The following is a 100,482-nucleotide window of genomic DNA, read 5'->3' as shown; positions in this document are numbered from 1 at the left end:
ACCCCACGAACCGAGTTCCACCGATCATCTGCTTCTTGAAGAACGAAATATAAACCGCGTACACGATCGGGATGATGAACACGAACACGAACACCACCGCGAACGGCCACATGAACTTCCAACCACGCCAATCCGCCTTATGCTTATTCACGCGCGCCTGGGCAGTATGCAGCCCCGCCTGCTCGGGCAAAATGCCCACAGCTTGCGGCGCTGTGGCCATTGTGTGTTCTTCTGACATGATGAATCTACTTTCTTATCAATATGTCACTATGAAATGCATCCATGCTTTCCAGAGAATGGGCACAAGGGGAGCCCGCTTCCCGCATCGTCGCATAGGAGTGTTGCACGGGCATGGCATGGATCGAGACATGACAAGGCGGGGATACTTTGGGGAGCATCCCCGCCCTTGAGTCAGCGGCCTGGCTTGAAGAGTGAAAGCGCTGGCCTTGGCGGTTCGGATTCCTGTCTGACAGTTGAGCGGAAGGAGAGCAGGCTGTGGAATCCGAACCGTTGGATGTATCGGACCGCCTACTTGACGGTCACGGTGTAGCCCTGCTGTTCACCCTGCTCGGCCAGTTTCTTGCCGTAGTTCTCGAGCGCCTGCTCAAGGGTGATCTCCTTGGAGTAGGCCTTGGAGACCTCATCACCGTAGGAAGACTGGGCGAACGGGTTGTACGGCAGGTACTGGAACTTTTCGGTCGGGCGCTGAGCTGCTGCAGAAAGGACCTCGTTCACATTCTGTCCGCCGAAGTAGTCGTTGGTCTTCTTGTTGCCCTCGGTGGTCGGATCGATGAAAGCGTCAGACTGGAGAATCTTCTTCAAGGACGGGAAGGTGCCGGTGTCCGCCATCTCCTGGGCACCGTCGCCATGGGTCATGTACTCGACGAACTTGTAGGCTGCGGCCTGGTTCTTGGAGAGCTTGACGACGGCGAGTGCGGAGCCGCCATCCTCGGCGGAAACCTCCTGGCCCTCCTCCCACTGCGCAGCTGGGCGACGCGCCAATTGCCGGCCTGGTCGGGTGCACCGGACATGAGATTGATCGGCATCCATGCGCCGATGGTCAGCGAGGCGATGGTGCCGTCGTTGAGCTCGCGGTTCCAATCGTCGGACCAATTCGGGGTCTTGGTATCGACCAGGTCCTCGTCGATGAGCGTCTGGACGAACTCGATGTAGCGTTGCATGCCTTCGTCCTTGGTCATGTTGATGGTGATGTTCTCGCCATCGACGGTCCATGGCTTGGCGCCGGCCTGCCAGATCTGGGCGGTGAACGGCTGGTAGTCGTTCGAGGTGCCGGCGAGGTTGGTGATGTAGGAGCCGGTGGCGCGAATCTTCTTGGCGGCCTCGTAGTAGTCGTCCCACGTCTTGATGGATTCGCCGTCGACGCCGGCCTTGTCAAATACGGCCTTGTTGTAGAAGAACATCTCCGGGCCGGAATCGATGGGCAACGCGTAGGGCTTGCTGTTGTACTGGAGTTTGTTCCACGGGCCGGCCGCGAAATCATCGGCGAGCTTGTCGGCACCGAATTCGCTCAGGTCCACGAGACCATCGGTGACGGCGAACTGGGTGACGGTCGGGTCTTCGAGCATCACCACATCCGGAGCGCCGTTACCTGCGGCGATGGCGTTGGAGAGCGCGGTGGAGGTCTTCTCGGCGGTGCCGGTGTTGTTGAACTTGACGGTGATGCCGGGGTTGGCCTTCTCGAAGTTGGCGATGATGTCCTTCATCGAGTTGCCGGAATCCCAGCCCCAGAACACCAGTTCGGCCTTGTCGGCGTCGCCCTTGTTGGCATTGGCGTCCCCGCTGTCGCCGCAGGCCGCGAGACCGACGAGGGTGGCAACCGCTGCGGTTGCCGCAATGACCTTCTTGACGTTGCGCATGTTATTTCTCCTCCTACCCCATTGTTTCGGGTTATGTCTTTGGTACATCCGTGTACCAACACCTATGATGATACACCTGTGTATCAATATGTCAAACCGCGCGACACGCCTCATTTTCCTTCCCAAACCACGGGAGCCTCCGCATGCCGCAATGCCGAACACAACGCCGAATCACGATACTTGGCGGGGAACAGACCACTAGCGCCAGGATCTGAATCCTGCGAACCCTGGACCCCGGAACAGAGATCCCAATCCTGCCGCGTGCAGGTAAAACAGGCATCGTAAATAGGGACTGCAGGTAGAACAGTGCCAGTTAGAGGCCAATAATCCTCATAACTAGTACTGTTTTACCTGCAGCCCCTTTATTTGTACCTGTTCCACCTGCACAGAGTCGTCTTATTTGTACCTGTTCCACCTGCAGTGCCGCGCCGCACCATCAGAACCGACCATGTTGGCCTCGTAATTGTGTCTGTTTCACCTGCAGAAGAGTAATCAGAACGGCTTTGCGCCGGCAGTTGCAGGTAAAACAGGCTCCGTATCCGAAAGCAGTGTTGTGAATTATGCCGGCAGAAATCAATTCATGTCAATAGCCTGCGCCACCCAATCAACACCACACAGTCGACGCCACACAACCGGAACCACTCAATCGATACCACACAGTCGGCACCACCCAACCGGTACCATCAGGAAGCGCATGAGGGACACACACGCCGGAAGGCGCTTGCTAACGATACAGCGGCAGTACGCCCCGGCGTACAATCTCGGCGACCGTGGCCTCATCGGTAAGGTTCTCGCCCAAGAGGTTCGGCTTGCCTTTGCCATGCCAATCGGAACCGCCGGTGACCAGCAAATGGCATCGCCTGCATATGTCCAGCAGCCTGACGCGCTGATCGGGCAGGTTGCCGCGATGCCACACCTCAAGACCGTCCAAACCTTCATCCACCAGGTACTCTATCTGCGCATCGCTCAACAATCCGGGATTGCGGCTTCTGTCGCCGGGATGGGCGATGATGATCACCCCTCCGGCTTCCTTGATGGCCTTCACCACCTCATGCGTCGTGGGAGAAGGCGTCGGAATATAGTATTTCGATGCCGAATTGACAGCGTCGGCGAACGCCTCCGAACGATTCCTGTACACACCCGCACTGACCAAGGCGTCAGCGATGTGCGGGCGGCCGATGGTGGTGTTGTCCCCCTCCTTGACTTGCGCCAGCACCGACTCCCAGGAAATAGGCAGATCGCGGGACATCAATGCGACCATGCGCTGGGTGCGGCGCAGACGGGCCTCGCGCGTGGAGGCAAACAGCCGTACGATATGCGGATTGTTCGGATCGTATTGGTAGCCGAGCATATGCACCGACACATCGTCGTCGGTGGCCGTAATCTCCGTGCCCCGCAGCAATGGCAGCTGCACGCGACGAGCCGCGGCCTCGGCTTCGGTCCAGCCTGCCGTCGTGTCATGATCGGAAATGGCAACCCCGCTCAACCCACGTGCCCTGCACTGCGCAGCCAGGGTCGCGGGAGTCTCCGTACCATCCGAAAACACAGTGTGACAATGAATATCCCACCCGGTGCTCGGCGGCGAATCAGGCATCACATATCCAGTCATACGTTCCATCGTAACCGCATGCACGCCATACCACAGCCAGATCGACGCTTCGCTCTGGGCGAGTTAACCGCGCAACGGCACGGATTCCGGCGACACCCACAGCTATCGTGGTGGACGATACCGAAAAACAGGGGGAATACCATGGCTCGCACGAACAACGACGAATACACCGACTCGCCCATCGACCTCGCTTCCAGCAACGTCGACGAAAACCCGGATTCCTCTATTGTCAATCCACTGACCGGATGGCGTCATAGCGCCACCTGGACGTATCTGATCATGCTGATCGCTTCGGCGATCGCACTGGGCACATCGTTCATCCTGTCGGCGGAAACACTGCAATTGGCCCGCCATCCCGACGCGCAACTCGGCTGTGACGTGAATTCGGTCATCTCCTGCACTACAGTGGCGCAATCCTGGCAGGCGGAGATCGTGAAGTTCGGAGGCCTGAGCTACCCGAACGCGTTCTTCGGCATCGCCGCCGAATCGGTGTTCATCACCATTGCGGTCATCGGCTTGGCGCGCGTACGGGTGCCGCGCTGGTTCGCGGCATGCACCTGGCTAGGCGGACTTGCTGCACTGGCTTATTCGTATTGGCTGAGCACGCAGTCGCTGTTCGTGATCCATGCGCTGTGCCCGTGGTGCCTGACCCTCATGTTCTCCACTACAATCCAGTTCATGGCCTTGAGCCATGCGACGGTGGCCGTGCAGAAGATGCCCGCATCGAAGACGACGGGAACGATTCCCAACGGGCTGAACAAGTATTACCGTCTCAATTTCGACCTCATGATCGATGTGCTCTGGATCGTGGCCGTCGTCGCGCTGATCTTCGTGACCGAAGGTGCGGCACTGTTCGCCTGACCCCTCCCTTGGCGGTTCTTTGACGCTGTCGGCCGCCATTGCATGACATGACAATCGAACCCCCGCAGGATGTCCTTGTCGGAATCCTGCGGGGGTCTTGTCTCCCTGAGGGTGCCGTATCAGCCGGCGTACGGCTATCGCAGCACATCGATATCCGCCACCAGGGTGGCGGCACCGGTGAGCTTGACATCATGGTCGGAGACGTCCACGCGCAACGTGCCGCCCCGCACGGTGATATCCCAGTGGTCGATGCCGGTCTTGGCCCTGAGGACGATGCCCGTGGCGCATAATCCGGTACCGCAGGACAGGGTCTCGCCGCATCCCCGCTCGTTGACGCGCATGGTGGCCTCTCCCGAGCCGGCGGTGTCGTCAATGTCATCGACGCGCACGAATTCCACGTTCTGGTCGGATTCGATCTTCGGGTTCACTTCCGGCTTGGTCGCCAAGTCGAGCTCCTCGACCACCGGCAACGACGCGAATGCGTCCTCGATCACCGCCACGACGTGCGGATTGCCCATGTCCACGAACGTGCCGCGCGCCGAACCCGGAGTACCGGGGATGGTCACTTCGTAAGCATCCAAAGCACCAATCGCCCACTCCCCCATGTCGACTTGGAACACGTCAGCCCCATAGGGCTTCATATTGCCCTTCGGTGTGAGAATCTTGACGCCGGCACGAGTGCCCAGGCGGAACGGCTCGGTGGAGTCGGCGACGCCTTCGCGTTGGGCGAACAGTGTGATGGCGCGCGTGCCATTGCCGCACATCTCCGCCAGGGAACCATCCGCATTGCGATAATCCATGAACCAGCGGGCGCCTCCTGCGAGGGTTCGGGAGAGTTGCTCATCGGTGAGGTCGGATACGTGATCGGGCCGCGTCAGACGAATCAGGCCGTCGCCGCCAATGCCGAAGTGGCGGTCGCACAGGAATCGCACTTCGTCGGCAGTGGGCTCATATTCGCCGGACCGGTCAAGATACACCACGAAATCATTGCCGGTGGCGTGTGCTTTGGTTACTCGGTTCGGAAAACTCATGTCTGTTAAGAGTACTCTGGTAATGGCAAGGCGACAGTGCCGATTCCATTCCGGTGCACTCCGGTGCACTCCGGTGCACTCCGGTGCACTCCGGTTCGCTCCGAGGTCTGCGGAATCCGCGACACCATGCCTTGGCCCATCGAGTCCATTCATCGGGAAGGATTGTGTCATGAGCTCCTCGGCGCCGATCGGCGTATTCGATTCCGGGCTTGGCGGCATTTCGGTCGTCCGTCAGATTGTGAAGGACATGCCGGACGAACAGGTACTGTACTTCGGTGATTCCGCCAATGCGCCATATGGCACGAAAACACCCGAACAGGTGAGGGCGCTGAGCTTCGCTATCATGGAGCGGTTTGTCGTCCAGGGTGTCAAGGCGGTGGTCATCGCCTGCAATACCGCGACTTCCGCCGCAGTGAATGACCTGCGCGAACAATACGATATCCCGATCATCGGCATGGAGCCGGCACTGAAGGTGGCCTGCGACAGAGGCGACGTGCCTTCGGATCCGCATCATATCCCCCAGCGCGTGATCGTCGCCGCGACTCCACTGACCTTGCGCGAACGGAAATTCGCCAAGCTGATGGAGCGTTTCGACTCGGACAACGAGATATTCAAGGAGCCCTGCCCCGATTTGGTGGAGATCGTGGAATCCGGGCAACTGGACAATCATCAGCTGGTGATGGATACGCTGCACCATTACTTCGACCGGTATGATCTGAACCGTATCGATTCGGTGGTGCTGGGTTGCACGCATTTCGTGTTCTACCGCGACTATTTCCGTGAATTGCTGCCGGATCGCGCTGCGATCATCGACGGCAACGAAGGCACGGTGCGGCATCTGCGCGTCGTGCTGGAATCACTGGGCGCACTGGCCCCCGAAGGCGCGGCCGGCGGCGTGAAGCTCGCCAATTCCGATCCCTCCGAACGAATCGCCGCACTCTCGCACTCCTTGCTGACCCGCTGACTCGCAATGCAGTCGGTTTCCCACCGTGTAGGGAAATTCCCACCGTGTAGGGAAATTCCCACCGTGTAGGGATGCAAAATACAGAAATGGCGGAATTCCGCCATTTCCTATCCCTACATCATGGGGTTTTCCCTACATCGTGGAGAGTTCGCTGCACGATGTAGGCTGGCGAAACGACTGGAGGCCTAGCGATAACCATGCAATGTGCCTTTCAATGCCTATCCAATTGTCCGACAAAACCGCGTAAGCTCTGAAATTGGTTATGAATATCGATAGGGGCTTTTCAGGGGAGGAATAAAGCTATGAAAACCGCGATGATCGACGTGGGCGGCGGATTCCGCGCGATTTTCGGTTGCGGCGTGATGGACCGCATGCTTGAGGACGGCATCGACGTGGACATGTGCTACGGCGTATCGGCTGGAGCCGCGAACATGACCTCGTTCATCGCCCGCCAGCATGGACGCAATCACACGTTCTATACCAAATACGCATTCCGCAAGGAATACGCGAGCGCCGAGAGCTTCTTCAAGAACCATAATTTCGCCAATCTCGACTACATTTACGGCACATTGAGCAATCACGACGGCGAGTATCCGGTGGATTTCGAGGCTTTTGAGGCGAACCCCACCGGATTCACCGTGGTGGCATGCAATGCCGAGGACGGTTCTGCGAAGTACTTCGATAAATCACGCATTCACTTCGACGACTTCGACGTCGTCAAGGCATCGTCCGCGGTGCCGGTGGCGTGCGAACCGTATGTGGTGGATGGTGTGCCATACTTCGATGGCGGCATCGCCGACCCGGTACCGGTACAGAAGGCACTGGACGATGGCTATGATCGCGTGGTTCTTATCCTTTCCCGTCTGCGCGATGAGGTGCGCCAGCAGCGCAAGGATCTGGCGCCGGCACGCATTCTGGAGCGCACGTATCCGGCGGCGGCCGAGCGGCTTCGCGAGCGCTACCGGACCTACAACGATGAGATCGAACTGGCCAAACGATACGAGGCCGAGGGACGCGTACTCATCCTCGCCCCCGAAGAGTTGTACGGCCTCAATACGCTGAAGAAGAACTTCGAAGGTCTGGAAATGATGTACCGCAAGGGCTATGCCGCAGCCGAGACGATTCCGGAGTTCCTCGGCAAATAGGAGAACACCTCGAATTCCATCCACATATCCGTCCGGAACCCCAATCACCGACCTGGCTGACAGTCAGGCAAACAGGCATATCAGCGAATACACAGACTCTGCCACTCCAACTTTGGTATGTAGTCGCGGACTACCCCTCAGTCGACTGCGCCGACAGCTCCCCTGACAAGGGGAGCCAAACAGGCGATGCCAAAGTTCACAGAACCAATAACAAGCACGGGACTACCCCTCAGTCGACTGCGCCGACAGCTCCCCTGACAAGGGGAGCCAAACAGGCGATGCCAAAGTTCACAGAACCAATAACAAGCACGGGACTACCCCTCAGTCGACTGCGCCGACAGCTCCCCTGACAAGGGGAGCCTAACAGGCGATGCCCGATGCCCTGATCGCACAGCTGATGCGAATCAGCTGTACATACCGGGTTATCTGGTTTCGGAGGCGGTGAGCATGGCCTTGGTGACCTGCTCGTAGAGATCCTGGTAGCCGCCGGGCGTGGAGGCGGGCAGCACCACGGTCTTGGCGTTGTTGGATTCGGACAGCGAACGCATCACATCGAGGTATTGGTTGAACAGCACGACGTTGTTCACGTCGTTGATGTTCATGCCCACTGCCTGCAGACTCTTGATTTGGTCGACGATACCGTTGGCGATCTCACGACGGTAGTTGGCCTGACCTTCACCCTGCAGGCGGGTCTTCTCGGCCTCGGCGGCGGCTTGGGTCTCGATCTGGATGCGCTGGGCCTCGGCGCGCTGGCGGGTGGCTTCCTTTTCACGCTGCGCGGCGTTGATGGAGTCCATCGCGTTCTTGACCTGAGCACTCGGGTCGATCGCCGTGATCAGGGTCTTGACCACGGTGAAACCGAAGCGGCTCATCTCGTTGCCCACGGTCTTCTGCACGTCGAATGCCACATCATCCTTGCGGGCGAACGCATCATCCAGGCTCAGCGCCGGGATGGCTGAGCGCAGCGCGTCCTCCATGTAGCTGCGCAGCTGTCCGGCAGGATCACGCAACTCGTAGTACGCGGTGGCCACATCATTCGGGTTGACGCGGAACTGCGTGGAGGCCACCACAGTGACGAACACGTTGTCGAGCGTCTTGGTCTCCAATTGCACATTGAGCTGGTTGACGCGCATGTTCGTCTTCATGGCGATGCGGTCAACGAATGGAATGCGCATGTGGATGCCGGCGAACTGCACCTTCTGGAATTTGCCGAATCGTTCGATGATATACGCCTGCTGCTGCGGCACCACGAAAATCGCGGCGAACAGCAATGCGATGATGACTATCAATACAATCAGCAGCAACAGCATGCTTCCTCCCAACATGGCTGCGATGGTCATGCACAGCCCCCTTTCGTACAAGGTTTCTGCGCGGCATACCATTATGCCGTCGACCTGACAGTCACCATCCTATCAGTCGGCCGGCTACCGGAGAAGCACCACGCCCGTCTCATGCGGCAAGGTCCGCCCGGCCAGCGGGCCCGCTCCGACATAGTGGAACACCGGGATGCCGTAGCGCTTGGCGGCATCGGCGACCAAACGCTCCTCCTCGTCCCCCTTGACGCGGACGAATGCCACCGGCTGGTCGTCCGCATCGAAATCAATAGACAACGATTTAACATACGAATCGATGGCCTGGCGCTCGGATACGATGCGGTCTCGCTCGATGAAACCACCGACACGGCGGAGGAACGCCGGGATGGACCCCACGGTATCGGGGACGGCCGGCTCCCCACGCCGTCGTTCGAACTCGTCCACGCGCGCGTCATGACGGACCAGGTCCGCCGGGATGTCATAGGTGAGCTCCAACACCCTGCCCGGCCCGTACAGCATCAGCTCCCGTTCCGGACGACGCACGAAACCATAGTGGAGATACAGGTGAACGGCCTGGGTGAGATTCAGTCCGGAGTTGATACCCACTGTGGAGAAGCCAAGCCCGCCGATCTGCGCGACCGCGAAATCCACAAGCCGATGTCCGAGCCCACGCCGGCGGGCGTCCGGATCGACGGCGAGCAGACGGAACATGCGCTCACCTTGATGGAAATGCCATAGCTGGTCGGCAGGGCCGAATGCCGACAACGGGGTGAGCACCACGCCCAGCAGACGATGTGCACGCGTGTCATCGGCGACCCAGATGTGCCATGCCTTGGCATGGCCGGCGATGTCACGCATGTCCCGCTCATACCGTTCGGACACGTCGATCACACTGGAATACGCGCGATACAGCACTTCGCCCACCGCGTCATATTCATGTGGCTCGGCTTCGCGGATGATGATGCCGTCTTCGGTCTGCAGCTGCGATGCGGCCATGATGCTCGCTCCTCGTTGGCTTGGTTGTCTGGATCTGTCTTGGTCTTGTTGCCGTTGTCGGCTTTCGACGGTCAGCCCGGGCCCGCGACGACCGCCGCAGGCCCGACACCCCTGTCAGTATGCGCTCTTGAGCAGCGCCTTGACGTCCTCACGGCTCAGGTTGGTGTAGTGACCCAGCGGATATCCGATGCCGCCGCCGATCTGGTCGAGCACCTCCTCGAAATCGTCGTTGGGCACGCCCTGTTCGGACAGACGGATCGGCACGTGCAGGTGGTTCACGATGAGATCCTCGAGCTTGTCCGCCAGCAGCAGCGCGTTCTCTTCTTCGGTATTGAGATAAGGGTCGGCACCGAAGACTCGTACCGCGAGTTTGGCGAATTTCTCGGGATTGCGGCTCGCTTCATACCGCACCAGCGCGATCAGCACCGCCGCGTTGCCTTCGCCGTGGATGATATCGTAGACGCCGCTCAGCGCGTGCTCGATGGCGTGGATCACGCCTTCATGGATGGAGTACCGCGGGCCGGTGGCATCGGCCGAGCGCAGCTGCGGGTTGACGTATGCGGACAGCCAGTGCAGATCGGTACGCGCCTGCAGGCTTTCCGGATTCTTGGCGAACCGGATGGCCGCGTCGTATTCGGCTCGGAACACGTTCTCCTCAAGCTGGTCGACGAGCGCGAGCGGCGCATTCGGCGTGAAGTACTTCTCGAGGTTGTGCACGATCATGTCGACGGTGGCCGCCGCAAGGTACCGGTATGGCGCGGTGCGCGAGTATTCGGGGTTGATGATGGTGAAGGTCGGCTTGATGGCGATGGGAGCGGCCCCGCCCTTGATGTGACCGTTGGTGATCACCGAAGCGAAGGAGACTTCGGAGCTGGTGCCGGGGATGGTGGAGATGGTGCCGACTCCGAGCACCTGGTGTTCCGGCTCCGTACGCTTATGGGTGTAGAAATCCCAGACGTCGCCGTCATAGTTCTTGCCGAGGGCCACGGCCTTGCCGGTGTCGAATGCGCTGCCGCCGCCTGCGGCGATGACGAAGTCCACGTCATGTTCGCGTGCCTGTTCGATGAGCGTGTGCACCAGCTCCAGCCGGGGGTTGACCTGCACTTCGCCGTTTTCGATGACGCTGATTCCCAGTTCCTTGGCGGTGTCGAGCACCTTCTGCCGGATGCCGAGCTCGTTGACGTAGTCGCCGCTGTATACGAACAGCAGTGACTTCACATGGTTCTTCTTCAGCAGGTATGGCAGCTTCTCCTCGGCTCCGACACCGAAGACGACTTCAGTGCCGGGAAGGTCGGCGATTCGGGTGGTGTACTGCTGGTCTGCGGGATTGTTGGACATGATGGTTCCTTTGCGAATGAGTATGTATCGATGATGTCGATGATGCGCCCGTCGAGAAATGACGGCGCCTGACTGTGCAGGACTGCGGTTGCAGTGATGGATGCCGCTGGATTACGGCGATGGATGATGATTCGGATTGTCGCGTGGTACTGGCGGTCACACGCCGGCGAACGGGAAGCCGTCGTCATTGGTGACGTATGGCTCGTCGGGCAGACGCGGCGTGGAGAAGTGCACGCCGTCGTCATGGCTGCGCTTGGCCTGATGGAAGTGAATCAGGCTCAAGGCCACGCCTGCAGCACCGACCTGATAGCCGACTTCCGCCTTCAGACGTCCCACATCGCGCAGCGCGTAGGATTCCGTGTACCAGCGGCGTCCGAGCTTGTCGGACCAGGAGCGGATCAGCAGATCGTCGGCCTGTGCGCTTGCGGCTTGGAACCACAGCTCTTCGCCGGTTTCCAACCACAATGCGGTGAACGCCTCCAATACCGCGGCACCGCCGCAGCATTGGGACAGCAGCCAGTAGTTGTCCTGGGCGAGACGACCGGGAACACCGCTGCGGATGAGTCCGCGTCCGAATCGACGTGCCCAGCCGATTGTGTCTGCGGGGTCATCGCTGATGCGGGCCACCGCCGTGTAGATGCGGATGTATCCGGAGGAGCCGGAGCACAGGCCGAAACGCGCCTGACCGGATTCGTTGAGGTTGCGTGAGATGGCACTGTCCCCCACCACGATGGCCTTGGTCTTGACGGTGTCCAATGCACGCAACGCGGCTTCTTTGAAATCATCGCGGCCGGTGGCCAGCGCAAGGTTCGAGAACGCCAGGGCGATGCCGTCGCCGCCTTCGAGGAATCCGTCGATCATGGCCTTATCCGGGAATGAGGCGTATCGCTCGCTCATGTCATGCAGATGCATGTATGGCCAATGCGAACCGTCGTCGTCACGGATCTCCTTGGCGAGCAGGTCCTCGCCCGCCTGAACGGCGACATCGGTGTAACGCTGTTCGCCGAGCGCTTTGCCGATGGCAAGCAGCGCGTTGAGGATTCCGGCATCGCCCCAGAGCGGCGACAGGCCGGTCCATCCTTCACCGGGACGATACCGTTCAGCGAGCGCGTCGGCGATGTTCACCGCCAACAGACGCCAACGTTCGTAACGGGCCGCCGCTTCAGCCACCACTGCGGCGATGCCTGCAAGCCCGCCGCAGTATCCGGTGTCCGGGTCGACCGAGATGAATTCATGGTCGGGCTCGGTCAGGATGCTCCAATGCGTCTCCAGATACGAGAGCGCCTTGTTCAGTCGGTCGAGATCGCCGTCTTCGGCGAGTTCGCTGTTCAGCTTCGCCAGTTGGAACCAGGCGACGCCCGCTGCGCCGGTGTACAGGGAAAGCGGGCCGTAATTGGCTCCCCATTCCTCGTGTTCCGGCCAGGTGACGAAGCTGCCGTCCTCCTTCCATGAGCGGTCCACGTACTGCTGCGCTTCCGCTACCGCCTGTTCGATGGTGGGCAGTTCGCTGCCCGGGAACGGCTTGCCGTCATAGGTGGGCCTGAGATTCGCGATGGTCAGTGCCGGTTCGCTGTGTTGCGGTTCGTTATGTTGTTGTTCGGTCATGAATCTTCCCCCAAGATTGTGATCGTTGTGTAAGTTCAGTTTTGGCAAACGATGCGGATTCCGTTTAGAAATCGTGCTACGCCGGCAGCTTCTCCCCCGCGGTCACCGCCACGTCGAGCCTGTTCGATGCCGGAGCCAGCGGGCAGGTGGCGTATTCGCTGTAGGCGCATGGCAGGTTGGTGGCGCGGTTGAAGTCGATATGGTCAATGCTCTCCGGTTCGCTCACGTCAAACGTCAGCACCCTGGCGCCGCCATAGCTTTCCTTGCCGGAGGTTCCGTCGCGGAACAGTACGAGTCCCTGGCCATCCCCATGACCTTGGAACACGACGAGCCGCTGCGGCTTGCCCTCAAGTTCGAATTCCAACTCGCCGATGGCCTGCTCCACATGGTTGAGGTAGTCGAGCGAGGCGTCCACGGTCACATCGCTGACTTCGGTGTATGGCTTGTAGGTTGCGGGAACCACCCAGCGTTTGCTTGGCTCGAAGGCCGGAGTGCCCTTGAAGTTCACGCGCTTGGCCGCCTGCGGGTTGCGCACGCGCACGGCGTATTGGTTTGGGCCACCGAGTCGCTTGATGAGTTCGGCATGCACGTCGCGGTAGACCACGACAACCACATTCGCGTCCTCGGCAGGTTCCGTGATGAACCCGCGAGGACCGCCCAACGGAAGGTTGTTGACGGTGACGACTTTGCCTGCGGCTGGCGTGTAGGTGACCGTGTCACCGGCCTGTGACCATGACCCCGGGAAGTCCGAGACTTCGATGGTATTGCCGTCCTTCAGCCAATTGAGGCTGGTGATGGACAGAAAACCGTATTCCGAGGCGAACCGTTCGTCCTTGTCCTGGTGCCACTGGCGCCACTCTTGGACGAACTGGTCGTCGCCAAGCTCCTCGATCTGCTGGTATGTGCTCATGGAATGAGTTCCCCTTCTCGTTTGGCAATGCTCTTCATGGAGATGCCGGATGATTGTTGAGAGAATCAGAAGCCCCAACTTCTGATGGTTTGTACTCTACGCCATACTTCACCAGGAAAACACCACGACGCCATATGAAAAACTTATGCTCTGTTACACTGCCGAATGCCGGCAGCCAGCCAGCATATGTCATGCGCAGCAGTCGCCTGGCAGCAAACACAACGAGGGGCTTCACACACGTGAAGCCCCTCGCGAAACCGCCGGGAAACAGCTACGCCAGACCAATCAATGCCGCAACCAAACGGTCCGCACCCTCGCGCAGATCCCGTTCGGGCAGCGCGGAGAATCCGATCCGCACATGGTCCGCATAATCGCGATGCGCAGGGTCCCGGCCCGGTTGTTCCGGAGCGAACGAATCGCCTCGGGTCACCAGCACATTCTGGCGCGCCAGAGCGTCCTGCACATGCGGATCATCAATCCGTATGCCTTGAGGCAATCCCAGCCAGAGGAAGAACCCGCCTCGAGGTTCGTCGAACGCAACGGCATCGCCGAATCCGGTTCGCAATGCCGAAGCCAATGCTTGTGCACGGCCTCGGTAGAGAGCACGTTCGGCCTCAAGCAATCGATCAAACCAATACGGCTCCTGCAAGAGACAAGAGATGGCATACTGTCCGAGTGCCGTGCTGTTGCCGTCCACGCAGGCGCGAATGGCACTCATTCGCCGCACTGCATCGCTTGAGGCGATCGTCCACCCTACACGCCATCCGGGTCCCAGCGTCTTCGAGAACGTGCCGATTTCGTAGAGCGGCGAATACCGTTCCGCGTGGCGGTAGTCATCCGGGAAGCCGTCCGGCTCATGATCGAACCACAACTCTCGGTATGGATTGTCCGCGATAACCGCGAATCCGTATCGATCGGCGAGCGCAAGCAGTCTGCTCTTGTGCTCGGCTGAGGTCAGGGTCCCGGCAGGGTTCTGGAAATCGGGAATCGTGTAGAACAGTTTGTACCGTCTGCCTTCGCGCAACCGCTGCTCCAGCTCGTCCAGATCGATGCCGCCCGCATGCAGTGCGATGCTTTCCAGACGTGCCCCGGCTCTGCGGAAGATGTTGAGCGCGAACGGAAAAGTAGGACTCTCCACCAACACGGTGTCCCCGGGGTCGATCAGTGTCTGCGCTGCGAGGAATATGCCGTTCATCGCGCCATTGGTGACCAGTACATTCTCCACCGGAACCCCTCGCCAATGCGCCACCTGTTCGCGCAGCTCCTGGATGCCGAACGGCGAGACATACGACACCGAGGAGAACGCGGTGGCGGGATTGCCCAGCACCCGCCCGACTGCTTGACTATACGACTCATAGGGCAGTATGTCGGTTGCAGGCACGCCTCCGGTCAGATTGACCAGAGGCGTATCACCCACGTGGTCCCGATTCAGCGGAAGGAAACGGCGGCGCGCCCAGATTGTTGGCGATATGCGAATATGCTGCATAAACGCTCATAGCCACTTCCCCGGGTTGAGAATGCCTTGGGGATCGAGCGCATGCTTGATGGCCCGCTGCAGTTCCAGATTGCGCGCGCCCAGCTGTAGGGGCAGATAGTCTTTCAGCCCCAGGCCTATGCCGTGCTCGCCGGTGATGGTGCCACCAAGTTCGAGCGCACGGATCAACAGCCGATGGCGTATTTCGGACAGCACCGCCGGGGGCTCGCTCTCCTCCTCCCGCCGTCTCGCAAGGAACACGGCGTGGACGTTGCCGTCGCCGATATGCGCCGCCAGCGAGAACCCCACACCTTGCGACTGATGGTTCACGGCCTCCGATTCGATGTCCCGCAGATACCTGGCGGCAACCGAAAGGGGAACCGCGGCATCCACCTCCACCAGCCAGCGTGGATGGTCCGAGGGCGGGATGGCCCGTCCGCTGGTGCGCAATTCCAGGAATGAGGCGACTTCATCCTCGCTTGGGGCGATGACGCTGGCACCCGTGCCGCGCAACGCTTCGCACACCAGATCGCGTTCCTGCGCGCTCGCCAACCCATCGGTTTCGACGACCAGCATCCATTGCGCATCACCCACGGCGGGGATGTAGGCATCCGGATACGTCTGTATGTACGGCACGCCCATCAGGTCGAACGTGGACACCTGCACGGCGACGCCCTGCACCGCGTCGACCGCTTCGCCCACTTCGGACAGATCATCGAGGAACGCAATCGCCGCCGACGTCGAAATCGGTTTGGGCAGAAGCTTGAGGGTGGCCTCGACCACGACGCCCAGCAATCCTTCCGAGCCGGTGAACAACGAGGTCAGATCCAGCCCGGCCACATTCTTCGCCACACCGCGCCCGGTGTCGATGACGGAACCGTCCGCCAGCACCACCTTCAATGACAGCAGCGACTGGCGGGTGGTGCCGTATTTGACGCAGTGGAATCCCCCTGCGTTCGTAGCGATGTTGCCGCCGATGCTGGAGAAACCGGCGCTGGCGGGATCCGGCGCATAGAACAGTCCGCTCCCCTCCAGATACCGGTTGATGTCCGCCGTGACCACTCCAGCCTGAACGGTTATGGTGCGGCTGACCGCATCAAAGTCCACAATGCGCTTGAGATTGGTGGTCAGCAGCAGGATGCCCGGCTGTGATGGCGCGGACAAGCCGCCGATACCGGAGCCCTCGCCCCTGGTATACACCGGCACGCCAAGCGATGATGCCAAGCGGAGCACGGCGCTGACACCTTCGACGCTGTCCGGCAGCGCGACGGCGTAGATTTCTCCCACGCCATCCTGCCGAGAACGCCGCTGGATGGCGTCAATCTGCGCGGGATCGACGACCAATTGCCCCTCCGGCAGTATTTCAGCCAGAAGCTCCACGACTCTTTTCGAATCGAGTGCCAGGAGATCGGCAGTCTCCGCTGCCTGAATCACTTGCTCTTGGATATTCGTCATGATGTTCCCCAATACATCCATAATGAAGGCACGATGCCCGATGGAATCGATCTGGTCCGAGTCGAGGCGACCGCCCTTTCCGGTCCGCCTCGCCGTTTCCCACGCCGTTACCGAGCACACTGGAATCCACACCCGGATTCCACACCTGGAATCCGCGATAATCAGCGCCCGAGCCGCCCGCCCGGTATCGCGGCCAGTAGTTTGCGCGTATAGTCCGCCGTGGGATGATGCAGCACGTGAGACGCCGCGCCCTCCTCGACGAGATGGCCTTTGCCGATGACGGCGATACGGTCGGCGATGTTCGATACCACCGCCAGATCATGGGAGACGAACACATAGGTGAGTTTCAGATCCCGTTGCAGCGTCGCGAGCAGATCGACGATCTGCGCCTGGACGATGACATCCAGCGCGGACACCGGCTCATCGAGGAACAGCACCTTGGGTTCGACGGCGAGGGCGCGGGCAATGGCCACGCGCTGGCATTGACCGCCGGAAAGCTCCGTGGGCTTCGCGGTCAGCACGGATTGCGGCAGTGCGACAAGGTCCAGCAGTTCGCGCACTCGGTTGGCGCGCGAACGGCCGTCTCCCACATGGAAGGCCTTCAACGGCTCACTGATGCAATCGGCGATAGAGTATTTCGGGTCGAGCGAATCGAAGGGATTCTGCTGTACGAGCTGGAAATCCCTTCTCGCGTTGCGCAACCTTGCTCCACGCAGTGTGGAGAGGTCGTTCCCGTTGACTTCCACGGAACCATTGGTGGGCGAGGTGAGCGCCAAAGCCAGTCGCAGCAGCGTGGTCTTTCCGGATCCGGATTCGCCGACGATCGCCAGGGTCTCACCTTTGCGGGCAGTGAGCGTAACGCCATCGACCGCCTTGAACACCCCCGCCGGCGTATACCCGGTGCGGTAAGTCTTGGTGACGTCTTTCCATCGGACCGCAACCTCGGGTTCCGGTGCGGCTCCGCCGGTCAAATGCTCACGGCCGGTTTTTGTCGGGATGTCCTCACTGCGGAATGACGGCGATGCGGCGAGCAACGCCTTGGTGTAGGTTCTCCCCGGATGCCCAAGCACATGTCCGGTTTCGCCGGTTTCCACGAGCTCGCCGTTGTGCATGACCAGCACGTCATCGGCCCGGTCCGACACCACAGCCAAATCATGGGTCACCATCAGGGTGGCGATGTTGCGCGCCTTGCCCAACGTCTCGAGGACGTCGAGGATCTTCTTCTGCACGGTGACGTCAAGCGCACTGGTGGGCTCGTCGGCCACGATCACCTCGGGATCGCTGGCCAATGCCTGCGCGATCAGCACACGCTGCTTCAATCCGCCGGACAGCTCATAGGGGTATTGGCGTGCGCGCAAGGCGGGTTCATCGATGCCCACCTCCTCCAACAGTTCAAGGACACGAGACTGCTGCGCCCGCCTGTCGAGGCCGCTATGGTGCAGACGGACGATCTGTGCGACCTGCTCGCCGATACGCATGGTCGGATCGAGGTTGCTCTGGGGGTCCTGCGGTACGAATCCAACGATGCGGCCACGCACTTGGGCCCATTCCTTCGGCCCGGCATGCTCGAGCGCATGCCCGAGAAGGTTGAGGGATCCGGTCACTTCCGCGCTCGCAGGAAGGATGCCCAGCAATGCCTTGACCACTGTGGATTTCCCTGACCCCGATTCGCCCACGATGGCCAGCGTGCGGCCGGCCTTCAGCTGCAATGAGATGTCATCCACGGCCGTATGGGCTCGCCCATGCGCATGGTAGGTGACGCTCAGGTGCGAGATCTCGCCGACCAGTTCGCCTGTTGTTGCCTCGCTCATAGGTTGCCTTTCTTCTTCAATGATTGTGCGATGACGGTGATGGACAACACCGTGAGCACCACGGTCAGACCGGGCAGCAGCGGCACCCACGGGCTGGTGACGAGATAGCTGCGGCCGTCGTTGATGAGCGAACCCCATTCCGCAGCCGGCGGTCTCGCACCGAATCCAAGGAAGCTCAGCGTGGCGACCGCCATGATCACGCTGCCGAATTCAAGCAACGCCAGCACGGACACGGGTCCGATGGCATTGGGGATCACATGCTTGAACACAATGGAGGCCACCGGCACCCCATTGACTTTCGCCGCTTCGATATACGACCGCTCCCGCACCTTGAGCACCTGGGACCGCGTGGTGCGCGCGAATCCGGGCAGGATGCCGATGCCAATGGCTATGGCGACCGGAGTGGTGCCGAACCCTATGGCGGTGACGATGGTGATGGCCAGCAGCAATCCAGGAATGGACAGCAGTACATCCACCCCGCGCATGAAGAGGGCGTCAAGCACTCCGCCGAAATAACCGGCGATGACGCCCAGCAGAAGGCCGCCGAAGAACGCGATGGACAGCGATACGAGACTCGCCAGGATGGTGGCCCTGCCGCCGTAGAGCACGCGGGTGAACAGGTCACGCCCCACCTGATCGGTGCCGAACCAATGCTCGGCCGAAGGCGCGAGCAGCTTGTCCGCAGGATTGGTCTTATACGGATCTATCCGCGTGAACAACTGGGGAAAAGCCGACGAGACGATGACGAAGGCCAGGAAGACGGCCGACAATACGACGAAGAACCGTTTGGTGATGAAGCCGGTGATGCGATTGGCCACATGGTGTCTGGGCTGCGGTATGGCGACGCCCAATACCGGCGACTCAGTAATACTGATGCTCATTGTGCCCCTCCTTTGCGAATGTGTGAGATGCGCGGATCGAGCACGGGGTATATCAGATCCACGATGAGATTGATGACGACGAACGCTGCGGCCGCGAGCAATACCACGCCTTGCACCACCGGGATATCCTGGTTCTCCACGGACTGCTGCACCAGCATGCCCACGCCTTGGCGGGAGAATACGGTTTCAGCCACGATCGCGCCGGTCACCGTATGCCCGACGACCAGGCCGAGCATGGTGAACGCCGGCAATGCGCCGTTGCGCAGCACATGGGTGGCGATGATGGTGCGGTAGCTCAGACCATGCGCTTTCGCCGTGGTGATGAACTCCTCATGCAGCACTTCCTCGAAGCCGGTGATGAGCAGTCGGGAAAGCAACGCCATCATGGGGATGGACATGGTGATAGTCGGCAATATCAGGGTCTGCCAGCCTTCGGTTCCCACTGCCGGCAGCAATCCAAGTCCGAAGCTGAACACCTGCATGAGCAGCAGGCCGATCCAGAACGATGGTACGGATACGCCGAGCGTGGGCAGCATGTTGATGAGGCTTCGGATCCAGTCGTGCCTGGTGTACGCGGCGAAGAAGGCCAGCAGGAAGGCACCGATGAACGACACCACGATGGACAGTCCGCTGATGACCAGCGTGTTGGACAGACGCTGTGCGATGAGCTGGCTGACCGGAAGTCCCTGCATGTATGAGGTGCCGAAATCGCCGTGCAGGGCGTTGACCAGCATCGTGAAGTATTGCTGCAATGGTGTCTGGTCCAGGCCGTACTGGTGTTTGACCGCTTCCAGCTCGGGTCCGCTGATGGTGCCGTCGGGGATGCCTCTGGCGTGCAGGATCAGATCGATGGGGTTGGCGGGCAGGAGATTCAGGATGATGAAGGTCACCGTATAGGAGGCCCACAGCACCACCACCGCCTGCACCACCCTGCCTGCCACATAGAGAAGTTGATCTTTCATATTGTTCCAATCCGGGTGTTATATGCGGTATGCCGGCTAACATCTTTCGCCAGAGGTTCGTTGACGAATTCACTGCCCTTCAGTCCCGCTTCTCGGGACGGCTCCCGGACAAGGGGAGCCGTCAATATAATCAACGAATTTCTGACGCAGGGTATTAGCTCAGCCAGGTGTCGTACAGGGAGATGAAGGATTCGGCGGTGTAGCGCACGCCGTGCACGTTCTTGGCGAGGGCGAGGTCGCCGGTGCGCTCGTAGAACGGGATCTGGAGGTACTGGTCGGCGAGGTACTGTTGCAGTTCCTGATAGATCTTGGTGCGTTTCGCGGTGTCGCGTTCGGCGATGCCGGCATCGAACAGTTCGTTGAGTTTGGCGCGCTGCTCGTCGTCGGCGATGTTCCATCCGCCTCGGTTGCCCTTCTCGCTGCGGATATCGATCAGATTGCCGATGGCCGAGGGGTCGCTTCGCGTGTAGGTCCAGAGCATCGACAGATCGTAATCGTTGGTCTTCTCCTTGTTCACCGAATCCGCATAGGTGCCGATCTCGATCTGCAGGTCGATGCCGACCTGGCGGAACTGGTCGACCAGAAGATCCTGGCCGGCGTTCTTGTTGTAGTCCAGCCATACCAAGGTCAGTTTCTTGCCGTCCTTGTACCGGTAGCCGTCATCCTTGAGCCTCCAGCCGGCCTTGTCCAGCAGTTTGCCGGCCTGCTCCGGATCGTACTTCACCGCTTCGGGCGTGGCTTGGAAGCTCGGTGTCGTGGCGCCGAGCACGCCCTGCACCAGTGGGTAGTCCTTGCGGAAGATCGTCTGTGCGTACGAGGTGCGGTCGATCGCCAGTGACACCGCCTTGCGCACGTTGATGTCCGTCAGCGGACGTCCCTCGGTGCGCGTGTTCGGATAGATGTCGTATGAGGTGCCTGGGAAGGCTCGGGTTTCGATGCGCCCGCCTGCCGCTTTGATCTGGTTCGCGTCGTTCTCGAGGATTGGCACCGCAGACGAGGCGAGGATCAGGTCGGTCTGTCCGCCCACGAAGTTGCCGGTGCGTACGGAAGTTTCAGGAATATATGAAACTTCGATGCGGTCGAGGTAGGCGTCGCCCTTCTGTCGCTTTTCGAATGGTGAGGGTGTTGTGTATCCCTTGCGCTTGGTGAACGTGGTTTTGCTGGTGATGTCCCACTGCTCCAGCACGAACGGACCGGTGCCGTACAGGTTCTCCCCGTGGCAGCGCTGCTGCGGGGTCTGATCGAGAGAGGCCGGCGCGATGATCGCCAACGTGGTGGTGGCCGTTGCCTGCAGGAACGCGGCGTTGAACTTGGAGAAATGGAATTCCACGGTGTCGTCATCCACTTTGCTCACGGATTCGAGGCCTTGGATGTAGTTGCCGCCGGCGGTGCCCCAGCCTTCCTTGACGCCTTGCAGATCGGTTTCGAAGTTCTTCACCACGGCGTCCGCGTTGAATGCCTCCCCGTTGGAGAAGGTCACGTCATGCTTGAGATTGAACGTGTAGGTCTTGCCGTCCTCGCTGAGCGTCCAGTCGGTGGCAAGCCACGGCTTGATCTCGCCGGTCTTCGGATCCTGATCGGTCAGGGATTCCGCGAACTGGCGCACCAGCGTACGCGATGCGGTCCATGATGTCTGGAATGGATCGATGCAGTTGAGGATCTCGGTCGGTTCGGCGATGCGCAAGGTGCCGCCCGAGACCGGATCGCCAGCCGTCTCCTCGGCGCCATTCGTCGCCGCGTTTGCGGCGCTGCCGCAGCCGGAGAAGACCAGCAGTCCCGCGATCGCCAGCGCCACAGCTTTGGTTCGTACGGCTTTGGATCGGCCAGTGCCGGCCCGCCTCGAGATACGATTGTCCCCCATAAGATAATTCCCCTTGATATTGCGATGGTTCAGGCCTTCCGGCCCCGGCCCTACGCATCCCCATGCGTCCGCCGTTAGCGACAACCGTACAGTATTCCGGCAGTTCGCACACCCTCGTGCCTATATGCGTTATCTATATGCCGCTCAAAACATGCGAAGGGCCCTTCACCTATATATGGTGAAGGGCCCCCGCATGACCGGCCGAGTGACCGCCATCCTTACGGCGGCAACGGTGTTCGATTCCTCAATCGCCGGCCGTCAATTGTCGTCGCCCAGACGTCGCAACGCACGTTCGGCCACAGTGGCCAGCAGATCTGCGCCGGCTGCGATGGCATCGGTCTTCGCATAGAACGTCGGACCGTGCATCGGACGGTCGGCGTTGCCGACGCCCAGGTGGATGAACACGCCTGGCGCCTGGGCCTGATAGTAGGAGAAGTCCTCGCCGCCGAGCGTGGGCTTGGATGGCTTGACGGACAGACCGAGCTCTGTGGCGGTATCGGTGGCCAATGCCGCCCATTCGGCGTCGTTAATCACCGATGGCGCGCCGAATTCCCATGTGAAATCGCCGGTGACGCCATAGGCCGCCGATATGCCCTGCACCAAGGCCTGAAGGCGATCATGGATGACCGTGCGGTCCTCCGGATATGACGTGCGTGCCGTTCCTTGCAGGAACGCGGTGTCCGGCACCACGTTCCACGTGTTTCCCGCTTCGACGTTGGTGACGGTGACGACTCTCGGATGAATCGGGTTGACGTCCTGTCCGGCGATGGATTGGATGCCCTCGATCAGCGTGGCGGCCACGCGGATGGGACTGGCTCCGCCGTTGGGCCGTGCCGCATGCGTGCCTTTGCCGTGGATGGTGATGCGGAACTTGTCGACCGCACCACTGTCGGGACCGGCGGAGATGAGCACCTCGCCAGGCTCTCCGATGTTCGTGTCATGGGTGCCGAAATACGCCTCCACGTCATCCAGAGCACCGGTGTTGAGCACGGTCACCGCACCGGTAGGGGTTTCCTTGGTGGCTCCCACCTCTTCGGCCGGCTGGAAGATGACCTTGACTTCGCCGGCGAATTCCTCCCGACGCGCGTTGAGCAGTAGCGCAGCCCCCAAGGCGACCGTGAGATTGTAGTCATGGCCGCATCCATGCAGATACCCCTTGTTGAGAGAGGCATACGGCAGACCGGTGTTTTCCACGATCGGCAGCGCGTCGATGTCGCCACGCACCGCCACCACATGACCGGCACCCGCTTGCCGCCCCTGTCCTGTGACCTTTGCGACCAGACCGGTCTTCAGACCGGTATCGAGAATCTCGATGCCATGATCGGCGAGAATGGCCGCGATGCGCGTGGTGGTTTCGACTTCCCCGTATGAAGGTTCGGGATGTTGGTGGAACCAGCGGTAATAGGTTTCCAGTTCCTGCTGCAATGTGTTGTCGGCCATGGGTACCCCCTATCCAGTCATGACCCTGTGGGTTGATCGATTGCCCGCAACCGCCCGCCTTGGGCATGATGCCCATCTATGCACTTCGGCTCCCCTGTTTCAGGGGAGCCGAAGTGCAGCGGCCGCGATCCGGCGAGCGCCGTATCACTTGAGTTCGCCAAGCTCCTCGAGCTTGTGCTTGATATCCAGAGCGGAAGGCTCCACCTGGAACGCGCCGTCGGAATAGACGACGACGGGAATGTGCTGCTGGCCGCTGATGGCCACGGCACGATCCTTGGCACCCTCCTCGGTTTCGATGTCGTGCCAGTTGAACGGCGCTCCGAAATCGTTCAAAGCCTGCTTTGCGCGATGGCAGTCGCCGCACCAGCTTGCCCCATAGACGTCAATGGCCATATGAGCTTCTCCTTTGTTTCGTAATCGTCGTGAACGGTATCCGATGATATATCAGAAGTGTTCGTTGAGCTTCTTCTCGCAGTAGTTCTGCAACCATGTCAGCACGGTGCAGAACAGCAGGTAGATGAGACCCACCTCAATGTACAGCGCCAACGGCTCGTAATAGATCGCCACTACGCGCTGGGCGGACATGAACATCTCCACCACGGTGATGTTTGCGGCCAATGAGGTGTCCTTCACTAATGCGATGAACGAATTGAACAATGCCGGGAACGCCGAACGGAATGCCTGCGGCAGGATGATGCGCCGCATGATGGTCACATAAGGCATATTGGCGGACAGGCCCGCCTCAAGCTGTCCCTTGGGCACGGCGAGAATCGCGCCGCGCAATGTCTCGGACGCATACGCCCCCACATTCAGCGAGAATGCGATCACCGCGGACGGCAGTGCGGGGATAGTGATGCCCACGGAAGGCAGGCCGAAGAAGATCACGAACAGCTGTACCAGCAACGGCGTGCCTCGGAACACCCAGACATAGACCCATGCGATCTGCGACGCCACCGGCACTTTGGCCACGCGGACCAGCGCCACGAGAATCGCCAGAAGCAATCCGATGGTGAATGATATCAGCGTGAGCGGAATGGTCACGGTGATGCCGGGAATCAGCAGCTTGGTGAAGGAATCAACGACTATTCCCCATACTCGTGCATCCATTGGTCATCCTTTGCGTATTGGTTGGATACTCCCGCTCGTCGCCGTTCATCGGGCCGGTTCATGCCGGCGGCCCCCTTCAGAGCGAAGGGAGCCGGAACAGCGGTTGGAAGCGATGCATCACTCCTGGGAGAAGTCCTCGCCGAAGTACTTCTCGGAGATCTTGGTCAGGGTGCCGTCCTTCTGGAGCTTGGCGATGGCGTCGTTCACGGCCTTGACCAGATCGTCGCTGCCCTTGCGGAACGGCAGCTGGGCGGCCGGCGTCTTCTCGGTCTTGGCGGCGATCTTGATGTTCGCGTCGGGCTTCTGCTTGAGGTAGTCGAGCACGGCGAGACCGTCGTTCAGGGTCACATCGGCGCGACCGGTGGTCAGCGCATCGACGGCCTGGCCGAAGTCGTTGACCTGCACGATGGTGGCGCCCTTCTCCTGGGCGGTCTTGTTCCAGTTGGAGGTGCCGGTCTCCGCAGCCTGCAGACCCTTGACGTCATCGAACGACTTGACGCCCTTCGGGTTGTCCTTGGTGGTCACCACCACGCCATAGGAATAGGTGTACGGTTCGGTGAAGTCGTACTTGGCCTTGCGCTCGTCGGTGGCGCTGATCTGGTCGGCGACCGTATCGTACTTCTTGGCGTCCACGCCGGCGAGCAGCGAATCGAAGCTGCCTTCGGCGAACTCGGCCTTGACGCCGACTTCCTTGGCGATGGCTTTGGCGACCTCGACGTCGTAGCCGGTCAGCTCGTTGGTCTTGGAATCGTGGTAGCTGAACGGTGCGTAGGTGCCTTCGGTGGCGAAGACGATCTTGCCGGCCTGCTTGACCTGCTCCAGGGCGCTGGCGCTAGTGGAGCCGCTGTCAGCGGAACCGGCGGAAGACGAACCGCAGGCGGCCAGCGAGAACAGCACGGCGACGCCGGACAGCAAGGCCACGGCCTTGCGAATCACATGATTGGTGGACATGACAATTTCCTCTCTTCTTGTCATTGTGGATACATTTATTGCGGATAGATCGAGGCGCAGTAGGCGTCAATCGCGAACTCAGCCTCACTGCGCTGCCGGAATCACCAGCACATTGTTGGTGGACGACAGGAACTCCGCGGTCCGCTGCTGCTGGGGGTGCTCGAAAATCCGTTTAGGATCCCCCTGCTCGATCACATGCCCATGTTCGATGAACACCACCTTGTCCGAAGCCTCATAGGCGAAGCGCATCTCATGGGTCACCATCAGCATGGTCATGCCGTCACGGCCCAGCTGCTTGATGACCTCAAGCACACCGGAGACCATTTCGGGGTCCAACGCGGATGTCGGCTCGTCGAGCACCAGCAGTTCCGGGTTCAGCGCCACCGCGCGGGCGATGCCCACGCGCTGCTGCTGTCCTCCGGACAGCGTGCTGGGGTGCCGATCCGCGAAATCCGCAAGTCCCACCCTGTCAAGCTGTTCGGCGGCGATCCTACGGGCTTCCGCAGGTTTGACGCCCTTGGCATAGATCAGCGGCTCGGCGACGTTCTGCAATGCGGTTTTGTTGAGGAACAGGTTGTAGTTCTGGAATACGAACCCGATCCGGGCACGCACCGCACGAATGTCGGACGCTTTGGTGCTGGTCAGATCGATTGGCCCGTCTCCGAAATCCACGGTGCCGGCATCCGCCCGTTCCAGAAAATCGAGGATGCGCAGCAGTGTGGATTTGCCTGAACCGGAGGGACCGATCACCGTCACGACGCTTTTGCGGGGGATGTCAAGATCGAGCCCATCCAGCACGGCGGTGCCGTCGAAGCTCTTACGTACTCCCCTGATCTCGATCATCGGTTTCCTCTCATGTTCCTGTGCCGCACTTTCCGTTACGCACGGACTACGATACCTCGGGCGCAATGCCGATACGTCGGCATTGCTATAGGCATTACCTATGAGGTGCTATCCACGCGGATTCCATATGGTATCCGGACCGGAAAACCCATCCCCTCATATTCCGCCCTGCGCCGAAATCACGGGAATGGGATGGGCCGCGCCCGGTGTCGCGTCCGGTACAGCCGTGGTTTGTAACGCGCTATCGGTTTTCCCGATTGCCACGCCACTGTCATACGCCTCGCACCGTGCTAGGTTCATGCACAGTGTCCGCACGTCATTCCCCCGCCCGACCTGTTTTCGGCACAGCGGATCCGGAGGCAACGAGCCGGACGAATGCAGACAGCGGAAACGCCCGGAGAATCAGGGAGGTAATCGACTCATCGTGACCGAATACGTCCAGATCAGCATCGAGACTCTGCACACTTTCCTTTCGCGGGTCTTCGTGGCGCGCGGCTTCAATGCCGCAGACGCCTCGTTCATCGCCGATACGCTTATCGATGCCGACCGCCGGGGCATCAGTTCGCACGGCGTGCAGCGTCTAGCCATGTACGACCACAAACTGCGCCACGGCATGATCGACCCGAATGCGCACGCCACCGTGGTCAGCGACGTGAAGGCATGCGCCGTGCTGGATGGCCACAGCGGCATGGGACAGCTCATCTCGCGCGATGCGATGGAGCTTGCCATCTCCAAAGCCCAGAACCATGGCATCGGCATCGTCGCCGTCCGCGACTCCAATCATTTCGGCACCGCCGGTTTCTATGCGCGCATGGCGGCCGATCAGGGCCTGATCGGCCTGGCCAGCACCAACAGCAATCCGCTCACCGTACCGACGCATGCCGGTCTGCCGGCGCTGGGCAGCAATCCTATAGCGTTCGCGGTGGGACAAGGCGATGACCAGCTGGTCTATGACGCCGCCACCAGCACAGTGTCCCTAGGCAAGATCGAGGTGCTGGTCAAGCTCGGCCAGCCCATTGAAGGCGATTGGGCCGTAGACGGGCAGGGCCTCATCAACCACGATTCCGCCGACGTGATGGACAATATCAAGGCGACTCCGCGGATCGGCGGTCTGACGCCGCTGGGCGGAGCCGGTGAGACGAATGCCGGTTATAAGGGATACGGCCTGGCACTGATGGTCGAAACATTCACCGGCATCCTTTCCGGCGGGCTGCTGTCCCTCGATATGCGGGGACAGCACATCTGCCATTGTTTCGCCGCCATCAGTCTGGAGTCGTTCGGCGGCGCCCCGCTGGTCGGCAGCCGTGTCGCCGAGCTGTCGCGCCGGCTCCGGTCCATGCCATCGGTGGACGGTCACGACGTGCTGGTTCCGGGAGACAAGGAGAACACTGCCTTCCGGATCAACACCACCACGGTGACGGTCGATGAGGCCACATTCCGGCAGCTGGCAAAGATCGGCGAGCGCACCGGCATCGCAGCGCCGCCCGCCATCGCACTCGACGAGTATCGATGAACACCTATGAACACCGATACAACCAATCATCGCAACGAACACACTATCCACCACCCATGAACCCAGCAAGGCAGTCACCAGTGAATCAGCCATCACCGTCGCACCAGTTCAATCCGACAGACTCCGTCATCCCCCAGCTTTCCAATCTCACGACATCGGTCATCCGATCGTTCGATGCCGAAGTATCCGATATTCCGGGAATACTGAAACTCACCTTGGGCGAACCGGATTTCGCGACCCCTGATTTCATCAAGGATGCGGCAGCGGCGAGCCTTGCGCGCAACCGTACGCATTACGCGCCGAACGCCGGCACTCCCGGCCTGCGTCAGGCCATCGCCGACTATCTTGCACGCCGCCGCGACCTGCATTTCGACGCTGCTGACATCGTCGTCACCGAAGGCGCCAGCGAGGCGATCAGCAGTGCCTTGACCGCCTTGCTGCACCCGGGCGCGGTACTGGTGTATCCCACGCCGGCGTTCGGCCTGTACGAGAGCATGGCCAGACTCACCGGCACCGAATCGGTGGCGATCGACACCAGAGGCACCGGTTTCATCCTCACGCCGGACGCGTTGGAACGCACCCTGGACTCCCTCAAGGGACGCGACACGGTGCTGGTCATCAATTCGCCGAACAATCCCACCGGTGTGACGCTGTCCGCCAGCCAGCTGCAAGCGCTTGCCGAGGTCGTGGAGCGGTATGACGTGACGGTGCTCAGCGACGAAGTGTACGCAGAGGTCAGCTACGAGACCCGCCCGGCACCCTCCATCGCGCAGTTCGCGCCCGACCGCACCGTCGTGGTGGACAGCACGTCGAAAAGCTATGCGATGACCGGCTGGCGACTTGGGTTCTTCGCCGCGCCGCACGCGTTGTCCGCGCAACTGGCCAAGGTCCACCAAATCCATGTGTCCACGGCTGCCACCTTCACCATGGACGCCGCGCAGACCGCCTACGAACAAGGCGACACATCAATCGATCTCATGGTCGGGGAATACCGCGAGCGCCGTGATTATCTGGTGCATGCGCTCACCGAGCTCGGATTCTCGATGGCCAGGCCTTCCGGCGCGTTCTACTTGTACGTACGCATTCCCGAAGACTATGAGGGCACCGGCTATGACTATGCCCGACTATTGGCGAGAGAGGCGAAGGTCGCAGGCATCCCCGGCGAGGCGTTCACCAGCGGACCATCACGGTATATCCGATTCAGCTATGCCGCAGGGCTCGATACGCTGCATGAGGCCGTCAGACGCATCCGGGCATTCAGGCAATCACATTGACCTCGCATGCGTATGCGCCCGTCGCATCGTCAATGGCGCATCATTCCACTCGTACCAACCCAATCCATCAGAAAGGCCCTTCCATGACTTCCATCGCGTTCTATCACTGCATTGACGAGGAGCGTCCGTTCGCCGAGCAGTGGGCCGCCGAACACGACGTCCATGTGGAATGCTTCCCGTTCGAACTGCATGAGGATACGCTGCACACCGTCGAAGGATTCGACGGCATCTCCTACAAGCAGCGCAGCGCGCCAAGCGACGACCCGGATTTCTACCGTCGCCTGAGCGCCTACGGTATCCGCCAGATCGCGATCCGCTCCGCCGGATACGACACCATCGACCTGAAGACCGCGGCGGAGAACGGCATCCGCGTCACCAACGTGCCGTCCTACTCCCCCAGTGCCGTCGCCGAACTGACGCTGACGCATATCATGCGGCTCATCCGTCATGTGCCGCAGTTCGACGAACGCGCCACCAACCATGATTTCTCGGTCAAGGGACTGATCTCACGGGAGATCAGCAAACTGACCGTCGGCATCATCGGCGTCGGCCGCATCGGCTCCACGGTGGCGCGCATCTTCCATGCGCTCGGCGCGCAGGTGCTTGGCAACGACATCGCGCCGAACCATGAGCTGGACGGCATCCTCACTTGGGTGAGCAAGGATGAGCTGCTGGCGCGGGCCGACGTGGTCACCATGCACACGTATCTCGACGCGAGCACGCGGCATCTCATGGACGCCTCCCGATTCGCGCAGATGAAACCGACCGCGTATTTCGTGAACAATTCGCGTGGCGGCGTGGTCGACACCCCGGCGCTCATCGATGCGCTCGACAATCATGTGATCGCCGGGGCTGCAATCGACGTGCTCGAAGGCGAGGCGACGCTATTCGGCCACACCCTGCCCGCCGACCAACCGACCGGGCACCCGTACTATGATGCGCTCAACGCCATGCCGAACGTCGTCATCACCCCGCATATCGCATTCTTCACCGACGTGGCGGTCAAGAACATGGTCTGCCAATCATTGGACGACGCACTGGCGATCCTTAATGGCGGCACCAGCCCACACGAAATAGCACCATATGACAATCTGGCTCACACCAGATAGGCAACGCCATATCATTACGGCAACGGCATGCAACACCTTCGACAGAGAGGACACACTATGGCTACTTGGCAGGACGAGCACGTCCACATCCGCCGCATGGCACCCGAGGATTACGAGGAGGCCTATGCGCTCTGGGAGCACACTCCCGGCATGCATTTGCAATCATTGAACAACACGTATGGCGGCATCGCGCTGCTGCTGTCCAAGAATCCGGATTCCTGCTTCGTGGCCACCGATCCGGAAGGCAAGGTGATCGCCACCGCGCTGGGCGCCACGGACGGCCGCAAAGGCTACCTGTATCATGTGGCGGTCGATGAGCAGTGGCGCGGCCACGGCATCGGCACCACACTGATCAACCGCATCTACGATGTGTTCAAGGCCATCGGCATCGTCAAGATTGGCATCCTGGTGGTGGCCGACAACATCGAAGGACAGGAATTCTGGAAGAAGCAGGGCTGGAACACCCGCCCTGACGTGATCTACTTCGACCACGATCTGTGAAGTTCCGCAGTCCGTATGCGCACCCTCGCCTGTAACCGGCCATAACCAACACCGATAAAGAACAGGCCAAGTCACCTTGTCCCATCGGTTAGGCTCGCATATGTTGCCCGGACATGCCATCCGGGAACAGCGATCAGCCAGACAGAAGGGACATTGCCAGATGGCGGACACCATCATCGAGATCAACAATCTCAGCAAGACCTACAACACGGCGAACGGTCCGTACACGGCGCTCAAGGATGTCAGCCTGACCATCCGGGAAGGCTCCATCTTCGGCATCATCGGACTGAGCGGTGCAGGCAAGTCCACGTTGGTCCGATGCCTCAACGGCCTGGAACCCATCACCGGCGGCCAACTCACCGTATTGGGCAAGGATGTTCCCAAGCTCAAACCGGCTGAGCTGCGCGAACTGCGCAAATCCATCGGCATGGTGTTCCAGCAGTACAACCTCATGCCGTCGCGGACCGTGGAGAACAACGTCGCATTGCCGTTGCGCAAGTCGCGTCTCAGCCGCGAACAGAAAAAGGCCCGTGTCAAGGAGCTGCTGCAGCTCGTCGGACTGGAAAGCCATGCACGGTCCTATCCGTCGCAGCTGTCCGGCGGCCAGCAGCAGCGCGTGGCCATCGCCCGCGCGCTGGCCAACCATCCGCGAATCCTGTTGCTGGATGAGGCGACAAGCGCACTTGACCCGGACACCACCAAGACGATCCTCGAACTGGTGGAACGTCTGAACCGGCAGCTTCATCTGACCATCATCGTGGTCACGCATCAGATGGATGTGGTCAAGCAGATCTGCACGGATGTCGCCGTCATCGACAAGGGCACGATCGTCGAGCAGGGAGACTCGTTCGACGTGTTCTCGGATCCGCAGGCCGACCTGACCCGTCGATTCGTCTCGAATTCGACTGGCCTGAGCCGCATCTACGAGCTCATCGCCAAGCGTTCGCCGCTGCTTGCCGCTGCACCGGGCGAGCGATTGATCCATATGCAGTACGTGGACAAGACCGTCTCGGAAGGACTCGTGTCGATTATTTCGACGCGCTTCGGCCTTACCGTCAATATCCTGTTCGCTTCGCTCGACATCGTCGACGGCTACCCACTGGGCAGCATCGTCGCCACATACAAGGGCAGCGACGAGCAGATCGATCAGGCGCTCGAGTTCCTGAAAGGCAAAGGCATCCGCACCACATTGATCGAACCCGGTGACGTGGCGGCAGCAGAAAGCGACGCCGACGAGACTACCGCGGTCGAGGCCACGGCCGCGAACCACGACCATGACAAGGAGGATGCACGATGAGTGTTCTCGAGACTTTGTTCCCGCATGTGATGGAGAACCCCGACGTCTTCGTCGAGTCGCTGATCGAGACGTTGCAGATGTTCTTCATCGCATCACCGTTCTGGTTCGTCTTCGGCATCTTCTTCGGCCTGGTGCTCGCCGTGACGAAGAAAGGCGGCCTGCTGGAGAACCGGCCGGTGTTCGAGTTCCTCGACAAGCTCGTCAACCTATGCCGCTCGATTCCGTTCGTCATCATGATCGCGTTGCTGTTCCCACTGACCCGTCTCATCGCCGGCACGGCCATTGGTGTGGAAGGCGCGATTTTCCCGCTGATCGTGGGCATCACACCGTTCTTCTCTCGTCAGGTCGAATCCGTGTTCAACGGGCTGAACCCGACGCTCATCGAATCGGCGCAATCCATGGGCTTCGGGCCGCTGTCGATCATCTGGCACGTGTACCTGCGCGAGAGCATCGCGGGCCTGGCGCGAGTGACCACGATCACCTGCATCAGCTTCAACTCCGAGATCGCCGTCATCGGCGCCATCGGAGCCGGAGGCCTCGGCGATTACGCGAACCGTTACGGCTTCGAGCGCAACCAGCTTGATGTCACAGTCGCGGCGGTCATCGCCCTGCTGATTTTCATCACCATCATCCAGACCATTGGAACCTTAGTTGGGAGGAAGAATGAACATTAAACCATCGATTCGCTCACGCGTGTTCACCGGTATCCGGACGGGACTTGCCATCATCTCCGCAATGGGCGTGCTACTTACGGCTGCTGCCTGCGGCTCGTCCTCCGCCTCCGGCGTCACCACCGTCAAGGTCGCATTGACCACATCGACCGATGACCCGCTATGGGACCAGGTCAACAAGAACCTGGAATCCGAGGGATCCAAGGTCAGGGTTAAGACCGTTGCCATGAAAAGCGCCGTGCTCGGCAACCAGGCTCTTGAAGCCGGCGACGTCGATCTGAGCGCGCAGCAGCATTACGCGTTCCTGAACGGTGAGATCAAGGAGAAGGGCTATGACTTCACGGTGATCGGCGAGGCATACATCAGCCCGTTGAACATCTATTCGAACAAGATCAAGAAGGTCTCCGAACTGAAGAATGGCGACAAGGTCCTCATCCCCAACGATGTGACCAATGGAGGCCGCGCACTGATCGTGCTGCAGGAAGCCGGCGTCATCAAGGTCGACCCTGACAAGAACGACCCGGCCAAGGGCGTCTACCCGGCGCAGGAAGACATCACCAGCAATCCGAAGAACATCGAGATCGTGCCCACTGACCGCAACATGATCATGAGCTCGCTTGATGATGCGGCGGCCGGCATCGCCAATGCCAACGCTGTGGTCGATTACGGCAAGAGCCCCGAGAAGGACTCCATCTTCAAGATCGACCCCGACCCCACGAAGGATGTCAACAAGCCGTGGATCAACGTCATCGTGGCCCGCACCAAGGATAAGGACAATCAGGCCTACAAGGACATCATCAAGGCCTATCATCAGGACAATGTCCGCGATCTTATGGAGAACGAGTCCAAGGGCGCTGAAATCCCGACGTGGTGATGACAGACAGCTGTACAGAAAAAGCCTCTCCTTACGGAGAGGCTTTTTCATAGGCTGACTATCAGCGTTCGGCTACGATGGCCACGTAGTTGCCCTTGGTGTATCCTTCAATCGGATCCTCGACGGTGTCCTTCTGATAGGGAGGATTGGAGAGCACGGTCTGGAAGAACCTGAGATCGTGGTATCCGATGCGCTCCAGCAGCGCGACGTACCAGGTGATAGGATGCCAGTTCGGCTTGTAGGCATGCGTATCGAGGTTGAAGAACGTGGTTCCCACGAGCAGATCGTCAAGATCGTTGCGGTTTATCTCATACTTCTGGGCGAACTGCAGGAGGATGCCGAGCGCGCTCTCCTCCGGTACATCGGTGAGCACCAGGCGCCCACCATCGGCGAGCGCCTCGCGGTTGCGGGAGAACGTCGCCTCGATTTCATCGTCCGGGATGAAACCGAAGCTTGACCCGTTGTAGACGATGGTGTCGTAGGGGGCGCCCGCATAGTCGTATTCCTGGGCGGTGCTTTGCACGACGTTGATCCCTTTGGCCTTTGCCTCTGCGCCGAGGCTTGCGGAAGGCTCCACGGCCTCCGCCACGGTGATGCCGTAGCGTTCGCTCAGCAGCGTTTCGAAGATGCCCGAGCCGATGCCTATGGACAGGATCTTGCCCGGCTCCTTGGTGGTCAACGCGCGATGCAGCAGACGCAGCCGTGATTCATAGATGTTGGGCCGGGCCTGCCACGTCTCGTCCAGAATCCGCCCGTTGTCCTGATATCGGTCGATGAATGGTTCTCCCATGGTGTTATCTCCGATCGATGTGATGGTCTGATTCGATGTCTTTACGTGCTACCAAGGCCACGTAGCTGCCTTCCTGATACCCTTCGACGACCGGTTCGACGGCGTCGTTCTGGTAGATCAGATGCCTGCGCAGGGTCTGCCAGGTGAAGAATTGAGTGAAGCCGCCGTCCTCGAGGAACGCTCGGTACTCCTCCGTGGTGCGCCAATACTCCTTGTGCGGGGTGTCGGCGCTGTACCAGCTGGACCGCAGCACTTCGCCGATATACGACTCCCCCGCGATGCGGAATGACGCCTGCACTGCGAGTCCCAGCGCGCTGGCGGGCGGCACGTCGAGCAGGGCGAGCACGCCGCCCGGTTTGAGCTGCCGCCAGTGGGCTCGGAACAGGTCGCGCAGGGTGGCTTCGTCGATGAATCCGAAGGCGCTGCCGTTGTAGAAAACAGTGTCGATTGATTCGTCCGCGACCGGCACATCCTGAGCGAGCGCCTCGGTGACGTCGAATCCCCGGCTGCGGGCCTCGGCGGCAAGGTTCGCGGACGGTTCTATGATGCGGTCGACGACGAGGCCGTCGCTGCGCAGGGCGGTCTCGTATGAACCGGTGCCGGCTCCTACCGACACCGTATAACCGATATCCCGCGTACCGTCGAGCGTGATCGCCGTTCGGAGCAGGCCAAGTTTCGCCGCGAAGATGTTGGGATGGTCGCGTTCGAAGTCGTCGAAGTACTCGTGTCTGAACGCATCGGTCATTTGATGTTCCTCTGAAGTTCCTCCACCTTGTCGGTGCGCTCCCACGTGAAGTCGGCGTCATCGCGGCCGAAGTGCCCGTATGCCGCGGTCTTGCGGTAGATGGGACGACGCAGGTCAAGCTCGTCGATGATGGCCAGCTGACGGAAGTCGAAAGTGTCTGCCACCGCGCGCTGGATCTTCTCGCGATCCACGGTCTCGGTGCCGAACGTCTCCACGTCGATGGTGATGGGCTTGGCCACACGGTTGAAGTACCCGAGCTGCACCTGCGCGCGGCGCGCGAGGCCTGCGGCGACGATGTTCTTCGCTGCCCAGCGCGCGGCATAGGCGGCGGAGCGGTCGGGCTTGCGCGGATCCTTGCCGGAGAACGCGCCGCCACCGTGACCGGCGATGCCGCCATAGGTGTCGACGATGATCTTGCGTCCAGTCAGACCGGCGTCCGCCTTGGGTCCGCCGTTGATGAACGGCGAACGGTTGATGACCACTTCCGCTTCAGATGCGTCCACATCCAGAGTGGCGAGCACCGGTTCGAGCACCTCCTTGCGCACCTGCTCCCTCACTTCTTCGACGGCGATCCTGTCGGAGTGCTGGGTGGAGATCAGGATATGACGAATCGCACGGGGATCAGTGATGTCGTCGTTCGCGTATTCCACGGAGACCAGCGTTTTGCCGTCGGGGCGCAGCAGCGGGATGATGCCGTTCTTGCGTACGTAGGCGAGACGCTCGGCCAGACGGCTGGCGGCGTAGATCGGCAGCGGCAGCAGTGCTTTGGTGTCGTCGGCCGCATAGCCGACCATCAGGCCCTGGTCGCCGCCGAACGTGTTGTAGGCCTCCTCCTTGCTGATCTGCTTGTCATCGCCGTAGTTGCCCCATGCGCCGCCGTCGTTGCTGTCGAATTCTCGCGGCCGGATGTTGTTGATCACGCCTGCACCTTCGGGGTCGAGGCCGCTGGCGGCATCCGTGTAGCCGATGTCGGCGATGGCTTTGCGCACGATGGCCACATGGTCCAGCGTGCGGGGCGCGGACACCTCGCCTTCCACGACCACGAGGCCGTCTTTGGCGGAGGTCTCCACGGCGACGCGCGAATCCGGATCGAGTGTCAGATAAGCGTCGAGGATGGAGTCCGAAATGATGTCGCAGACCTTGTCAGGGTGCCCTTCGGTCACCGATTCGGAGGTGAGCAGTCTGGTCATGGTGTGTTCCCTTCTGTGTTGTGGTTGTATCTGTATGCACGAATTGATGTGTACGTTGGAATGATTAAATCTCACTGTATTTCTGATGGCCTGTCTCGCTGATAATTGAGGACTTCAGCTTCCGTCTCTCCCCCAGTCAGCTTCGCTGACAGCCCCCTCGTCAGAGGGGGCCAGCACCCTTAACCAAATACGAGACGGAACACTAGAATTCTGCGATGAAACGTTCCAGGGCCTGCTCGCCGAAGCGCAGCGCCTGCACCGGCACGCGCTCGTCGATGCCATGGAATTGGGCGATATAGCTGAATCCCTCGGGCACCTGCAATGGCATGAACCCGCACGCCTGAGCCTCGGGGCTGACCTGCTTGACTTCCTTGCTGTCGGTGCCGCCGGACGAGAGGAACGGCAGCACCACGGCATCGGGGTCCAGATCATGCAATACCGCGGTGATGCCTGTGAACAGCTCGGCATCCGGCTCGGTGAGGTACCCGCTGCTGCGGTGTATCGGGGTGACGGTGATGCCCGGTCCGGCGAGTCGTTTCAGGGTGTCGACCAGAAGATCCTCCTGACCGGGCAGCGCGCGGCCATCCACCAGTGCCGTCGCTTTGGCCGGCACGATGTTGACCGTGCTTCCGGCGTCGATGGAGCTGACATTGAACGTATTACGTAACGAAGATGCCACCCACGCCGTGGTCGCCCCGGCCGACTGCGCCAACCGCTGGATGTCGGCAGGCGCATAGGAGGCGTCTGCCGCATTGGCATCGGCCGTCCGGCCATTGACCTCACTCAGACCGTCCAACAACGCGCGTGTCACCGGGCTGAGTTCGACGGGCCACTCGTATTCGGCGACGCGCACTGCGGCTTCGGCGACGCGCACCACGGCATTGTCATGGTTGATCTGCGACCCATGGGACTGAGTGCCCTGCGCCTCGAGTCTGAACCACTGCGTGCCTTTTTCACCGACTTGCACATAGTAGACGCGCCTGCCGTTGACATAGTCGGAGAAGCCTCCGGTCTCGCTGATGACATATCCGATGTTTGCGAAGATTTCCGGGCGGTGCTCGGCCACCCAATCCGAACCGATATGCCCGCCGGCCTCCTCGTCGGGAAGCAATACGAATCGCACATTGCGACGGGGCCTGACCCCACGCCTGACCAGCGCACGGATGGCGGCAAGCGACATCGCGACCATGTCCTTCATATCCACGGCGCCGCGGCCCCAGACGCATTCGACGCCAGCCGCGTCGGGGGCAATCAGCCCGGAAAGCGGATCGACCGACCAGTCATCAGGATTGGCAGGCACGGTATCAAGATGACCATGCACCAGCAACGTCGGCAGAGTCTGGTCCTCACCCGGGATTTCAGCCACAAGAATCGCCCGCCCTGGGGCGCTTTCGATGATGGTCGACTCGATGCCCGCCTCGCGCAGCCGTTCCGCCGCCCAATCGGCCGCCGGACGCTCGTTGCAGGTGCCGTCACCGTTGTTGCGCGTATCGAAGCGGATCAGGTCCTGAAGAAAACCGATGGCCTCATCTCCGGCTGCGGCTGCGGTTGCGATGACATTCGATTCGTTGATTGCCGTCACGGCGTATTCCCTTCCACGAGTCCGCCCGCACGTGCTTCCCCAAGACATGCGAGACGTTGCATTGATTGCGAGACGTTACCTAGCCTGCATGGTATGGGTCGCTCCGAGGCCTCGTCAAACGACAAATCCCCTGTGTCCTCGGACATGAAGGTATAAGAGAAATATAGAATCGGCTCACATTCGGCATGATTGCAACGCTGACGGCGCAGCCCTCCGCACGCGCTATAAGCAGCTCCCATGCGTGCGCCATAAGCAATGGATATAGGCCAATCGCACAGCGGCGCCGTCCATAATCATTTCATTGATGACATCATAAATTTTACCGATTGGCAGCCCGAAACGGCACACCTTGGAAGCTGATAGATTGTGTGGCATGGCTTTCCGGCCGGGGATGTCGGGAAGCGTCTATGTATCCAGCGACCACGTATCTTCGGATCCGTCGCACGGCCATTGCAAAGAAGGGGTTTATGTCTGATCATCAATTCGCGACGTCACAGGTGCATGCCGGGTTCGACCCCGGCGCCAACGCCGACTCCGTGACGCCGGTCATCTATTCGAATGCGGCATTCTGGTTGGAGAATTCGCAGCGCGGACATGATGTGGCCAACGGGGACATTCCAGGATTCCTGTACTCCCGGGTTTCCAATCCCACAGTGTCGTTCCTGGAGAAGAGAATCGCCGAGCTCGACGGCGCCAAGGAGGCGGTGGCGGTCGCCTCCGGCATGGCTGCGATCACCTATGCGATCCTGAACGCTGCTGAAGGCGGCGGCCGCATCATCGCGCCCTATGACGTCTATGGCGGCACGTTCGACTCGCTGCGCACCCTGCTGCCGCAGTTCGGCGTGCATACGGACTTCGTGGAGGACATCAATGACATCGATCATATCGAATCGCTGATCGGCGATCCGAACAATACGGGAGACACCGATGTCAAGGCGATTTTCGCCGAATCGGTGTCCAACCCCACCACGGTCATCACCGACGTCGAGGCGCTGGCCGAGCTGGCTCATCGCCATGGCATCCCGCTCATCATCGACAACACGCTGCCGACACCGTATCTCTATCGCCCGCTCGAACATGGCGCGGACATCGTCGTGTATTCCACCACCAAAGCGCTGAGCGGCCACGGCAATGCCATCGGCGGCGTGGTGACCTCCGGCGACTCGTTTGATTGGGCGAACGGCCGGTATCCGCAATTCACCGAGCCTGAGTACATCCTTGGCGAGGCGGCAGGCCGCGCACCGCGCAGTTTCGCCGAGGCGGCAGGGCCTCTGGCGTTCATCCGCCGTCTGCGGTTGAAGTATTTGCGTCTGACCGGTGCGGTTTTGGGCCCGTTCGAGGCGTATCTGCAGTTGATCGGCCTGGAGACGCTCAGCGAGCGTGTATCGAAGGAGACAGCGTCCGCCACCGCCGTGGCGAAATACCTGTCGCAGCAGCCGCATGTCACCAAAGTCAACTATTCCGGACTGCCCGGAAGCGCACAGGCGGATCTGGTCGCCGAGCATTATCCGTTGGGCATCGGGTCGGTGCTGTCCTTCGAACTCGAAGGCGGTGCCGTGCAGACCGCCGCATTCATCAACAGCGTGAAACTGTTCAGCTATCTGGCGAACATCGGCGACGCCCGCTCGCTGATCGTCGATCCGGTGAACACCACGCACTGCGAATTCACGCAGGAGGCGCGCACCATCAACGGAGTGGACGCCACCACCATCCGACTGTCGATAGGTCTGGAGAATCCGGACGACATCATCGCCGATCTGGAGCAGGCGTTCCAGAAAGTCTATGCCTGATTCCTGAACTTGTTTCGGCTCCCCTCAGGGGAGCTGGCCCCGTAGGGACTGAGGGGTAGTCACCAGCTTTGTTCAGACAGCTGTAACGTATGTTCGACTACCCCTCAGTCGGCTTTGCCGACAGCTCCCCTGACAAGGGCATAATATGACGAATTGCTGACGCGGCATACCAGGCGATATGGAAAAGGCGACCTGCATGGGTCGCCTTTTCCATATGCTTACGGACTTTGTTCCGATACGGCTTCGGCTCCCCTCCATATCGATAATGGAGGGGAGCCGAAGTAAGTGCCGAATGGGAATCAGTCGTTGTGGGCGGCGTGCACATTGAAGTGCAGTTTGGTGAGCAACTGCTTGCGGTATGCGGTGAAATCGTCGGATACACGGTCGCGCTGGGCCAGCTCGATCGGCACAATCTCCTTGATGCGACCCGGCCGCGGCGTCATGATGACCACACGATTGCCAAGGTATATGGCCTCATCCACATCGTGCGTCACCAGAATCATCGTCATGTGGTACTTCTCCCACAAATCGAGGAGCCGATCCTGCAGGTCGGCACGGGTGAACGAGTCCAACGCGCCCATCGGCTCGTCGAGCAGCAGCACTTCGGGATGGTCGATCAGAGCGCGTGCGATGGCCACGCGCTGCGCCATGCCGCCGGAAATCTGGTGCGGATACGATTTCTCGAATCCTTGCAGGCCGACCTTGGCGATGTATTCGGCGACCTCGTCCTTGTGCTCTTTGTACTTGCCCTGAGCCTTGAGTCCGAACGCGATGTTCTCCTCCACGGTGAGCCAAGGAAACAGACTGCCCTGCTGGAAGACATAGCCACGCTCGGGGTTCGGCCCCTCGATCCGACGGCCTTTGAACGACACTTCGCCACGCTGCGGCTTGTCCAATCCAGAAATCAAACGCAGCAGCGTGGTCTTGCCGCAGCCGGAAGGGCCGATGATGGAGATCAGCTCGCCTTTGCGGATATCGAGGTTCACGTCGGACAGCGCCGTCGTGACGCTGCCGTCATCGCCGACGAAATCACGTTCGACATGCGAGATGGAGATCAGCGGCGCGTTGCCGTTCGTCGTATCCACTGGAGCCCCGGAGAGCCCCTGAGTTTCGGTCGCCGTTGCAGCGCTCATTTCACCAGTCCCTTCTGCCAACGCAGCACACGGCCGCGGATGAGTTCAACAAGTTTCATGATCAAGGAGAACAGTATGGCCATCACCACGATCGCCGCGAGAATCTCGTTGTATGCCGACCATGCCTTGGCCTGATCGATGTAGTAGCCAAGGCCACCGGGCTGACCCATCATCTCGGAAATGACCAAGGTCAGGAAGGAAAGGCTGTTGGCCATGCCGATGCCGGTGAAGATGCTGGGCATGGCGTTCGGAATGGCCACATGGAACAGGATGTACGGCGTATGGGCGCCCAATGTGCGCGACGCTTCGACCAGCATCTTCGGCGTGCTCTGGATGCCTTGAGCGGTCAGGAACGCCACCGGGAACCAGGAGCAGATCAGCAGCAGGAAGACGGCCGCGATGAACGGGGTGGGCATCAGGGTCAAGGCGAACGGCATCCACGCGACCGCAGGAATCACACCTGTGATCTTCAGCAACGGGAACACCCAGTAGTAGGCGCGGGCGAACCATCCGATGAGCACGCCGGTCACCACACCCAGTACCACGCCGGATACAAAACCGGCCGCGAACAGACGTACCGAATAGAACGTGTTCAAGGCGATGTAGTTGCCATCGGTCACAAACGGTTCCAGCACCTGGGCGGGACCGGGGAAGAACGGCTGCGGCAGCACCTGGAGTTTGGTGCCGGTGACATCCCACAGCGCCAACAGCAGTCCCATGGCGAAACGGAACTGCGCGCGATACCGATACCGTCCGGCGGACACCGGGTCACGCGCATCGACCGCGCCGATGATGACATACAGCACGACCAGCGCCGCAAGAAGGAACAGGTAGGCTTCCTGACCGTTGAGCAGGAAAATCCAGATCTGGCCTTGCTTGAATTGCACAGGTGCGATTTGCGGGAAGACCACGTTGACGATGGCTGCGATGACGAATCCCACCACGGAGAACGCCACGACGATCGGATATGGTACAGTGCGCGCCACTTTCGCGGAACCTGCCTCATAAGGAGTCGCCGAAGCACCGACGCTGCCGCTCTTCAGAGCTGTTGATTCCGACTGAGCCGTCCCCTGCTGCGCATCGCGCGCGTCAAGCCTTGAGGCCGAGATCGGCTGGCCGACCGCTTCAGCTGTGATACTGCTCATTGTTCCCGGGTTTCCTTCCAATGACGTTTGATTGTTGTGAATACTCCACTGATTGTCGTGAGCGTCCCGCTCCGGCACCGATTCCGGTGTCTGTTCTGCAATATCAGGGCGGAACGCCCCGAACATCGGCTCACGCATGCTTATGTCATAACCATTGCATGCGAATGCGAACCGCATATTCGGAGCGAACCGTCATGATGTTGATGACGTTGGCGTTGGGCGTCAGCTCAGGTCGATCTTCTGGTAGACCTGATCGGCGAACGCATCCGGGTTGTCGGTCTTCAGGAATCCGATGGACTTCAGACCTTCGGAGAAGAACTTCACGTCGTCCTGGATCTGGGCCTGCTCGTTGTCCTTCACGCCGTAGTCATAGCTCTTGAACAGTTTGACGATCAGCGCCTTGTCGTTGATGGTGGAGTACTTGTTCTGCATCACCAGATCGGCGGACTCTTCAGGATGCTGGGCGATGTAGTCGCGGGCCTTGTTGAGCGCACGGATGATGGCGGCCATCTCATCGGGCTTCTCGTCGATGATCTTCTTGGAACCGTAGAGGAAGCAGCAGAAGCGCTTAGCGAACTGCGGATTCGTGCCGAGATCGAAGATGATGTCGACGGTGCCCTTTTCCTCCTGCATGGTGGGCAGCGGATCCCACAGGGCGGCGGCGGCGATCTGGCCGTTCTGCAGTGCCTCAAACTCGAGGTTCGCATCATCGAACGGCAGGTACTTCACATCGCCGTTCTTCTGGTCGACGTTCAGACCGGCATCGCCGAGCCACAGGTTCGCGGCCTCGTACGGCGTGCCGCCGATCTCATCGACACCGATGGTCTTGCCCTTGAGATCCTGGGCGGTCTTGATCGGAGAGCCCTTCTTGACGGCGATCTTGATGCAGCCCTTGTTCAGTGCGCCGACGACCTTGGTCTTCACGCCGTTCTCGATGGACGGGAAGAACTGGAAGTCGCCGTTGGTCACCGCGAAGCGGCCGGTGTCCAGACCGACCTTGCGGGTCTCGGTGTCGGCGGTCACCAGCTTGGCGTTGATGCCCTCCTCCTTGAAGAAGCCCTTTGCCAGGGCGATGCCGATAGGCGAGCTGCACAGCGAGCTGGACTTCGGGAATTCGACAGTGCCGTATTTGTAGTCGGCGGTCTGGGAGTTCGAGCTGTCGGAACTTGCCGTGTTGCTGGACGGAGCGGAGGTGCTCACGCCACAACCGCCGAATGTCAATACTGTCAGCAGGACACCGAAAATGGCGGTGCCTTCCATGATGAGACGATGCTTGTTCAGCATGATCCCCAACCCCTCTCTGAGCCATCCTTTGCTTGGCCGCATGCCAAGACATAACTTCCTGATGGTTCTCAATGTGGTAGATACGCGGAAGCAGATCGCTTCCGTCCCCCGACGATCCCGTGGCTTCTGATTCCAACCTTTCCACGTGCCGTGCGAAGTACTTTCATGGTACCGCGTAGGATTGCGGCAACCGCATGATTTCAACGTTTTTGAGTTCCGTATATTGGATAGCGGGGTATATGATTCGCTTATATACAAGATATGAATATGCGCGATGCACCATGAGGAGCATCGCGCATATTCATGAAATGGATTACCGGCGCCGCGTTGGCTTTACTCTTCCATGACGCTCGCCCCAATCCATCTCTGTGGCGTTTCAGGACAGCAGACTGTCAATCTGCTGGTCGATACCTTCGGTGGACTCACGCCGATCATCGTCAAGGCTTTCATAGGCCTTCTCCAGAGCCTGGCCCAGATCCTCGATAAGGTCGTTCACATCCTCGATGCCCACAGACAGGCGAATCAACTCGTCGGTGATGCCGACCTTAAGACGTTCCTCGCGCGGCAGTTCGAAATGGGTCATACGGGCGGGCAGTTCGGCCAAGGACTCCACAGCACCGAGCGAGACCGCCAGACGGAACACGTGCAGGTTGTTCAGCACCACTGCGGGGTCCACGCCATCCTTCACCTCGAAACTCAGCACGCCGCCGGCGCCCTTGAGGCCCTTGGCTTGAAGCTCACGGTCGCCGTCCTTGCCCAATCCCGGATAGTTGACCTTCTTGACCAGCGGATGCTTCAGCAGATATTGCGCGATGGCTGCGGCGTTCCTCTGCTGGCGGTCCATTCTCAGGGCCAGCGTCTGGATGCCACGACGCACGGCATCGCATTCCGCCGGAGGCAGAATGCCGCCCAATCGGTTCTGCGCGAAGTAGATGCGGTTCGCCAGATCTTCGCTGGAGGTGACCACCAGTCCGGCGATCACATCGGAATGGCCGGCAAGATACTTGGTGGCGGAATGAATTACCACATCGGCACCGAGATCGAGCGGCTGCTGCAGATACGGGGTCACGAACGTGTTGTCCACGATCACCAGGGCACCGTACCGGTGGGCGATGGCGGCGATGCGGTTCACATCGTTGACCTGCAGGAGCGGATTGGTGATGGTCTCGAAATACACGGCCTTGGCCGGCGCGGTATCACCGTTGCCGCTGATGGCGCGTTCCAACCGCTCGAAATCGTCGGAGGTGTTCACCGTGGTCAGGCGAAGCCCCCAGCGGGTGAAATGGTCGTTCAACTGCGAGTAGCTGCCGCCGTACACGTTGTCGCCAGCGACGATGCGATCGCCCGGCTGGAAGATGGAGAGCACCGCGTGAATCGCGGCCAGACCGGATGCGAACGCGAACCCTCGCGTGCCATGCTCCAGCTGCGCGATCTGACGCTCCAGAAAATCACGTGTCGGATTGCCGCTTCGCGCGTAGTCGTAGCGCGGGGTCGCGCCCACGAAGGGGAACGTGTACGTCGAGGAATTGTAGATCGGCGGGTTCACCGCTCCCGTATCGTTGTCATGAACCGGCAGACCATGTACGAGCTGCGTGTTGAACCTTGTCATCAGTGGTATTCCCTTTCGTGTTATGTGCAATAGTCAGATGAATCGAAATCGACGCGAATCGGATAGTCATACGGCATGCTGCCGCGTTCTGGAAGATGGCCGCACGCATCCTCAGGCGAATGCGCCGGAAGTCAGCTGGCTGAATACGTCGGCTTCGGCATGGCGCTTGATGTACTGCTCGTAGGCGATCTCGAACGCCTGGCCCAGATCCTCAATGAGGTCGGCCGCGTCCTCGATGCCCAAGGACAGGCGCACCAGTTCGTCGGTGATGCCGACCTTGAGACGTTCCTCGCGCGGCAGTTCGAAATGCGTCATGCGACATGGCAGTTCGGCCAGGGACTCGACAGCGCCCAGCGAGACCGCCAGACGGAAGACATGCAGGTTGTTGAGCACATCTGCCGGGTCGACCCCGGGCACCACTTCGAAGCTCAGCACGCCGCCTGCGCCCTTGAGGCCCTTGGTGGCAAGACGCTGGTCTCCGGCACCGGGCAGTCCCGGATAATGGACGGATTTGACCAGAGGATGGGCCAGCAGGTATCGCCCTACGGAAAGCGCGTTCTCCTGCTGGCGGTCCATACGCAGCGCCAACGTCTGGATGCCACGACGCACCGCATCGCATTCGGCCGGTGCCAGCACGCCGCCCAGACGGTTCTGTGCGAAATAGATACGATTGGCGAGTTCCTCGCCGGAGACGACCACCAGACCGGCGTTCACGTCGGAATGGCCTGCAAGATACTTGGTGGCGGAGTGAATCACGATATCCGCACCGAGTGCAAGCGGCTGTTGCAGGTATGGGGTCACGAACGTGTTGTCCACGATGGACAACGCACCATACCGGTGGGCCACTGCGGAGATGCCGCGCACGTCGTTGACCTTGAGCAGCGGGTTGGTGATGGTTTCGAAGTAGACGGCTTGTGCTGGCGCGATGCCGTTCGCGGGGTCGCCCTGGACGGCTGCCGTCAGGGCTTCCAGGTCCTGCGTGTCGATGGACTCGACCTTGAGACCCCAGCGGGTGAAGAATTCGTTGAGCTGCGAGTAGGTGCCGCCGTAGATATTGTCGCCCACCACAATGCGGTCGCCCGGCTTGAAGATGGAGAGCACGGCGTGGATCGCCGCCAAGCCGGATGCGAATGCGAAGCCTCGCGTGCCCTGTTCGAGCTGGGCAATCTGACGCTCCAGGAAGTCGCGGGTAGGATTGCCGCTTCGCGCGTAGTCGTAGCGGGGCATCGCGTCGACCCTCTCGAAGGCATATGTCGTTGAGTTGTAGATCGGCGGGTTCACGGCTCCGGTGTTGTTGTCATCAACCGGCAGTCCGTGGACGAGCTGAGTGTTGAACCTGGTCATTGCGCACCTCCCCTACGGTGTCTCGTTGCGATGTTGTCGCCGTGCCTGTTATGGTCGAGGCCCCTCCTCGCTTGGCACGTCTTCGACGATAACGCAAAAACACCGGTCTTGGCAGGCCTTGGTTATACGTGTTGGTTATGGGATGCTATGGGATGCTATGGGATGCTTCGGCAGGCCTGACTAGTATGCTGCGCCGTAAGTTCGTTGATCAATTGACTACCCCTAAGTCCCGCTTCGCGGGCCAGCTCCCCTGACAAGGGGAGCCTCCAATATTCAACGAACTTACGACCCGGCTCGACTAGACTGTGGAAGCATGAAGGTTACCAAGGCTTTGACCCGTCTGAAGGGTTCGCAGACCGATCCGGTGTTCCTGTTGCTGCATGGCTGGGGTTCCAATGAATACGATCTGCCTGATCTGCTCAACTACTGTGGAGCCGGTTCCGCTGACTACGCCAGTCTGCAGGCTCCTATCGCCTATGGCATGGGATACACGTGGTTCGGCTCCTGGTCGCATGAAGGCGTTCCCGAGGGCGCTTCTCTCGATGAACAGGCACACTCCGCCGCACAGGCCATCGACGACTGGGTCGCCGCGAACATCCCTGCAGAACGACCCGTGATCACCATGGGGTTCTCGCAGGGCGGTCTGCTCGCCTGCCATATGCTGCGATTCAACCCCGAGCGCTATGCCGCAGCCGTCTCTTGTTCCGGATGGCTGGCACCCGGTCCGGTCGCAGGCGATGTCGAGTTGAAGACGCTCGATCGTCCGGTGTTCTATGGTCATGGCGCCATCGACGACATCTTCCCGGCATCCGATGTGGCTGCGATGAGCATGTTCTGGCGCGAGCACAGCCAGCTTACTGAACAAATCTATCCCGGCATGGCGCATTCGATGAACATGCCGGAGATGCGCGACATTCAGCGCTTCCTCGAATCCAACGGTTTCATCCGTCCGCAGATCTGGTAGCAGCCCCTCTGCTCCATGCACCGGCCGCTGCCCGTGAAACATCCGGTGAAACAATCATCTGGTGCTTCACGGGCGGCGTATGCCTCATTGCGCGTAATCGACGTGCGCGAATTCAGGCACTTTGTACCATTTCACCGGGTAGCCGGCACCGTGCGCGCAGAATACGGAATCCGGGGTGTTGTCCAGGTCCGATTCCGGATCGTAATGTGCGTCACGAATCACCAGATTCTCGTCATGGCATGGACGGTATCCCCCGAATGTGGCGGAGAAGCGCCCGTGTCCGTGAGTGTATTGGCTGACTTCCATCGCATAGTCACGCATCTCGGAGACGGGAGCGCTGCCGGTCACCGTGGCGTACTCGCCATCATCGGCAGGCGTGTCGAACGTGCCCGACATGCGTTGGATGTCGCTCATCGCCCGGCCAATCATGGCGCTGGGCACTTCGAGCGTAAAGCGATACCACGGTTCCAGAACACGGCAGTTGCCAGGCTTGCTGGTATCAGGCCGTTCCTCCACCGGAGTCGAAGGATGTCCCGTCACTCCCGCGTGCGCTTCCATCAATCCCTGGCGGATGGCGCGATATGTGGCCTGTCTGAAGTCTCCGCCTTCCGTGTGTTTCAGATGCGCCTTGCCGGCCACCAACGTCATACGGATATCGGTCAATGGTGCTCCGATCAGCACGCCTAAATGCTCGCGCTCGGTCAGATGGGTGAGAATCAGCCGCTGCCAGTTGCGGTCCAGGTCATTCTCGCTGACCGCCGACGATACGGTTACGCCACTGCCCGGTTCCCCCGGCTCCAGCAGGATATGAGCCTCGGCATAATGCCTAAGCGGCTCGAAATGGCCGACGCCTTCAATCGGAGCGGTGATCGTCTCACGGTAGAGGATCGATCCGGCGCCGAAATCCACATGGAGGCCGAACCGCTCGGCGAGCGTCTGCTGGATGATCTCCAATTGCACGGCACCCATCAGCTGTATGTGAATCTCCTCAAGACGGGACACCCACACCACATGCAGCAGCGGATCCTCGTCCTCGAGTTCCCTCAATGCCGTCAGCACTTTGTGCAGTGTCAGATCGTCGAATGTCGGGCGTACGGCCGGAACCTGAGGCACATCATCCTCGCCGTCATCGGCACCGGAGCCGCTCGACCGGTCACCGTCGCTCGCAGAGCCGCCGTTGTTCACTGGAGATGCCGATTCCTTCGCTTCCGTCGCGCCCGCGCCGGCAGGCAGGACCGTATAGGTCAGCACCGGCTGCAATGCCGGCGCTCCGGCATCCAGCTCCGAGCCGAGCCCTGCACCGGGAAACGTACGAGTCAGACCGGTCACCGCGCATACCGCACCAGCCGGCAGCTCGGTCACCGTTTCGAATCTGGCGCCATTGTAGACGCGCACCTGATCGATCTTCTCATGCCACTGCGTCTCGTCGGCCGCATGCTGCATCGCCGTCCCATCGGGGTCGTTGCCGCTGACGATCTCCTTGGCTTTGAGACATCCGCCGGTCACCCGCAGCCAGGTCAGTCGATTGTGCTGACCGTCATGGGCGATCTTGAACACCTTGGCTCGGAAATCCTCAGCCCAACGCGGCTCCTGCGTATAGGTTTCCATACCATCCAGCAGGTCATCCACACCATCGAGTTTCAGTGCCGATCCGAAGTACACGGGGAACAATTCCCTGTCGGCTATCATCTGACGCACTCGCCCCAAGGTCACGGAACCCATATCCAGATATTCGTCCATCGCCTGCTCGTCCAGTGTGGCGATGTCCTCGACCATATCGCCGAACTCCACCGTGGCGGCTGATGCCGATTTCCCATCATGCTGCCGTACGTCCATGGAGGGCAGCGGAACCACGGCATCGCTCAACCGTTTGCGCAACTGCCGGAGCACGGCGTCACGGTCGAAACCGGCGGCGTCGCATTTGTTGACGAAGATGAACGTGGGGACATGATAGCGTGCCAGCAGACGCCACAGCGTCTCGGTATGGCCTTGCACCCCGTCCGTGCCGGAAACGACGAGAATCGCATAGTCCAGCACCGTGAGCACGCGTTCAGTCTCCGCGGCGAAATCCACATGGCCCGGCGTATCCAGCAGGGTGAGCGCCAGCTGTCCATGCTCCACCAGCGCCTGATGCGCGAAAATCGTGATGCCTCGGGCCTTCTCCAACGTATTGGTATCGAGGAAGGCGTCACCATGATCCACGCGGCCCAGCTTGCGAATCTCGCCGGTGCGGTACAGCAACGCCTCGGACAACGTGGTCTTGCCGGCATCCACATGGGCCACAATGCCCGCCACGATTCGCTTCATTCATCCCCATTTCCGTTCGGTGCCAGCGTGACGACAGTCCCATCGACCATCCCGGCAACGCGTTGTTCGCCCCACCAATATATCCATGCAGCATGAAATCGATCTGCGCCGCGAACCGAACGCCGTGATTCCCGGCCGTTTCATGGTTCCTCTTCAGAGCCGGCAATGAGGCAACGGCCACAGCAACGTGACACATCGGCCACGCCGCCAACCATTCACGAGGGACGTGCATTCAGCGTGAGCTCGTCCCACATACCAAGAGCGCCCGGCCCAAGATGGGGACGGGCGCTCTTCTGCACCTCAGGGGCGGGCCGTCAATCGGAGAATCCGCTCAGACCGCCCACCGTTTCAGGCGCGACGGCGACGCCACACTATCAGGCTCACGCCGGCCACTGCGAGCAGAAGCACGGCGGCCGCCACTACGGCCACTGAGGAGCCGGTCTCAGTCAGCTGCTTGGACTGAGTCGGCTTGCCTGGCTGCGTCGGCTTGGTTTCAGTCGGCTTGCCGGCTTCGGCCTTGACCAGCGCGTCGCTGGCGGCCTTCAGCTCGGCTGCAGCCTTGTCCACCTCGCCCTGAGTAGCCTTGTCACCCTTGGCGAGCACGTCAGCCGCAGCCTGCTTGGCGGCGGCGAAGCGCGTCCACGAGTCGGCCGTATAGTCGGACTGCTTCTTGGCGGATGCATCGGCCGTATCCTTCTTCAGCGAGGCGATGCTGTCAGCGGTCGCCGGCAGGTTCGCCGGGTCGGCAACCGACTTGAACGTGACGGTGGAGGTCACGTCATCGTCAGCATCCTTGTAGTCGTTCAGACCGTTCGCGGTAATTTCGGCGCTCTGGTCGCCATCGGCGGTGAAGTCGACGTCCACGCTGGCGGTCAGCGCGTTGTCATGCGTCTTCTGCTCGGCCTTCACGGTGTCGGTCTTGCCGGCCACGGTCAGCGAGAGCACACTGACAGAACCGGTGGCCTTCACACGAACCGTGGCCTTGCCGGTGACGGTCGCATCCTTGAGCGGCTTCCAGGTCGCACCGCCGTCAGTGGAGTATTCGGCATCGGCGACAGTCGGCTTGGGCTGATCCTTAGTGACGGCGGTGAACGCGTTCACCAGACCGGCACCGCGATATTCCTTGTTGTCGCTCTTGGCGGGGTCGGCCAGCTGAGCGTAATTGACGGCGGCCTGCTTCTTCATAAGGTCAAGCACCTGCGCAGGAGTGAAGTCGGGGTGGATGGCCTTGATAAGTGCCGCGACGCCCGCCGCGTGCGGGGAGGCCATCGACGTGCCGCTGTAGTAGGCGTAGTCACCGCCATCGATATCAGGATCGACAGTGGAGGCGATGTTGACGCCGGGTGCGGCGACATCAATCGACTCGGTGCCGTAGTTGGAGAAGCTGGCGCGCTCGTAGCTGCCGAGCTTGCCCCGTTCGGTCTCGCCTACTGCGGAGACGGTCACGACACCGGGCAGACTTGCGGGGATGTCGATGCCGTCCTTGACGTCACGGTTCTTGATGATGGACTTGCCATCGCCGTTGGCATACGGCTCACCGCTGTTCGCGTCGGCCACATCGTCCGGGCTTCCCGAATCGGGAGCGGGATCGTCCATGTTCTGATCGGAGTTGCCTGCGGCGGCGACACTGGTCACGCCCTTTGCCGTGGCGTAGGCGACGGCGCGGCGGACTGCCTCATAACCGGCGGTCTGCGTCGGATCAGACGGCACCCAGTACTCCCACGGATCGGAGTAATAGCTGTTGTTGGTCACGTCGATGCCATGCTCGGCGGACCAGACGAAACCGCAGGTGACGTATTCGGGGTACAGGAAACCGCCGTCGTTCATCGCCTTGATGGCGGCGATCTTCACGCTGGGGGCCACGCCGTCCACTCCTTTGCCGTTCGATGCGGCGGCGATGGTTCCGGCGACATGCGTACCGTGGGAGCTTGCGGTGGGACGCCACGGGTACACCTCCTGGCCGTCGACATTCACCTTCTCCTGAGAGGGGATGCCATTGACCGAGCAATCAACGGACTTGTCGAAATCGATCTGGCTGGTGCCGTCCGTGTTCTTGAAGTCCTCATGGCGGTAGTCGACACCGGAGTCGATGACGCCGACGGTGACCGGCGCAAGCGGCACATCCTTGTCAGTTACTTCCTTGGCCTTGTCGGCACCGAGGGCGAGCACGCCCCAAGCCATGTCCGCCGTGGTGTACGGGTCGGAGGCCAACGACTTCTCCTTGTCGAACTGGCCGGCGTTGCTTGGTGTGTTCAGCGAGAACGTGCTGGCCCCATCCTTGTCGATCACATCCTCGTCACCGGTCACATAGGCCTGACGCGTTGCACCGACGGAGTCGACCTTGATGCCGGCCTCAGTGGCAGCCTCGGCGTAATCCTTGGCGAAGCTCTTCGACTTCGCCTGTACGAAGAACGTGCCGAACTGCGGGTACTGGGACAGCGCCACACCGCCCAGCTTCACGGCTTCATCAACGGCAGCCTTGAGTTGCGCCTCAGTGGCGCCTTCCGGCAGGTTCACCGCATAGTTGCGCGGGTTGTCGGACGGTTCGACCGGCGAATAGACGGGTGTGGCATCAGCCGCGTACGCCACGGATCCGACCGCGCCAACGGCTACGCACGACGCTGCCATGGCGATCGCGGCGAAGCCGGATATCATTTTCTTGGTGAATGCAGATTGCTGCATGGACTTCCTCCTCTGTCACATCGACATGATTCGCACAATTCCCTTCACACGAACCCGTCGATAGCTGGCAGAATACATCCAGGTAACGTTACGATTGCGTTGCATATTCATTCAGTGAAACCCGCATGGACGCTCAAGACCGCCACCGGCGATGACACGACGGACTTGCCCGGCTTCCGCTACAATGGGCACTCGAAACAGCACACCCTGAGGAGCATGCGTGACGTATTCCGACATCAACGTTTTCGGCCGGCCTTCCCCTTCCCCGTCCGCCACGGCATCGTTCAATACCGATAAATCCGGATTCCCACGCGATTATGTGACACTTGATCTGGAAACCACCGGTTTTTATCCGAACCGTTGCGCCATCACCGAAATCGGTGCGGTCCGCGTACGGAACGGGCGAGTCATCGACCAATTCCAAGAATTGATCAATCCGTTGCGCCCCATTCCCGCGCAAATCACCGCTCTGACCGGCATCAGTGACGTCATGGTGGCCGATTGCGATCCGATTGATGAAGTGCTTCCCCGATTCATCGATTGGCTGGACGACGCTCCTGCTCTGTCTTCACCGGAGCGAATCGGCATAGAGCCGATTGTGGGGCATAACGTCAGTTTCGATCTACGTTTTCTCGATTACAATGCCCGCCATATCGCAGGTTCGTCGTTCATGTGCACCGATTACGACACCATGCAGATCAGCCGCGTCCTGTTCCCCGAACACCGGCATCATCGTCTGGCCGATCTTATCGTACGGTTCGGCATTGCCGACAATGAGGAGCATCGCGCGCTGAGCGATGCGATCCAGACACAGGAATGCTTCGAATGGATGCGCCGGTACATCCAGCAACACAATCTGGAGCATTTCGGGTGGCGTATGGTTCCCGCCAAGACCAGCGCCGATATCAGGCATCGGCAACTCGTGCTGCGCTGAACATGATTGTGGCTCCCCACGATGGGGAGCCACAAAACAGACGCGAACCCGCGATCGCTAGATTATCGGGTCACAGACCGTATTCCCTGGCGATGACCGACCACAGCTCGTCTGCGGCGCGATCGACATTGTCGTTGACGATGGTCACGTCGAACTCGTTTTCGGCGGCGAGTTCCACCTTGGCGGTCTCGAGGCGTTTGTTCACTTCCGCCTCGGACTCGGTGCCACGACCCTTGAGACGGCGTACCAGCTCATCGAAGCTCGGCGGAGCGATGAACACATATACCACATCCACGCCAAGCTCCGCGGCACGCTCCTTGATACGGCGTGCACCTTGCAAATCGATTTCCAGCAAGGTGGGGACGCCTTCGGCTAGATGCTCCTGCACCGGCTTCAACGGGGTGCCGTAGCGTGCAAGGCCATGCACCAGAGCGGTTTCCAGGAACTCGCCCTTGTTCTCCTTGGCGGAGAACTCCTGGTCAGTCAGGAACCAGTAGTTGACACCATTGACCTCGCCCGGCCTCGGCTTGCGGGTGGTAGCGGACACAGACAGCCACACTCCCGGGTGCTTCTTGCGCATCGCGTTCTCCACAGTGCCTTTGCCGACGCCTGCGGGTCCGGTAAGCACCACCAAGCGTCCCTTGGGCTTGTCGCCCTGGGCGACATTCGCCGAATCGGCTGCCGCCGGCTCGCTGTTGGCGTTCGTGTTCGCGTTCGCGGTATTGGTTCCCATGCCGTCCTTTTCCTTGTTTTCGCCTTCGTTCATGGCCTCGTACAACGCCTGACGCACGTCAAGGGCGATGGATTCGGTGGCTTGCTTCAGAGCGCTGATATCCGGACCATGAGAAGCGATGAAGCGCGATACGGTGACAAGCACGTTGCCGCGGGTGCCCTTGAATACCGTCTTGAGGTCCTTGGCCTCAGCGCCTTGCCAGCCATAGCCCGGGGAGAGAATCGGACCGGTGAACTGGGAGGGATCCACACCGGAATCCTGAATCCACTGGCCGATGGTCGCGCCGATGATCAATCCGACGGATCCCATGCCCTCGATGTCCACGTTGTGCTTCTGGGCGGTCGCGGCGATGCCATAGGCGACCGTGTGGCCCTGGTAGTCGCCGGACTGGCGGATAGCCGTCTGCAGGCTCATGCCTTCAGGGTTGGAGGTCAGCGATGCCACAAACACACCGCGACCATTGTCCAGCGCCTCAGAGATGAGGCCATTGAGCGAACGCGCGCCATAGTATGGCAGCAGCGTGATGGCATCCGCCAACATCGGGGAGTTCGGCTTGAAATATGCATCCGCGATGGCGGAGATAGTGGTGGGCAGACCGCCGTGCAGGCAGTCCACAATGGTGATGACGCCCATCTGGCGTGCCGCATAGAGCACGCGCTCGAGCGCTTCGAATCCCTTGGATCCGTAGCGCTCGAACATAGGCGTCTGGAATTTGACCGCCGCGGCGCAGCCGCTGGCTGCCTGCAACATACGCATGGAAAACAGTTCCGCGCCTTCGGCGTCGACGTTATACCCCCAGTCGGCGAGAAGCTTCCGGTGCGGATCGATGCCCACACATAACGGCCCATATTTTGCCATAGAGTTGCTCAGACGCAAACCGAAATCGGAACGCTGCGCGTTCAACTCCTCGCTGCTGGGTGTAACCATCAGAACTCCTGTCTCTCTAATTCGAACAGCTGCTTCGAATGATCCTGGATGCTCATGATCTGATAATCATTATGCTTCACGGCCTCGATGGCGAGGAGGGCAGCCTGGAATTCCGTGACGGTGGTGAACTGGGGCAAATCCGCTGCAATTGCTGCCGCGCGGATGGAGTAGCCGTCGGAACGGGAGCCTCGGGAGTTCGGCGTGTTGAGGATCATATCGATCTTGCCGTCCTCGATGAGCTGCACCACGTTCTTGCCCACGGAACCTTCGGCGTGGTGGACGACCACCGGCGCTTCCGGGTCGGAGTCCACGCGGGTACTGATCTTGTCCACGACATTGGAATCGATGCCATAGCGGCGCAGCACGGATGCGGTGCCCTCGGTGGCCCAGATCTTGAAGCCGAGTTCTTCAAGGCGCACGGCGATCAGCGGCAGCTGGCGCTTGTCGGTGTCGTTCACGGAGATGAACACGTTGCCGTGGGTCGGCAGGCCGCCGTCATAGGCCGCAAGCTGGCTCTTGGCGAACGCGTGCGGGAAGTCGCGGTCGAAGCCCATGACTTCGCCGGTGGAGCGCATCTCAGGTCCGAGCAGGATGTCCACGGTCTTGCCGACCGGGGTGCGGAATCGCTTGAACGGCATCACGGATTCCTTGACCGCCACCTGCTGGCCGCGGTGCATCACGCCGCCGTCGCCCTTGGGCAGCAACAGACCGTTCTTGCGCTGGTCGGCGATGGTCTCGCCGGCCATGATGCGCGCAGCGGCCTTGGCCAGCGCCACACCGGTCGCCTTGGAAGCGAACGGCACCGTGCGGGATGCGCGCGGGTTGGCTTCGATGACATACAGCGTATTGGCCATGAACGCATACTGGACATTGATCAGGCCCTGCACATGGCAGCCCTTGGCGATGGCATATGTGCCCTCGCGCAGACGGCGGATCTGGTCGTCGGACAGGGTGGACGGGGGCAGCGTGCATGCGGCGTCGCCGGAGTGCACGCCGGCTTCCTCGACGTGCTCCATGATGCCGCCGATGTACAGTTCCTCGCCGTCGAACAGCGCATCGACATCGATTTCGATGGCGTCCTGCAGGAACTTGTCGATCAGCAGCGGGGATGGCAGACGGCCGGACACGACGGTGTCGGCCTTGGCTTCGGCCAGCGCGCGATCCACGTACTTGGTGAGCTGCTTGTCGTCGTAGACGATTTCCATGCCGCGTCCGCCGAGTACGTAGCTCGGACGCACGAGCACCGGGTAGCCGATGCGGTGGGCGGCGTCCATGGCCTCTTCGAGGCTCAGAGCGGTGCCGTAACGCGGGGCGTTCATCTCCGCCTTCTTCAGGACCTCACCGAAGAGCTCACGGTTCTCGGCCAAGTCGATGGATTCCGGCGTGGTGCCGAGAATCGGCACACCGGCAGCCTTCAGACGCGCCGCCAGGGAGAGCGGGGTCTGACCGCCGAGCTGCACGATGACGCCCTTGACCGGGCCCATCTTCTTTTCGGCCTCGTAGATCTCGAGCACGTCTTCGAAGGTGAGCGGCTCGAAATACAGGCGGTCGGACATGTCGTAGTCGGTGGACACGGTCTCCGGGTTGCAGTTGACCATGATCGTGTCATAGTCCTTGCCGAGCTCCTGCACCGCGTGCACGCAGGTGTAGTCGAACTCGATGCCCTGGCCGATGCGGTTCGGGCCGGAGCCGAGGATGATCACGGCCTCGCGTTCGCGCGGACGCAACTCGGTCTCGTCTGCGTAGCAGGAGTAGTAGTACGGCGTGGCCGCATCGAATTCGGCAGCGCAGGTGTCCACGGTCTTGTAGACCGGACGGATGCCGTAGTTCCAGCGCAGCTCGCGGACGGTGTTCTCTCCCCCGTCGCCGAGACCGCGCAGATGTGCGATCTGCACATCGGACAGGCCGGCGAGCTTGGCCTTCTTCAGGAGCTTCGGGGTCAGGGTCTCGGCCGCGTGAACGGTCATGGCCATGTCGTTGATGAGCATGATCTGCTTCAGGAACCACGGGTCAATCTTGGTGGCCGCATACAGCTGCTCGATGGTGGCACCGCCCCAGATGGCGCGCATGAGCTGCAGATAGCGATGCTCGGTGGGCACCTTGACCTGTTCGAGCAACTCGGCGACTTCCTCGGCGGACGGCTGCTCACCGTCCCAGTTGAAGCCCATGTGGCGCTTGTCGATGGAGCGCATGGCCTTGCCCAGGGACTCCTGGAAGTTGCCGGCCAGCGCCATCGCCTCGCCCACGGACTTCATCGAAGTGGTCAGGGTCGGGTCGGCGCCCGGGAACTTCTCGAAGGCGAAGCGCGGCACCTTGGTGACAACGTAGTCGATGGTCGGCTCGAAGGAGGCCGGTGTGGACTGCGTGATGTCGTTACGGATCTCATCCAGCGTGTATCCGAGGGCCAGCTTGGTGGCGATCTTGGCGATCGGGAAACCGGTGGCCTTGGATGCCAGTGCTGAGGAGCGGGAGACGCGCGGGTTCATCTCGATGACGATGATGCGGCCGGTCTTGGGATGCACGGCGAACTGGATGTTGCAGCCGCCGGTGTCCACACCCACACCGCGGATGATGGCGATGCCGATGTCGCGCAGCTTCTGGTATTCGCGATCGGTCAGGGTGAAGCAGGGCGCCACGGTGATGGAGTCACCGGTGTGCACGCCGACCGGGTCGACGTTCTCAATCGGGCAGACGACCACTACGTTGTCGTTGCGGTCGCGCATGAGCTCGAGCTCGAATTCCTTCCAGCCTTCGATGCCTTCCTCGATGAGCACTTCATCGGTCGGCGAATAGTGGATGCCGGCGCCGGCGATGCGGTGCAGCTCCTCCTCGTCGTGCGCGATGCCGGAGCCGAGGCCACCCATCGTGAAGCTCGGGCGCACGACCAGCGGGTAGCCGAGTTCTTCGGCGATGCGGTCGCATTCCTCAAGGCTGTGGGCGATGCGGGAGCGTGCGGATTCGGCGCCTGCCTCATCCACGACCTTCTTGAAGAGCTCTCGGTCCTCGCCTCGGTCGATGGCCTCGAGGGAGGCACCGATCAGCTCGACGTTGTACTTCTTGAGCACCCCCGCCTCGCCAAGGGCCATGGCGGCGTTGAGCGCGGTCTGGCCGCCAAGGGTCGGCAGCAATGCGTCAGGGCGTTCCTTGGCGATGATCTGCTCGAGAATGGGTGTGGCGATCGGTTCGATATAGGTGGCGTCGGCCATCTCGGGATCGGTCATGATGGTGGCCGGGTTCGAGTTGACGAGGATGACGCGGATGCCTTCCTCACGCAGGACGCGGCATGCCTGGGTGCCCGAGTAATCGAACTCTGCGGCCTGACCGATCACGATCGGGCCGGAGCCGATGACCATCACGGATTTGATGTCGGTGCGCTTCGGCATATCACTTACCTTCCTTGGAGTCGTTGTTGACGTTGCTGACGTTGGCGCGAGCGTCGCGCGGGTTGTTCTTCATAAGATCGCAGAAACGATCGAACAGGTATGCCGCGTCGTGCGGACCTGCTGCCGCCTCCGGGTGGTACTGGACGGAGAACGCGGGGATGTCCACGCACTGCAGGCCCTCGACCACGTCGTCGTTCAAATCGATGTGGCTGACGAACACCTTGCCGTATTTGCCATCCTCGAACGGCGCGTCCACCGTCTTGCCGATTGGGGCGTCGACTGCGAAGCCATGGTTGTGGGCGGTGACCTCGACCTTGCCGGTGGTCACGTCCTTGACCGGCTGGTTGATGCCACGGTGACCGAACTTGAGCTTATAAGTGCCGAACCCGAGCGCCCGTCCCAGCAGCTGGTTACCGAAGCAGATGCCGAAGAACGGGTATCCGGCGTCCAGCACCTTGCGGAGCAACTCAATCTCGGGGCCGGCCTGCTCCGGGTCACCCGGGCCGTTGGAGAAGAACACGCCATCGGGGTTCAGTGCCTCGATCTGTTCGAAGGTGGTGGTGGAGGGGACCACATGCACGCGGCAGCCGCGTTCGGCCATACGGTGCGGGGTCATGCCCTTGATGCCGAGATCCACTGCGGCGACGGTATACAGCGGTTCCTTGCCTTCGTATTCGCCACACGGCTCGATGGTGTACATCTCCTTGGTGGAGACCTCGTCGTACAGGCTCAGGCCTTGCATCTGAGGAGTGGCCTTGACGTCTTCGAGCAGACTGGCCACATCGCGAAGTCGGCCGGTGCCGCCATCGACCAGCGCCTCACCGGAGAAGATGCCGGCGCGCATCACACCTGCCGAACGCAGGTGACGCACCAGCTTGCGGGTATCGATATGGCTCAGCGAAACGATGCCATTCCTCTTGAGGTCATCGTCCAGGCTGCCTTCGGCGCGCCAGTTGCTCACATTCGGCGAGGGGTCGCGCACCACATAGCCGGCGACCCAGATGCGCGAGGACTCGGGGTCCTCGTCATTGACGCCGGTGTCCCCGATGTGCGGGAAGGTCTGAACGACGATCTGTCGATCGTAGCTGGGATCGGTGAGCGTCTCCTGGTATCCGGTCATGCCGGTGGCGAAGACGATCTCACCGGTCGTCTTGCCCAAGGCGCCGTAAGGCTCCCCCACATATACCTGTCCGTCTTCCAAAACAAGAACAGCATCGTCCTTGTCATACATGGGAATATCGACGGTTCCGGACTCATTCTGGCTCACCAAAACCCCCTTATGCTTCTTTCGGGTATTCGTACCAAGGTTATAGGCCAGCGAAGACTCACACGCCGCATTCTCGCAACGGCGTGAGTTGCTGCATTCGGTCCTGTTCCTGCTGGCGGGGAATCGGGACCGCCCATAAAAAAGCCTCCCCCAATGGGGAGGCTGTAACACAATGACTATTCCACCGTCTGCTGAGGTTCAGCGGACGGCGTCGCGGCGTCGACGGCATCGGAAGGACTGGAGGAATCACCGGAGTCCAGTGTTTCGACGGACTCCGGGGACGTGCCGTCTTCCGACTGATCGTCCATCTCGGCGACCTCTTCTTCCGCGTTCGCGGCTATTTCGGCGTTGTCCCTAGCTGTGCACACCGCCGAGAGCAGTCCGTGGATGAAGGCCGGGGCGTCATCATCGCACAGGGTCTTGGCCAATGCCAAAGCCTCGTCGATGGCCACCTTGTCAGGCACCTCGTCGTTGAACAGAATCTCCCACGTGGCGATGCGCAGGATATTGCGATCCACCACGCCCATGCGCCTGACCGTCCAACCCGTCGAGCATTCGTTCAGGGTCCGGTCGATTTCACGACGGTGCTCGGCCACACCACGAACGATTTCGATGGCGTAATCGGGAAGCGGGGTCTGGGCGCCTGGCTGGGCGATGCGCTCATCGAGCAGAGATAGGATGTCCTGGCTCTTTTCATCTGCCTCATACAGGGTGTTCAACGCCCTCTTGCGCGCGGTGGAACGTGCCATACTGCTGTCAATCCTCCAGTATCGGGGAAGAATCAGTTCTCGCGGCCGGTGTAGGAGCCGTCTTCGGTGTTGATCTTGACGCGGTCGCCCTCGTTGATGAACAGCGGCACCTGGATTTCGGCGCCGGTCTCGACGGTGGCCGGCTTCGTGCCGGCGTTGGAGCGGTTGCCCTGCAGGCCCGGCTCGGTGTGAGTGACGGTCAGGACCACGGAACCCGGCAGTTCGACGTTCAGCGGGGTGCCATCGTGGAAGGAGACGATGCAGTCGGTGCCTTCGAGCAGGAACTTGGCCTTGTCGCCCACCAGAGCCTGCGGCACATAGATCTGGTCGTAAGTGTCCATGTCCATGAACACGAAGTTGTCGCCGTCCTCGTAGGAGTACTGGAGCGTACGGTTGTCCACGGTCTCGAATTCGATCTTCATGCCGGCGTTGAAGGTCTTGTCCACGATCTTGCCGGAGAGCACGTTCTTGATGGTGGTGCGCACGAAAGCGGGGCCCTTGCCCGGCTTGACGTGCTGGAACTTCATGACAGTCCACAGCTGGCCGTCCAGGTTCAGAACAGAACCGTTCTTGATGTCGTTGGTAGTCTGTGCCACGTTATTCACCTGTTTTCAAATTCAAACTTCTAGGGCAATGCCCAAAATTGCCTTGGCAATTATGCCACAACCGGTATACAGCGCAAGAACCGTCGCGTTCACCGCGTGCCAACAGTGCCCGGGATCACGGATGGCGCCCTGAGACATCGCCCTCCGGATTGCCCTCCAGGTCACCCTCTGAATCGTCCTCCAGGTCGTCCTTCCCGATTGCCCTCCGGACCATCCTCCAGATCCCCCTTCCCGATTGCCCTCCAGGTCGTCCTCCGGATTGTCCTCCAACGGACTGCAGAAGACCGTATGTTCGCGTCTCGACGGCATAGTCGCGAACTTACGGTCCTTTCTAGCCTCTCAACAGGCTGTATGTGCGCGGCGGTCTCGTCAAGACGCGAACATACAGCCATTCCGCGCCTCTCAACAGGCTGTATGTGCGCGGCGCACTCGTCAAGACGCGCACATACAGCCTGTTGGGCGTCGAGCACCCCGGCGCACACCTGTCGTACACCTCAGAACGCCCGCCTAAACCGAAAAACAGCCGATGCCAGCAGCTTGACACGAGCGCCATGCTGAGCGTCATACGCTCCGACCACACAAAACTGCACAACCATGCGCAAAGCCGCACAACAGCGGATGAGTTATCCACATTATCCTGTCTGAAACTGAAGCTGGAACCACATACCCTGAATCCGCTTGCCTTGGCACATGCGTTCGAGCAACCATGGCTGTATGAGAACACATATCGAACTTGATGCGCTCTGCGACGACGCCGAACGCAACCAGCGCTGCTTCTACCCCACGTCCAACGCCTTGCGACAAGCCACATACGTCCGACTCCGCAATGGTTATCTGGTGCGCCCGTATCGAAACGTCTACGCCCGCTCCTCATATTGGGGCAATTTGAATCCCGCTGAACGCTCGCGGCATATCATCCGTACACTATCCCGGCAATTCCCGAACCGTGTTTTCGCCGGGCTCAGTGCGGCATCGATGCTGCATCTCGAATACGGCTGGAACCTGCATAACACGGGATCCATATTCATTGTGTCATCCACCGGCAGCCCCAAGCGAACATATCGGAAGCTACAGCGAATCAGCATGACCAACCCGCCCGTTTCGACGGTGCTGCAATATCGGCATAACAAGGGCCTTGGAAGCAAATTGATGCAAGGCTCATTAACCTTGGAATCATGCGGGACGCAAGACCCAGCATCCACGGGGATGACGCAGACCGCAATACCCGGTGTCAGACAACACGACATCACCGACATGGTCCGCATAACCTCACCAGCGAGGACCTTGGTCGATTGCGCAACCCGATATCCTTTTGTCCAAACCCTCCCGATGTTCGACTCGGCGATGCGCAACCATCTGGTCACAGCGCAGGAGGTATTAGACATCTGCGACGGAATGCGCATGGATTGCGGCAGCGTCATGCGACTGCTCCATTATGCGAATCCGCTGAGCGAAAACGGCGGCGAATCATTCTGCAGGGCGGTGATCATCGAAGAGGGATTCGCTACGCCGCAACTCCAGCATGTATTCACCGACACCGATTCCTCCTGGATGAAGTACCGTGTGGATTTCATATGGCACACGGAGGATGGGCGCATCATCGTGCTGGAATACGATGGCGCGGCAAAATACACCGATCCGGCAATGACCAACGGCAACAACGTGCATACCGTGGTCCAGGCAGAACGAGATCGCGAGGATGCGCTGAGACGAGCCGGAGTGACTGCGATCATCCGCACGAATTATCAGGAAGCGGCCCAACGGGCTCCGCTCATACGCAAGCTCATCGATGCACGAGTCCCCACGGTCGGCATGAATGCGCGGTATGAGCACGCAACCGATGTGACCGGACGCGAACTGTAGCGGCCTGCAATGCGCCTCGAGCAACGGGGCTTCGAGCCTGCACCCGACCGGCAGAGGCTGTATGTTCGCGTCTCGACGGCATAGTCGCGAACTTACGGTCCTTTCCGGCCTTCCAATAGGCTGTATGTGCGCGGCGCTCACGTCGAGACGCGAACATGCAGCCATTCCGCGCCTCTCAACAGACCGTATGTGCGCGGCGCTCTCGTCAAGACGCGAACATACAGCCCGTTAAGCCTAGATAAGAACCAGGCATCGCGGCAAACCCCCTGCAGCAGCTAGGATGGCAACGTAACCATTACTGGAAGTACATGGGACTAAGCAAAGGACCGTGATCATGATGGACAATGCAGCACGCCGCAGCGAACAACTCCCCTACCACTATGACGACCCCAGCATTATGGGCGATCAGCTCGAGTATCAGGAGAAGCTCTGGGAGTTCAACCAGACCCATCCCACCGACCAGGCCGGCAAGCAACGGCTGCTCAAGGAGATGTTCGCCGAAATCGGCGAGGGCTGCCATGTGGAGACGCCGGCGCACGCCAACTGGGGATTCCATCACGTACGCATGGGTAAGGGCGTCTACTGCAACACGAATTTCACTTGCGTGGATGACGGAGACATCACCATTGGCGACTGGTGCATGTTCGGCCCGAACGTGGTCATCGCCACCGCCGGCCACCCGGTGCTGCCCATCCTGCGCGAACATCATTACGTGTATGCGATTCCCGTCGTCATCGGGCGCAACGTATGGGTCGGCGCGAATGTGACCATCCTGCCAGGCGTCACCATCGGCGACAACACCGTGATTGGCGCCGGCTCGGTCGTCACCCACGACATCCCCGCGGACTCGGTCGCCTACGGCGCGCCCTGCCAGGTGGTACGCCCCATCGGCGAACAGGACCGTGAATACTACTTCAAGCGCCGCAAGCTTGACGTTTGGGAGTGATCCGGCGAGACAGGCCACGGCAAAAGCCCGCCACGCCACGCCTGCGCATCAGATCCGCGTATCAGATCCACGCCAGCACCGCAACCCTTTCATGATTCCGCCCGAACTACTCAAACCCTGCTTGACATATCGAATTTCGATATAATAGTATTGAAATACAATCGAACCCACGGATGGGTCGGTTCGGCAGGAAAAGCACGGCAACACACGCACGGCGGCACGGGCACAGCCAAGAAACGCAGCAGTACAAGCACCATCAGGAAAGGGCGGTCATCATGGGCGCGCTGAGTCATCCCAACCATCCCAACAATTCAGACCATCCAACCGGGTCGCGGACAGGGGGGCCGGCAGTCCCGGGCGGCGACGTCGAGAACTCCGCCGAAGACACCGCGATGTGGCAGGAGTATCACCCCACGGCAATCGCGGTGCTCAAGGGGTTCATCGTGCTCTTCGAGCTGATATGTCTGTGGGGGCAATACGTCATCTATGTGATGGCCGGCGACGTGGTCGCGCTGTATCCCGAGACCGCGCCGGCCCGCTGGCCGTACACCATCGCCGGAATTTTGGGGGTCGCATGTTTCGAAGTGGCGTTGATCCCCCTATGGAGGCTTCTGGATCTGGTCAAACGCCGCGACGTGTTCTCCGGCAAGGCGGTGTGGTGGACGAATGCCATCATCGTCTGCGCGGCGGCCGAGGGAGCGCTCGTGCTGTTCGTGCTGCTGTTCGGTCTGTTCGCCGACTTCCAGTACTGCGACCCAACCAGCGGCGACTGCTTCAACGCCTCGATGACCATGCCGGCGGTCGGTCTGGCATGTCTGGTGGCGCTGCTGCTCATCGCCGCGTTCATTCTGCTGATGCTGGTGATGCGCTCGCTGCTCAGCGCCGCCATCGCACAGCGCAACGAGCTTGAGGCGGTGATCTGAATGGCGATCCGCATCAATCTCGACGTGATGCTGGCCAAGCGCAAGATGGGCGTGGGCGAGCTAGCCGATCGCATCAATATCACGCCAGCCAACGTATCGATTCTGAAGAACGGCCGCGCCAAGGCGATTCGGTTCTCCACGCTCGATCAGATCTGCAAGGTGCTGGATTGCCAGCCCGGCGACATCCTCGAGTTCGTGGATGAAGGACGATAGCCAACGAGTAACCGACACACGGCACGCCACGGACAGGGAGCGCCCCGCATCAGTCGCGCCCGCGCTTGCCGAGCGGCAGCAGTCCGGCAACGATGAACACCACCAGACCGACGCACACCACGACCATCAGCGGTTCGGATGCGGCGTTCCACCAGCCGTCGCCACTGTAGAGCACCGCGCGCACACCGTCGCCGATATAGCGCTGCGGTACCCAGCCGTAGACCCAGTCACGCCAGAAACCGGGCAGCAGCTCGTATGGGAACAGACCGCTGGTCATGCCGAGGCCGAGACCAAGGACGCCGCAGAGCACGCCGAGCGGTATCGCGATGTTCATCAGCGCGAGCATCACCGACATGACGGCGAAGCTGGCGAGCCACAGGAACCCAATCATCGAGGCCGGCGGCCAACCGGAGCCCAACATGGCGAAGATGCAGCACGCACCAAGCGCGATGCACAGCGACCAGACGAGCGCGGCGCACAACTGCACGCCGAAGGACACCCAACGTTGCGGCTTGGAATCATAACGCTTGCGGCCGAGCTGCATCACGGTGAGCACGGCGACGATCAGCGACATCATATACGTGGGCATGATGAGCACGTTCTGCCCCATCATCGCCGCGGTGGGCAGACTGCTGTTGGACTTGACGTCGCCGGCGTTGATCGTCTTGACCTCCACCTTCGCGCCGCTCTGGGAAAGCATAGCCGGCACGCTCTGCTTGAGCAGGCTGGCGACGAGCGGGCTCTTCGAGTTGTCGATGGTAAGGGTGACGGACGGGGCGTTCTCGTCGTCGGCCGAAGCGGATGTGCCGGATGCATTGGAAGCGGTGGTACCGGCGGACGCGGAACCGGCGGCACCGGCCGTATCGCCGGACTGAGCGGCGATGGCCTTCTGCATCGCTGCCTGCACATACTGCTGTGCGGCGGCTCCGGTCAGCCCCTGCCCCGCCGCTTCGGCCTGCGCCTTGGTCATGGTCTGCGCAAGCGCCGTGGCGGACTCGATCTGAGCCTTGGCCGCCGCCTGCTTTACGGCCATCTGCTTGGCAGTGAAGTCCTTCGGAATCACGATTGCGGCGTAGTAGTCATGATCGGCGAAGGCCTTGTCGAGATCGCCCTGAGAATCGACCTCGGTCCAGACCATCGGCTGTTCGTCGGCACTGTCGGACGATGAGGCACCATCCGAGGCTCCGGTCAGCTTCTTGACCATCGCATCGCCCACATTGACCTCCCCTTGGGCGGTGGTCGCACCTTCGTCCAGCGACAGGATGGCGACCGGCAGCTCCCTGATCTGCGCGTTCATCATCGGGTAGAACATCAGCGCCATCAGGCAGGAGACGGCGATGATCACTATCAGCGGCAGACCGTATTTCGCTCGCTTTTGCAACGATTCCATCATAGGTTCCTCTCGTTCGCGGATTCACAACGAACCCAACCGAACGACGAGAATACCCAACACGCTGTGGAATATAAATCCCCATAACTCGATATGATGTTGGGTTATAGAGGACAGGTCATTGATGACGGCGACACAGCGCCGATTATGGCCGGCGAAGGTGGCGTCCATCGATGAATAAGACGAGGAGATTGAATATGGGACGACCGAAAGCGGACGAGCAAGGCGCGCCCGAGAAGATGCAGCAGACGTTCTGGCGATTGATGGAGGTGAAATCATATGCACAGATCACCGTCAGCGACATCACTCGAGAGAGCGGACTGAATCGCAGCGCCTTCTACTACCATTACACGTCAATCCCGGAGCTGGCCGACGACGCCATCGCCGCACTGTATGCGAAATCGAACGTCGCCGCATTCATCGTCCATCTCATTCGCCAACCGGATGATGTGGATGCCATCAGCGACTATGGCAAGCGCCTCACCGACCCCGAGTATCTCGACTGCATTCACAAGCTCATACTGATCGCCGGGCCACATGGTTCGGCCGGGCTGGTACGGCAGCTCAAGAGTTTCGTCATAGACATCTGGCTATCCTCGATCGGCGTCCCGCCGGAATCGCTGAGCCCCGTGCAACGCATCACAGCGGAATTCGCCGCCAGCGGCATCCTGGGTATGCTCAGTTCGGTGCAGGGGATGCTTGAATCCAAGACCTTTGACCCCGATTGGATTAGTCAATCCCCTGTTCCCCGGACCGTCTCCCAGCTCGTGCACTCGCTGAAGGAGCAGTAAGGAACGGCAGGGACGAGATGCAGAGCGCACGGATAGGGGCATCGGCGTGCAGCGAGCATTCGACTGTTACCATGACAGAACGTTAGCCTCGTTCACCCACCCCTTGACCATGCGGAACCTGCGAGGATACTTATCTCACAACGGCAACCATAAAAACCACAGAACAGGCCGTTTTTACCTACCCCTATAATCCACCCTTTCGGAACCGAGTGGGACGGAACTGCAAAAACGCCCTATTGCGCGCATCGTCCCACGCATGTTCCACTGCGCATGTTCCACACCGGACCACACAACACCCGCCAAAACCACTCCGCAAGCCGCCGGACCTCAATTCAAGCCACCGCGCCGCATCCGAGGCGGCAACATCGCACTCGAGACGGACTCATCACAACATCACGAACAGCGGTACTGCACACAAGCAAACATGAAACCGCACCTGACAATTGCGAACCTGAAGTACTTCAGTTCAGCCAATTGCCAGATGCGGTCCATCACAGGAGAGCCTCCAGATGCGCTGCTCATCCAAGCAACCGCTTATTAGAGCAGCCGCCAGTCACACACAGTCACACGACCGCGCAGCCGAGCTGCCCAGCGCTTACAGCCATGCAGCATCTCACCGCAACAACATCACTCGGGGCTTTTCAGGGCGCCGACCATGTCGATGCGGTCGAGCGACTTGTTCGTGGCCTTCTCCACGATCACCGTGAAACCGAACGCCAGCAGCGCGGCGAGCGCGTAGCAGTACCAGGCCACATGCGGCACGATATTCATGCCGGGCAGGTCGAGCTGGCCCAGCAGGAATCCAAGCAGACCGCGACCACATGGCAGGCCAATGGCGATACCGATGACGGCCAGCAACAGCATCTCCTTGTTGACGTAGCCATGCACCTCCTTCTTGCGGAAGCCGAGCACCTTGATGGTGGCGAGCTCACGTTCGCGCTCGGAGATGTTCGTGGAGGCGAGCGTGTAGAGCACCACCACCGCGAGGATCGCCGCCATGACCACGATGAAGCCGATCATCACGAAGAAGATGAGGAAGCTCTTGGTGAAGTCGCGCGTCTGCTTCGCGGTGCTCACCACCGTCAGGTATTCGTCCTGCTCGGCCAGGTCGTCGGCGAACGCGATCTGCGCGTCGTCGTCGCCCTTCACCTTGATGAGGTCGGCGTTGAGCGCGAGGTCCGCATCATCGTCCACGTCGAACGCGGCCCGGTAGGCGGCTTCGGACATGACCACGATGTTGCCGGTGTAGTACTGGGCCACGCCAGTGACCTTCACTTGGGCGGTGTCCATCATCGCATCGGCGATTTCGACCGTGCCGCCGGCGTCAAGACCGAAGGTCTTCGCGGCGTTGGCCGTGATGACCGCAGCCGCCTCGCTCCCCTCGTCCAGCGCGATGGCCTGGCCGTCCGTCGTATGCAGGTCAAGGTAGCCGTCGAGCGACTCGCCGTCCGGGATGACCATGAGCTGCACGGTCAGCTTGCCGTCCTCGGCACCGCCCGCGGACAGCGTCGCGCTCTCCAGATGCAACGGGACCGATGACTCCACCGCATTGTCGCCGTCCAGCGCCTTCTGCGCCTTCTCGTGGTCGGCTGGCTTGGTCACGGCCATCACGTCATAGGTGGCGATTTCACCGAACTGTCGGGGCATCATCGTCATCGCGGAGGACGCCATGCCGAAACCGGCGGTCATCAGCGCAGTGCATCCGAGTACGCCGACGATGACCATGAGCGCACGGGACTTGTAGCGGAACAGGTTGCGCGCGGTCACCTTGCCGAGGAAGCTCAGATGGTTCCAGATGAATCCGATGCGCTGCAGCACGATGGTCTTGCCGGCCTTCGGCGCCTTCGGGCGCAGCAGTTCTGCCGGCTGCAAGCGCAGCGAGCCCGCGCACACGGCCATCGCACTGCCGGTGATGAGCACGAGGAACAGCAGGATGCCACCGATGCCGATACGCCAGTCGATGATGAGCGGATATGTCGGGATCACATAAAGGATGTGCAGCATGCGCTTGGTGAACACGAACGGCAGACCGGCCAGGCCGATGAGGTCGCCGACCACACCTCCCGCGAGCACCGCCGCAGACGAGTAAATGAGGTATTTGAGCATCGTCTCGCCGCGCGTGTAGCCGAGGGCCTTGTACGTGCCGATGAGCTGACGGTCCTCCTCCACCATGCGCGCCACGGCGGTCAGGCTCACGAGAATCGCGATGACGAGGAACAGGATCGGGAACAGCTTGCCGAGACGGGAGATCATCTCACCTTCGGTCTTGACGTCCTCATAACTGGTCAAGGCACTGCGGTCGCGGATGATCCATGTGGCGTCCGGCAGGGCGTCGAGCTTCGATTCCAGCTGGGATTCGGCGTCGGCGATCTTCTGCTCAGCTGCGGTTTTCATCGGATTGCCATCGGGCAAGGCGGCGATGGCGGCTTTCTGTTCGTCTAGTTTGCTCTCGACCGGCTCACGCACGGCATCCTTGATGGCGTCGGTGCGGGCCTGTTCGCGGCTTGATTGGATCTTCTCGATACCGGTCTGGGCCCGTTCAACCAGCGCCAGATAATCGTCACCGTACGTGTTGAGGTCGGCGGCACCGTCCACGCTGACGAGCGCGGACGTGTACGGCGCGTCCGTCTTGGCCACGGCTTCGGGCGAGACGAACAGCGGGTAGACGGTTTTGGCGCCGGAAATCAGCGCCATCGGACCGGACGGGTTGACGATGTCGTTCGGGTCGATGACAGTGCCGACGATGGTGTACTCGCCGGTCGCGAACGTGCCTGAATCGGATTCGCTCGACTCTTCGGACGAATCAGCAGACGATGAATCAGCGGACGACGCCCCAGAAATCAACTGCGTCACGGACGTGGATTCGTCCAGCGTGAACGTCAACGAGTCACCGATTGCCTTGCCGCTGTCGGTCAGATATTGTTCGGTGACTGCGATCTCGTGAGCCTTCTCCGGCAGACGGCCGTCGGTCAGGTACGGCTCATCGAGACCTTGGTCGTTCAGCTCGGTCACGGTGGCGGACGACTGCTTGCCGTCGATCCTGGTGTATGCGCTGGCCGACCGCTGGCCGGCGACCGCGCCCACGCCTTCCACTTCAGACAGGGCCTTGATGTCGTCATCGTCGAAACCGTAGGTGGAGACGATGCTCAGGTCGTGCATGTCAGTCCTGTCAAAGAAATCGTCGAGACCGCCGCGCAAATCGTTGCTGATGGAGGAAAGCGCGCCCATCATCATCACACCCACGGCGACGATGACCACGATCGCGGCGAATCGCTTACCGTTGGAGGCGACGGACCGCCACGCGTCCTTGTAGAGCGCGGTGCGTTTTACGCGTGTACGGCCCGCGGACCGTCGTGATGCAGCGTGCTGCTGTGCATGTGCCATACCGCTCACCCCTTTACCATTCGATGTCCGCGATGGGCGTCGGGTTGGCGTTCGTCGTGATTTCGGTGACCTTGCCGGAGCGGAAGCGAATCAGGCGATCGCCCATCGGCGCGAGCGCGGAGTTGTGCGTGACGAGGGCCACGGTGATGCCGCGGTCGCGGCAGGCGTCCTGCAGCAGCTGGAGGATCTGCTTGCCGGTGTTGTAGTCGAGCGCGCCGGTCGGCTCGTCGCACAGCAGCAGCTTCGGGTTCTTGGCGAGCGCGCGGGCGATGGCGACGCGCTGCTGCTCGCCGCCGGAAAGCTGCGCAGGGAAGTTACCGAGGCGGTCGCCGAGGCCGACTTTCTCCAAGGTCTCGCGGGCATCGAGCGCATCGGGGCAGATCTGCGAGGCGAGCTCCACGTTTTCAAGTGCGGTGAGGTTGGGTACGAGGTTGTAGAACTGGAAGACGAACCCGACGTCGAACCGGCGGTAGTCGGTGAGTTCCGCCTCGCTGGCCTTGACGATGTCCTTGCCATCGATGGTGACGGTGCCCGAAGTCGCACGGTCCATGCCGCCGAGGATGTTGAGCGTAGTGGATTTGCCGGCGCCGGATGCGCCGAGGATGATGGCAAGCTCGCCTTGTTCGATGTCGAAGGTGGCGTGGTTGAGCGCCAGAACAGCCGACTCGCCGCTACCGTATTGGCGCACGACGTCATGGAATTCTAGGAATGACATGGTGGTTGGTTCCTCTCGTTAATCACTCGACACTATGTCGTCGGATAACAAGATAATGAATCCAACATCAATCATCAATCGACAATTTCGGCGAACCTATCGAGTGATTGCAGCGAATACAGCGAACCGCCAATCAGCATTCACCAAGGAGCGAGACCATGGCTAAGAAGAACCCGGAACTGACCGGTCAGACCATCCGCAACATCAAGGACGCGTTTTGGAAGCTCTATGAGGAGAAGCCCATCGAGAAGATCAGCGTCAAACAGATCACCGACCTGGCCGGCTACAACCGGGCCACGTTCTACCTGTACTTCTCCTCGGTGCGCGACGTGCGCGACCAGATCGAGAACGACCTCATCGCCCAGCGCGACGCGATGCTTGATGCGTCGCTGCACAATGGCACGCTGAACATCACCCCAGAGCTTCTTCAGATGCCCGCGGCACTGTTCCACTATGGCAAGGTGCTGCTCGGGCCGCACGGTGACCCAAAGTTCATAGAGCGCGCCGAAAACAGCGTCTGGCCATACATCCAGCCGATTTTCTTCCCGAACACACCGAACATCGAGGACATCGACGATCCTCAGGAACGCCGCCGTCTGGAGCTGCTCAAGCACTTCTATCTGTCCGGCATCATCGGCCTGTTCCGCACCGTGCTCAACAAGCCCGACCTCATTGCCCCCACCGAAATCGGCCAATTCATGTCCGAGGAACTCCTCCCCCGCATCGCGCCGCGGGACGCGAGCACTGGTACTGGCGCCGGTACTTGCGCTGGCGAAAGCCAGACATCCAAGCCCAACGAGCGCACCGAAAGCACCCGCGCATAACCGGAGCGAAAAGACCAACCTCAATCTTCACTTTCCGCAAGAGAAGATTTGCATCAATCTTCATCTCTGGCGAGTGAAGATATACCAGCGACTGGTAACAACGTTATTCATCGAACTCAAACAACGTTGCGACAATCTAACCAATACCATCGCCTCGTATTCAGTCGCCAATCTCCCCGCTGCGGGAGCCATCGAGAAGACCCCTGGCGATGGTTCCCGCAATGGGCTTTACCTTGTTATCGTCATTTCTCAGCGGTCAAAATGGCAGTCGGGACCGAAAAACAACCGCCATGCAACGAGAACATCCTGATAGTTGGCGGTGAGGAAGAACTGAAGCCGGCGAATGCTCTTTGCCGGGATTCCGCCTTTGTTGTGGGCGAGGGAGACCGTCCCATCGGAATTCAGCACAAAACGCGCAAGATCATGACGTGAGCCCTGCGCAATATGAACGTGCACGCCATGGTCTCGGTCAAGCGCCGTGAAATAGATGGAATAACCAGCGAAGCTGAAAATCTCAGGCATTGGCGTATTCGCGATCAATGGAACGTAGCCCATCCACGGTAGGCTTCACCCGCATGAACCAGTGATGGAGGAACGATTCCCCTTCAACTCCGAACGTGGAGGAAAGAATCTTCCCATCATTGTTCAGCACTGCTTTGCGAGGATAGCCGTCTTCGCTGATGACAATGGTGTCGTCATCCCATTGCGTGGTGATACCCATCATGGTGAATGTATTCTCCGCGTTCATTGCGCACTCCCATCGTTCCATCTGCAACGATACTATCTCGAATGCATCTGCGATACGAGGGGTTCTCACAGAAGTACAGCACGCATGGAAGCCATACGTCTCCTTGGGACTGAACCGGGTTTCCGAAGCCTCCGTCTCACGCTCCCCCTCAAAAAGCATGTCATACACATAGTTGTCGAATCGAAGCTCTTCGTACGCATCCATGCTGAACATCGACTTACCTTCCGAAACTGTTTATCGCCACATATGCGGGTTAGCATCCACTAGCACCATTGGATGGGATTGCCCGTTTCCAATGACGCCTTCAACAATCTGCGCAGCACTTCCGCCCGCCAATAGGTGCCGTCCTCACTCATATACGGCGCCCGGTGCTCCTCGAAACGGTATTCAGCGGGCTTGCCCGCGAAATCGACATCTAGCGACGCTGCAATGATTGCGGTATCGCCTGTGTCCAAATCGATGAGGCGCACAGGCCAATCACCCCATCCCCACTCCCGGCGCTTGCGTCGCTCGTATTCGGTTTCGCCGGTTATCTCCTCGTCTCGAAGCGGCTCTTGACGAAATCTTCGGAATTCATGCCGAATCCCATCCCGATCCGGTACGACCACTTTGCACGAAGCGAGACTTTCCCGCTCGTCCATTTCGATTTTCCATTCATGTGGATAAGCAACGGTCGGCTGTTCGCCGGATGTGACGTTCACCAACCAGCTTTTGTTGAATCCGGCAATGACCTGGACGAACACATCGAGCTCCTCCAAGGCGGCCGATGCGAGGCGGGCGGGGAACTGGCCTCCATTGCCGTCAGGAATCATATGAGACAGGATCGGAAACGGCCGGCGCCTACCGGCTCGTTCGATAAGATATCTCAGCTCTCCTACGCCAGACCAGTTGCCAATCCGTTCGTCGCAAATCTCCATGTCCTCGTGAACACATGCATGTTGACGCCATTCGTCGAAGGAACGGTCTAATGAATCATATCGTTTAATGAATTCGTCATAATTCAACTCATGCCATGCCTTGTCCAACGTCCGGCTGGATATGTAACCGTCCTCATCAATGTACACATCATCACGAGGTACAGGTGGCTCGGAGCACAGTCCATCCTCCCAGCATCGGCATCTGACCACTGCATCCAATCCCATGCTTACTTCTCCTCGGCGGTGTCGTCCTTCAGGGCCTGAAGCAAGGCCGCGTCACGCTGCTCGATAATACGCTTGCCGGCCTCGCCCTGCCATGAGAAGAAGCCTCGGCCGGTTTTCGCGCCAAGGTCGCCGGCCTTGACCTTCTCGGCGAGCAGCGGGCTCGGGCCAGTACCGTTGTCCATGTCGTCGAACAGGTAGGTGCTGATGTTGTAGAACACGTCGAGGCCGCCCAGATCGATGCTGGCGACCGGTCCCACGAGGTTCCAACGCCGTCCGAGGCTGTACTTCATCACATCATCGACGGTGGCGGCGTCGGCGATGCCCTCCTGAATGATGTGGAACTCCTCGCGCAGAACGGCCATCTGCAACCGGTTGCCGATAAAGCCGAGCGACTCCTTGTTAAGTTTTGCCGGTTTCTTGCCAATGCGCCGCATCAGTTCAGCGGTCGTGTCGAGTACCTGCGGGTCGGTGTGCGCGCCCGGCACGACTTCGACCAGCGGCATGAGGTGGGCAGGATTCCAGAAATGCGCGACCACGAACCGTTCCGGGCGTTCAAGCACGGAAGCAATGGCGGTCGGGCTCAGGCCGGACGTGTTCGTGGCAAAAATCGCGTCCTTGGGCGCGAACTGCTCGATCTCGCGCCAAGCCTCACGCTTGACGTCGAGGTTCTCGGCAATCGCCTCGATGACGAAGTCGGCGTCGGCGACACCCTGTTCGTAGCCGATGACCGGCGTAATGCGCGCGAGCACGTCGTCCACGCTCTCGCCGTCACGTAGCAGGCCGGCGTCCGCGAATGTCCCGGCGTCCGCGCGGATGTTCGTCATCGCGCGGTCCAGTGAGGCTTCGCTGCGCCCGACGAGGTGCGTCGCATACCCCGCGAGCGCGAACTGCAGCGCGATGGCGTGACCCATTGTGCCCGTGCCCACATTGGCGACGGTTCGAATATCGTCAAGTTCCACTGCCGGGCCGGCTCCACATTGCGCCAGTCCCGTATTCGTCTCCATTCCAGCTTCCATGCCACGGCCTCCCATCATCGGAATCAAGGAATCATTCGGAAATTCCCCGAGCACTCACCGGCATCAATGACGCATCGGTCAGTAATGCATCCTGACAAGCACCAGGGTAGGCGCATCTCGGCGTAAACCCTGCGGTACTGGAGTTCATCGACATGCTCATCCCCACGGGAATCACTGGCGCCATTGGCGCACCGGTCAGCGCCACGTCGGTCAGCGCCGCATCATGATGAGCATCATCTTAGACGCCTCCTCGGCGTAGACCGCGTGGGGCAACCGGGTCGGGAAGTGCAGGATGCCGCCGGGCACGAGGTCCACGGTCCGGCCGCCGCCGGTCACCTTGAGATGACCTTCGAGGCACTGGACAAGCACCGGCATCGCGGCGGTGTGCTCACTCAGCTCCTGGCCCTTGTCAAAGGAGAACAGCACGACGTTCGCGCCCTCCACCTGCATCACGGTGCGTGAGACCGTGGCCTCGGGCTGCACCTCGACCATCGGGGCGAGTGCGTCGATGAACTCCATCACCATCGGCTGGCCTGCCTTGGTTTCGGCCGTCGCTTCGGATGCCGCACTGTTGGATGTTGTGTCGTTGGGTGTTACACCGTTGGTCATTTCGGGACTCCTTATATTCCTATCCGTATGTCTTCGTTGTTTCGTCACCCACCGACCGCCCATGGCCGGTAGACAAAGCCGGGCACCATGACTGCACGCCATGATTGCGCACAATGCCCGGCACCGATGATTCATTTTGTTTTCAGCTTAATCGCACCTAGAACAGCCAGACGCGATTCACGTCGCAATGTCGTCAGCCCTTGCGGCGCACCACGAAGGCGATGCCGGTCAGCGCGTCGCCGTAGGTGTTGAACACGCGGCGCATCTCAATCACGCGCGCACGCAGATCCGGGTGTGTCAGCACGTTGCGCATGATGCGCAGCACACCAGCCAACCCTTCGTCCGCGATATTGCGGCGCATCTTAAGCGTGCCGGTCAGCGCGTCGCCGTAGGTGTTGAACACGCGGCGCATCTCAATCACGCGCGCACGCAGATCCGGGTGTGTCAGCACGTTGCGCATGATGCGCAGCACACCAGCCAACCCTTCGTCCGCGATATTGCGGCGCATCTTAAGCAGTGCCATCGATTCGACGCCGTGCCAGAGCACCTCGAATCCTTCCGACTCAAGCAGCGCCCGCCATTCATCGGCGGTGAGCGGCCTCGCGTTCACCTTGATGGCCCGCGCAAGGTCCTTGCGAATCGACTCCTTGACGGACTCGTCGAGATCGTCGGGAGCGAGTCCCATCTCATGAATCGCATACAGTCCACCCGGCTTGAGGATGCGGTGCGCCTCGCCGATAATCGCGCGTTTGCCGCGCTCGGACTGCATGGTGAGCATCGCCTCGCCAATCACGACGTCAGCGGTCTCATCCGGTAGACCGGTCCGCGAGGCATCCGCCTCGATGCAGGTGCCGCCCACCGACGCGGCAAGCGGGCCGATGATTCTGACCACCTGCTCATCCCGGTCGACGCCGGTGTAACCGGCGGGACCGGCATCGAGAATCAGCCGCGTGGTGCGACCAAGCCCCGGCGCGAACTCCACCACCCGCTTGCCTGCAATCGGCGTATGCGCCAGCATCCGCTTGGTGAGCTTCTCCCCACCCGGTCGCAGCACGCGCTTGCCGAGACGGGCCAACACCCAATGCCCTTGCATATGCTCCGCATCGCGGCCGGCCTGCGGAAGCTGCGATTCCGTGAGGTCATCTCCACGGCCATTACCGATTTCGTTCTTGCGTTCCTTCATACGTTCATTCACGGCACCCAGCATACGGAATCAATACCATCCAAAACAGTCTGGTTTTTCCGTGCGGATTGTGGTATATGGGCCGTTCACGCCGTGTTCAGCCTGTCCGGCGGCAAATCGAACGCGGCGAGCGTAACGTATTGCCCCGCCGGAGACGCGGACGAGATGCGTTTGCCTACAGCACAGTCATACGAGTGCGTCTCAGCCTCTTCACCACACGATGCTCAACAGCCCTGACATGTCACAGGAACAGGCGAATCACCGCCACTACGGACAGCGCGTAGACGAGCACGCTGAACGCGGACTGGCTGACGCGACGGGCCACCCAGCGACCACAGAGCACGGCGATGATCACCAATGGAATCGTCCAGGCCATCGCCGTGAAGTTCGCCCAGGTGATCATGTTGAGGCCGATGGCGAACGGCAGCTTGACCATGTTGATGATCAGATAGAACCATGCGGTGGTGCCGAGGAAGCGCATGACCGACAGGTTTTCGGACAGGAAGTAGATGGAGGTGATCGGCCCGCCCGCATTGGCCACCATCGTGGTGAAGCCGGCGAGCGCACCGCACACCACGCGCTTGGCCAATGCGAATGATTTCGCGCCCATGGTGTGGGGTACGGCCGACGACCGCGCATCCGAATCATCCAAGGTCGTCGTGCCGTCCGGCTTCACGGCATTCGATTCATCGGCCTTCGACGGTTCCGCCTCGGCCTGTCCGGACCGTCCAACCGTGCTGCGCGCGGCAAGTCTTTTGCGCGCCAACGAGAGGAAGTACATCGAGACGAACACCGCCAGAATCACGCCGATGGTCAGACGGGTGACGGTGTTGTCCGCGACGAACAGGAATCCGGCACCCGCCGCGATGCCGATGGCGACGAACGGGAACAGTCGGATGAGCGAGCGGCGCGACACGTTGCCCCGGTACGCCCAGATGGCGCTCCAGTCGGCCACGATGGCCATGATGAGCGTGATGCCGGTGGCCTCCTTGGCGGGCATGACGGAGGTGAGCGTGGCCACAGCGAGGATGCCTGCACCGGGCGCCAATGATTTATCCAATCCATACAGCACTGCGGCGATCGCCACCACGGCCATCACACCAACCGTCATCCGACAATCCTTCCTCGCATGGCACCCGCATGTGCACGTTCCACATCAGCAAACAATCGTGGTCCCAGCATGGTTACCTGCAATCGCCAACGCCGGCATTATGCCACACGCACCGAACCCTTTTGCGCATGACATGGCACGCGGGATGCGCCGGGCGTCACGCCGGTGTCACGCCGGGACGCAAATGCAATATCGCCCTTTTTGCACATGCGTCCTAAACCATTGCGGGACGCACGCGCATTTCGACCAATAATGCACTTGCGTCCCACGCCCAAAATCACGGAATCGGCGGAATACCGCCATCGCCCAGAAAAACGGCCGAGAGACCCAAGGGCGGCAAACGCATATCGGCGTATTCCGCATTTGCGTCCCGCAAAGCCCGTTCCGCAAAGCCCGTCCCGCAGCCGGGCAACGGCCACAGCCATGCCGATTCGCCCAGCACGCATCAAACGTATCGACGCGCGGCCTTCCACACACCGCAATCGGAGGAATCCTCATTTCCCTCCGCAATCCAATCAGACATCCATCTCCGACGCCATGTCGTCCTTCAAGGCGCGCAAGACCCCATAGGGACGTCCCGGCAACTGTTCTTAACGTCTTCCGAGACGGCTTCGGCCCTAGCCGCCGCTCCTATATGACTCGCCGCCGTCACAAGTACCGTTGCGTTCATCCATACATTCGCTCATCCAGCAGCACCCGCCACAGCAGACGTGTCCCGCATCGAGAGCATGCGCACGTACCAAGCGACGGGCAGAGTGAGCAATCCGCCGACGATGAACACCCAGGAAATCGGGATCACGTCGGCGAGCGGCGCGAAGACGAGCATGCCCAGCGGCATGCCGAACGTGGCGAACGTGTTGTCGAGGCCGAAGACGCGGCCGGTCATCGACTCGTCGGATTCGGACTGCATGATCGTGCGCATCGGGCCCACGCACATGGCCGCGGCGACGCCGTTAAGCACGTCGATGATGAGATACGCGAGCAGGTTCGGCGCGATGCCGAGCCCAATAACGGTGATGCCCACCATCGCGATGCCGAACGCCACCATGAGCATCTGCGCTCGGGCCCCACGCAGCAGTTTCGCGCCGAACGCGGACATGAGCGCGCCGCCGAGCAGCATGCCGATGCTCAATCCGAGCTCGTTGGCGGCGAGCTTGTCGGACGCGGTGGTGAGGTTGACGAATCCGAGGTTCAGATCGATGCCTTCGTATTCGCGAGTCATGAGCAGTAAGGTGAGGTTCATCGGCGCGACGGACATGAAGCAGGTGAGCGCATCGCCCAAGATCACGCCCTTCAGATACGGATGCCCCATCGCATAGGCGAATCCGGCCTTGAGATCGGCCACCGAGCGCCGGAATGTGGAAGACAGCACCGCCGTAATCGGCTGGGAATCCTGTGCACCGGACGCCGCCTCAGCTTCCGGCTGTCCGGCCGTCGCAGGCCCGGAGGAAGTGACGCCCGCAGACGCCACGCCCGATTTGCGCGGCACACGAATCATCGCAACGAACCCGACGCCGATGACCGCTGTAGTCACATCTACGAGCAGAATCGACCACAGCGGTACCGTGTTCACCAGCACAGCCGCAAGCGCCGGGGCGGCGATCCTGTTCGCCGAATCGATTACGCCATACATCGAATTGACACGCAGCAACTTGCTCGTAGGCGTCACGTCGGGGATGAACGATTGCACGGCAGGCATCTGAATGCCGCCTCCCACCGCGCGGATAAACAGCACCACGAAAATCACCGACAGGTTCGCCCAGCCGAGAGCGAAACTCACCGATAGCATCACCGTGACGCCCGCGATGATGAGGTCGGGCAGCATGATGAGCATCTTGCGGTTGTATCGGTCGGCCATCGATCCGCCGAACATGGAGACGATGGCCTGCGGCACCACGCCGAACAGCGTGGCGAGCAGCATGGCCGAGCCGGTGCGGGTCTGCATGACAATCCACCACCAGATGGCATACTGCACGATGCTGGAGCCCAGCAGCGAGAAGGCCTGGCCTGTGAGCAGCAGCGCGACGCGGTACTTCCAGCCGTCCTCGCGGGGTTCATGTGCTATTGCCGTTTCCAGTGCGGCAACAGAGTTGTTCTGAGACATGAATGTGTTCTTTATCTCTCTTCGTAGGACGTATGCGCGGAGGAACGCGGCTATCGCACCTGTAGATGGGATGATGACTATAGATGACGATAAATGAGTCGGACGACGCACGAGACACGCGGAGTGTGTTGGCTCTGCTTGCGCAGAGGCACTGCAGGGACACTGCCGACGAGCGCGCCGCTCACACTTCGGTCAGTTCCGGGGCGCGGCGGACGGAGAAGCGGAACATGAGCGCAGCCATCACGGCTCCGACTACCGCCATGCCGGCGATCGGCCACATGCTCGACGCGAACCCTTGAAGATACGAGTCGGAGGCCGAGGCACCGGAACGCGCGGCTGAAGAGGCGAATTCCGTGATCAGCGCGCTGGCCACGGCGGTGCCGATCGCGCCGGCCAGCTGCTGGACAGTGTTCAGCACGGCCGAACCGTCGGCGTTGAGACGGGCCGGCAGCTGGTTCAAGGCATGCGTCTGGTCGGGTACGAGTACGAAGCCGGACGAGGCCATGAACAGCGCGTACGCGACGGCGACCACCCACACGTTGGCATGCCCGGCGATGAGCGCGATGTCCATCAACGTGACGCCGACGAAGCCGCACAGGATGAATTTCGGCGGGAAGTGGTTCTTGAGCGCGCCGCCGATCAGAGGCGCGGCGATGGCGCCGACCACTGCGCCCGGCAGCAGAATCAGCGCCGCGACGAGTGAGCCGAAGCCGAAACCGCGTTGCAGCAAAATCGGCAGCAGGAAGTTCAACCCCAGCACGCCACCGGAGGCCATGAGCAGGATAAGCATGCCCAAGGAGAAGCCGGCGTAGCCGAATACGCGCACTTCGATGAGCGGATGCGTCATCTTCAGCTGCGCGGCCACGAACACGGCGAGTACCATCACGGATGCTGCGAGTGTGGCCCAGAACCGCCAGTCGCCGTTCCATTCGGCGAAGAAGCTGACCGCCACGATGAGTCCGGCGAGCCCCAGCGCCACTAGAAGCAGCGAGGGCACGCTGATCGTGGCGTGTTCGGCGTCGCCGGGATGGCGGATCTCCGGCACCGAAGCCATGCCGAGGAAGAATGAAAGCACGAGGAACGGCAGCATCGTATAGAAGATCCAATGCCAGTTGAGCCATTCCATCACCACGCCACCGAACACCGGGCCGATGGCGGGTGCGGCGCAGGTGACGAGGCTGACGATGCCGAGCATCGCGCCTCGCTGTTCGAGCGGCGCCTTCTCCAGAATGATGTTGGTGATCAACGGCAGTGAGATGCCGGTGCCGAGCGCCATGACGAGTCGGGCGGCGAGTAGCATCGGGAAGTTCACGGCGAGCGCACCGATCACTGTGCCGGCGGTGAAGATCGCGACCGCCGCGACGAACAGGGTGCGGGTGGCGAACCGGCGCACCATGAACGGCGAGCTGGGGATGGCCACGGACAGGAGCAGAAGGTATCCGGTGGTGAGCCACTGCACCACGGATGCTCCGATGCCGAATTCCTCCATGAGAGTGGAGTAGGCGATGTTGAGCGAGGTTTCGGACAGGATGCCGAGGAAGGTCAGGATGGCGAGCGCCACCACGGCGACGACGAGCTTGGGTGCTACCGGCTGTTTGCCGCCGTTCGTGAGCTGCGTCGGCTGCGTTGCCATAGATGATTGTGTTGTGTGGTGTTGATTCATGATGCGCTGTCTTCCTTTCCTTGCCGTTCTTGCTTCCCCCGCGGCACCTGCCAGTCGTCCTCACGCATGAGGGTCAGCGCCTTGGCTATCGTGCGCGCGACGGTTTCGCATTCCTCCGGAGTGATGGCGGCGAGCAGTTCGCTCAGGTGCGCGTGATAGTCCGCCACATACGCTTTGCGGATGGCCAGCCCCCGTTCGGTGAGGGTGAGCGTGACCGCGCGTCGATCGGTGTCGTCCGCATGCTTGACCAGCAGGTCGCGTTCGGCCATTTCGCCGACGAGCTTGGTCACGCTGGGCGTGGTGACGCCGAGGAAGGCGCTCACATCGCCCACGCGGGCCGTGGCCGTGCTCTGCCCGTGTGGGGCGTTGATATGCCATACCGCGTCGATGACGTGCACGTATCGTGGTTTCATTCCGCGCGGCAGTTCCGGCATGAGTTCGGCGATGGTCTTCGCCTTCCAGCAGGCGTCCATCAGCACCCGCACGCACTCCGCCGGCAGTTTCGCGGGCGCGCCTGCTCGTGCACCCATATGCGCATCGACTGCCGCGACGGCATCCATATCTTCAGTCATCACAATCCCCATATAGTTACTAAAGATAATGACTATAGGTAACTATATAAGGGCGCCGGACAACCGGCTGCGAACGACTATCGCACGCTGGAATGAGCCGCAACAGGCATCCGCCGTTCGCCCACGACGTAGAGGCAACGCCGATGGGCGCGTCATTTGCGAGACTGGTAAGCGGAATGGCAATTAGCCGGCATATATTTGCCGGCGCAGAAGGCCATCGACAACATCATCAAGAAAAGGAGATACACATCATGAAGACTCTGGTGCTGGTGTTCCACCCTGACCTCAAGGGCCAGTCACACGTCAACAAGGCGCTAGCCGAGGCCGCCGCCAAACTGGATAATGTGACCGTTCGCGACGAGTACGCGCTGTACCCGGACGGCAAGATCGACGTGGCCGCCGAGCAGAAGGCCATCGAAGAAGCGGACCGCGTGGTCTTCCAGTTCCCGCTGTACTGGTTCTCCTCCCCGGCGCTGCTCAAGAGCTGGGAGGACGAGGTGCTGCAGCACGGCTGGGCATACGGTTCCGAAGGCCACGCCTTCGAGGGCAAGGAATTCGGCGTGGCCGTCTCCACCGGCTCCCCGGAGACCGCCTACCAGCCGGACGGCTCCAACAAGTTCGTCATCGACCAGGTGCTCACCCCCTTCCAGGGCACGGCCAACTACGTGAGCGCCACCTGGATCAAGCCGTTCGTGACGTTCGGCGCCTTCGGCATCACCGATGAGGCGCTGTCCGCCGCCACCAAGGCCTATCAGGAAGCACTGTCCGCCTGATTGAGATACGGTTCGCAGACCCGGGCGCAATAGTCCCAGATGCGCCGCTCGGCGAGGTCCGCCGCATCGCGCCGCAATACCGGCTGTTGTTGGAAGCCGGATATGGAAGTCTTATCATCGACGCAATCCAGCAGAACATGAACCGCAGTCCTCTGGCCCGCGAAATCGGCCCACGCTATGTCAGCCGATTCTGGGCCGGCGCTATCTGCGCCGTACTCGAGCAATGGGTGCGCGGCGATATGGACGCTCCGGACGACGAATTGGCGGACATCATGACCGCGCTCATGCATCGCGGCGTCGACACAGCCGCCGAATTCAGCACCGGATGCATGCCCGAACGGGACGAAACATAAGTTTCGCACGACATCGACTTGCGTTTCGTCCCACTTTGCCACCACAAAACGGGACGAAACATAAACCGACCTCGTCGCTGACTTATGTTTCGTCCCGTTTTCCAGCCATAGCCACAGGGCATTGCATGGCTGCACATGACACTATTGGACGCATGAGCTGCATATCGATTCAATGGGAGGCAAGAACCGCACTCATGTGAATATAAGGAACCGCATATGACTGGGACAATCCAAGCCCTCCCCACTCCCACAGCCCGCCCAACTGGAACGCCTGGAACGCGCCCAGACGCGAATCATCCGGATGCCGCGCTTCCGAACACCTCAAGCCTTGGGAGCACTCCGAGCCTTCAGCACACCTCAGACCTTCAACAGGCCCCGGACCATCATGGCATCCCGCATGCCCTGAATATCCTCGTCCGTGACCGCGGCGGCGAACCGGTCTCGCCGGACGAACCGGAATACGAGGCGATCGCGTCCATCATCGGTACGACGAAACGGCTGTGCGCCGAGCTCAATACCGGCTGGCACGAGCCGGAGGAGGCACACGAGCTATTCGAGCGCATCGTCGGACATCCGGTGGATCCGTCGTTCCGCTTCAACCCGCCGTTCTATACGGATTTCGGCCATAACATCACCATCGGCCGCAACGTGTTCATCAACTGGGGCTGCACGTTGATGGACCTCGGGGGCATCACCATCGGCGATGATGCGTTCCTGGGCCCGAACGTGCAGCTCATCACCATCAACCATCTCAAGAACCCGTACCGTCGCGCCACCACGGTATGCCGACCAATCGCCATCGGCAAACGCGCGTGGATCGGCGCGGGCGCGACCGTGCTGCAAGGGGTCGAGGTCGGCGACGGCGCGATCATCGGCGCGGCTGCGGTCGTCACGCATGACGTGCCGGCAGGGGCGATCGTGGTCGGCAATCCCGCGCACGTCATCGGGCAGGTCGAGACGGACGCCCCAGCTATTTCACCGCAGTGAAGAAGAAGCGCGGGAAGGGGAAGATAATGCTGCCGTCGGATTGGGTCGGATACTCCTCCCGCACGCGGGCGAATACCTCCGACTCGAACATCCGGCGTTCCTCATCGGTCGCCAACGCCTGCAGGTATGGGCGCAGACCGGTGCCGCGATACCAGTCCATGATGGCCTCATGCGAGGGAAGCGTGTGCATGTACGTGGTCTTCCACATGCGGAACGTTGCGGCGTACGTATGCAGCAGTTCCCAGTATTCAGGCGGCGTGAGGTTGTAGAACTCGCGTTGCTGCGGAAGCCGGTCGGCGTAGGCCGGCGAATGGACGATCTCGCCGATGATGCGGTGAATCGGCTCCTCGTAGTTCATCGGCGTCTGCACGGCCAGGACGCCGCCCTTACGCAAGCGTCCCAACAGCCGCGGAATCAGGTGGCTGTGGTCCGGCACCCATTGTATGCAGGCGTTGGAGAACACCACGTCGAAGTCATCCGGCAGATCGGCAAGGCCAAGGATGTCTCCGGCCTCCCCGGACTCCACGGACACGTCGCACAGCGCGAAATCGATATCGGGATGCGCCTTGCGCGCGGCCTCGATCATCTCCGGCGAACTGTCCACGCCGAGGATTTCGGCGTGCGGATAGCGCTCGCGCAGCACGGCCGTGCTGTTGCCCGGCCCGCAGCCGATGTCGAGCACGCGCCGGACCGTCCCGTCGTCGGGCGGCAGCTGCATCGCCAGATCACGCGACGGCTGCGTGCGCTCACGGTTGAACCGCAGATACTGTTCCGAATCCCATGTGACCATGCGTCCGACGCTAATCGCCGACCACAAACAGTCCATAATTCCGTTCACATTCCGGACGCTTGCAGACTGCCCGCCTCGCCGGCAGCAAATCCCCGGCATGAGCCGCAATGACCGACCTCAATCGAATCCGCGCGCCCCTGAATAACGTATGCTGCTATACTGTATAGCAACATACGGCTTGAGAAGGAGCCCGATATGACAATGACACAAATGAACGTGCGCATCGATGACAAGCTCAAGGATGACGTCGATACGGTGCTGCGCGAGCAGGGCGTCTCCCCCAGCGATGTGATACGTTCGCTATGGCGCTATATCGCCGACAGAAGACAGGTACCGCGTCTGGAAACGACGACGGAGGAACAGGCCCGCAAGCAGCGCCGGATGCGCAGGCTCACGATGATCGACGCCTCTTCAGGACTCATACAAGAGGAACTCCTGCGCGCAGGAGTCATCGACGAAGACACAAATCTTCTGGCCGGGCAGACCCGGCAAGGCATTCGCGCAGATGTATACGACCAGAAACTCGATGATTATCTGAACATGACAAGGAGCGTCTGATGGAGCATCTGAATCCCCAGCGTGTCCTTCTGGATACGAACGTACTGCTGGATCATCTGCTGCAACGCGACGGGCACGCACAGCAGGCAAGACGCGCCCTGGAGACATGCGCGAACCATGATGTGGCATTGCTGTGCGCCTCGACATCGTTGAAAGACATCGCCTACATAACCGAGGCGATGGTTCGCAGACAATTCAAGCAGGGAGAATCGTCTCTGGAAAACGAGACCCTGCACATGCTGGTACGTCATGTACCGTGGCGCTGTGTGGAGCAGGCACGAGCATTATGCGACATCGCGCCAATCGACCAGCAGACCTGCGATGACGCCCTCGCCTTGCGCCCCAAGCATGACGATTTCGAGGACGATCTCATCATCGCGGCCGCACGGCAGGCCGATGCGGACTGCGTCATTACATCCGATGCCGAGCTGATCGAGCATTTCCCGGAATACTGCGTCAGCCCAAGCCATATCGTGCAATCTTTCACGGCAAATGACGAATCCGACGACCTCTGACAACGGCAACAGGATTGCTTACGATATGGATTCCGCCTTACCCAGGCACTATGCGACGATCATCCGCCCATCCCCATCATTCCAGCGCACCAGCTCATAAGACAAAACAAATATAAGCAATACGGCGGAAACGAGGAAGACGGCCCTCAACGCGAATGTGAGCGAGGGCAGGAACGTAGCCACGACGCCGAACACGGCCACGCCGCATGCGCCGCCGACCTGACGGAACGTGTTGAACATGGCGGATGCGATGCCCGCCTGCGCCGAATCCACGCTTTTCAGTACCACACCTGCGGCGGCCGGGGTGGTGATGGCCGCACCGAATCCGACGACGCTCAGCCCGGTCGCAATCAACCACACCGGAATCGGCACCGGGGTCACGAATTCGATGAGGAAGCCGACGATCATGATACCCAAGCCCAATGTGATCGAGAATTTCGAGCCACGCGCGTTGATGATCTGCCCGCCGATGAGATTGCCGAGTATCGTCACGAACGCGGACGGCACGAACACCAGTCCGGCCGCGAATGCGCCCATATGCAGCTCGTTCTGCAGGAACATCGTGCAGATGAACACCATCCCGTACCAGTTGAAGATCATGACGAAACCGATCATGAGCGCGACCTGCATGCCGCGCACCCGGAACAGTCCAAGCGGCATCATCGGCACGGCGACCTTCGACTGCGAGAACACGAACAGCACCAGCCCAGCCACGCCGGCGACCAGCAGACCGAGCGCGACGGGCGAAGCGACACCCAACGCCCCCACCTCGATAATGCCGGCGATGAGCACCGTCAACCCCACCAACGCGAGCGCCTGACCCACCCAGTCGAACCGCGTGATACGTTTCGGCGACGGTGCGATGCGCAGTGTAAGCGCCAGCACCAGCAGGCAGAACGGCACGTTGATCGCGAACACCAGACTTCAGTGAATCGGCGTCAGCAAACCGCCGAGCAGCGGACCCACCGCCGATGCGGACGCACCGCCCGCACCCCACAGCGACAGCGCCCACGCGCGTCTTCTCGGGTCCGGATTGGCCTCGTTAATCAAGGACATCGAAGCGGGCAGAATCAACGCCGACGCCACGCCGAGCAGGCAGCGGCCGACCACCAACGCCATCATCGACCACGCGAACGCGCTGAACAGCGAGGCCGCAGCGAACAGCACGGCCCCGGCGGCGAACACACGCTTGGCTCCCCAGCGGTCGGCGAGATTGCCCGCGAACAGCAGCAGCGCGGCGAACAGCAGGCTGTATCCATCGACCACCCATTGTTGGGTGGCCATGTCACCGCCCAGTTCGGCCGTGATGGTCGGCAACGCCACGTTGACGATGAGCACGTCCATACCGACCAGGAACGAGGCGATGGCCGCCGCGGCCGTGGTCGGGACGGACGAATACCGCGTAGACGACTGCACTTGTTACCCCTCCATTCATATACCATGAGTTATTGCCTGCGACAGTATACGATGGATAAAGCTTGCGATATCGTACTGTATTAATGATTGTGGTTTATGGTGTATAAACCACAGGTTTATACCAGGAACACCAAGGCATAGGTCAGGTCATCGGCAATGTACGACAAACGACTGGACGCCGTCATCGCGGCGGCGGAGACGGGCAGTTTCGCGCATGCGGCACGACGGCTGAACATGTCCACTCCCGCACTGGCCAAACAGATCAACACGTTCGAGCGGGAATACGGTCTCACGCTGTTCGCCCGTTCGCGTAGCGGCGTGACGCCGACCGAAACCGGGGCGGATTTCATCGAAGACGCCATCATGATTCGGCGCCAGTGCCGGGAGATGCTGCGCAAGGCGCAACGCCGCGCGGTCTCGGAGGCCGCGCCCGTCCGTCTGGGCGTCTCCATACTGCGATCCGGCCGACGCATCCTTGACCTGTGGCAACGGGACGCCGGCCGTCACCCGCAGATCCGCCTGGAACTGGTTTCGATGCCGGATGACACCGAAACCATCGACAGTCTCATCACCCATCTCGGCGAGTCCGTCGACATGATCGCCACCGCCTTCGACGCCGCCTATTGGGGCGATGTCTGCGGCACGCTCACGCTCGATCGGGAGCCATTATGCGTGGCGGTGCCGCGAGACCACGCACTCGCCCGCAAGCCATTCGTGTCGTTGCCGGACCTTGAAGGCACCCGCCTTCACCTGCTCAGTCGGCATCATGGCGGCAACGACCGGGCGCGGGATCTACTGGAACGGCATCCCGCCATCGAGCTCGTGAACATCGATCACTACGACCTCGATACATTCAATGAATGCGCCCAGTCCGGCGACCTGCTCATCTCGAAGCCGATGTGGGACGACGTCCATCCGCAGCTGGTCAACGTGCCGGTCGATTGGCCCGAACCCATCGGCCTCGACTACGGCCTGCTCTACCCAAGGGACCCCTCCCCCGCCGTCACGGCCTTCATCGACCGCATCCGTGAGCTCAGCAAGTCGAGACCGACTGCTGGCTGAATCCTCTTGGGACCATCCAACGCGGGCGCACCATAGTGCCTGTCTCGTAATTGCCTGAGTGGTATTGCCCCTATGAGGGGGCTGGCAGCGAAGCTGACTGGGTGAGAGGCAGAATCTGAAACCCTCAATTATTAGTGAGACAGACCACCAGACCCATGACGAATCTGTCGCGCATACCCTTCCGCCTCCAGCCGCATCATCCGTTCTCCCCATTACCATGTCACTCGTCGGCCGTGGCCATATGGGCCCGGACCTTGACCACCACGTACCAGACCACCAGCGCCACCACGATCGCGGCGACGACGTACTGGAATTTGTCGAGGAACCCGAGGATCGAACACCACTGGGCGCCGAGCAGATACCCGGCCATCACGAGAATCGTATTCCAAACGGCCGATCCCAGCGCGGTCAGCAGTGTGAACTTCGCCAGATTCGTACGGGCGATGCCGGCCGGAATGGAGATCAGCGACCGCACAATCGGAATCACACGGCCGATGAGCACGGAGGCCAGCCCATAACGCGCGAACCAGTCGTTGGCCTTGTCGATGTCGGAAGCGTCGGTCAGCGGCATCCAGTCGAACAGGCGGCGCATGCGTGCGGCGCCGATGGCGTAGGCGATCGCGTACAGCACCAGCGCGCCGATCACCGAACCGGCGGTGGCGCCGGCGATGGCCTCGACCAGCGTCATGCGCCCCTGGGCGGCGGTGAAGCCGGCAAGCGGCAGGATGACTTCGCTGGGAATCGGCGGGAACAGGTTCTCCAGAAACACGGCGATGCCGGTGCCGAGCCAGCCCATCACCGACATGAGTCCGACAAGCCATTCGGTGATGGCGCCGATGAATCCGCCCGTGGAGACCGGGCATTGCGTAATTGTTGCGATGTTCATGTCCTACACGCTACGGTGCGCCCGCTTAACCGCCACTAAGAAGACAGGCGGTATCTTTCGGCTCCCTTTGCCAAAGGAACCAAATGATAATCAACGAACTTCTGCAGCAGGACACTAGGCCAGGGGCAGGGTGATGAGCATGGTGGTACCTTCGGCGGATGTCGATTCCACGTCGAGCGTGCCATCATACCGGTTCGCCACGTCGCGGGCGAGCGCCAGACCCAGACCGTACCCCTGATGGGCAGTACCATCGTCATCCCGGGCGAAGCGGCGGAACAGTCGCTCCGGATCCGCGCCGATGCCGGTGCCGTGATCGGTCACGCGGATGGCCACGTCACTGTGATGGTGGTAACCAAGCGAGACCGTGACGTCGGAACCTTCCGGCGCATGGGCGATGGCGTTGTCCAACACGGCGACGAGGCAACGCGAGAGCCCCACAGCGTTGCCGCGCACGACGAACCGGGACGGGTTCCCGTCGATGCGGGTCGCGACCCGCACCTGCTGCTTGTCGGCAAGCGGACGGACCGCCTCCACGGACTGGTCGATCACACCGGCGAGCGTCACCGGTTCTGCGTTGACCGCCCCGCGCGCGGCCACCAGCAGGTCGGTGATGATGGCGTTCATGCGGTCCACGTCGCCGCGCAGATCGTCAAGCACGCCGTCGATGGGCTGGCCGTGGGCGCGGCGGAAGTCGATGAGGTCGATGCGCGTGGCGATCACGGCCAGCGGTGTCTTGAGCTCGTGGCTGGCGTCCGCCACGAAATCCTTCTGCAGCTCGAAGGCGTGCTCGAGCGGCGCAACCTCCTTGTGCGAGTAGTATCGTCCGATCAGCGCCACGGCGGCGATCACGCCAAGCACGAACAGCAGCGTGAACGCCACGGCCTTGCGCGTGTCGATGACCATCATGCCCGAGCCGTACTGCGCGGTGACCGACATGGCATTCGGGTCAAGCCCGCGTTCGGCGAACTCATGCCGCGATCCGAGCAGCACGCCGAGCACGAACAGGATGCCGCCCAGCACGGTGATCGCCGTCATGGCCACGGTCATGCGCAGACTGATCAGGCCTGCCACATTGCCGGAACCGGGTTTGCGTACGCCGTCGTTCTTCGTCTTCATCATCATTCCTTATTGATTCCGTTTGATCGGCTGCCCTGGTATGGGACGACCAGCCCGCACAGGCCGGACGATTCCGCGCGAGCCCGTCCGCCATTGCGCCCGTCCGCCACGGCGCCCACCGTCAATCCCGCGGACTGCCGATACGATACCCTCGGCCGCGCACGGTGCTGATGATGCCGCGGGTGGTTTTGCCGCGCACGTACGACACGTACACGTCCACAGCGCCGATGTCGCTGCCCGCCGAGAAGGCGTTGCGCAGCAGCTCCTCGCGCCCGAACACATGGTCCGGTGCAGAGGCGAGCGTGGCGAGCAGCTTGGATTCCACGTCGGTCAGCGGCACGGTGCGTCCGTCCGGGTCCTCAATGACGTTCGATTCCGGCTTGAGCAACCAGTCACCGATCATCACGCTGGCGACTTGCGCGTGGAATCCGCGCAGCAGCGCGCGCAGCCGGGCCTCAAGCTCGACGAAGTGGAACGGCTTGGTCAGGTAGTCGTTGGCGCCGGCATCGAGTCCGTCCACGATGTCGTCCACTTCGGCGAGCGCGGTGAGGATCAGCGCTGGCGTGGCGATGCCGCCGCCGCGGATTCGGCGGACCAGGTCCAGTCCGTCGCCATCCGGGAGCCTGCGGTCCACCACGAGCGCATCGTATCTGTCCTCGTTCAGTCGCCGCTGTGCTTCGGTGATGGTTTGCACCCAATCGATCCGGTAGTCGACGCCGAGCATCTCCGCCGTCATGGCGCCGAGATTGGGGTCGTCTTCGATGAACAGCACCGACGGCAGCATGAGCCGTTCGGGGTCTGTCGCGTAATCACCCATCGTCCGTTCCCTGCACTTTCCGCATCGTTCGCATCGCCCATGTCTCCACATCGGGCGCATCTGTCCGGCGGCACACCGGAACAGGCCTGTTTCTACGGTTATATCAGACATCCAAACTACTTAGGCTGCGCTAAGAAACGCGTGCGGATTGGCCCGCCAGCCCACCATCGACGTAACGTGCGGACTATGAATAGGACCAACGTTTTCACCGCCGAACGGGTGGGATGCACCGTGCCGTCCGCCGATGGCGACCGTGTGATCTTCGAGGGGCTGTCCTTCGCAATCACGGCGGGCGAGATCGTCGATCTGGTGGGGCCGTCCGGTTCAGGCAAGAGCAGTCTGCTGACCGCGTTCGCCCGGCTGAATCCGCATGCGACCGGCGTTCTTGCCCTGCAAGGGCGGGATGCCAACGATTTCACGCCGCAGCAGTGGCGGCGCGAGGTGGCGTATCTGCCGCAGAAGCCGATTCTGCCGGGGCGGACCGTCGCTGAGGCGATACGTCTGCCGTTCAGTCTGTCCATCAGGGCCGACGCGGAGGGCGCGGCCGATGGCGGCGATGCCGGGACCGCAGCTGCTGATGCCGACAAGAGCGCAGATGGGATGCAGGCGCGCGGCGACGGTGGCGATGGTAACGTCGATGCGGGGACGACCGTCAAAGCCGGACGACGAATCGGACATATCGGCATCGGGCGGAAGTTCATCGCACTGTTTCGAAACAACGAGGAGCAGGCCCGCCGGCTGTTGCCGGATCAGCGCATCCGCATGACGTTGGACGCCATGGGGTGCGACGACATCGATCTCGATCGTCCGCCGCACGACCTCTCCGGAGGTCAGGCGGCCCGCGTCTCGCTGGCGCGCACGCTGCTGACCGGACCGAAGGTGCTTCTTGCGGACGAGGTGGACGCCGGTCTGGACGACGAGAACGCCGAGAAAGTGGCGGACATCATGGCCACCGCGGCGGCTCGCGGCATGGCGATCGTGCGCATCAGGCATCGGCCGCCGGACGGGCGTGCCAGTCGCATCGTCACCCTTGCGGATGGCGTGCTGGATGCGAGCTCGGCACCCACGGAGGCGGGCACGGCGGCGGGCGCAGTGATCAGCACGACCTCGGTTCCGGGCACGACGGCAAGGAGGGCACGGGCATGAGCGGCAACGCCTATGACATCGATATCTGGGGCCTCCTCGTGGCGCTGGCGATGGTGACCGTCGCCGCGGGCATCAGCGAGCTCATGCGCATCAACATCGGCAAGACGCTGCTATGGTCCGCCTGCCGTGCGTTGCTGCAGCTGTGCGCGATGGGATTCGTGGTCGGCTATGTAATCCGCGCGAACAATGTGTGGCTGGTGTTCGCGGTGATCGCCGTGATGTTGGTGGCCGCCGTGCAGATCACGCTGTCGCGCGCCAAAGGCGTGCCGAAGGGGCTGGCAGGCCCGGTGCTCCTGAGTCTGACCATCACGATGCTGCTCATGATCTCGCTGGTGACCGAGCTCGTGGTGCGGCCTCACCCGTGGTACGCGCCGCAGCTCGTGGTGCCGCTGACCGGCATGCTGCTGGGCAACACGGTCTCCGCGCTGGCGGTCGGGTTGAGCCGGTTCTACGAGAGCATGGACGAGCGACGTGACGAGATCGACACGATGCTCGCACTGGGTGCCACCGCCTGGGAGGCGGCGCGCCCGTCCATCGTCTCCTCGATTCGCTTGGGGCTGCTGCCCACCACGGCCACATTGGCGTCCTGCGGCATCGTGACCATCCCAGGCATGATGGCCGGTCAGGTGATCGCCGGAGGCGACCCGCTCGAAGCGGCAAAATACCAGTTCGTGGTGTTCGACGCCATCGCGGCGCTGACACTGGTGGCCGACAGCCTCATCATGGCCATGGTCTACCGCACCTGCTTCACCGCCGACGACCAGTACAAGCCGCCGTCGATGCGATAAGCCGAGAGACAACAATCGCTGGGTTGGATGGATGGGAGGCTACGCCAGACGGCGGTATTCCTCCTCGTCCACCGGTTCGAGCCATTCGTTCGAGGCGCCTTCGGCCTTGGGCATAATGGCCACATGCGCGAACGCCTCATGCGGCGCAGCCCCATGCCAGTGCTTGGTCTCCGGTGGGATATAGGCCACATCGCCCGGCTTGAGCTCCACCGGAGCCTGCCCCTCGATCTGGTAGTAGCCGCGGCCGCCCACCGCCAGCAGAATCTGGCAGACACCATGATGAATGTGCCAGTGATTCGTGCATCCAGGCTCAAAGGTCACGTTCGCCACGTTCACCTGATCGTCGCCGGCAAGCGGCGCGAGATAGCTTTGGCCTTCGAAATACTGGGCATAGGCGTCGTTCGGTTTGCCCATCGGGAAGGCGCTCGGATTGTCCATCGTCATGTTGTGCTCACTTTCTTCGTTATCGTTTTGTTTTCCGAATCGTCGCCTGCACTGCCTGCATGCAACTTCCGGCAGGCTCCGTCCCGCGAGGTAGATGCAGGTTCGACAGCCATTCGAGAACAGACAGATCGACATCGGACGATTCAGCAGCGACCAGATTGCCGGCCGACAGTCACAGATCCAGTCCTGCGACCCACTTGTCGAGTTCGGATTCCTTGACGTTCGCGGCGAGGCGACGGCCCGCGATCCAGTGTGCGGCCGGCGCGGAGTCATGCAGCTGCACGCCGTCGGCGCCGCGAATGCTGGAGCCGGACGTGGCGAACGTCACGATGGTCTTGCCCGACCAATCCTCGCTCTCGAGGAAGGTGCGCACCACGCGCGGCGCGGTCTCCCACCACAGTGGATAACCGACGAACACCACATCGTACGGCGTGATGTCAATGGAATGCGCAAGTTCGGGACGCATTTCACGGTGCTGGTGCTCCACACTGGACCGGCTGTTCGGATCCCGCCAGTCCACGTCGGCGGCAGTGTACGGCTCTGCCGGCACAATCTCCTCGATATCCGCGCCGGCGGCCTTCGCCAATCGTTCGGCCACGGCCCTCGTGGTGCCGGTGGCAGAGAAATACGTAACCAGAATTCGCTTGCCCATATCGATTCCTTTCCTGAAAAAGCGGGGCAGCGCCACTCGACAGGTACGCGATCGGCGCGCGCCTGATGCGCCGCGCACCTGCAGATGCGCGGACCAGTCCCGCTTCACCTTCGATTATGGCGCGCATGGATTCTCTGTCCAATAGTTATCCGCGATAAGCGAGCATGTCCTGCAGGCATGGCAGCAGATCCCCGATGCGTACTGCCATAGCTATGTTGATGCGATTCAGGAGCCTAGAGCACCACATCAGCTCCTATAGCCCGACATTCACCGGCCGTTGAGCACATTCCCTCACATCTTTCTCCACTCACATCGACCCGGCCATGGCATGATCCGGCGTCGGCATGGGCCGGGGCATCTTCCCCACATACCCACACATACATCGTCATCCGTCGTCTCATTTCGGCCGGCAAAGGAAAAGCCCGACCGTAAGGCCGGGCTTGGAAAGGAGAAGAGAGGAAGAAGTTCAATTGTCGCGGCCATTGCGGCCGTGGTTCCTATATAACAGCATCCAACTTCACACAGCGTGCAAACAGTCTGGGAATAGACTGGGAATCAGGACGATTAGACTATTCATCACTCGGCAACAACTCAGCAACCATGTCTTTAGGGGCCTTTCTGGGCCTTTCCGTGTCTTTTGTGGACCCTTCACACGGGGCAACGCCGTGACAACGCGGTGACAACGCGGGACGCAACGTCAATCGTTGCATGCGACAGTCACGGCAGACGCGCCCCAGCTGTCACACGCAACAATCACGCGGCAGCACAACCTCAGCCGAACGCATCTGCACACAACCGCACTCGCCGCCTACTGCGCGAGGCCCTCGCGCAGGAACGCGATGAACGCCTCGACGGCGGGGGCATGCATACTGCTGCGCTTCCACGCCACCACCGACCTGGCTTCCAGATGCGGGGCCAGTGGCAGGAACCGCAATCCTTCGCCGACCTGGCCCACGTCATAGCACAACGCGGCACCCACACCCTGTCGTACGGCCATCGCCGCGTTGAGCGGCAGATTGAAGATGCACGCGAGCTGCACCTTGTCACGCAAAGGACCGAACCAGCTGAGCAGTTCGGCGCGCACCTGCGGTCTGAACGGCATCAGCAACGGTCGGTCCACCAAGTCCTCGGGACGGACTGTTCTGGCACCGGCTAATACCAGCGGATCATCGTCGCGAACCATGACGCCCCACTCGTCCGCAGCGTCCAACCGCATGAAGTCGAACCGGGCCACATCCACCGGTTCGGTCATCAGCGCCACGTCGCTCCGGCCCTGATCCAACCGTTCCTGAATCACGTCGGCGGTGGTGGAGACCATGACGAACCGGACATGAGGGTGCAATCGGCGAAATGCGGCCATGCGCGCGGTCAGGTATTCCACGGCGCGCACATCACCGCAACTTACCGAGATCTCGCCGTCGAGTTCCCCGCTACAGCCATTCGAAACCTCGCGTTCGGTCTTGTCGGTCAGCTCCACGATTGCCTGAGCACGGTCGCGCAGCAGCCGCCCCTCCCGGGTGAGGGTGATGTTGTGGCGCCCGCGGGTAAACAAGGTGACTCCCAGCTCATCCTCGAGCTGCTTCAACTGTCGTGAGAGCGTGGGCTGCGAAATCTGCAACAGTTCCGCAGCCCATGTGATGTTGCCCTCCTCGGCCACGGCGAGGAAGTATCTGAGCACCCGCAGTTCCATAGTCGTTTTCCCCAGTCCCATGTACGTCTTTTCTAAAGAGTAGCGCGGGTTGCACAGCGCGGGCAGCACATCCACCGGCTGGGGCTGTTGACTGGGCGTTATTATGCCATCGCGAGCACTACGAAGCGATTACGCCGACCGGTCGTTGCCGATGGCCACGAGTCGGACGCTCCGTAAGACGGCATCCGAATCGCGCGGCTCGCCGCCGAGGGCGCGGTGCAATGTCAGCCCTTCGATCATGGCATCCAACAGCACCACGGTCTCACGGTCGAAGAACCGGCCCATTGCCTCCTGCGTGGCTGTCATCCAACGACTGCTGATGTCGCGGAATGACTCGTCATGGGCGACCAGCGCATAGAACTCAAGGTTGATGTTCATGTCCCGCTGGGTGGCGAGCACATCATGTTCGATGCTGGCGGCAATGGCCTCACAGGCTTCGTCGGCATTGGTCGCCGCGTCCATCCTCGCGCGGAACGCGGCGATGGACCGATCGGCGAACTGGTCGAACGCCTGATGCAGCAGATCGTGCATGCCGTCGAAATGGTAGGTCATGGACCCCAGCGGCACATGGGCCTCGGCGGCCACCACCCGGTGCGAGGTTCCCGCCACCCCGCGTTCGGCGATGACCGTGAGGCACGCATCGATGATGTGCTGCTTGCGCTCGGGGTCGTTGCGACGGTGTGGCGCGGTGCTGCTCTTCTCCATATCGGCAGACATTACCCGAAAATGGGTACATTCGTCCTCAACAGGTATCATCCAATGCAATGACTAGGCCGAAGCGTCCAAGCTGAAATGGCATGGCTGAGCCAGCATGAGGCAGCATGAGGCAGCCCGACCATGCCTGCCAAGCATCACCGTTGATACTCGGCAGGCAATTGCGGCATGGCACGCATGCTCATACGCTGTGTTGATGACGAATTGACGATAGAAGGACGCACCATGACGGAACACAGCACCACGGAACACGATCAATCAGCGGAACAGCCCAGCGGCATCTCCCCCGCCGCAGAAGCCTATCATCGCACGTTCTTCCCGGATTCGGAGCTGCTGCGCCGCGACGACCCGGATCTGGCCCGAATCATCGAGAACTTCGCGTTTGACGAAGTGCCGAACGAGCCCGGTGTCAACGATCTGGACGACCACACACGCTATCTGGCGATTCTGGCCACGCTGCTCGGCAGCCAGAGCCTCACCGAATTCCGCGGCATCGTGCCGGCGGCGCTCATCGCCGGACTCACGCCTGTGGAAATCAAGGAAGCGACCTATCAGGCCGTGGCATATCTGGGCATCGCGCGAGTCTACCCGTTCATCGCCGCACTGAACGACATCCTGCGCGAGCGCGGCGTCGAACTGCCGCTGCCCTCGCAGGCCACCACCACACCGGAAACACGGCGGGAGGCCGGCACGCAGGCGCAGGTGGATATCTTCGGCGACGGTATGAAGGACTTCTACAAGTCCGGTCCTGAGGATAAGCGTCATGTCAACCGCTGGCTGGCAGCCAATTGCTTCGGCGACTACTACACGCGCACCGGGCTCGATCTCAAGCAGCGCGAGATGATCACGTTCTGCTTCCTGGCCGCGCAGGGCGGGTGCGATCCGCAGCTCACCAGCCATGCCCGCGCCAATATGCGCATCGGCAACGACCGTCACTTCCTCATCGCCGTGGCGTCGCAGTGCATGCCGTACATCGGCTATCCGCGCACCCTCAACGCGTTGCGCTGCATCGACGCAGCGTCGCAGGACTGATTGTCGTTATTGGCTCCCCTTGTCAGGGGAGCTGGCCCGGCGGGTCTGAGGGGTAGTCGCTTCGTCAACGATTTTCTAGAACACCACCGCGGAGACGATGGTCAGCGACACCAGCGAGAACAGGGTGCTGACCAACACGAATCCGACCGCATAGTCGGGCATGTTGTCCTTGCGGCCGGTGAACATCGCGATGGTGGTCATGGTCGGCAGGCCTGCGATCACGGTGATCATGAGAATCATGTCGTGCGTGATCGGCAAGGCGAACGGCAACGCACCGACCGACCACGTCAGCAGCGCGTAGAACGCGAGCGGGAAGGCGATCATCTTGGCCACAAGCCCGGCATACAGTTCGTAGCGGCGCAGCACGCCCCACCACTTGGTCAGAGCAAACAGACCGCCGAGGTATATCAGCGACATCGGGGTCGCCATATTGCCGATGGTGTGCAACGGCTTCAGAATGAGATTCGGCACTTTGATGCCAAGCAGAATCAGGGCCAGCGCAATCATCACGCCGATGAACGCGGGGTTGACGAACCGACGGAGCAGCCCGAGCACGCGCGAACCAAGCGAAGGGCGCGACGCGGCGGGCAGGTCTTCCCCGACGGCGCCACGGCTCCCATCCGCACTATGTCTTTCACCTGCATTATGCCTTTTGTCCGCACTGTGCCTTCCATCCACACCGCGACTTCCGGCGGCACTGTCGTTCACACCGATTCCGCCAGCGCCGCCGGCCGCGGCCGTAGGCCGAACCGGCTCGCACAGCCACACGCCGTACGTCCACAACAACGTCTGGTCGATGATCGACATCAGCGCCACATAGATCGCACCCTCCCTCGGCCACAATGCCATGATGAGCGGGATGCCGATGAATCCGGCATTGCCGAACACCAGCGATGCCTGGAAAACATGACTGCGCGAACCTTTGAGCCGCAAAAGATGCGCGAATGCCCAGAACGTGAGGATGAGCAGACCGTACATCACGGCGGTAAGCAGCATCACTCCCCAGTTGGCCTCGAGGTGCGAGCGGTCCGTACCGTCCACGGCATTCGAGAAGACCAGCACAGGGATGAGCACGTTGAGCAACAGCGAGCACATGCCGTCCAACGCGGTTTTGCCATAGAAACGCAGACGCACGCACCCGTATCCCACCATCAACATGATGAGAAAACCGACCAGCTGGCCGACCATCACGCCGAACTGTCCCACAGACTCCCTCCCGCTTGAGCAAACATCATCCGGCGACTATGTAAAGCGGCCATCTGGACAGCATGGCGGCACGATACGTCCGCTACTCGGATACGCCAAGTTCCTTCATGAGCCAGGCGCGTTCGGCGGCGATTTCGGCGTCATGGATCTCGGTGATGGCGATACGGTACTTGTCGGTCAGACTTTCGTTGTCGATTGGCCCTTCGCCGTCGCTGTACATGCGCCGCACATCCGAATCCAGCAGATCGAGCCGACGCCGCAGTACGGCATTGCGATCAGCGACATCGGGGATGACGGACAGGAAGGACATCACCACCGCCCATTTGGTGATGTCGCTGAGCATATACCCGCTCGTACTCTTCAGCTCCTCGATAAGCTTCTCACGACCCGCCGGCTCAAGGTGAAACTCACGCAGACGGCGCCCATTGACCACATTGAACGCCTCCCCCAAATAGCCGGCTTTGACGAACTTGCTGGTGACCGAATGGAGCGTGCCGTCGCTGAAGGCGCGGTTGTATCCCTGGAGCTGCTCCATCTTCTTGCGCAGCCTGTAGCCGCACAACGGCTCCTCGGAAAGGAAGCCCAACGTCATGATTTCCACAATATTCATGCGTTCATGATACCTCAGACTGAGATATTTCAGAACGACACGCCGCAAGCCACGGTTAATAAACCCCTCAAAACCGTTGGAAATACAGCGATTTCGCGACCGACATAAATCTTATTGATATATCTCAGCTTGAAATATATCAACGTGAGGTGCATACTGGCATCAACGCGAACATCGCAGACCGGTCACAGCACCAGACGCAGCGACATTCGCCGACAATCTAACCAACAAGGCAATAGGCTTTCATCATCGAAAGGAACACATCATGGCAAACATCACCATCTTCGGCGCAGGCAACATCGGATCCGCCGTGGCGGGCATCGCCGTCAAGGGCGGCGCGAACGTCCAGGTCATCGACCGCAACCCCGATAAGGCCACCGCCGCAGCCGAGGGCGTAACCGGCGCGAAGTTCGGCGAGGCCGCCATCACCGGCGACATCGTCGTCCTGGCCCTGCCCTTCCCCGCCTACGACGAGGCGATCGCCGCCTACGCCGACCAGCTCGCCGGCAAGACCGTGGTGGATGTCTCCAACCCGATCGATTTCACCACCTTCGACCTCGCCCTGCCGGAAGGCGCCAAGTCCGCTGCCGAGTACGTGGCCGCCAAGCTTCCGCAGTCTAGCGTGGTCAAGGCGTTCAACACCACCTTCGCCGCTACGCTGGCCACCGGTGAGAACGACGGCGCACCGACCGTGGTGCAGCTCGCCGCCGATGATGAGGCTGCCAAGAAGTCCGTGGCCGCCTTCATCGAGGCCGCCGGACTCAAGACCGTGGATGCCGGCGCCCTGAAGCGCGCACAGTACCTCGAGGGCTACGGCGCGCTGCAGATCATCCTGGGCGTCACCGAGCAAACCCCGTGGACCGCCGGCTTCAAGGTCGTAAAGTAATCACTTAT

Annotated in this window: 86 protein-coding genes and 4 pseudogenes; 29 read left to right on the top strand and 61 right to left on the bottom strand. The window is 60.9% G+C overall.

Annotated elements, in window-relative coordinates; all coding sequences use genetic code 11:
- From BW09_RS07670 to BW09_RS07655, 3 genes and pseudogenes are all read right to left on the bottom strand, one after another.
- Positions 1-220, bottom strand: a pseudogene (locus BW09_RS07670) (sugar ABC transporter permease); the annotation flags it as partial.
- 308 nt (positions 221-528) lie between these two features.
- Positions 529-1,877: pseudogene (locus BW09_RS07665) on the bottom strand (ABC transporter substrate-binding protein).
- Positions 1,878-2,601: 724 nt separating this feature from the next.
- A complete protein-coding gene (locus tag BW09_RS07655) occupies positions 2,602-3,495 on the bottom strand; it encodes a PHP domain-containing protein (RefSeq protein WP_140464009.1) in 894 nt (297 codons plus the stop codon).
- A gap of 132 nt (positions 3,496-3,627) precedes the next feature.
- Here BW09_RS07655 and BW09_RS07650 point away from each other — a divergent pair, with 132 nt between their 5' ends.
- Positions 3,628-4,347 carry a vitamin K epoxide reductase family protein gene (locus tag BW09_RS07650; RefSeq protein ID WP_140464007.1) on the top strand — a complete coding sequence of 240 codons (720 nt, stop codon included), beginning with the start codon at positions 3,628-3,630 and terminating at the stop codon, positions 4,345-4,347.
- A gap of 134 nt (positions 4,348-4,481) precedes the next feature.
- Here the strand turns inward: BW09_RS07650 and dapF are convergent, their stop codons facing one another.
- The gene (dapF, locus tag BW09_RS07645; RefSeq protein WP_044090024.1) at positions 4,482-5,378 is read right to left on the bottom strand and encodes a diaminopimelate epimerase; all 897 of its coding nucleotides are present in this window, start codon (positions 5,376-5,378) and stop codon (positions 4,482-4,484) included.
- 169 nt (positions 5,379-5,547) lie between these two features.
- Here dapF and murI point away from each other — a divergent pair, with 169 nt between their 5' ends.
- Both murI and BW09_RS07635 read left to right on the top strand, forming a co-directional pair.
- Complete coding sequence (gene murI / locus BW09_RS07640; protein ID WP_044090025.1) at positions 5,548-6,342, top strand: glutamate racemase; 795 nt, start codon at positions 5,548-5,550, stop codon at positions 6,340-6,342.
- A gap of 302 nt (positions 6,343-6,644) precedes the next feature.
- Positions 6,645-7,487, top strand: coding sequence for a patatin family protein (locus BW09_RS07635; RefSeq protein WP_181161785.1), 843 nt, complete (start codon positions 6,645-6,647; stop codon positions 7,485-7,487).
- A gap of 422 nt (positions 7,488-7,909) precedes the next feature.
- Here the strand turns inward: BW09_RS07635 and BW09_RS07630 are convergent, their stop codons facing one another.
- The 16 genes from BW09_RS07630 to BW09_RS07555 all read right to left on the bottom strand — a co-directional run bounded on the left by BW09_RS07630 (position 7,910) and on the right by BW09_RS07555 (position 26,434).
- A complete protein-coding gene (locus BW09_RS07630; RefSeq protein ID WP_375137574.1) occupies positions 7,910-8,797 on the bottom strand; it encodes an SPFH domain-containing protein in 888 nt (295 codons plus the stop codon).
- A 114-nt stretch (positions 8,798-8,911) separates the two neighbouring features.
- Positions 8,912-9,796: a GNAT family N-acetyltransferase gene (locus BW09_RS07625; protein ID WP_140464005.1), complete on the bottom strand. Its 885-nt coding sequence runs from the start codon at positions 9,794-9,796 to the stop codon at positions 8,912-8,914.
- Positions 9,797-9,910: 114 nt separating this feature from the next.
- Positions 9,911-11,134 carry an iron-containing alcohol dehydrogenase gene (locus tag BW09_RS07620; RefSeq protein ID WP_052382027.1) on the bottom strand — a complete coding sequence of 408 codons (1,224 nt, stop codon included), beginning with the start codon at positions 11,132-11,134 and terminating at the stop codon, positions 9,911-9,913.
- 156 nt (positions 11,135-11,290) lie between these two features.
- On the bottom strand, positions 11,291-12,739 hold the full coding sequence (locus BW09_RS07615; protein WP_044090029.1) for a lanthionine synthetase LanC family protein: 1,449 nt from the start codon (positions 12,737-12,739) through the stop codon (positions 11,291-11,293).
- A 76-nt stretch (positions 12,740-12,815) separates the two neighbouring features.
- A complete protein-coding gene (locus tag BW09_RS07610; RefSeq protein WP_044090030.1) occupies positions 12,816-13,649 on the bottom strand; it encodes a DUF1684 domain-containing protein in 834 nt (277 codons plus the stop codon).
- A 271-nt stretch (positions 13,650-13,920) separates the two neighbouring features.
- Entirely contained in the window at positions 13,921-15,066 is a 1,146-nt protein-coding gene (locus BW09_RS07605) for a PLP-dependent aminotransferase family protein (protein WP_181161786.1), read from the bottom strand.
- Positions 15,067-15,141: 75 nt separating this feature from the next.
- Positions 15,142-16,578 (bottom strand): FAD-binding oxidoreductase, encoded by a 1,437-nt coding sequence (locus BW09_RS07600; protein WP_161788313.1) that lies wholly within the window; start codon positions 16,576-16,578, stop codon positions 15,142-15,144.
- Positions 16,579-16,739: 161 nt separating this feature from the next.
- Positions 16,740-18,389, bottom strand: a complete 1,650-nt coding sequence (locus tag BW09_RS07595; protein ID WP_044090031.1) for an ABC transporter ATP-binding protein — start codon at positions 18,387-18,389, stop codon at positions 16,740-16,742.
- Positions 18,386-19,270 carry an ABC transporter permease gene (locus BW09_RS07590; protein WP_044090032.1) on the bottom strand — a complete coding sequence of 295 codons (885 nt, stop codon included), beginning with the start codon at positions 19,268-19,270 and terminating at the stop codon, positions 18,386-18,388. The genes BW09_RS07595 and BW09_RS07590 overlap by 4 nt, the downstream gene beginning before the upstream one ends.
- Positions 19,267-20,232 carry an ABC transporter permease gene (locus BW09_RS07585; protein WP_044090033.1) on the bottom strand — a complete coding sequence of 322 codons (966 nt, stop codon included), beginning with the start codon at positions 20,230-20,232 and terminating at the stop codon, positions 19,267-19,269. The genes BW09_RS07590 and BW09_RS07585 overlap by 4 nt, the downstream gene beginning before the upstream one ends.
- Before the next feature lie 154 nt (positions 20,233-20,386).
- A complete protein-coding gene (locus tag BW09_RS07580) occupies positions 20,387-22,093 on the bottom strand; it encodes an ABC transporter substrate-binding protein (RefSeq protein WP_052382023.1) in 1,707 nt (568 codons plus the stop codon).
- A 258-nt stretch (positions 22,094-22,351) separates the two neighbouring features.
- A complete protein-coding gene (locus BW09_RS07575; RefSeq protein WP_044090035.1) occupies positions 22,352-23,533 on the bottom strand; it encodes an amidohydrolase in 1,182 nt (393 codons plus the stop codon).
- A 144-nt stretch (positions 23,534-23,677) separates the two neighbouring features.
- The gene (locus BW09_RS07570) at positions 23,678-23,926 is read right to left on the bottom strand and encodes a mycoredoxin (protein WP_044090036.1); all 249 of its coding nucleotides are present in this window, start codon (positions 23,924-23,926) and stop codon (positions 23,678-23,680) included.
- A 51-nt stretch (positions 23,927-23,977) separates the two neighbouring features.
- Positions 23,978-24,640 (bottom strand): amino acid ABC transporter permease, encoded by a 663-nt coding sequence (locus tag BW09_RS07565; RefSeq protein WP_140464002.1) that lies wholly within the window; start codon positions 24,638-24,640, stop codon positions 23,978-23,980.
- A 117-nt stretch (positions 24,641-24,757) separates the two neighbouring features.
- On the bottom strand, positions 24,758-25,591 hold the full coding sequence (locus tag BW09_RS07560; RefSeq protein ID WP_044090038.1) for a transporter substrate-binding domain-containing protein: 834 nt from the start codon (positions 25,589-25,591) through the stop codon (positions 24,758-24,760).
- Between the two features lie 84 nt (positions 25,592-25,675).
- Positions 25,676-26,434 carry an amino acid ABC transporter ATP-binding protein gene (locus BW09_RS07555; RefSeq protein ID WP_044090039.1) on the bottom strand — a complete coding sequence of 253 codons (759 nt, stop codon included), beginning with the start codon at positions 26,432-26,434 and terminating at the stop codon, positions 25,676-25,678.
- Between the two features lie 424 nt (positions 26,435-26,858).
- On the opposite strand from BW09_RS07555, the gene BW09_RS07550 reads away from it, so the two are divergent.
- The 7 genes from BW09_RS07550 (at position 26,859) to BW09_RS07520 (ending at position 33,673) form a co-directional block, all read left to right on the top strand.
- Positions 26,859-27,947: an Ldh family oxidoreductase gene (locus BW09_RS07550; RefSeq protein ID WP_052382022.1), complete on the top strand. Its 1,089-nt coding sequence runs from the start codon at positions 26,859-26,861 to the stop codon at positions 27,945-27,947.
- Between the two features lie 80 nt (positions 27,948-28,027).
- Positions 28,028-29,221, top strand: a complete 1,194-nt coding sequence (locus BW09_RS07545; protein WP_161788314.1) for an aminotransferase class I/II-fold pyridoxal phosphate-dependent enzyme — start codon at positions 28,028-28,030, stop codon at positions 29,219-29,221.
- 83 nt (positions 29,222-29,304) lie between these two features.
- A complete protein-coding gene (locus tag BW09_RS07540; RefSeq protein ID WP_044090040.1) occupies positions 29,305-30,330 on the top strand; it encodes a D-2-hydroxyacid dehydrogenase in 1,026 nt (341 codons plus the stop codon).
- Between the two features lie 57 nt (positions 30,331-30,387).
- A complete protein-coding gene (locus BW09_RS07535; RefSeq protein ID WP_044090041.1) occupies positions 30,388-30,831 on the top strand; it encodes a GNAT family N-acetyltransferase in 444 nt (147 codons plus the stop codon).
- 160 nt (positions 30,832-30,991) lie between these two features.
- Positions 30,992-32,128 (top strand): methionine ABC transporter ATP-binding protein, encoded by a 1,137-nt coding sequence (locus BW09_RS07530; RefSeq protein WP_181161787.1) that lies wholly within the window; start codon positions 30,992-30,994, stop codon positions 32,126-32,128.
- Complete coding sequence (locus tag BW09_RS07525) at positions 32,125-32,802, top strand: methionine ABC transporter permease (RefSeq protein WP_044090042.1); 678 nt, start codon at positions 32,125-32,127, stop codon at positions 32,800-32,802. The genes BW09_RS07530 and BW09_RS07525 overlap by 4 nt, the downstream gene beginning before the upstream one ends.
- Positions 32,792-33,673: a MetQ/NlpA family ABC transporter substrate-binding protein gene (locus BW09_RS07520; RefSeq protein ID WP_140464000.1), complete on the top strand. Its 882-nt coding sequence runs from the start codon at positions 32,792-32,794 to the stop codon at positions 33,671-33,673. The genes BW09_RS07525 and BW09_RS07520 overlap by 11 nt, the downstream gene beginning before the upstream one ends.
- Positions 33,674-33,734: 61 nt before the next feature.
- Here BW09_RS07520 and BW09_RS07515 read toward each other — a convergent pair whose 3' ends face one another.
- The 4 genes from BW09_RS07515 to BW09_RS07500 form a co-directional block, all read right to left on the bottom strand.
- A complete protein-coding gene (locus BW09_RS07515) occupies positions 33,735-34,463 on the bottom strand; it encodes a bifunctional 2-polyprenyl-6-hydroxyphenol methylase/3-demethylubiquinol 3-O-methyltransferase UbiG (RefSeq protein ID WP_044090043.1) in 729 nt (242 codons plus the stop codon).
- A 4-nt stretch (positions 34,464-34,467) separates the two neighbouring features.
- Positions 34,468-35,208 carry a methyltransferase domain-containing protein gene (locus BW09_RS07510; protein ID WP_044090044.1) on the bottom strand — a complete coding sequence of 247 codons (741 nt, stop codon included), beginning with the start codon at positions 35,206-35,208 and terminating at the stop codon, positions 34,468-34,470.
- Positions 35,205-36,398, bottom strand: coding sequence for a methionine adenosyltransferase (metK, locus tag BW09_RS07505; RefSeq protein WP_044090045.1), 1,194 nt, complete (start codon positions 36,396-36,398; stop codon positions 35,205-35,207). Before metK ends, BW09_RS07510 begins: the two co-directional genes overlap by 4 nt.
- A 202-nt stretch (positions 36,399-36,600) precedes the next feature.
- Positions 36,601-37,980, bottom strand: coding sequence for a M20/M25/M40 family metallo-hydrolase (locus BW09_RS07500; RefSeq protein ID WP_181161788.1), 1,380 nt, complete (start codon positions 37,978-37,980; stop codon positions 36,601-36,603).
- 467 nt (positions 37,981-38,447) lie between these two features.
- Here BW09_RS07500 and BW09_RS07495 point away from each other — a divergent pair, with 467 nt between their 5' ends.
- Positions 38,448-39,770, top strand: coding sequence for an O-acetylhomoserine aminocarboxypropyltransferase/cysteine synthase family protein (locus BW09_RS07495; protein WP_140463140.1), 1,323 nt, complete (start codon positions 38,448-38,450; stop codon positions 39,768-39,770).
- A 299-nt stretch (positions 39,771-40,069) separates the two neighbouring features.
- Here BW09_RS07495 and BW09_RS07490 read toward each other — a convergent pair whose 3' ends face one another.
- The 5 genes from BW09_RS07490 to BW09_RS07470 form a co-directional block, all read right to left on the bottom strand.
- Entirely contained in the window at positions 40,070-40,903 is an 834-nt protein-coding gene (locus BW09_RS07490; protein ID WP_081886537.1) for an ABC transporter ATP-binding protein, read from the bottom strand.
- Complete coding sequence (locus BW09_RS07485) at positions 40,900-42,048, bottom strand: ABC transporter permease (protein WP_140463143.1); 1,149 nt, start codon at positions 42,046-42,048, stop codon at positions 40,900-40,902. The genes BW09_RS07490 and BW09_RS07485 overlap by 4 nt, the downstream gene beginning before the upstream one ends.
- A gap of 222 nt (positions 42,049-42,270) precedes the next feature.
- Positions 42,271-43,332: an ABC transporter substrate-binding protein gene (locus tag BW09_RS07480; RefSeq protein ID WP_044090048.1), complete on the bottom strand. Its 1,062-nt coding sequence runs from the start codon at positions 43,330-43,332 to the stop codon at positions 42,271-42,273.
- Between the two features lie 376 nt (positions 43,333-43,708).
- Positions 43,709-44,941 (bottom strand): PLP-dependent aspartate aminotransferase family protein, encoded by a 1,233-nt coding sequence (locus BW09_RS07475; protein WP_044090049.1) that lies wholly within the window; start codon positions 44,939-44,941, stop codon positions 43,709-43,711.
- 111 nt (positions 44,942-45,052) lie between these two features.
- Positions 45,053-46,285 (bottom strand): PLP-dependent aspartate aminotransferase family protein, encoded by a 1,233-nt coding sequence (locus tag BW09_RS07470; RefSeq protein WP_140463145.1) that lies wholly within the window; start codon positions 46,283-46,285, stop codon positions 45,053-45,055.
- 313 nt (positions 46,286-46,598) lie between these two features.
- Between BW09_RS07470 and BW09_RS07465 the strand changes: the two genes are divergently transcribed.
- Entirely contained in the window at positions 46,599-47,249 is a 651-nt protein-coding gene (locus tag BW09_RS07465; RefSeq protein ID WP_044090052.1) for an alpha/beta hydrolase, read from the top strand.
- A gap of 84 nt (positions 47,250-47,333) precedes the next feature.
- Here BW09_RS07465 and BW09_RS07460 read toward each other — a convergent pair whose 3' ends face one another.
- Together BW09_RS07460 and BW09_RS07455 are read right to left on the bottom strand one after the other, a co-directional pair.
- Entirely contained in the window at positions 47,334-49,556 is a 2,223-nt protein-coding gene (locus BW09_RS07460; RefSeq protein WP_044090053.1) for a translation factor GTPase family protein, read from the bottom strand.
- Between the two features lie 348 nt (positions 49,557-49,904).
- A complete protein-coding gene (locus BW09_RS07455) occupies positions 49,905-52,238 on the bottom strand; it encodes a S8 family serine peptidase (RefSeq protein ID WP_052382019.1) in 2,334 nt (777 codons plus the stop codon).
- A 220-nt stretch (positions 52,239-52,458) separates the two neighbouring features.
- Between BW09_RS07455 and BW09_RS07450 the strand changes: the two genes are divergently transcribed.
- The gene (locus tag BW09_RS07450) at positions 52,459-53,172 is read left to right on the top strand and encodes a PolC-type DNA polymerase III (RefSeq protein WP_044090054.1); all 714 of its coding nucleotides are present in this window, start codon (positions 52,459-52,461) and stop codon (positions 53,170-53,172) included.
- A gap of 70 nt (positions 53,173-53,242) precedes the next feature.
- Here the strand turns inward: BW09_RS07450 and gmk are convergent, their stop codons facing one another.
- The 6 genes and pseudogenes from gmk to efp form a co-directional block, all read right to left on the bottom strand.
- Entirely contained in the window at positions 53,243-53,905 is a 663-nt protein-coding gene (gmk, locus tag BW09_RS11180; protein ID WP_223847922.1) for a guanylate kinase, read from the bottom strand.
- A 9-nt stretch (positions 53,906-53,914) separates the two neighbouring features.
- Positions 53,915-54,832, bottom strand: a pseudogene (gene pyrF / locus BW09_RS11175) (orotidine-5'-phosphate decarboxylase); the annotation flags it as partial.
- Positions 54,832-58,215 (bottom strand): carbamoyl-phosphate synthase large subunit, encoded by a 3,384-nt coding sequence (gene carB / locus BW09_RS07440; protein ID WP_140463149.1) that lies wholly within the window; start codon positions 58,213-58,215, stop codon positions 54,832-54,834. The pseudogene pyrF and the gene carB, both read right to left, overlap by 1 nt.
- A 1-nt stretch (position 58,216) precedes the next feature.
- A complete protein-coding gene (gene carA, locus BW09_RS07435) occupies positions 58,217-59,446 on the bottom strand; it encodes a glutamine-hydrolyzing carbamoyl-phosphate synthase small subunit (RefSeq protein ID WP_140463192.1) in 1,230 nt (409 codons plus the stop codon).
- Positions 59,447-59,658: 212 nt separating this feature from the next.
- On the bottom strand, positions 59,659-60,231 hold the full coding sequence (gene nusB, locus BW09_RS07430) for a transcription antitermination factor NusB (RefSeq protein WP_044090056.1): 573 nt from the start codon (positions 60,229-60,231) through the stop codon (positions 59,659-59,661).
- A gap of 32 nt (positions 60,232-60,263) precedes the next feature.
- Positions 60,264-60,827 (bottom strand): elongation factor P, encoded by a 564-nt coding sequence (efp, locus tag BW09_RS07425; protein WP_044090080.1) that lies wholly within the window; start codon positions 60,825-60,827, stop codon positions 60,264-60,266.
- A gap of 1,338 nt (positions 60,828-62,165) precedes the next feature.
- On the opposite strand from efp, the gene BW09_RS11170 reads away from it, so the two are divergent.
- The 4 genes from BW09_RS11170 (at position 62,166) to BW09_RS07405 (ending at position 64,781) form a co-directional block, all read left to right on the top strand.
- Entirely contained in the window at positions 62,166-62,699 is a 534-nt protein-coding gene (locus tag BW09_RS11170; RefSeq protein WP_052382018.1) for a hypothetical protein, read from the top strand.
- Positions 62,700-63,033: 334 nt separating this feature from the next.
- Complete coding sequence (locus BW09_RS07415) at positions 63,034-63,645, top strand: sugar O-acetyltransferase (protein ID WP_258185030.1); 612 nt, start codon at positions 63,034-63,036, stop codon at positions 63,643-63,645.
- 275 nt (positions 63,646-63,920) lie between these two features.
- Positions 63,921-64,568: a DUF2975 domain-containing protein gene (locus tag BW09_RS07410; protein ID WP_258185029.1), complete on the top strand. Its 648-nt coding sequence runs from the start codon at positions 63,921-63,923 to the stop codon at positions 64,566-64,568.
- Positions 64,569-64,781 carry a helix-turn-helix transcriptional regulator gene (locus BW09_RS07405; protein WP_044090058.1) on the top strand — a complete coding sequence of 71 codons (213 nt, stop codon included), beginning with the start codon at positions 64,569-64,571 and terminating at the stop codon, positions 64,779-64,781.
- A 49-nt stretch (positions 64,782-64,830) separates the two neighbouring features.
- Here the strand turns inward: BW09_RS07405 and BW09_RS07400 are convergent, their stop codons facing one another.
- Positions 64,831-66,174, bottom strand: a complete 1,344-nt coding sequence (locus BW09_RS07400; RefSeq protein WP_140463151.1) for an ABC transporter permease — start codon at positions 66,172-66,174, stop codon at positions 64,831-64,833.
- Between the two features lie 194 nt (positions 66,175-66,368).
- Between BW09_RS07400 and BW09_RS07395 the strand changes: the two genes are divergently transcribed.
- Complete coding sequence (locus tag BW09_RS07395; protein WP_044090060.1) at positions 66,369-66,962, top strand: TetR/AcrR family transcriptional regulator; 594 nt, start codon at positions 66,369-66,371, stop codon at positions 66,960-66,962.
- A gap of 627 nt (positions 66,963-67,589) precedes the next feature.
- On the opposite strand, the gene BW09_RS07390 is transcribed toward BW09_RS07395, so the two are convergent.
- The gene (locus BW09_RS07390; RefSeq protein WP_140463153.1) at positions 67,590-70,346 is read right to left on the bottom strand and encodes an ABC transporter permease; all 2,757 of its coding nucleotides are present in this window, start codon (positions 70,344-70,346) and stop codon (positions 67,590-67,592) included.
- A 13-nt stretch (positions 70,347-70,359) separates the two neighbouring features.
- A complete protein-coding gene (locus BW09_RS07385) occupies positions 70,360-71,061 on the bottom strand; it encodes an ABC transporter ATP-binding protein (RefSeq protein ID WP_140463155.1) in 702 nt (233 codons plus the stop codon).
- Between the two features lie 158 nt (positions 71,062-71,219).
- Here BW09_RS07385 and BW09_RS07380 point away from each other — a divergent pair, with 158 nt between their 5' ends.
- Positions 71,220-71,885: a TetR/AcrR family transcriptional regulator gene (locus tag BW09_RS07380; protein ID WP_140463158.1), complete on the top strand. Its 666-nt coding sequence runs from the start codon at positions 71,220-71,222 to the stop codon at positions 71,883-71,885.
- A gap of 249 nt (positions 71,886-72,134) precedes the next feature.
- On the opposite strand, the gene BW09_RS07375 is transcribed toward BW09_RS07380, so the two are convergent.
- From BW09_RS07375 to BW09_RS07330, 10 genes are all read right to left on the bottom strand, one after another.
- Positions 72,135-72,407, bottom strand: a complete 273-nt coding sequence (locus BW09_RS07375; protein ID WP_181161790.1) for a DUF4160 domain-containing protein — start codon at positions 72,405-72,407, stop codon at positions 72,135-72,137.
- The gene (locus BW09_RS07370) at positions 72,400-72,633 is read right to left on the bottom strand and encodes a hypothetical protein (protein WP_140464848.1); all 234 of its coding nucleotides are present in this window, start codon (positions 72,631-72,633) and stop codon (positions 72,400-72,402) included. The genes BW09_RS07375 and BW09_RS07370 overlap by 8 nt, the downstream gene beginning before the upstream one ends.
- A gap of 263 nt (positions 72,634-72,896) precedes the next feature.
- Positions 72,897-73,775: a hypothetical protein gene (locus BW09_RS07365; RefSeq protein WP_140463165.1), complete on the bottom strand. Its 879-nt coding sequence runs from the start codon at positions 73,773-73,775 to the stop codon at positions 72,897-72,899.
- 2 nt (positions 73,776-73,777) lie between these two features.
- Positions 73,778-74,779 (bottom strand): 3-hydroxyacyl-CoA dehydrogenase family protein, encoded by a 1,002-nt coding sequence (locus tag BW09_RS07360; protein ID WP_140463167.1) that lies wholly within the window; start codon positions 74,777-74,779, stop codon positions 73,778-73,780.
- 222 nt (positions 74,780-75,001) lie between these two features.
- Positions 75,002-75,316 carry a cupin domain-containing protein gene (locus tag BW09_RS07355; protein ID WP_140463199.1) on the bottom strand — a complete coding sequence of 105 codons (315 nt, stop codon included), beginning with the start codon at positions 75,314-75,316 and terminating at the stop codon, positions 75,002-75,004.
- Positions 75,317-75,593: 277 nt separating this feature from the next.
- A complete protein-coding gene (locus tag BW09_RS07350; RefSeq protein ID WP_258185027.1) occupies positions 75,594-76,595 on the bottom strand; it encodes a class I SAM-dependent methyltransferase in 1,002 nt (333 codons plus the stop codon).
- 229 nt (positions 76,596-76,824) lie between these two features.
- The gene (locus tag BW09_RS07345) at positions 76,825-77,694 is read right to left on the bottom strand and encodes a sulfite exporter TauE/SafE family protein (protein WP_140463169.1); all 870 of its coding nucleotides are present in this window, start codon (positions 77,692-77,694) and stop codon (positions 76,825-76,827) included.
- 682 nt (positions 77,695-78,376) lie between these two features.
- The gene (locus tag BW09_RS07340) at positions 78,377-79,798 is read right to left on the bottom strand and encodes an MFS transporter (protein WP_140463172.1); all 1,422 of its coding nucleotides are present in this window, start codon (positions 79,796-79,798) and stop codon (positions 78,377-78,379) included.
- A gap of 181 nt (positions 79,799-79,979) precedes the next feature.
- On the bottom strand, positions 79,980-81,431 hold the full coding sequence (locus BW09_RS07335) for a DHA2 family efflux MFS transporter permease subunit (RefSeq protein ID WP_044090365.1): 1,452 nt from the start codon (positions 81,429-81,431) through the stop codon (positions 79,980-79,982).
- Positions 81,432-81,457: 26 nt separating this feature from the next.
- Entirely contained in the window at positions 81,458-81,991 is a 534-nt protein-coding gene (locus BW09_RS07330; RefSeq protein WP_044090384.1) for a MarR family winged helix-turn-helix transcriptional regulator, read from the bottom strand.
- Positions 81,992-82,284: 293 nt separating this feature from the next.
- Here BW09_RS07330 and BW09_RS07325 point away from each other — a divergent pair, with 293 nt between their 5' ends.
- The 3 genes from BW09_RS07325 (at position 82,285) to BW09_RS07315 (ending at position 84,146) form a co-directional block, all read left to right on the top strand.
- Positions 82,285-82,806 (top strand): NAD(P)H-dependent oxidoreductase, encoded by a 522-nt coding sequence (locus BW09_RS07325; protein WP_044090366.1) that lies wholly within the window; start codon positions 82,285-82,287, stop codon positions 82,804-82,806.
- 86 nt (positions 82,807-82,892) lie between these two features.
- Positions 82,893-83,159: a TetR-like C-terminal domain-containing protein gene (locus tag BW09_RS07320; protein WP_308810353.1), complete on the top strand. Its 267-nt coding sequence runs from the start codon at positions 82,893-82,895 to the stop codon at positions 83,157-83,159.
- 216 nt (positions 83,160-83,375) lie between these two features.
- Positions 83,376-84,146: a sugar O-acetyltransferase gene (locus BW09_RS07315; protein ID WP_140463177.1), complete on the top strand. Its 771-nt coding sequence runs from the start codon at positions 83,376-83,378 to the stop codon at positions 84,144-84,146.
- On the opposite strand, the gene BW09_RS07310 is transcribed toward BW09_RS07315, so the two are convergent.
- Positions 84,130-84,936, bottom strand: a complete 807-nt coding sequence (locus BW09_RS07310; protein ID WP_044090368.1) for a methyltransferase domain-containing protein — start codon at positions 84,934-84,936, stop codon at positions 84,130-84,132. The two genes, BW09_RS07315 and BW09_RS07310, sit on opposite strands and share 17 nt — an antisense overlap.
- Before the next feature lie 195 nt (positions 84,937-85,131).
- On the opposite strand from BW09_RS07310, the gene BW09_RS07305 reads away from it, so the two are divergent.
- Together BW09_RS07305 and BW09_RS07300 are read left to right on the top strand one after the other, a co-directional pair.
- Positions 85,132-85,494: a type II toxin-antitoxin system RelB/DinJ family antitoxin gene (locus tag BW09_RS07305; RefSeq protein WP_044090369.1), complete on the top strand. Its 363-nt coding sequence runs from the start codon at positions 85,132-85,134 to the stop codon at positions 85,492-85,494.
- Complete coding sequence (locus BW09_RS07300) at positions 85,494-86,009, top strand: PIN domain-containing protein (protein WP_044090371.1); 516 nt, start codon at positions 85,494-85,496, stop codon at positions 86,007-86,009. Before BW09_RS07305 ends, BW09_RS07300 begins: the two co-directional genes overlap by 1 nt.
- A 48-nt stretch (positions 86,010-86,057) precedes the next feature.
- Here the strand turns inward: BW09_RS07300 and BW09_RS07295 are convergent.
- Positions 86,058-87,425, bottom strand: a pseudogene (locus BW09_RS07295) (MFS transporter).
- Between the two features lie 156 nt (positions 87,426-87,581).
- Between BW09_RS07295 and BW09_RS07290 the strand changes: the two are divergent.
- Complete coding sequence (locus tag BW09_RS07290; protein ID WP_044090373.1) at positions 87,582-88,487, top strand: LysR family transcriptional regulator; 906 nt, start codon at positions 87,582-87,584, stop codon at positions 88,485-88,487.
- Positions 88,488-88,707: 220 nt separating this feature from the next.
- On the opposite strand, the gene BW09_RS07285 is transcribed toward BW09_RS07290, so the two are convergent.
- From BW09_RS07285 to BW09_RS07275, 3 genes are all read right to left on the bottom strand, one after another.
- Positions 88,708-89,373 (bottom strand): DedA family protein, encoded by a 666-nt coding sequence (locus BW09_RS07285; RefSeq protein WP_044090374.1) that lies wholly within the window; start codon positions 89,371-89,373, stop codon positions 88,708-88,710.
- A gap of 114 nt (positions 89,374-89,487) precedes the next feature.
- A complete protein-coding gene (locus BW09_RS07280; protein ID WP_052382090.1) occupies positions 89,488-90,489 on the bottom strand; it encodes a HAMP domain-containing sensor histidine kinase in 1,002 nt (333 codons plus the stop codon).
- Positions 90,490-90,610: 121 nt separating this feature from the next.
- Positions 90,611-91,306, bottom strand: a complete 696-nt coding sequence (locus BW09_RS07275; protein WP_044090375.1) for a response regulator transcription factor — start codon at positions 91,304-91,306, stop codon at positions 90,611-90,613.
- A 186-nt stretch (positions 91,307-91,492) separates the two neighbouring features.
- On the opposite strand from BW09_RS07275, the gene BW09_RS07270 reads away from it, so the two are divergent.
- On the top strand, positions 91,493-92,452 hold the full coding sequence (locus tag BW09_RS07270) for an ATP-binding cassette domain-containing protein (RefSeq protein ID WP_081977836.1): 960 nt from the start codon (positions 91,493-91,495) through the stop codon (positions 92,450-92,452).
- The gene (fetB, locus tag BW09_RS07265; protein WP_044090377.1) at positions 92,449-93,240 is read left to right on the top strand and encodes an ABC transporter permease; all 792 of its coding nucleotides are present in this window, start codon (positions 92,449-92,451) and stop codon (positions 93,238-93,240) included. The genes BW09_RS07270 and fetB overlap by 4 nt, the downstream gene beginning before the upstream one ends.
- Positions 93,241-93,279: 39 nt before the next feature.
- Here fetB and BW09_RS07260 read toward each other — a convergent pair whose 3' ends face one another.
- The 4 genes from BW09_RS07260 to BW09_RS07245 all read right to left on the bottom strand — a co-directional run bounded on the left by BW09_RS07260 (position 93,280) and on the right by BW09_RS07245 (position 96,731).
- A complete protein-coding gene (locus tag BW09_RS07260; RefSeq protein ID WP_044090389.1) occupies positions 93,280-93,678 on the bottom strand; it encodes a cupin domain-containing protein in 399 nt (132 codons plus the stop codon).
- A 178-nt stretch (positions 93,679-93,856) separates the two neighbouring features.
- Positions 93,857-94,336: a flavodoxin gene (locus BW09_RS07255; RefSeq protein ID WP_044090378.1), complete on the bottom strand. Its 480-nt coding sequence runs from the start codon at positions 94,334-94,336 to the stop codon at positions 93,857-93,859.
- An 808-nt stretch (positions 94,337-95,144) separates the two neighbouring features.
- The gene (locus BW09_RS07250) at positions 95,145-96,047 is read right to left on the bottom strand and encodes a LysR family transcriptional regulator (protein WP_258185025.1); all 903 of its coding nucleotides are present in this window, start codon (positions 96,045-96,047) and stop codon (positions 95,145-95,147) included.
- Between the two features lie 108 nt (positions 96,048-96,155).
- A complete protein-coding gene (locus BW09_RS07245; protein WP_140463180.1) occupies positions 96,156-96,731 on the bottom strand; it encodes a TetR/AcrR family transcriptional regulator in 576 nt (191 codons plus the stop codon).
- 234 nt (positions 96,732-96,965) lie between these two features.
- On the opposite strand from BW09_RS07245, the gene BW09_RS07240 reads away from it, so the two are divergent.
- Complete coding sequence (locus tag BW09_RS07240) at positions 96,966-97,772, top strand: carboxymuconolactone decarboxylase family protein (RefSeq protein WP_140463182.1); 807 nt, start codon at positions 96,966-96,968, stop codon at positions 97,770-97,772.
- 75 nt (positions 97,773-97,847) lie between these two features.
- Here the strand turns inward: BW09_RS07240 and BW09_RS07235 are convergent, their stop codons facing one another.
- Together BW09_RS07235 and BW09_RS07230 are read right to left on the bottom strand one after the other, a co-directional pair.
- On the bottom strand, positions 97,848-98,978 hold the full coding sequence (locus tag BW09_RS07235) for an AEC family transporter (protein WP_140463184.1): 1,131 nt from the start codon (positions 98,976-98,978) through the stop codon (positions 97,848-97,850).
- Between the two features lie 82 nt (positions 98,979-99,060).
- On the bottom strand, positions 99,061-99,588 hold the full coding sequence (locus tag BW09_RS07230; protein WP_140463186.1) for a PadR family transcriptional regulator: 528 nt from the start codon (positions 99,586-99,588) through the stop codon (positions 99,061-99,063).
- Between the two features lie 265 nt (positions 99,589-99,853).
- Between BW09_RS07230 and BW09_RS07225 the strand changes: the two genes are divergently transcribed.
- Positions 99,854-100,474, top strand: coding sequence for an NADPH-dependent F420 reductase (locus tag BW09_RS07225; protein ID WP_044090399.1), 621 nt, complete (start codon positions 99,854-99,856; stop codon positions 100,472-100,474).
- Positions 100,475-100,482: the final 8 nt, after the last annotated feature.

Origin of the sequence: Bifidobacterium sp. UTCIF-1 (assembly GCF_006408915.1) — a bacterium.
GTDB classification, from domain to species: domain Bacteria; phylum Actinomycetota; class Actinomycetes; order Actinomycetales; family Bifidobacteriaceae; genus Bifidobacterium; species Bifidobacterium reuteri.
This window is presented reverse-complemented; position numbering and strand designations above follow the sequence as displayed.

What these genes read in the sequence shown, in the direction of transcription:
- BW09_RS11170 (WP_052382018.1), top strand. Translation starts at nt 62,166, where the DNA reads ATGTTCGACTCGGCGATGCGCAACCATCTGGTCACAGCGCAGGAGGTA.
- BW09_RS07415 (WP_258185030.1), top strand. Translation starts at nt 63,034, where the DNA reads ATGATGGACAATGCAGCACGCCGCAGCGAACAACTCCCCTACCACTAT.
- BW09_RS07400 (WP_140463151.1), bottom strand. Translation starts at nt 66,174, where the DNA reads ATGATGGAATCGTTGCAAAAGCGAGCGAAATACGGTCTGCCGCTGATA.
- BW09_RS07465 (WP_044090052.1), top strand. Translation starts at nt 46,599, where the DNA reads ATGAAGGTTACCAAGGCTTTGACCCGTCTGAAGGGTTCGCAGACCGAT.
- BW09_RS07480 (WP_044090048.1), bottom strand. Translation starts at nt 43,332, where the DNA reads ATGCTGAACAAGCATCGTCTCATCATGGAAGGCACCGCCATTTTCGGT.
- BW09_RS07555 (WP_044090039.1), bottom strand. Translation starts at nt 26,434, where the DNA reads ATGATCGAGATCAGGGGAGTACGTAAGAGCTTCGACGGCACCGCCGTG.
- BW09_RS07360 (WP_140463167.1), bottom strand. Translation starts at nt 74,779, where the DNA reads ATGGAGACGAATACGGGACTGGCGCAATGTGGAGCCGGCCCGGCAGTG.
- BW09_RS07570 (WP_044090036.1), bottom strand. Translation starts at nt 23,926, where the DNA reads ATGGCCATTGACGTCTATGGGGCAAGCTGGTGCGGCGACTGCCATCGC.
- BW09_RS07530 (WP_181161787.1), top strand. Translation starts at nt 30,992, where the DNA reads ATGGCGGACACCATCATCGAGATCAACAATCTCAGCAAGACCTACAAC.
- BW09_RS07495 (WP_140463140.1), top strand. Translation starts at nt 38,448, where the DNA reads ATGTCTGATCATCAATTCGCGACGTCACAGGTGCATGCCGGGTTCGAC.
- BW09_RS07285 (WP_044090374.1), bottom strand. Translation starts at nt 89,373, where the DNA reads ATGAACATCGCAACAATTACGCAATGCCCGGTCTCCACGGGCGGATTC.
- BW09_RS07405 (WP_044090058.1), top strand. Translation starts at nt 64,569, where the DNA reads ATGGCGATCCGCATCAATCTCGACGTGATGCTGGCCAAGCGCAAGATG.
- BW09_RS07370 (WP_140464848.1), bottom strand. Translation starts at nt 72,633, where the DNA reads ATGAACGCGGAGAATACATTCACCATGATGGGTATCACCACGCAATGG.
- BW09_RS07330 (WP_044090384.1), bottom strand. Translation starts at nt 81,991, where the DNA reads ATGGGTGCACGAGCAGGCGCGCCCGCGAAACTGCCGGCGGAGTGCGTG.
- BW09_RS07225 (WP_044090399.1), top strand. Translation starts at nt 99,854, where the DNA reads ATGGCAAACATCACCATCTTCGGCGCAGGCAACATCGGATCCGCCGTG.
- BW09_RS07635 (WP_181161785.1), top strand. Translation starts at nt 6,645, where the DNA reads ATGAAAACCGCGATGATCGACGTGGGCGGCGGATTCCGCGCGATTTTC.
- BW09_RS07280 (WP_052382090.1), bottom strand. Translation starts at nt 90,489, where the DNA reads ATGAAGACGAAGAACGACGGCGTACGCAAACCCGGTTCCGGCAATGTG.
- BW09_RS07540 (WP_044090040.1), top strand. Translation starts at nt 29,305, where the DNA reads ATGACTTCCATCGCGTTCTATCACTGCATTGACGAGGAGCGTCCGTTC.
- BW09_RS07625 (WP_140464005.1), bottom strand. Translation starts at nt 9,796, where the DNA reads ATGGCCGCATCGCAGCTGCAGACCGAAGACGGCATCATCATCCGCGAA.
- BW09_RS07245 (WP_140463180.1), bottom strand. Translation starts at nt 96,731, where the DNA reads ATGGAGAAGAGCAGCACCGCGCCACACCGTCGCAACGACCCCGAGCGC.
- BW09_RS07515 (WP_044090043.1), bottom strand. Translation starts at nt 34,463, where the DNA reads ATGGGAGAACCATTCATCGACCGATATCAGGACAACGGGCGGATTCTG.
- BW09_RS07575 (WP_044090035.1), bottom strand. Translation starts at nt 23,533, where the DNA reads ATGGCCGACAACACATTGCAGCAGGAACTGGAAACCTATTACCGCTGG.
- BW09_RS07650 (WP_140464007.1), top strand. Translation starts at nt 3,628, where the DNA reads ATGGCTCGCACGAACAACGACGAATACACCGACTCGCCCATCGACCTC.
- BW09_RS07340 (WP_140463172.1), bottom strand. Translation starts at nt 79,798, where the DNA reads ATGTCTCAGAACAACTCTGTTGCCGCACTGGAAACGGCAATAGCACAT.
- metK (WP_044090045.1), bottom strand. Translation starts at nt 36,398, where the DNA reads ATGACCAGACTGCTCACCTCCGAATCGGTGACCGAAGGGCACCCTGAC.
- BW09_RS07585 (WP_044090033.1), bottom strand. Translation starts at nt 20,232, where the DNA reads ATGAAAGATCAACTTCTCTATGTGGCAGGCAGGGTGGTGCAGGCGGTG.
- BW09_RS07375 (WP_181161790.1), bottom strand. Translation starts at nt 72,407, where the DNA reads ATGCCTGAGATTTTCAGCTTCGCTGGTTATTCCATCTATTTCACGGCG.
- BW09_RS07310 (WP_044090368.1), bottom strand. Translation starts at nt 84,936, where the DNA reads ATGGTCACATGGGATTCGGAACAGTATCTGCGGTTCAACCGTGAGCGC.
- carB (WP_140463149.1), bottom strand. Translation starts at nt 58,215, where the DNA reads ATGCCGAAGCGCACCGACATCAAATCCGTGATGGTCATCGGCTCCGGC.
- BW09_RS07565 (WP_140464002.1), bottom strand. Translation starts at nt 24,640, where the DNA reads ATGGATGCACGAGTATGGGGAATAGTCGTTGATTCCTTCACCAAGCTG.
- BW09_RS07345 (WP_140463169.1), bottom strand. Translation starts at nt 77,694, where the DNA reads ATGACGGTTGGTGTGATGGCCGTGGTGGCGATCGCCGCAGTGCTGTAT.
- BW09_RS07525 (WP_044090042.1), top strand. Translation starts at nt 32,125, where the DNA reads ATGAGTGTTCTCGAGACTTTGTTCCCGCATGTGATGGAGAACCCCGAC.
- BW09_RS07385 (WP_140463155.1), bottom strand. Translation starts at nt 71,061, where the DNA reads ATGTCATTCCTAGAATTCCATGACGTCGTGCGCCAATACGGTAGCGGC.
- BW09_RS07335 (WP_044090365.1), bottom strand. Translation starts at nt 81,431, where the DNA reads ATGGCAACGCAGCCGACGCAGCTCACGAACGGCGGCAAACAGCCGGTA.
- BW09_RS07470 (WP_140463145.1), bottom strand. Translation starts at nt 46,285, where the DNA reads ATGACCAGGTTCAACACTCAGCTCGTCCACGGACTGCCGGTTGATGAC.
- BW09_RS07270 (WP_081977836.1), top strand. Translation starts at nt 91,493, where the DNA reads ATGAATAGGACCAACGTTTTCACCGCCGAACGGGTGGGATGCACCGTG.
- BW09_RS07250 (WP_258185025.1), bottom strand. Translation starts at nt 96,047, where the DNA reads ATGGGACTGGGGAAAACGACTATGGAACTGCGGGTGCTCAGATACTTC.
- BW09_RS07395 (WP_044090060.1), top strand. Translation starts at nt 66,369, where the DNA reads ATGGGACGACCGAAAGCGGACGAGCAAGGCGCGCCCGAGAAGATGCAG.
- BW09_RS07315 (WP_140463177.1), top strand. Translation starts at nt 83,376, where the DNA reads ATGACTGGGACAATCCAAGCCCTCCCCACTCCCACAGCCCGCCCAACT.
- BW09_RS07490 (WP_081886537.1), bottom strand. Translation starts at nt 40,903, where the DNA reads ATGAGCGCTGCAACGGCGACCGAAACTCAGGGGCTCTCCGGGGCTCCA.
- BW09_RS07240 (WP_140463182.1), top strand. Translation starts at nt 96,966, where the DNA reads ATGACGGAACACAGCACCACGGAACACGATCAATCAGCGGAACAGCCC.
- BW09_RS07520 (WP_140464000.1), top strand. Translation starts at nt 32,792, where the DNA reads ATGAACATTAAACCATCGATTCGCTCACGCGTGTTCACCGGTATCCGG.
- BW09_RS07600 (WP_161788313.1), bottom strand. Translation starts at nt 16,578, where the DNA reads ATGACGAATATCCAAGAGCAAGTGATTCAGGCAGCGGAGACTGCCGAT.
- BW09_RS07230 (WP_140463186.1), bottom strand. Translation starts at nt 99,588, where the DNA reads ATGAATATTGTGGAAATCATGACGTTGGGCTTCCTTTCCGAGGAGCCG.
- BW09_RS07620 (WP_052382027.1), bottom strand. Translation starts at nt 11,134, where the DNA reads ATGTCCAACAATCCCGCAGACCAGCAGTACACCACCCGAATCGCCGAC.
- BW09_RS07485 (WP_140463143.1), bottom strand. Translation starts at nt 42,048, where the DNA reads ATGAGCAGTATCACAGCTGAAGCGGTCGGCCAGCCGATCTCGGCCTCA.
- fetB (WP_044090377.1), top strand. Translation starts at nt 92,449, where the DNA reads ATGAGCGGCAACGCCTATGACATCGATATCTGGGGCCTCCTCGTGGCG.
- BW09_RS07630 (WP_375137574.1), bottom strand. Translation starts at nt 8,797, where the DNA reads ATGCTGTTGCTGCTGATTGTATTGATAGTCATCATCGCATTGCTGTTC.
- BW09_RS07355 (WP_140463199.1), bottom strand. Translation starts at nt 75,316, where the DNA reads ATGGTGATGGAGTTCATCGACGCACTCGCCCCGATGGTCGAGGTGCAG.
- BW09_RS07365 (WP_140463165.1), bottom strand. Translation starts at nt 73,775, where the DNA reads ATGGGATTGGATGCAGTGGTCAGATGCCGATGCTGGGAGGATGGACTG.
- BW09_RS07255 (WP_044090378.1), bottom strand. Translation starts at nt 94,336, where the DNA reads ATGGGCAAGCGAATTCTGGTTACGTATTTCTCTGCCACCGGCACCACG.
- BW09_RS07390 (WP_140463153.1), bottom strand. Translation starts at nt 70,346, where the DNA reads ATGGCACATGCACAGCAGCACGCTGCATCACGACGGTCCGCGGGCCGT.
- BW09_RS07580 (WP_052382023.1), bottom strand. Translation starts at nt 22,093, where the DNA reads ATGGGGGACAATCGTATCTCGAGGCGGGCCGGCACTGGCCGATCCAAA.
- BW09_RS07455 (WP_052382019.1), bottom strand. Translation starts at nt 52,238, where the DNA reads ATGCAGCAATCTGCATTCACCAAGAAAATGATATCCGGCTTCGCCGCG.
- BW09_RS07475 (WP_044090049.1), bottom strand. Translation starts at nt 44,941, where the DNA reads ATGACAAGGTTCAACACGCAGCTCGTACATGGTCTGCCGGTTCATGAC.
- murI (WP_044090025.1), top strand. Translation starts at nt 5,548, where the DNA reads ATGAGCTCCTCGGCGCCGATCGGCGTATTCGATTCCGGGCTTGGCGGC.
- BW09_RS07300 (WP_044090371.1), top strand. Translation starts at nt 85,494, where the DNA reads ATGGAGCATCTGAATCCCCAGCGTGTCCTTCTGGATACGAACGTACTG.
- BW09_RS07305 (WP_044090369.1), top strand. Translation starts at nt 85,132, where the DNA reads ATGACAATGACACAAATGAACGTGCGCATCGATGACAAGCTCAAGGAT.
- BW09_RS07615 (WP_044090029.1), bottom strand. Translation starts at nt 12,739, where the DNA reads ATGACCGAACAACAACATAACGAACCGCAACACAGCGAACCGGCACTG.
- BW09_RS07410 (WP_258185029.1), top strand. Translation starts at nt 63,921, where the DNA reads ATGGGCGCGCTGAGTCATCCCAACCATCCCAACAATTCAGACCATCCA.
- BW09_RS07535 (WP_044090041.1), top strand. Translation starts at nt 30,388, where the DNA reads ATGGCTACTTGGCAGGACGAGCACGTCCACATCCGCCGCATGGCACCC.
- BW09_RS07590 (WP_044090032.1), bottom strand. Translation starts at nt 19,270, where the DNA reads ATGAGCATCAGTATTACTGAGTCGCCGGTATTGGGCGTCGCCATACCG.
- carA (WP_140463192.1), bottom strand. Translation starts at nt 59,446, where the DNA reads ATGTATGACAAGGACGATGCTGTTCTTGTTTTGGAAGACGGACAGGTA.
- BW09_RS07290 (WP_044090373.1), top strand. Translation starts at nt 87,582, where the DNA reads ATGTACGACAAACGACTGGACGCCGTCATCGCGGCGGCGGAGACGGGC.
- BW09_RS07510 (WP_044090044.1), bottom strand. Translation starts at nt 35,208, where the DNA reads ATGACCGATGCGTTCAGACACGAGTACTTCGACGACTTCGAACGCGAC.
- gmk (WP_223847922.1), bottom strand. Translation starts at nt 53,905, where the DNA reads ATGGGAACCAATACCGCGAACGCGAACACGAACGCCAACAGCGAGCCG.
- nusB (WP_044090056.1), bottom strand. Translation starts at nt 60,231, where the DNA reads ATGGCACGTTCCACCGCGCGCAAGAGGGCGTTGAACACCCTGTATGAG.
- BW09_RS07460 (WP_044090053.1), bottom strand. Translation starts at nt 49,556, where the DNA reads ATGAAGCGAATCGTGGCGGGCATTGTGGCCCATGTGGATGCCGGCAAG.
- BW09_RS07610 (WP_044090030.1), bottom strand. Translation starts at nt 13,649, where the DNA reads ATGAGCACATACCAGCAGATCGAGGAGCTTGGCGACGACCAGTTCGTC.
- BW09_RS07275 (WP_044090375.1), bottom strand. Translation starts at nt 91,306, where the DNA reads ATGGGTGATTACGCGACAGACCCCGAACGGCTCATGCTGCCGTCGGTG.
- BW09_RS07380 (WP_140463158.1), top strand. Translation starts at nt 71,220, where the DNA reads ATGGCTAAGAAGAACCCGGAACTGACCGGTCAGACCATCCGCAACATC.
- BW09_RS07260 (WP_044090389.1), bottom strand. Translation starts at nt 93,678, where the DNA reads ATGGACAATCCGAGCGCCTTCCCGATGGGCAAACCGAACGACGCCTAT.
- BW09_RS07560 (WP_044090038.1), bottom strand. Translation starts at nt 25,591, where the DNA reads ATGTCCACCAATCATGTGATTCGCAAGGCCGTGGCCTTGCTGTCCGGC.
- dapF (WP_044090024.1), bottom strand. Translation starts at nt 5,378, where the DNA reads ATGAGTTTTCCGAACCGAGTAACCAAAGCACACGCCACCGGCAATGAT.
- BW09_RS07325 (WP_044090366.1), top strand. Translation starts at nt 82,285, where the DNA reads ATGAAGACTCTGGTGCTGGTGTTCCACCCTGACCTCAAGGGCCAGTCA.
- BW09_RS07655 (WP_140464009.1), bottom strand. Translation starts at nt 3,495, where the DNA reads ATGGAACGTATGACTGGATATGTGATGCCTGATTCGCCGCCGAGCACC.
- BW09_RS07595 (WP_044090031.1), bottom strand. Translation starts at nt 18,389, where the DNA reads ATGAGCGAGGCAACAACAGGCGAACTGGTCGGCGAGATCTCGCACCTG.